The sequence below is a fragment of the Fibrella rubiginis genome (genome assembly GCF_017353185.1).
Lineage (GTDB): Bacteria > Bacteroidota > Bacteroidia > Cytophagales > Spirosomataceae > Fibrella > Fibrella rubiginis.
In genome coordinates, this window is record NZ_JAFMYV010000005.1 from 172545 (window position 1) to 287887 (window position 115343).

Consider the following 115343-nt stretch of genomic DNA (forward strand, 5'->3'; position numbering starts at 1 on the left):
GCGTGGCCTACGCCGTTAACACCTGGAATGGTAGCGGCGACGAACAGGTCGATAACAAGCTCAGCCTGACGATCCAGACCTTCAACGGGGTGCAGGTGTGCCCGCGGCTGGCTGTGGGTGGTGTGGTAGCCGTCGACTGGTATTCGGCGGCGCTGTTGCTGCCCGTGGGGGCGGGGCTGCGCTACGACCTGACCAAACCCAACGATAAAAACGTACGGGTATTTGTCTCTGCCGACGCTGGCTACGGTCTTAACTGGCTTAACAAATCCAGCACCAATAACGAAGTTAAGGGTGGCCTGATGGTGAATCCCGGCATCGGCATGCGCCTGGGTAAGCCCGGAAAAGGTGCTTTTGTGCTGTCGCTAAGCTATAAACGGCAGGCTGTACAAGCTCAAAAGCCCCTGCAATGGAACGACATCAGCCGCGACGAAAGCCGGGTATATAACCGGCTGGCGGTAAGGGTGGGGGTAATGTTTTAAACTAGTTTAAGGTCTAATGTCTAAAGTCCAATGTTGGCTGGCGCGAGAGCAGTACGCTTGCGCCAGCCAACATTGGACTTCAGACATTAGACCTTAAACCTTTCTTACGCCATCGCGAACTTGTTCGCGTTGCGTTTCCGCTCGTTCTCGTCGAGGAATACTTTACGGATACGCATCGACTTCGGCGTTACTTCGAGGTATTCGTCTTTCTGGATATACTCCATCGACTCTTCCAGTGAGAACTGAATCTTGGGGGCAATCTTCACGTTGTTGTCTGAACCAGACGCCCGCATGTTGGTCAACTGCTTGGCGGTCTGTACGTTAACAACAATGTCGTTCTGGCGGTTGTGCTCACCGATAACCTGGCCGGCATAAATTTCTTCGCCCGGATCGATAAAGAACACCCCCCGATCCTGGAGTTTGTCAATCGAATAGGCCGTAGCCGAACCGCTCGTCATCGAGATCAACGACCCGTTGATCCGCTCAGGAATGGCGCCTTTATAGGGCTCAAAACTCTTGAACCGGTGTGTCATCACGGCTTCACCAAAGGTAGCGGTGAGCACGTTTGAGCGCAGACCGATCAGGCCCCGCGACGGAATTTCGAACTCAAGGTGCTGCAGGTCGCCTTTCGGTTCCATAATCAGCAGTTCGCCTTTGCGCTGCGTAGCCAGTTCAATCACCTTACCGGCGGTCTCTTCGGGCACATCAACCACCAGAGTTTCAACGGGTTCCAGCTTCTGACCGTTCTCGTCTTCTTTATACAGCACCTGCGGCTGACCTACCTGCAACTCGTACCCTTCGCGACGCATGGTCTCGATCAGTACTGACAAGTGCAGAATACCCCGGCCAAACACCAGGAAGCGGTCTTCGCTGTCGGTGGCCTCTACGCGGAGGGCCAGGTTCTTCTCAATCTCTTTGTAGAGCCGGTCACGCAGGTGGCGCGAGGTCACAAACTTACCTTCCTTACCAAAGAACGGCGAGTTGTTGATCGTGAACAGCATGTTCATCGTCGGCTCGTCAACGGCGATCCGGTCAATGGCTTCGGGGTTTTCGAGGTCGGTAACCGTGTCGCCAATCTCGAAATCTTCCAGGCCCGTAATGGCGCAGATGTCGCCGCAGGGAACTTCGGCAACTTTTACTTTACCGAGGCCTTCAAACGTTTGCAGCTCTTTGATTTTTACGCGTTTCACCACGTCCCCAACCTTCACAAGGGCCATGTTGGCACCTTCTTTCAGTGTACCCCGCGACACCCGGCCAATGGCGATCCGACCCACGAAGGCCGAATAGTCGAGCGAGGTGATCTGCATTTGGGGGGTGCCTTCTACTACCGGCGCGGGCTTGATGTGCTCCACGATGGTATCGAGCAGATAGGTGATATCGGTAGTTGGTGTCTTCCAGTCGGGACCCATCCAGCCCTGCTTCGATGAGCCGTAAACGGTCGGGAAATCGAGTTGATCTTCGGTGGCGCCGAGGTTAAACATCAGGTCGAACACCTCTTCGTGTACTTCGTCGGGGCGGCAGTTTTCTTTGTCAACCTTGTTGATCACCACAATGGGCTTCAGGCCAAGCGTCAGGGCTTTGCCCAGTACGAAACGCGTTTGGGGCATAGCACCTTCGAAGGCATCGACGAGCAGGCAGACGCCATCAGCCATTTTCAGTACACGCTCTACCTCACCGCCGAAGTCGCTGTGGCCTGGGGTATCGATGATGTTGATCTTTACGTCTTTGTAGCGCACCGATACGTTTTTCGACGTAATGGTGATGCCACGCTCACGCTCCAGGTCATTGTTATCGAGAATCAGGTCCTGGAATTCCTGGTTTTCGCGGAAAAGTTTCGACGCGTGAATAATCTTGTCGACCAGCGTGGTTTTGCCGTGGTCAACGTGGGCGATAATCGCAATATTGCGGATGGATTGCATACGATGTCAGAAGTGCCTGAAAGGGTGCGTTTCCTGTCAGGAACAGCACCGGCTAATTTTCCCGCAAAGGTACGAAATCTTACACTGAAAAACAGTTATTTACAATTTATTAATCTGTTTTCGCGCGTAGAAGCGTATCACACTGGTATAAGTGCAATTTGTTCAACTAACCATCCTGTAAGAAATAGTGCATTGGTTACTTGTTGCCGGTTGCCGTAGCAAACCGGCTGATTTTCAGTTACTCGCTTGACTTGTTACGTCACCTGCCGTAGTTTTCGCGACCTACCGAAACCTACCTGCTTTTGAGACGAACGTTATACCCTGTTTTGGGTCTATTGGGCCTTTTTGCCCACGCCGCCACGGCACAGTTTTCCCCGCCCATACCCCTCGCCAAAATACCCGGTTCTGTCCGCCCCGACGAGGCCCTGACGCGGCTGTTTCAGGACCTGTTTCCCGTGCAGACCGATGGCGCTGACTACCAGGCCGTGTTCGACAACCTGGCGCAGCTTTACGCCAACCCACTCGACCTGAACACCGCCACCCACGACGACTTGGCGGCCACCTACCTGCTCTCCGAACGGCAGATCAACAACCTCATCAGCTACCGCACCACCTACGGCGACCTGCTGGCCGTGGCGGAATTGCAGGCCGTGCCCGACTTCGATGTGGTCACGATTGGGCGGATCAGACCCTTTGCCACCACCCGCGCCGGTACCCTCACCGCCGATCTGCCCGCCCCCACCGACAACTACCTGATGCTGCGCTACGAACGCGTTCTGGAAGAGCAGAAGGGGTTTTCGGTCGCCACGCCTGACTCAAAAGGTAAGCTGCCCCTGCGGTATCTGGGCAGTCCGGGACAGTGGTACGGTCGTTTTCGCCAGAGCAGGCCGGGCGTCTACAGCGTGGGTGTGACGGTGGAACAGGACCCCGGCGAGGTATTTCGCTGGAACTCCAATACGCGGCAGTATGGCCCTGACTTTGTGTCGTTTCACGCCCAGGTTCAGAACCGGGGCCGTTGGCGAAACGTGATCATCGGCGATTTTCAGCAGCAGGTGGGGCAGGGGCTGGTGTTTTCGTCGGGCTTCTCGCTGGGCAAAAACGCCGAGACCATCCTGACCGTGCGCAGGCCCACGCTGGGGGCGCGACCCTATACCTCGCTCACCGAATACGGCTACCTGCGCGGCCTCTCGGCCACCTATGCCCTGCTGCCCAACCTGGATTTGACCCTGCTGGCCGCCCGCAACCGCCGCGACGGCAACGTGATTACAGGGGCTACCGCCGCCGACGAAGACGTGGTTAGTTCCTTCGGCACGTCGGGCCTGCACCAGACCCCGACGGATTTGCTCGACCTGCGCTCGGTGCTGGAAACAAACCTGGGCGGACACCTGCATTTCCACCGAAACGGCCTTCAAATAGGCCTCAGCGTGCTGCAAACGACATTTGACAAGACACTGAAGAAGCGTGATCAGACCTACAATCAGTATGAGTTTACGGGCAAACAAAACCGGGTGGTGGGCCTGCACGGGAGCTACGCGTGGCGGAGTATGAACCTCTTCGGCGAGGTAGCCCACAGCAGCGGGTCGGTGCTGAACAGCGGGGGTATCGGGGCCGTGGGTGGGGTGCTGGCCAGTTTGGGGCGGCGGGTCGACGTGGCGTTTTTGGTCCGGCACTACGACCGTAACTTTCACTCGTTCTACGCCAATGCTTTTGGCGAAGCGGGCAAGACAATCAACGAAACGGGCGTGTACGGTGGCGTGAAATACAGCCTGTACCGGACTTTTACCCTCAGCGGTTTTGTAGACTGGTTCCGGTTTCCGTGGTGGAAATACCTCATCGATGCGCCCTCCGGCGGATTCGATTACCTCCTGTCGGCGCAATACTCACCAGATCGGCAGACGCATTTCGCCTTGATTTTTCATGACGAACACAAGGAAAAGAACCGTCCGGGCGGCGTTCCGTCCAATAGTAAGCTGACACCTAAAGAAGTGGTGAACACGGTGCGCCGCAGCCTGGCCCTCACCGCCGAATGGATGCCCGCGCCGGGGCTGACGTTGCGGTCGCGGTTGCAGGCGGGTTTGTACGGATATACCTCGTCGCCAACGAGTTCGCAGGGGTTTGCCGTAGTGCAGGATGCCACCTACGAACGCGGTCGACTGAGTTTGAGTGGCCGCGTAGCCTACTTCAGCACCGACGATTACGACAGTCGGCAGTACGTCTACGAACGCGATGTGCTCTACGCCTTTTCCTTTCCCGCCTACGCCGATCAGGGGTTTCGGCATTACCTCCTGGCCCGGTATCAACTTAATCAGCACCTCGATATCTGGTTCCGCTACGCCCGCACCGACCTGCTCAACCAACCCGACATTGGCTCTGGCCTGGACCTGATCAATTCCCCGCACAAAACAGAGATGAAGATGCAGGTACGGTGGCGGTTTTAGGGGGTAGTTTGGGTGGGGATTGTTTTCAGGCGAGGGTCTACCTCACCCCCGGCCCCTCCCCTTAAACAAGGGGAGGGGAGACGAGTTCGAAAACTTTACAACCCAAGGCAAGCCTTATGTGTAATTGTATATTGGTAAGGCTCCCCTCCCCTTAAACAAGGGGAGGGGTCGGGGGTGGGGTAGACCCTCGCCTGAAAACAATCCCCCACCCCCCAACAAAAAAAGCCCCCGCTTCACAGCAAGGGCCTTTTTCTTACTAATCCCGTCATTGCGCCGAAACAATTTCTATATCAAACGCCAGCGGCGTGTACGGTAGAATTGGGCCTGCTCCCGTGGAGCCGTAGCCCAGCGACGAGGGAAAAATGATGGTGCCTTTCTCGCCTACTTTCAAGGCTTTGATACCCGCCTCGAAGCCCGGCACGACCTGATTGCGGCCCAGGGTCACGTCGAATGTATTGCCGGAATTATTGTCGAAAACGGTGCCCGACCGAAGCAGCTTCCCCGCATAGCGCACCGTCACTTTTTGTCCGTCGGTGAGGGTGGCACCGGTGGTCGTGCTTACCGTTTTGCTTACCCGCAGGCCGGTTGATTGTTTCTCAACGTTCTTCAGCTTGTTGCGGGCTATGTAGTCTTCAATCTGTGCATCTTCAGAACGCACGGCCTTTAGTACTACGTCGAAGCGAACAGGCGAATTGGCGGGTAACGACCCTACTACCCGGTCGCCGAAGGCTACGTAGGAAGGAAACAGGAAAATGGCTTTTTCACCCTCACGCAGCTTACCAAAACCGATTTCAAGCCCTACCAGCATTTTACCCAGGCCAAACGGAAAGTATGTTGACGAGTCTTTTTTGGTGCTGTCGATGCGCGTGCCACCCAATGACCTAATCACGTACGAAAATTCCAGTTCGTCGCCCTGGGCGGGTGCTTTTCCGGCTGGGTTTGCCTGAGTGATCACGTATTTAACACCATAGGCTGCCGTCTGAACGGGCAGGTTATTCTGCTTGATATAAGCCGAAAATTCTGGACCCTTGATATAGGTGGTAATGTCGGTGGTGTCTTTCGCAAAATTGGATATTGCCGGATCGACATATGTGTCTTTACACGACAGGAAAAAGGCCGCAAAACCGAAAACGGCGACAAATGCTAAACTAAGCTTACGCATAAAAATAGTGCTGATGGGGAACACCAACTCCGGTGCTCGTGGCAAATAAGTATTACAAAGAATACCCCGTTTTTGGCGGAAACGTTGGAACGTAGCCTAAAAATTTACGCTTTCCCCGTTTTTTAGCGCCCGGAACCGGGCAGGGTCAATGGCTTTTGTGGCCAATGCCCGCGCCAAATCGGTGACGGGTTCGCCTTCTCCATCGTCGGCAAGGGGAAAAGTGCCGAAGTGAATGGCCATGCTCTGCTGCGATTGCACGTCCTGATGCACCTGCACGGCTTCGGCAGGGCCAATGTGCACCGGCGACATAAACCAGTTGGGTTTATAGGCACCAATAGGAATCAGCGCCAGCCGCAACGGGCCAAACTGCTGACCAATGGTCCTAAAATGCGGCCCATAGCCCGAATCACCCGCGAAGTAAAGCTTGCCAACGTGCTTGTTATCAAGTATATAACCCGCCCATAGTGTAGCATCACGGTCGAACATGCCGCGCCCCGAAAAGTGCTGCGCAGGCACGCAATGGAGGGTGGTTTGATCGTTTATCGGGGCGGTTTGCTGCCAGTCCAACTCCGTTATGTTGCTAACGCCTTCGCCTTCCAGAAATGCTTTTACGCCCAGCGGACAATAGATGCGGGGGTGATCGCGGTTGGCGAGTTTTTTGACGGTGCCAATTTCGAGGTGGTCCCAGTGGTTATGGCTTAGCAGCAGCACGTCGATTTTAGGCAAATCGTTGAATCGAATACCCGGGGGCGAATTGCGGGCCGGGCCAATGAAGGAGAACGGGCTGACGCGGTTCTCGTAGATCGGATCGGTGAGTACGTTCAGCCCGTCGAACTGAAGCAGCACGGTAGAGTGGTTCACGTAGGTGACGCGGACGGGTCCTTTTCTGGTCGAATCGACCGCCACACGGTCAGCGGGTTTGGCCCCGGCGGCTTCGTTGTGGAAAGGGGGCCAGGGTTCAGAAATATCGTGGTTCAGCTGCCATTTGATCACGTCCATCAGACCGCGGGGTTTGGGGGCGCCGGGCGTGAAAAACGTTTTGCCATTGAAATGATCCGACACGGGGCCGGTGTATTTGGGGGCCGAGATGAGGTAGCCGATGAGCAGCGCTACGAGGAAGACCACAACAAGGAGTACCAGCAGGCCAAGCAATATTTTTGAGAGCATAGAACAGGCGGGAATTTGTGGCCTGGTTTTCTAACAGTGCCCTTTGTCTGGCAGTTCATCAGACACAACCCGTTGCCAATGTCATTTACCCCTATGGCCAATCACCGCGCAGAAGCATTAGAAGATGCCCCTAAATTCAAATTCTGGAAAGGTCAGCTTGAAAAAAATGGGCTGACAATCAACAAGATAGATGACCATTTCATTCGCAGGCGGCACAACGGCGAAGTCTTGTTTGCCATGCTCACCGTAGACGCCGACACGCCCGAAGGCGACAAAATTCCGCCGGTATGTTTCCTGAAAGGGCACGCCGCTTCGGTGCTTGTCTGCCTCATCGACGACCAGACGGGCGATAAATTTGTGGTGCTCGTGCGTCAGCGTCGCATCTCCGACGGCTCGCACACCTATGAACACCCGGCCGGTATGGTCGACACCGACGATGACCCTACCGATACGGCCGCCCGCGAAGTAGGCGAGGAAATTGGCCTGGATATCAGCCCTGATGAGCTAACGAAGCTGAACCCGCAACTGTGGTTTCCCAGCACCGGCACCAGCGATGAGGCCATGCATTATTACTTCGTAGAGAAGACCATGCCCCGCGACGAGATCATGGCTTTTCACCTGAAAAAGATTGAAAGTGATTCTGAATATGAGCGCATTACGTCGGTGATTGCCACGCTACCCGAAGCGCATAAGCTGGTCACGAACGTCAACGGCCTGCTCATCCATTTCCTTTACCTGCACAAGGTGGGTGATTACGAGACAATGAAGAAGCTGTAGGGATTGTAGGGATTTACGAATTACGATTTTTGCTGACGCCTGTACAGCAGAGCAACGCTCCGCTTACTTACTAATCTGTCGCACACTTGTTAAACAGCGGAGTGGAACGCCACCCGGCAACGTTCCGCTATACAGGCGTCATCAAAAATCGTAATTCGTACCTCGTAATTCGTAAATCCCTACGTCGTAATTCATAATTCATCCTTACATTTGCACTCCCAAACGCCTCTAACGAGCCAATTTGGGCATTCTGCTTCCGTAGTTCAATGGATAGAATTTCGGTTTCCGGTACCGACGATAGGGGTTCGAATCCCTTCGGGAGCACTAAAAAAGCCGCTGACTGTAACCCAGTTAGCGGCTTTTTTTATGTTATTATTGTTTCATTCTTAATTAGCTTTCGAATCAAATCACAGGGTACTTCGGCTTATAACAAGATCATGCAAGGCATAACCTTACAGGCTAACTCCAATGGCCAGACCATTATTACCATCGACTCTACCAACCTTGACCCGGTTGGTAGTCCGTTGGTTGAGGGATTGTTATAACTCGTTCGTCGTACTGATGCGGAAACAGCACAGGAACGCGTTGACTGGCAAGCGTTGGCCCATGCGTCGCTCAACCGGGTGTATGGCACCGATGAACCCGATTACAGCGACGTACCCGCCTATCGGCTATGACAGATGGAGAACAACTATCCAACTGCGAAAAGGCTCATATAGCCGATGTCAAACTATACCGCTATTTACTTAACCACGAACACCCCGAAGGAAAGAGCAAGGCCCGGTTTTATGAACGCATTGGCTACACGCCCGATCAGGCCGAACAACTACGGTCAGACCTTATACGGCTGGCCTGTTCTGGCAGTGTAAGGGGCGTACAAGCCAACGCACAAGGCCGAAAATACGCCGTTGTAGGACCGATCAACGCACCCAACGGCAGAACATACCATCTGCTCAGCGTATGGGCTGTAGAACCGCCTAACGACGAACCCCGATTGGTCACTGCATACCCAAGCTAACTACGGCAGATGCCGCACAACCATGATTCAGGAACTCGATTTAGTAGCCCTGCTCACCGACCGCCCCGCGCTGGGATTGCGCCGGGGGGACGTGGGCACCGTCGTTCACCTCTACGCTAATAACGAGCTGTGCGAGGTGGAATTTATCAACGCGAAGGGCGACACCGTGGCCGTTGAAACGCTGGCAACGGCAGAAGTCCGGGCCGTTGATCTGGGCCGGGTGATACTGCATTACAGCGACCTAGAAACCGCCGCTTGACCACCGCGAAAACCTGACGAAACCTGACATTTCCAGCCCTTACGGGGCATTTTGTCCGCATATAGAGCAAACCAAAATTGACCAATGGAAAGTGATATAATTGAAGAACTGACCCTGTACGCCGACAAGTTTGATCTTGCATATATGCGGCTTGAATCCTACGAAAAATCTCAGAGCGAGGCAGAAATCCTACTTAAGTTAGAGCTTGATGATTGGGGGGAGATTTATGAAACGATAGAAACTGTATATGATCAGCTAAAAAAAGAGTTGAACGCGAGTGTATTCAAGGCGAACACAGATTCACAACAATACTTCTACTTAGGCAAGGTTGAGAGGTTTATGAAGTCGATTGCTGACATAGATCATGCCGGTACACAGATGTGGCTCAAGGAGTTCAGTAAGTCATTCTCTGATGAACGTATATTAGACATAATTGGGTACCTCCATCTCATAGTTGATAGCCTAGACGATATAAGAGACTTCATCGCTAGCCATTTTCAAAAGTCTCTAATCCTATCTTTGAATTCAACAAAGTTCCCATTTCTGACTGGTATAGTTAGGTACTCGCTCCTTTGTGACAACGAAATCACTACTGATTTGGAAGACCCGGAAGATGCTACGCCTAAAATATCAAACCAAAAACTGCAATGGACTTGTAAACCCGCCGTTGCTGGGTATATCATTTCAGAACTAATCCGAGCCGGATACCTTGCGCCACCAACTACCGGAGGAGAAATGAGTTTAAATAAATTGGCTGGAATCTGCAATCAGTTATTTGATTTCAAAGACCATGCGCCAACGGTAGGGAGTTGGCGTAATGTGATTGATCCTGAACGTAATACCTTGCCAGATTTAAAACGTGCTAAACTGGTTTTTCCTGACCTCGACCAGTTAACTTGATTGTTCTTTAACTACTGTCATGACAGTAGCATGATAGTTAGAGCGCGTTAGCCCCCGCCAACTTGCCACCGTAATCAAACCCCGATACGGCCATGCAGTACGGCACAGTCACACAATCCCAAGTTACCCCCGATCAGTTGACCGAACTGGTGAGCGTCATTGTGCGCTCGGAGTTGGCGAATGATACACCTTCCGCGTCGGTTGAGGCTGATAAGCCTTTGCAAAAAGAGGCAATTGGTCCGCGGCTTAGCAAGCCCGACATAGTGAAAGGGAGAATCCGGCACCGCCGCCGCCGGTTACCTGCCCGAAGCGCATTACCGCCCCACCTTTCTTCAGTAGCAGAGCCTCTTCAGGAGGGAGATATAGCGATTGGGTTCATTCAGCAATCGGACGGATCACACAAACGGCGGCCTGTATTATTGCTGCGGCAGATGCCGGTCGGTCCGTCGATTTGGCATGGTGATTTCCTGGTTTGTGGTATCTCAACGCAGCTACGACAGGCTGTAGCAGGGTTTGATGAGGTCTTGCAGCCCACCGCCGAAAACCAGCTACGGGCCACGTCGGTGGTGCGATTGTCCAACCTGATTACCTTGCCGGATACTGATATTGGTCGGACTATTGGGTTCATTTCCAGTGCGCTACATGCTGATCTGCTGCAACGCCTAGTCCGCTACCTAACTGCGACTTAACCCCTGATGCATGCGCAGGAGGTACTGGATTGTCCAGCCGGAACCGTTGTACTCGCTGAGCTGACTGGCTTTGAATTGCAACGTGCGTTCAATGCGGCGGCGTTCGGCAGAGGGGAGCGCCGCTACCTGCTGACTTAGCTCGACTAAGGTGTTGGTGAGTTGCTGGCTGGCGGTGTTCGACATGGCGAATAAAGCAGCCAAACGGTCGATATCGACCTGTTTCCAGGACTGTGGCTTGCTACGACGATTGCGGATCACGCCACTGCTGACGCCGATGGCCGCGGCTAGTTGTTCATCATTAAGCGAACATTCCCGCAGTCGCCACATGACGGCCTGATACTGATTCATAAAGGAATGAAGCGTTGTGCGTAGATAGTCAAGCATAGGTTTACGTAATTGGCTACGTAGACCAGGGCAGACAACTGAGGCCCGGTCTACGTAGTAGGCATGAGTACAATGGGATACTTAGCAACTTAGCGTCGCTTTGTTACCATGATTGGTATGCAGACAGCTTTACAACTCGGTACAACCAACGCAGCGTCTACGGTGAGTATGTCCCTTTTCGTGGGGTCTGTTGGCAGGAGCGTGATAATGGGCGATTGGCCCGTTAGGGGATTAGCGTCGCTGTTTAAGGCATCGGGCACACCAGCCGCCTGGAAATCAGGTGAGATAACGCAGGTGCTGGGCAGGCTGGTTTTTACGAACTCAACCACATAACGTCCCGCAGCCAGATTACTGAACAAATACTTGCCGGCACCGTCGGTCACTGTCGCAGATACTACCGAGGTTGACACTACCGAAGACCCAACGGGGCTGGTCACTTCCAGCAGTTTTACCGTCACGTTGGCTACCCCCTGCTCCGTAGCCGTATCATACTTGCCGTCCTGAACTACTTCTTTCCAAACGAGATGACCGATACTGCCGAGTGGTTCAGAACAGTCGATGGGCAAGTTGTTTTCCGCAATGTACGGATCGCCGCCTGTCACGTTAAACACCAGGTAGTACGGATTGGCCGTGGCCGAACCGTCGACAAGGGCCGTGGTGGTTGAGTTAGGCTGTGAACCCAGGCTCACCCAGCCGTTGACTACCCCATCTTTGTCCATTGCCGAACCGTCGAGGCCCGACGGATCAAGTGCTGCACCTGCCACGGGGCGCTGCACGGTTGCCACGCTGTAGCCGTTGGGGTGGGTATAGGCTAGGGTATAGCTACCCGGCGTGCCGTCGGTCAGGAACTGGTAAACACCCGTTGACCCGTTCAGGGTAATGCTCACGCTACCCGGACCCGTTATGCTGATGGTGCCACCGGTCAGAATCGTGTTGGTGGCGTAGCAATAGATATAGCCCGTTGGGTCGTAGGCTTTGCGCTGCACGCCCATGTCGATGGTTGTGTTGTTAGCTGCCAAGCCCGTACCGCTGGGGTTAAGACTGACCACCGGCGAAAGGCCCGTAAGCGGATCAATGTCTGAGTCTCTGGCATCGTTGCCTGCGTTGGGTTTGCCCGAAATGGCGCAGCCCGTTGTCTCGCTGGCGGGTAGTGAAAATTTGAGCTGGTAATCGCCCTGAGGCAGTCCGGTAAAGGCATAGAGACCACTAGCACTGGTAACGGTTGTGGCAACGGGGGTGCTGCTCATAACGCCGCCCACTACCGTAAACAGTTGCACCGTCACGTTGGCTACGCCCAGTTCGTTGACATCCTGTAAGCCGTTATTATTCAAATCCTTCCAGACGAAATCGCCAAGGCTGCCTGTCAGTGGTGTAAAGCCCGCGTCGACGGTTGTGTTGTTTTCACCCGCACTCAGTGTCACCGGGGCTGAAATACCCGTTGGAAATGTGGTGGCGGCAAAACCCGGTGGCGCTGTGAAGCTAACGCTATAGGGGATACCCGGCGTGAGGCCTGTGAAGCTATAACAGCCTACACCCGTGCCGCTGCTGGCCGTGGTTGTGGTGGCAACTACCGTGCCGTTTTGCATCAGCGTTACAAGCACCCCCGCCAACGGCAGATCACCCACGTCCTGTATACCGTTGCTGTTGACATCTACAAACGTTTTGTCGCCAATGCTGCTCAATAGTGGCGTTATACTCTGGCAAACCGGCACCGTAATAAATACCTGGCCGGAACAGCCATTGGCTAGCCAGACCAGCGTATACGTACCTGGAGCAGTCAGGCCCGTTACGGCACTCGATTCGCTGGTGGGATTTGTAAAGGTAACCATGGCGGGGTTGGTACCAGACTGGCTCCAGGCACCACCTGCCATAGCCGTAGCCGCGAGGGTGGCACTGGTTGGGGCCATGCCAGCCTCGCATATCAGCACCTGATCGGGGCCGGCATCGGGAATGGCATTAACCGTAATTGACAGCAATTGCGTAGCCACGCAGCCGTTGGCATCCTGCCGACCCACCACATACGTTACCGTAGTTGTTGGGCTAAGGGTACACGGCAGCGGCAATACGTTCGTGAACGCTTTGGCATCAGCCAGCGACCCAAACAGTTGCGTATTTGACCCGCTGGGGCCTGTATTGACTAAATCGAAACACCAGTTTACCGACTGTCCTGCGCAGATAGTCGTATTGGACACAACCAGCGAGGGCGGTGCCGTCACCGTTAGCGTGGTGACGGCCGTGGCAAGGCAGTTGGGGTTGCTACTCACCGTTACGGTAAATGAATAGACGCCGGGGGCCAGCGTTCCCGTAGTAGCCGTGGCGGTGTTGGCACCCGTCAGCGTGACGCCCGCCGGTGCGGCCCAGGCATACGTATACGAACCTGCCGGGCTTGCCTGTGCAGTTAGCGTGGCGGGCAGGTTGGCACACTGTGTGTTGGTTGGTAATCCATTGACAGCCGCTGTGGCAGAAAGACTACATGCCTGCACAATCAGGGGGCAGCACGTGCCAGCTGCGCAGCCGCCGTTGGGGGCCGTAAATGTATAAACGCCACTGGTGTTGATGACCAGCGAGTTGCCCGTAGCCACTGACGCCCCATCTTTAAACCATTCTACCGCCGAATACTGAGCAGGCACCGTAGCCGTGTAGGTCTGGGTGCCCGTGAGGGCAACGGGCACCGTGACGCAGGCCCGGTCAATATTGTTGTTGGGGTTGATATCGCCTTCCGTCACGCTCAACAGCGACGCCGTGTTGTAGCTGATCCCCTCCCGAATCACGGTGGCCGTTACGGTAAGCGTGGCACTGGCACCAGCACTCAGCGTACCCACGGCCCAGTCACCGGTCCCTGCCGTATACCCGCCCTGCGAACCCACGCCACTCACACCGCTGAAATCAGCCAGGGCCAGCAAGTCGTTAACCACAATGTTGGTGGCGGGGGTAGTCCCGTTGTTTTTCACGACGACTTTAAACGTGACTGCACCGCCAACAGTACTCTGCTGAGCACTGCTACGGATTTTAGTAACGGACAGATCAATGGTGGATGGAATACAGGATGCTGCTGCAACGGTGACGGTGTAATCTGTTTTACAATCATCGGCTCCGTTGAAGAAACGAATCGTATAGGTTCCTCCTGCATTAGGAATACCTGAGATCAGCGTAGTGGGGACCCCGATGATCGCACTCGCCGATGCGTAGGTCGTTGTACCTGTGTATGAACTACCTCCACTGACGGCGAAACGGTCGGCGTTGGCTACACTGGTTAGCGTAATAGACCCGTCATTAACAGGCAATAAACCAGCACAGGTAGGATTAGAAACAACGACCGAAATGGCCGAGGGGATTGTACAGACGGCTACGGCACCAACTGTACCAATCTCTACATCACCCAGTGCCAAGCCTTTAGAACCCAGCAAGGGATTTGTGCCAACACCCGGAGCACCACTGTATGACACCAAATCCTGGTTATCAATTAAGGAAGGCGGGTCAAGACCTATAACTGACAAGCCATTACTGCTTGCGTTGATAGCATCCACGGTTACGCTCAAAAATTCATTCGTACCACTCTTGTAGGCAATACCTCCCAGTGCTGCTTCATCTTCGGGTACTGACATCACGTCACCGTACGTTTGACTTATCGTGCTACTCCAGCCGGAACCAGATGGAAGCACCCGTAGTACATCGCCCGATGCTCGTCCACGTTCATCAAACGTTACTGTAGCACCAGGTTTAGAGTTGCCTTCTGAGCCAGTCTGTAATCCGAACCGGTCCATAACTGAAATCAGCATCGAGCCGTCGTCTACAATTTCTATGTCTGCAATCAATGGCTGGGGATAGAGCTGAAAATAGCCGTCTCCGGTATTAGGAAAGCCATTGCTATAGGAATCGTACCAAGGCACCCATTCAGCCGTATTGTTGGACCCTACTCCCGGAGTGCCGCGTAAATAGTTCAGGTTGACGGCAGCTACCTGCGTGAAGTTGCCTGTAAGTTTATTAAGCCTGAAAATATAACCAATCAATTTAGCCCGGTTAGCAATGCTTTCCCGCGAAGAAGTTGAGTTGAGATCAATTGGCCCCGCAATGGTTGGTGCCGCAGGTGTTACGTCTTCAGCAGAAGCAACAGCGCCCAGGTAAACAGACCCGTCAGCGGCCACTTCTAAACCCCAGGGTCGGAGTTGACCATCCGCTGGTGTCACACCGGTTGATGCTGTGGTAATGGGGTATACCTTCCCTACAACGGCACTGGATGGATTGCTTATATTTACCTCAACTAATTGACGTCCAGCGATATTGACTACCCAAAGTGTATTTTTAGTTGGGCTTATATCAATGTCGCCCAGCGACGACTTACCGGCTAGCGAAAAAGCAGGGTTGTCGGTGCCGGGGTCGGTTGAGTTGGTGCCGAGATTACCGTGATCAGTTGCCCCACCCGTATTGATTGTTACCGCCCCTCCACCCGGCAGTGTGCCGGTAGCGCCGTTGAGATTGATTAGCAAGCCGACGGAAGTAGCTGCGCTGTTGGCACTAATTTTATAGATAGCTCCCGAGCCGCTGGGGCCATAACCAGAGTGCCGTTTAAGCGATGCAGCGGCGTAAAAGCTATTGATACGCGAATCATAGGCTGCCCCCCACGTAGAGCCTATCTGCCCAAAGGTGGCTAAATGCGATATAGCGCTCGCTCCAGTAGACAGGCTATTAGCTCCTTGCTCGGAGTTGTAATAAACACCTACAAAAGCATCGAGTGGACTGCCAGCAGACGGCCCGTTTACGTAACAGGGGATACCTACTACGGGGGTTGGCGTTTGAGCGTGGCTTATCGTTAATTTGAAGGCGAGCAGTATGTAAACCACATAGGACCAGAGTCTACCAGTGGTCATGTTTATAAATGAATGAAACTTTTCCATGATCATTATTCGGAAGGGTGGTTACTGCTTAAGCCCCGTCATCGGGATGCAAAGCTGTGGTGGACAAACGGAGCAGGACTGAACGGCGGTGGTCGTAAACGTCGTTTTGCAGGTCGGCGTGTCGAGGTCGCGCACTGTCACCAGGTAGGTGCTGCTGCCGTTGGCCATAAACGTAGTGGCCGTGCCTACCGTAGCGGCGGTGCTGTAGGCAGTACCACCCGCGTTGAGCACCGTGCCGCCTGTACCGTCGAGGTTCGCTCCGATAACCACTTCATATTTGCCCGATGCACCACCATTGACAGCGGTGGCCTGCACGGTAACGGTGAAATAATCGTCGGCAGCACTGGTTGCAGTGCCGTTGTCGTTACAGGCCGATTGCACCGGAATGGCCGGATTCAGGCTAATTGAACAGCCTAAGCAGGCGGTGGCCGACAGCGACACCGTGGCCGTGGTAAAGCAGCCGGGGCCACTCGTAACCGTTACCGTGAATGTTTTTAGGCCCGTTGTAAAACCAGAAGCCGTAGCGGTAGCCGTGTTGGCCCCTGTCAGAGTGGCCCCTGCCGGAGCAATCCAGGCGTAGGTGTATGAACCGGTAAGCGTGACCGTGGCCGTAAGCAGGGCTGTAGCCGTAGTACACACCACGTTGCTGCTGGCAGCCGCCACCACTACCGGTGGAATACACACGCAGCTTTTCGGGTCAACCACAACAACCTGATCCACGTAGCAATCAGTGCTGCCGTTATAAATGCGGACCGTATAAGTGGCACCGGCATTGGAAACGCCAGTGGTCAGGCTTTTGGGAAATGTGGTGCCAATCGCCGTGGCCGTTGAATAGGCAAACCCCGTCGTAACGGTCCCCGACACAATGGCGTACTTATCACCGTTGACCACCGACGTAGACAAGACAATACTTCCATTGTTTTGGGGTGTTGTGCCGTTACAAGTGGCCGAGGTGGCTACCAGGCTAATGCTGGTTGGTTGAATACAACTAAAACCTGCATCGAGACGGTGATTATCCACCGTGAAGGCACTGGTCGATACGGGGATGGTCAGCTTATTCAGAAACAAACCCGCTAAGGCCTGTTCCGCGTCCGAGTCATTCTGGTCAATGTAAGTAGCCGGACCTTCGCCCGTGTTGGGAACGGTCAGCACATAAGTGCGTCCGGCAATGAGCAGATGGTCGGGTAGACCGGCAACCTGCTGTCCGTCGCCAATCACGATAATATATTGCTGGTTAGGCTGTACGCCCTTGGCAGCGGTGAAATAATACTCACCGTTGGCATCTGTCGTGGTGGTTGACAGCGGTGTGGTAGCGTTGCCTGCGGCGTAAAGTTTTACGCTGACTCCCGAAATGCCCTTCTCGGTTGGGTCCTGAACGCCGTCATTGTCGAGGTCATACCATACCCGGTTACCAATCTCAAGATAGGTCGGCGTGTCGCAGTTCAGTTCTACGTCCCCCAGGCCCGCTGCTTTACCTAATGTTCCGTTGGCAGGAGCCGGAGCACCACCACCCGACGTGTAGACCGAAAAGGCGGCGTCGCGCAGGCCGGTGTTGTTGTTCAGCAATCGGAAACCAGACGACCAGGCTACGTCATTGACGGGGTCAATGGACGTGGCCACGGTTTGGCCCGACCCAGGCCGTAGCGCCAGGGCACCCAGGGCGGCTTCGGCGTGGTAAGTAGTACCGCCAAAGGACCAGTTGTCGTTGAAGTATTCGCCAAAACCTGGCCCCTGGTTATTGCCGGCACCACTGCCCGTAAATGGACCTGCCTTGCCGTTATTTTCCAGGATGAATACCCCATTTTTGGCATAGGCCTTCAGCACGTCACCACCACTGAAGCCGAGGTAAAACTGGTTGTCGGTAGGCACCGGTGAATAGTTGTTGACACCCGTCTGAAAGCCCGTCCGGTCCCCAAACCCAAGCAGCATCGACCCATCAATATCAAATTCGATATCCGAGAACATGGGCTGCGGAAACACTACGTCGGTGCTTCCCTGGCTCAGGATACTCCAGTCGTCGGTCCAGGGGTACCAACCCGTCAGGCTGGGGTAATTGGCATACGGAAACCCTTTGGGGTAGGTCAGCGGAAAATCAAACACCGACGTAAATGAAGTGCCATCATATTCGTAGACCACGGCCTTCAGGTTTTTGCGGGCTGCGCTAAGAGAAGCCGAATTGGTGGCGTCCAGGCCGGGGGCCAGTGTAGTGCCAGAAGCGTCGCAGACGCCGCCGACATAAAGTTTGCCCCTATAATATTTCAACGCCCAGGGCCGCCACTCGCCCAGTATACAACCGGGGTTGGGGATAGTCGTAAACGTGGCTGTTACGTTAGCCGTACTACTAGTGGCATTATAGGTGGAGATGTCGACGCTGATGAGTTTTTTCTCCAGCAAATTGACCGCGTACAGCGTGTTGCCATCATCCGAAATTTCCAGGTCACCCAACCCCTGCTTGCCCACGTTAGTGAATACAACAGCGTCGCGCGTGGCTCCCGTAGCCCCGGAGATGCCTTTGGCGGCAGGTAACAAACGGCTGCCTGCCCCGGTATTAGCCAATTGAGCGGCAGTCATGGTGGTCAGTGACGCACTGACAGGTGCAGCCGCCAGGTTCAAAAAGCTGCCCGTCAGGTTAGTAAACGAGGTGGCAGCGGTTGTCGCTGAGCCAACATCGGTAATATAAACCCCGCCAATATTGAGCGGCCCCAACCCAACGTGCCGCCGCAACACCGCCGACGAAAAAAGCTTTTTGGTGTTTCGGTTAAATGCCAATCCCCAGGTAGCTCCAATCTGCTTACCCAGCGCGTAGGGTATTTCTGCCGTACCAAACACGTTGGGGCTACCTGTCAGGTTGGTGGCCACCAATACCGGGTCTTGCCCGGCATCGCCGCCGCCGGTAGGGTTGCCATTTACATAGCAGGGTGTAAACACTTTGGGAGCCAGGTTACAGAAGTCGTAAAACGAGTTAACGCCCAGGTTAACCGTGCAACTGGCCGCCGTAATAAACTGGGTTGTTGTGCGGCTGCTGGTACCATTAGGCGTAGCCGCTTGTTGATACTCAGCCGGAATATTGGCAAACTCAACCCGTACGGGGTAAGTCAGGGGTTGAGTGAAGGCATAATAACCATACTCGTCGGTAAGGGTGGTGGCGGTCAAGCCATTGGCTGCTGTTATTCGTACCTCTACGTTAGCCACGCCGTTGGTCTCGCCACTGGTGATGCCACTCACGGTGACAGTGTTACGCACACCATCAGCATTATAGTCGTTGAAAACAACACCACCCAGGCCGCTTGTTGAACAGGGCGTTCGGGGGCAGGCGGGCGGGGCCGTGGTGCTGGCAGAAACGGGTGTGCCGGTAGCAATGAAGGCACCGAGCAAATTAAACCGGCCAAAGGTGGCTGATACGGTTTTGACTGTTCCATCAGCGGGCACTTCAAACGCAATCTCCTGGGGCGACACAATTGTTTGCGTTGAGCTATAGCCCGCTATATTGTACGTACCCGACCCCGTCAGAAAATCGCGTGTTTGTGTGCCAAGGCTAACCCGTACATAAGGGTTAGAAGCCGGAACCGTAGCCCAGTTGATGAGCACCCTGATTGTGGCTTTAGAGCTTGTGCCGGCGGCATCTGGGTAACAGTCGCTGGTGTTGAGATTGGTGATGGTTATCTGTGCGTTAGCAGACAACACACCGCATAGCAACACAATGAGCGAGGTCACGAATTGCCTTAAACGAGCGACCTGAAAAACTCCTGGTTCTGGTTTGGCAGTAAACGGGGTGAGTTGGCAAGGTAAGGATACGTATTTCATAAACTATTGGCGAGAACATGCACAGGACTGCTGTGCTAAAAATGTGCCATTGTTAGTTTTAATACGTAAGTTGAAATACTTAAAAAGTTTGTCGAATAAGGATATAATCTTTAAGTAAGTACTTAAAAACAGGTATGGATGTGTTACAGATTTGTACTATTCGTTGAAAAAAAATACCCTCAGCCTACGTGGAGAGGGTAACGCATAGTATTATACGTAGGTGGTAGATGCTGTGATCTAATCAATCAGAGGCTCATGACACAGGCTAACTTGTTGATCTACCGCAGAGTGTAATATGAAAAAATATTAGTTATCACATAAGTTGCACACTTTTTGCAAGTCATCACCACCGGTTTAATTATGTATGGTCTGGCCTGATTTATAAGGCATCGGCCCTAGGTACGAGGTTAGAGATGAGCAGATTACTTAATAACCCCAGGCCATCAGGCCACCATCAATGGAAAGCACCTGTCCGGTAATGTAGCTGGCAGCGGGCATACTCAGAAACGATACAGCCGAGGCCACCTCTTCGGGCTCACCTATGCGACCCATGGGCGTCCGGCCCACAATACCAGCCAGCTTGTCGGGGTTGTCCAGCACGGGGGCGGCCAGCGGGGTGCGGATATACCAGGGCGCCACAGCATTGACCCGGATACCATCGGTGGCCCATTCCACGGCTAGGTTGCGGGTGAGTTGATTCAGGGCTGCTTTGGTCATACCATACAATGACCCACTGCTGGTGTGTGTGAGCCCCGACACCGACGAGACAAACACGATGCTGCTCTGGCCCGTAGCTTTCAGCATAGGGTAAATCGCCTGCGTGAGTTCGTACGCCGACCGCAGGTTCGTGTTCAGCACGTAGTCGTAGTCAGCGGCAGTATAGTCGGCGGTGGGTTTGCGGATGTTCGAGCCAACGTTGTTCACCAGAATCGTAACGCTGCCCCATACGTCGCGCACGGCATTGGCCAGGGTTTGGGCCGCCTGCGGATGGCTGAGGTCAATGGCCAGGCCCTCTACCACATGCCCCTGCTGTCGGTAGTCGGTCAGTTGCTGTTGCAGCAGGTCGTTATCGCGCGCGACCATGAAAACGGCAGCGCCGAGCTGCAGAAACTGCTTCGTGATAGCCTCGCCGATGCCTTTAGTGGCCCCGGTGACCAGGGCGCGCTGACCCTGAAGGGTGAAACGTGTTGGTGTCATTTGCGTAGGTTGAATGCGTCGAGTAATCCTTTTCCAAATACCAGCGTAGCTAAACCCGGCAGCAGAATAGCTCCCGCCCGGAAGCCCGCCCCGGTGAGTTTATAAATGCCGGAGTTGAACTGCATGACGCTGCTCCAGAGCCAGTAGCCTGCCCATGCCAGCAGGAGCGTTAACAGTAACGTGCCCACCGCTCGCCCGGCCCTTTGTCCGGCCCAGGCCAGCAAAACGGCCAGCCCCACCACGGCCGCTACGGTACCCAGCGCACGGGGAAAGGTTTTGAGGTAGTTGTATTCGTAAAAGAAAACGCCCGCCCGGCCAATCAGGTTCGGGTGGGCCATGAGCCAGCCGTCGAGCACAACCAGTACGAGCAACAGAACGTAAAAGAAAGGATTTTTCATGGCCACAAAGCTTCACGCAGCAGGTCAGAAAAGCAACCCGTGCCCTCTGTTTTCCGTACTCGACTAAAGAAGCTGTTCTATCGTTTAGCAAGCGTAGCCTATCAAGTAGATTCCTCTGATTACTTAAAACCAACTACCCATGAAAACGCTCCTGTCTCTGTTCCTGCTGGCTATCGTGTGGCAAGGCTGCACCAAAAATAATGTACCCCCGGTAACGCCCGACCCCAAAGTGCCGGGCAGCTGGAAAATCACCTCCCTGATCGACAACAACGGCCGCGACCGCACGTCGCGCTACAGTGCCTACAATTTTGATTTTCTGGACAGTGGTGAATTGCAGGTGAAGCAAGGAACCACGGTGGTCAAAAAAGGCACCTGGAGCACCGGCTCAAGCTATTGGACCACCACCATCGTAATCAAAATCAGTGGCGTACTGCCCGAAGAAGACCTGGGCGACCTAAACGAAGACTGGCGGATCATTACTAAGTCAGATACGAGAGTAGACGTACAGAATGGCGGCGGCAAAAAGCTAACCTTCGCCAAGTAGAGTGTTAAGCAGGATTTTTTTGGACAGGATTTGGGGATTTATGCAGGATTGACAGGATTTTCTTGTTTGCTCGTTGTCGCTTGGCTCCAGCCGAGTGACAACGAGCAAACAAGAAAATCCTGTCAATCCTGCATAAATCCCCAAATCCTGTCCCAAAAACCCTGCTCACGCCCCCATTCTGTACCAGCCTTAACGGGTATTAACTTCGCGTTGCGGTGTTTTAACCAAACAAACCCCACGCGCTATGATAACCCGACTTCTTCCCGCCGTTGCCCTTTTGGCCGGTCTGGCATTTACCATGTTGCCAAACCCACCGGGCAAGAAAAAAGCCGCCGCCAGTGCCAACTGGGCCAGTTACCTAGGTGGTCCCGACCGGGCGCACTATTCACCGCTGACGCAGATTACCCCGCAGAATGTAGCTGGTTTGAAAGTGGCCTGGTCCTACGGTGCCCCCGATGCTGGACAGATGCAGTGCAACCCCATTATCGTCGACGGGGTGGTGTATGGGGTTACGGCCACCGTGCAGGCGTTTGCCCTCGATGCCGCCACGGGTAAAGAACTATGGACCTTCGGCGACCCGCTACGGGCCTGGCACAGCACAAGCCGGGGCGTGGCCTACTGGCAAAACGACGCCGCCACCGACCGCCGCATTATCTACACCATTGGCGGCTACCTCTACGGCCTCGATGCCAAAACAGGTAAGGTGATTCCGTCTTTTGGCGAAAACGGTCGTGTAGACCTGCACACCGGCCTCGGCGAAGCCAACCGCGAGAAATTCATTATCTCCAATACGCCCGGTACGATCTACAAAAACCTGATTATCATGCCCGTGCGGGTAGCTGAAGAGTCGGGCGCGGCACCGGGTCACGTGCGGGCATTTGATGTGCAGACGGGCAAGCTGGTCTGGACGTTTCGCACCATTCCGAACCCTGGCGAGGCGGGCTACGAAACATGGCCTAAAGACGCTTACAAAAACCCCGACATTGGTGGGGCCAACTGCTGGGCGGGCATGGCCGTAGACCCCAAAACGGGCCTGCTGTTTGTGCCCACCGGCTCGGCCACGTACGATTTCTACGGGGCCAACCGCAAGGGTGCCAACCTCTACGCCAACTGCCTGCTGGCCCTCGACGCGGCCACTGGCAAGCGCGTCTGGCATTTCCAGTTTATGCACCACGACATCTGGGACCGCGACCTGCCCGCCCCGCCTACGCTGCTGACCATTCGGCGCAACGGCAAACCCGTCGACGTGGTAGCGCAGACAACCAAAACGGGGTATGTCTATGTGTTTGAACGGGCCACGGGTACCCCCATTTTCCCCATTCGCGAAACGCCCGTACCCGCCTCGACTATGCCCGGCGAACAGGCCTGGGCCACCCAACCGTTGCCCACGCTCCCCGCACCCTTTGTTCGCCAGACGCTGACCGCCAGTCAGTTAAACAAAAACTCGACCGATCTGGATTCGCTGACGACGATCTTCAACCGGATTGATAAACGACCATTCGCGCCCATCAACCAAACCACCGGTACGCTGCTGTTTCCCGGCTGCGACGGTGGTGCCGAATGGGGTGGCTCGGCCGCCGACCCCGACGGTACGCTCTATGTGAACGCCAACGAAATGGCCTGGATTTTTCAGTTGAAAGAAACGCCCAAACAGGATGCTCTGGCTCACCTCAGCCCCGGCGAACGGGTGTATACGGTGAACTGCCAGACCTGCCACGGTCCCGAACGCAAGGGTAATCCCAAAAGCGGCTACCCGTCGCTGGTAGACATCGGCCAACGCCGCGACCGGGCCTACGTGTCGCAGATTGTGAGCGGGGGCAAGGGTATGATGCCCGGCTTCACTCAAATTGCTGCCGACGACAAACAGGCTCTGCTGAGCTTTCTTTTTGGCGATGAAAAACGGGAAGTGAGCACCGCCCCAACCAAAGCCGCTGCCCGCCAGCCGTACCAGCCGTATAAGGTAACGGGCTACAACCGGTTTGTCGATAGCAAGGGACTCCCTGCCATTGCGCCACCCTGGGGTACGCTCACGGCCATCGACCTGAACACCGGCCAACACCGCTGGCAAGTGCCCCTGGGCGATGTGAAGGCCATTTCCGACAAAAACGGCGGCACGCCCACCGGTACCGAAAACTACGGCGGTCCAGTTGTAACAGCCTCCGGTTTATTGTTTATTGCCGCCACCAAAGATGAGCAGTTCCGCGTGTTCGACACCAAAACGGGTAAACTGCTCTGGCAAACAACGCTCCCCGCCGCCGGTCACGCCACGCCGAGTGTGTATGAAGCGGGTGGCAAGCAATACGTGATCATTGCCTGCGGCGGTGGTAAGCTGGGCACCAAAAAGGGGAATCAATTCGTGGCGTTTTCGCTGTAAATGGCTGATGGAACGCGGATTATTATGATTTTTATGATTCATTTTTAGACGTAATTAGTCTGAACCATAAAAATCATAATAATCCGCGTTCCATAACCACCTCATGAAACTCCTCCGTAACGCCCTGCTGATCATTGTTTTGCTGGCCCTGACAGGCTACGCCGCTACCTATACCAATCGGTTTTCGCACTTGCGGAACTTCGTGAGTTGGGGGCCACACACCATCTACGACTTCCGCACGCACCCCACGCGGCTGGTAGAAAACGGCAACGCGCCCCAGCCGTGGCCCCTCGATTCGGCGTATAACAAGCAGGAGCCACCAAAGGCTCTGCTCGACAGTATCGAGAAGCAAAAGACCATCGCATTTCTGGTGTTTCAGGATGGCAAACTGCGCTATGAGCGCTACTGGAATCACGGCAAAGATTCGCTGAGTGGCTCGTTTTCAGCTGCCAAAAGCATCATTTCGCTGCTAATCGGCGCGGCCATCGACGAAGGAAAGATCAACAGCGTGGATCAGCCCGTGGGCGATTTTCTGGACCATTTTAAAGAAGGTGACCTCAGAAAAGTGCGCCTCCGTGACCTGCTCACTATGAGCAGCGGCCTGAGCTGGAAAGAGTCGGACAAAGGGTATTTCAGCCTCAACGCGGCAGGCTATTACGGTGATGATGAGGCCGCTATGGTCGACCGGCTGGCCGTGAAAGAGTCCCCCGGCAAGGATTGGGAATACCGGTCGGGCGATACGCAGGTGCTGGGGTTGGTGGTAGAGAAGGTTTTCGGCAAGAACATTTCCGAGCTGGTGTCGGAGCGGTTTGCCAAACCCATGCACTTCGAGCATGACGCTGTTTGGCTGCTCGATGGAGCGGGCAGGCACGAAAAAGCTTTCTGCTGCTTCAACGCCATTGCCCGCGACTATGCCCGGTTTGGGCAATTGGTGCTGAACAAAGGCACCTGGAATGGCCAACGGCTCGTCTCAGAGGCCTACATCAACCAGGCTATCACCCCCGCCAGCTACCTCCACGACCCCACCGACGGCGGAAAGCCCGTTGACTTTTACGGCTTCCAGTACTGGATCGTGAACCACCCCAACGGCATGAAGGTGCCACAGATGAACGGGCTGTTTGGGCAGTATGTCTATATCATTCCCGAAAAGAACGCGGTCATTGTCCGGCTGGGTAATTCAACGGTAGTGAAGCCGGTGCATCATTATCAGCCCGAAAACTTCGCCTTCATCGACGCCGGGCTGGCCCTGCTGAAGTAATTTTGGGGAAATTGAGTTTAACGTTCGATGTCTAAGGTTTAAGGTTGCTTCGCGCTGGCGTGGCTTCGCGAAGCAACCTTAAACCTTAGACATTGAACCTTGGACTAACCTTCCCTCTATGGCTGCTATTTACTTTAAAGGATTTAATGGCGTACGGTTTATTGCGGCCTCGGCGGTAATCATTCACCACATCGAAGAGTTTAAATCTGTCTTTCTCTTCAACCGCGACGACCTTTGGGCACGTCCCTTTGTGTATCAGCTAGGGCGGTTAGGCGTGTCGTTGTTTTTTGTGCTCAGCGGCTTTCTCATCACCTACCTGCTGCTGGCCGAAAAGCAGAAGACGGGCAAGATCGCCATCCGTAAATTCTACGTCCGGCGAATCCTGCGCATCTGGCCGCTGTACTTTCTGGTGGTCGGGTCGGGGCTGCTCATTTTCCCGCACGTCCCCATCCTGCACACCCCCAACGAACTCGGCGATGTCTACGCCAACTTTGCCGGGAAACTGCTGTTCTACGGTCTCGTGCTGCCCAACGTGGCCCTGGCGCTCTATGACAACACGCCGCTGGTGTCGCACACCTGGTCTATTGGCGTGGAGGAACAATTTTACCTCATGTGGCCATGGCTGGTGATGAACCGTAACCCCAAGCGCCTGTTAACCATTGCGTTGAGTGTCATCGCTGTGCTGGCAAGCTGGTTTATCTACGAACGGTTTATTTCCCGGCCCGTGTACCTGGACCGTAGTCAGGTAAGTCCGTTTTTCTCGTTTATCGCGTTCTTTCTGGCCCAGTTTCGCATCGGGTGCATGGCTATTGGTGGCCTGGGGGCGTATTTGCTGTTCTCGAAAAACGCCATTGTACCCATCCTCTTTCGCCGTAATGTGCAATGGGGAGTCTACGCAGTGTTGTTGGCCTGCATTGCGTTTAGCTTCCGGCCCACGGGCATCAACTACGAATTCTATGCCTGCTTTTTCTGCTTTATGCTGCTCAACCTGGCGGGGAATCCCGATTCGCTCGTCAAACTCGACAACCCCGTTACGCGGTTTATGGGCGACATTTCGTATGGTCTTTATATGTACCATCCGGTAGCCATTGCGCTGGTTATGAACGTGTTGATAAAGCTATGGTCATCGCCACCACAAACCGGCGGCGTGGCCGACCCGCTGTTTGTGGTACTGCTCTACGTGTTCAGCTTTGGCATAACCACGCTGCTGGCCTGGTTGTCGTACACGTACTTCGAGAAGCCGTTCCTGCGCTTCAAAGACCGGTTTGCCGTGGTTGCTTCCAGCCGACGCCCCACCGATCAACCGTCCGATAAGGCATCGGCGCTGTCGTAATCCATACCTTTGCCGTCGGGTATTACCACCGTCTCCCATTCATTACATGCTCATCCTTCTGGTTAAAGCCGTTGCGTCGCTGGTGCTGACGGTTGGTATTCTGCTCCTGCTGAGTCGTCAAAAGCAGGTAGAGCGTTATCTAGAGTCGTCGAAGCTGCCCTGGAATGGGGTCTTTTTCGTTCTTCTTCGCCTGGCTCCGTTTCTGCTAACGTATGTGGTGATGGGTTTCGAGCCGCAGTCAGACGTACAGTATTTCTACAAAATTGTGCAGTCGGCCCTTCGGCTGGAGATTCCTTATTTGCGGGCGTTGAACCCCTACAGCCCATTTTATGGCTATATGCTGGCCCTGCCGGTAGCTATTTACAAGAACAGCCGGATGATCGTGCTGTCGCTGCTGCTGTTTGAGATGGGGTGCGTCTGGCTCACGCAACGGTTTTTCCTGCCCAACCTGTCGCGGGGCGAACGGTGGTTTCGGTGCCTGATCTATTATATGTTGCCCGTGTCCTTTGTCTTTTCCGTCTTCAGCGGGCAGGAAGACGTGCTGTTATGGGGAGCGGTAATCGGGGCCTACTGGATTTGGCAGCGTACCCAAAATGCGTTTCTGGGTGGTATCCTGATGGGCGCGGGCCTGCTGTTGACCAAAGCCATTTTCGTGCTGCTGCTGATCCCGATCTTCTTTCTCACCCGTCGGAAACTATCGTTTGTGGCAGGTGCTGCGCTTATTGGCTTACCGGTATTTGTCTGGCTTTACCTCACCACCGGCACCCGCTTCCTCGACCAGCCCCTGCACGAAGGCGACTACCTGAAAGCGCCCAACTGGCGGTCGCTGCTGAACCCGTTTTTCTATCAGTACCTCGGCGTCAACGGCAAAGTGGGTAAATGGCCTACGCTGGCTATCCTGCTGGCTGTCATTGGGTTAGTCACAGTCTGGGTGCGGCAGCGCGACAAACTGATGGGCTATTTGCCTGCCCTGTACACGGCTATTTTTGCAACCATGACGGTGGTGCAGCAGAGCGCCATCAGCGTGTATGCCTATGCGTTTATGCTGCCGTTGCTGTTTTGCCTGACCAACTTCCGCAACCGCACCCAAATGGGTCTGTTGCTGGCTTTCAACGTCCTGGCCGCCAACCACCCGTCTATCTGGTGGCGGATGCATCAGCCGTATTACAACAGCGTCAGGGCCTTCAGTAACCCCGCTTTTCTGGCCGAATACTGCCTCGAATGGCTCGTAGTGGCCGGTTTTGCCTGGATTGCCTACCGGGCCATGAGGCAGGTAAGGCAAGGACCGGTGGCGTTTACCCCACCCCCAGCCCCTACCCCTCAAATAGAGGGGAGGGGAGCCGCTTCGGCTTAGCTTCGCCTCCTTTTATGTGAGTGAAGCTGCTCTAGAGCGGCTCCCCTCCCCTCTATTTGAGGGGTAGGGGCTGGGGGTGGGGTCACTCCACTACCTTAAACCGTTGTTTGGCTTCCCGGCGCGACAAGGCATTGAAGTGCCACCATTCGTAGGCAATGGGTGTGAAGCCGCCCGCCTGCATGGCCTGCCGTAAAAGCTGCCGGTTGGCCAGTTGCTCTTTGGTTAGCTGACCCGCTTTTAGCATCTGCGCTTCTGCCTTGGGGTAAGCTTTCGGACCAAAAAAGTCATAGGGGGTACCCATATCGAGCGCCTTGCCATTGGCCGTAGCAAGGGTAAGGTCAACAGCGCAACCGTAGCTATGAATGGACCCCTCGCGCGGGTCGGCCACATAGGTACGACGGTGACGTTCAGTGTATTGGGGCAGCGCATTCCATAATTTCACCTGCGCCGATCTGGGCCGGGCGGCGTCGTACACCAGCAGCCGCAGATCGGGCCTCCGGGTCTGTAGCCACCGGCTGGCTTTGGCTAGTTTGTTGGCTGCCATCGGTTGCAGATACGCCTTCGTCAGGTTGCCATATACATCCTGCTTCACAAAATTATCGGTCGTCGAATACTTTAGCTCCACCAGAATGCCGGGATCAATTTTCTGCACGTCAACCAATTGTGCTTGGGCGAAGGAGTGGATGAGTGAAAAAGCGAAAAACAGTAAGGCGAGCCGTGTCATAGACGATAAATGGCGTGAAGGCATTCGGTTTTGTAAACTTACATTGATGCCTGTGTATGTTGATTTAGATTTGCGGGTTGGCTTCGCGCTGAAGTGGCCAGCGCGAAGCCAACCCGCAAACAAACATTCACTCAATCGCTCATTCACTAATTCACTCATTAAACAAAAATGGCCCTTAACTACATCTGGGTAGGTTTTTTCGTCATTGCGTTTCTGGTGGCCCTGGCCAAGCTCATTTTTCTGGGCGACACTGAAATCTTCAAACTCCTCGTCGAGGGCCTGTTCGATTCCAGCAAATCGGCGGTGATGGACATTGCCCTGCCGTTGGCGGGGGTGATGACGTTTTTTCTGGGCCTGCTCAACATTGCCGAAAAAATTGGCGCCATCAACGCCATCGCCCGGGTGATCGGGCCATTTTTCAATAAGCTTTTTCCCGAAGTGCCCAAAGATCACCCCGCCAACGGGCAGATGATCATGAACTTCTCGGCCAATATGCTGGGCCTCGACAATGCCGCTACCCCCTTTGGGCTGAAGGCCATGCAGAGCTTGCAGGAGCTGAACCCCGATAAAGAAACGGCCTCCAACGCCCAGATCATGTTTCTGGTGCTGCATACGTCGGGGCTAACCATCATTCCGCTTGGTATCATGGCGCAACGGGCTATTCTGGGTGCCGCCGACCCGTCGGATATCTTTATTCCCTGCCTCATTGGCACCTACATAGCCACCGTGGCCAGCATCCTGATTGTAGGCATCAAACAGCGACTTAATCTGTTCAATACCACCGTGTTGGGTGGCATCGTGGGCGTGAGTGCCGTGCTGGGCTTGGGCCTGTGGGCACTGGCCGGTTTGCCAAAGGAAAAGCTTGAAGTAGTCTCGAAAATTGTTGGTAACGTGCTGCTGCTGAGCATCGTTGTTACGTTCCTGATCGGGGCCATTCGCCAGAAAATCGACGTGTTTGGCACGTTTATCGAAGGAGCCAAAGCGGGGTTCGAGACCTCGGTACGCATTATTCCGTATTTGGTGGGCATGCTGGTGGCTATTGGGGCGTTCCGCAATTCGGGAGCTATGACCTACGTAGTCGACGGCATGAAATACGTCATCGGACTCACCGGCATCGACACGGCCTTTACGGATGCCCTGCCCGTAGCCCTGATGCGGCCCCTCAGTGGCAGTGCCTCCCGCGCCCTGATGATCGACGCCATGAAGCAGTTTGGCCCCGACTCGTTTGTGGGGCGGCTGAGCTGTATTTTCCAGGGTGCCGCCGAAACCACCTTCTACATTGTGGCGCTGTATTTCGGCTCGGTAGGCATCAAAAAAACCCGTTACGCCATCGTCGCAGGCCTCACCGCCGACCTGATCGGTGTCATTGCCGGCATCGCGCTGGGGTACTTTTTCTTTCGGTAGAAGGTAAAGGTTTTTTATGTGGCTACGTGTGCTAGTGTATAGCTGCCGCGCTGAAGGTTGCTGCCGCCTGGCCCTTCGACTAGGCGTCCCCGACAGGCTCAGGGTGACAACGACCTTGAATCAAGCCAGGATATTTTCTTATTTGCCTGTCACCCTGAGCCTGTCGGGGACGCCTAGTCGAAGGGCCAGGCGGCAGCAACCTTCAGCGCGGCAACTATACACTAGCACACGTAGCCACTTTTGATAAACATATATCTTTCCAACCTTGACTTCCTGATTCGGGTCATGGGAGCATGAAAAACGGCTATTTCTTTTTGCTTCTCGCCTTCAGTTGCCTCATGGGGTGCCAAAAGGCCGACACAGTCACACCCGCTCCCGATGGGTTGTACAAACGCTGGAAGGCGCAAAATGCAGAGCAGTACATTACGTTTCTGCGTGAAGGCATTGTGCTTTACGGCAAAGACGGCACGGAAGACTATTGCTGCCTTAGAACCAGGTTCTTTCAGACAAACGGTAACAGACTGATTTTTCAGAATGTACCAGCGAAAACACTGCCAGCTACCGTACAACAGGCTTATTGTGTGAATGTGTCATGTGCGTATTATGTTCCCGCCGACTGGCAAATCCTTTCTCTCACAGCGGATAAACTCGTGATGACGAACGATTATTACAAGGCTGGCACTTACGTCGCGGCACCTTAAACGTCATGAAAACTAGCTATTTCGTTCTCTTCATCGTCCTTGGATGCAGCATTGGCTGTCGCAAAATTGACGAGCCAGCCCCCAACGCATTGTATAAGCGCTGGAAAGACGAGAAAGCCGATGTGTATATCACCTTTCTGCGCGAGGGCGTTGTGTTGTATGGCAAAGACAGCACGTATACCAACTGCTGTCCACAGCTTCGATTTTTTCGGACGGGCGTTAACCGCTTGATTTTTAAAGGAGTAGCAGAAAGGCCTATTCCCGTTCAATTAAAGTATGGCGGCTGTCCGATTCGGTGTGGGACTCCTGCTTATACGGATTGGGAAATCGTTTCTATCACCTCCAACCGGATGGTATTGGACGCCGAATACCGGGGCAGACAAACCTACATTGCTGCGCCGTAGCTACTTTCAGAACCGGGGCGGGGGTTGGGCGGTTAGGGTATAAACGCATTACGCTAATGGTTCAACCCCGAATAATATACGTCTATGATGCCCTCTGCGGCTGGTGCTACGGATTCAGCCCTGTCATCCGCCGGCTGCACGATACCTACCAGGACCAATTCACCTTCGACGTGATGAGTGGCGGTATGATGACCGGCCCGCGTATTCAGCCCATTTCTGAGTCGATGGGCTACATCAAGTCGGCACTTCGGATTGTGGAGGAAAACACGGGTGTTCTGTTCGGCGAAGCCTACGTCGACAACATCCTGAACCCCGGCACGTATCTTTCCGACTCCAACAAGCCCGGTCAGGCTATGACCTTATTCAGGGTACTACAAACAGGCCGCGACATCGAATTTGCGGCCACCTTACAAAACGCCCTCTACCGCGACGGTATAGACCTCAACGTCGACGCCAACTATGGTCCGCTGGTGGAAACCTACGACGTTGATCCCGACGAGTTTGTGGCCCACCTCAACGACGAGGCCATCATCGACCAAACGCAGCAGGAATTTGCCCTGGTAGCCCAAATGGGCATCAATGGCTTCCCGTCGGTCATTGTCGAAAAAGGAGAGGAGTTGTTTTTAGTGGCCCGCGGCTACCTGCCCTACGATGATCTGATGGCCAACATCAGCCGTGCAACAGGGATGGAATTATAAGTTGGTAAAGGTTTGAGCAGTAATTAATTTGGGTTGCCTTCGCGCTTGCTGCCACTTACTCTCTCACCGACTTATGACTTCTATAGCATTCATTGGTGCAACCGGCCTCATTGGCAAGCCTGTAGCCAACGAATTAATCACGGCAGGGTTTTCCGTGCGCATTGTTGCCCGCGACGTGGCTGCTGCAAAACGGCTTTTCCCGGCAGCAGACGTAGTTTTTGGTGATTTGCAAAAGCCCGAATCGTTGCACAATGCCTTGGTGGGCTGTGCAGTTGTGTACCTGAATTTGTCTGTCAAACAGACCGAAAAACCAGTCCATTTCCATACCGAAACAGACGGCTCGCGGCATTTGCTGGTGGCAGCAAAGGGCGCTGGGGTAACGCGGGTGGCCTATTTATCGTCTGTCGTGATGCGGTATCAGGGCATGAACGGGTTTGATTGGTGGGTGTTTCGAATCAAGCACGAGGCAGTAGCATTGATTAAAGCATCGGGTTTGGACTACAGCATTTTCTACCCGTCAAATTTCATGGAGACTATGCTGGCTACGCAGGCGGTGGGACCATTGGTGCTGGTATTGGGGCATTCGGTAGAGCGACCGTGGTTCGTATCTGCGTGTGACTATGGGCGGCAGGTGGCGCGGGCATTGCAGATCGCTCAGCCAGGCGGGAGGCAGGAATACGTCATTCAGGGTCCCGAAGCTGTAGACCAACTGTCGGCAGCGCGGCGGCTGGTGGCCCACCTGCCCGGTGCCAAGCGAAGGGTCATTAGCATACCTATGACGTTTCTGGCCTTGGGGAGGCACTTTTCGCAGCAGGCCGACTACGGCTACCACATCGGCGAGGCGCTGAACCAGTATCCCGAACGGTTTGAAGCTGACCACACCTGGGCTGATCTGGGTAAACCAGAAAGTACGATTGAGCTTTTCGCCAGCTGCAATCAATGAGCCTACGGGCTGCATTGGGTCGTTGCGATTGGCTACTTTTGCGTAACGATACCATCGCAGGGTAACCTGCTGCACAACAACTTCCGACACACATGAGCATCATTGATCGGTTAAAGGGCACCGTGAAGCAGGCCCTGCAACCCAAGCCGAAGCCTATTACCGAATTCGAGCCAAAAACCCTGCCCTGGATTGATAGGCCCGACGCCAACATTCCGGCGTTCAGTCAGCAGTTCGAAGCGGGTAAGAGCCTGCCTTACGATCTAGCCGAAAAGCTCGATTTCTGGCAGAAAAACGGCTATGTCATCCTCGAAAAAGCTATTCCGACCGAGTGGATCGACATGCTGTGGGGTGAGGTTCAGACACTGATCGACCACCACGAAGACTATAATCTTCAGGTGCGCATCGACCTGCCCGAATACAAGAAAACGCCGGTCATGGCCGTAAAAGATGTACCCCAAAACGTACTCAACGGGCCGTATATCAAGTACATGGATTTTCACAACGCCTCGGTAGTAGGTAAGAAAATCATGTTGCACAAAAACATTGTCACCTTCCTGGAGGCTGTTTTCAATGACCGCGTGGTGGCTATGCAGAGCCTGTTGTTCAAATACGGCAGTCAGCAGCCCACTCACCAGGATTTTGCGTACGTAGTGTCCGAAATTCCGAGTCACCTGGCCGCGGCCTGGATTGCCATGGAAGACGTTATGCCCGATTCGGGTGCGTTGTCCTACTATCCGGGGTCACACAAGGTGCAGAAGTTCGATTTTGGTAACGGCATCTTCTTTAACGGCGAATCGACCCACAATCCCGATGACTTCGCCAACTACCTCGACCGGGTATGTCAGCAACTGGGTCTGGAGCGCAAGACACTGCTGATCAAAAAAGGTGACCTGCTGATCTGGCATGCGGCTCTTGCCCACGGCGGTGAACCCATTGGTAATCCTGAACAGACCCGCAAATCATTCGTCTGCCATTATTCGTCAGAGAAAGCATACCGTCATCACCGTTCTCGCTCAAATGAAGAGCCGGTCCGCGTGACGATGAACAACGCCGACGTGTTCAAAAATCCGCTCCTGCCAGAGGAAGAGGATATTTTTAAAGGCGGAGAGGCGTTGTAAGAAAGTCTAAAGTCCAGGGTCTAATGTTGGCTGACGCGCAGGTAATCTTGCGTCAGCCAGCATTAGACCCTGGACTTTAGACTTTAAACCTCTTTTTGCAACGCCAAAAGCCCCTCCAAATTCAACTGCCGCGTGTACATCTCGATGCTGCCGTCGGGGTGGTGGGGCCATTGCTCACGGGGGCGATCCCAGTAGAGTTCTACGCCGTTTTGGTCGGGGTCGTTCAGGTAAATAGCTTCCGATACGCCGTGGTCCGATGCCCCCGTAATGGGGTAATCGGCGTCGAGCAGGCGTTGTAGAGCCACGGCCAGATCGCGGCGGGTGGGGTAGAGGATAGCCGTGTGAAACAGGCCCGCTGCCCGTGTAGGTGCCGGCGGTGCCCCTTTGCTGTACCATGTATTCAGCCCAATGTGGTGGTGGTAGCCCCCTGCCGAAATAAACGCCGCCTGATCGCCGTACATCGTGATCAGCTCAAAACCCAGCAGATCGCAGTAAAAAGCCATTGCCCGCTTCAGGTCGGCCACTTTCAGGTGTACATGCCCAATGCGCGTCTGGGCCGGAATGGTGTATGGTTCCATGGTAGGGCTGTAACCTTAGCCGGGTGATTTTCGTTTTGGAGCTAAGCGCAAAGAGGGTAGAGCAACCATCGCTCTTTGCGTTTGGCTCTACGTTCTCAGCTCCAAAGACATGGACTTCATCGATTATTACAGCATTCTCGGCGTACCCAAAACGGCTTCCGACGACGATATCAAAAAAGCGTATCGGAAACTGGCCCGGAAACTACACCCCGATCTGAACCCCAACGATGCCGAGGCCAGCAAGAAATTTCAGCAACTCAACGAGGCTAACGAAGTACTGAGCGACCCCGAAAAGCGCAAAAAGTACGACCAATACGGCAAAGACTGGCAACATGCCGATCTGTTTGAGGCACAGCAGCAGCAACGCCGTTCGTATGCACAGCAGGGTAGGGGAGGCGACTTTGGCGGGGGCGATTACAGTTTTTCCGACGATTTCGACGGCAGTAACTTCTCTGACTTTTTCGCATCCATGTTCGGGCAGGGGAGCCGGGCAGGGGGCGGCCGACAGGCCGCGTTCCGGGGGAACGATTACCAGGCTGAACTGCATCTGGGGCTTCGGGAGGCTTATTCTACGCACAAACAGTCGCTGAACGTCAACGGCAAAACCATCGGCATCACGGTGCAGGCGGGTGTAGAAGATGGCCAGAAAATTAAGCTGTCGGGCTATGGCGGGCCGGGTACCAACGGTGGCCCCAACGGCGATCTCTACATCACGTTCCTGATCGACCCCGACCCGCGCTACAAACGGAAAGGCAACGACTTGTATGTGACCGAAGAGATAGACCTGTATACGGCCGTGCTGGGTGGCGACAAGGTAATCGAGACGCTGTCGGGGTCTGTGAAAGTACCCATCAAGCCCGAAACGCAGCCCGGTACGTCGGTACGGCTCAAAGGCAAAGGCTTCCCCGTTTACCGGAAAGACGGCCAATTTGGCGATCTCTACGTGCAGTGGCAGGTAAAGCTGCCCACCAACCTCACCGATGCCCAAAAAGACCTTTTCCGACAACTCGCTTCGGCCTAATCGCTCATCCGTATGTCAACCAACTCACCCATCCTGGTCCGCGATTTCTGCATGTATCACCGTATCGACATCACCTTCGTCGACGCGCTGGAACGGCAGGGCCTGATTGATTTCGTTATTATTGAACAGACTCCCTATGTGCAGCCTGATCAGCTTACCCGCCTCGAACGCTTCGTGCGCCTGCATCAGGACCTCGCCATCGCCCCCGATGACCTCGACGTAGTGGCTAATCTCCTCGACCAGATCGAATCGCTCCAAAGCCAGCTTACCCGTCTTCAAACCCGGCTACGTTTCTACGAATGAAAAGGGCACTTTATGAATTATGGCTGGTTATAAAGTTTATAGCCAGCCATAAGTGGTGTTTTTAGTATGGTTTTGGCAAGTTATAGATCTGTGACTCGCCTTAAGTAGACCTAGTTTCAGTAGCTGATTACCATGAACTGGAACAGACAAACGCTCAGGGCGGCCCGCCATGGTAAAAATGTGATGGCTTCCGTTAATGCGTTTCAATACCCAACCGTACTGTTCCAAAATGCGACATAACTCTTTTCCAGAAACCTGTTTCATATAGCCATCTCTACTATTCTGGCATTTTTATCAGTGGTCGGTTCATCCACGTCAACTGAAAGGCATCCTTCCACTGCTTCATGTACGTTTTCGAGTAGTTCCTCCATAGTATCTCCCTGCGTCATGCAGCCTGGAATAGCGGGTACCTCCGCCCAATAGCCACCTTCCTCGGCGTCGTGAATGACTACTTTTAGCTTCGTATAGGTTTTGTTTTAAGCGTCTACCAAAGTTAATTAATCCCTCATCCTTATCCCAGACGCTTAGTACGCCATTGGCTTTTGGGGCGGGCGGGGCCTACTGTCTGAGTTTGGCTTGGCTTCGCCGCTTGTTTATCAAGCAGATACGCAGCAAAAACGGCGGCTAGTTCGGTTTCTTCCGCGTCGGGTTTGGTATCCAACACATCAGCGGTAAAGTACTTGCTTACAAAACCGGTGTCGAACTGGCCGGAGCGGAAGGCGTCGTGGTTCATCACAAACCGGCAGAAGCCGAGCGTGGTCTGTACCCCCGAAATCTGGTACTCGTCGATGGCCCGGATCATTTTCTGAATCGCCGCCGCCCGGTCGTCGCCGTAGGTGATGAGCTTGGCAATCATGGGGTCGTAGTAGATCGGGATAGCCATGCCCTGCTCAAACCCATCGTCTACCCGCACACCATTGCCCTGCGGACGCACGTAGGTGTCCAGCGTACCCACGTCGGGCAGGAAATTGTTAGCGGGATCTTCGGCATACACGCGAATCTCCACGGCATGGCCCTTTATCTGTAAGTCCTCTTGCTTAATTGTCAACGGTTTACCTTCGGCAATGTAGATCATCTGCTCAACCAGGTCCACACCCGTAATGAGCTCTGTGACAGGGTGTTCCACCTGCAACCGGGTATTCATTTCGAGGAAATAGAAGTTCAGGTTCGCATCGACGATAAACTCCACGGTACCGGCTCCATAGTAATTACAGGCCCGTGCCACGCCCACCGCCGCCTGCCCCATCGCCTCCCGAATTTCCGGCGTGAGAATGGCCGACGGGGCCTCTTCCACCACTTTTTGGTGGCGCCGCTGCACTGAGCATTCGCGCTCGAAGAGGTGAATGATGTTGCCGTGCTGGTCGCCAAGCACCTGAATCTCTACGTGCCGGGGCGAGGTGACGTACTTTTCAATGAAAACCGATCCATCGCCAAACGACGAAATAGCCTCGCTTACGGCGCGGTCCATCTGCTCATCAAAATCGGCATCGCTTTCCACGACCCGCATGCCCTTCCCGCCACCACCTGCGCTGGCTTTGATCAGAATCGGGTAGCCAATTTTGGCCGAGATCAGTTTGGCTTCGGCCCGATCTGTGATGGCGCTGGGTGTGCCGGGCACCATCGGAATATCGTAGTCAGCCACGGCGGCTTTGGCGGCTAACTTGCTGCCCATCACCTCAATACTCTCTGGCGAAGGTCCGATGAAGAGTAGCCCCGCCTCCCGCACCTGCCGCGCGAAATTGGCATTTTCCGACAAGAACCCGTAGCCCGGATGGATCGCGTCGACACCCAGCCTGCGGCATACCTCAATAATGGCATCCCCCCGCAGATACGATTCGGATGACGGGGCAGGACCCACGCAAACTGCCTCGTCGGCATAGCGCACGTGGAGGGCGTTGCGGTCGGCTTCGGAGAAAATAGCGACCGTTTTGATACCCATCTCGCGGGCGGTACGCATCACACGCAGGGCTATTTCGCCCCGGTTGGCCACGAGGATTTTGTTGATTGTCATAATGCGTTTAAAGTTCAAGGTCTAATGTCTAAAGTCCAAAGGCTCTCCCTGATTTGTGTACCCGACATTGACACTAACTTTGACCCTTATACATTGAACTTTGAACGCGCAAATGACCATCAACAAGCCTATTCTCTGGTTTCTTATTGCCATTACCACCGCATCGGTGGCTCAGACGCCTGCCACCAAAGCCCGTTACGCAAATTTGGCTCAGGCCCTCCGGTCGGGGGGGCAGCTGGCTGGTTCTACGGGGCCACGCTCCGTCAACTGGATTGAGGGCGGGAAACGGTTTTCGTACCTCGACAAAGCGGGTACAATCAAGGCCATGACCCCTGCCGCCGGGCAGGCCACCCCGCCCGAGGCTGTGGTGTTCGACGCCAAAGGACTAACCTTTCCCGGTACCACCAAAGCCTTTGATTACGAGTCGTTTCAGTGGTCGAAAGACGCCAAGAACATTGTATTCAAAACCAACTTCCGGCCCGTTTATCGCCGGTCGGGGGTGTCTGACTATTACCTGTATTCGCTGGCCGACAAGCAACTGAAACTCATTGCCAAAGATGCTCAAACCGCCGAGCTTTCGCCCGATGGCAAGCAGGTGGGTTACGAACGTGGCGGCAACCTGTTTGTCTTCGACGTGGCCGGGTCGGGTGGTGAAAAGCAACTGACCAACACCGCTAAGGCCGCTTTCTACAATGGCCGGTTTGGGTGGGCTTACGAAGAAGAATTCGGACTGGCGCAGGCGTGGGTGTGGTCGCCGGATAGCAAGTTTATTGCCTTCTGGCAAACCGATGAGCGGGCCGTGCCGATCTACCGCCTTACCAACTACCAGGGTTTCCGCGAAACCTACGATTCACTGCCTTACCCCCGCGTGGGCGACCGTAACCCCGGCGTGCGCATTGGGGCCATCGAGGTAGCCAACGGCAAGACCAATTTCATGCAGGTGGAGGGTCAGGAGGGATACATTCCCCGTATTTACTGGACCGCGCAGGAAGGTCAGCTGGCCCTGGTACACCTGAACCGGAAGCAAAACGAGTTGACCCTCTACATGACTAACGCCCGCACCGGTGCCGCTACATCGGTGATGACCGAAACGTCGAAAACGTGGGTCGACATTTTCGATTTCTTCGCCGGGGTTGATCACCTGTTTTACTTCCCCGAAGGCGTAAACGAGTACTACTGGGTGTCGGACCGCGACGGCTGGGCGCATTTGTACCGTTACGATTATACGGGGAAACTGCTCAATCAGGTCACAAAGGGCAATTTTGAGGTGTCGACCATTCAGCACATCGACGTGAAGGCGAAAAAGGTGTATTTCACCTCCACGGAAGCCTCGCCCTTGGAGCGCCAGCTGTATGTAGTGGATGCCGATGGCAAAAACAAACGTCGGTTGACGCCAGAACCGGGTCGGCATTACATCAATTTTTCGCCAAACGGGCAAACGTTCATCGACCGGTATTCAAACGTGAACACGCCCACGCAGGTGCTGGTGCGCAACGTAAGCGGCCAAACGCTGGCTACGCTGGAGGCCAACAACGACGTGAAAACCTACGTGGCGGCCAACACCTATTCGCCCAAAGAGTTAAGCTCGTTTACCACCTCCGACGGGCAGCGGATTGAGATCTCGATCCTGAAACCAGCCGATTTCGATGTGGCTAAAAAATACCCCGTTGTGCTGGACATCTACGGCGGTCCGGGGGCGCAGTCGGTGTATAATGAGTGGCATACGCAGGCGTGGCAGCAATACCTGACTCAGCAGGGCTACGTGATCGTAGGCGTGAATAACCGCGGCAGTGGCGGTTACGGCCAACGGTTTGAAAAGCAGGTTTACGAGAAGCTGGGGCAGTTCGAGAGCCTCGATTTTGCCGAAACGGCTAAATATATGGCGGCCCTGCCCTGGGTAGATGGAGCGCGCATGGCCATTCGCGGGCACAGTTATGGCGGCTACATGAGCAGCTACACCATGCTTACCCACCCCGGCGTGTTCAAAGTGTCGCTTGTGGGCGCACCCGTTACGGACTGGCGCTTGTATGACAGCATCTACACGGAGCGCTACATGGGCCTGGTACCCGAAAATGATGCCGCCTACGCCAAAAGTGCCGTAACGACCTACGCCAAAAACCTGGCCGGCAAGATGTTTATCGCCCACTCAACGATGGACGAAAACGTACACGTGCGCAACACGTTCCAGCTTATGAACGCCCTGGAAGACGCTGGCAAAGACGCCGATCTCCGTATTTATCCCCCCGGTGCCCACGGCGTGGCCTACAACCAGACCACGTATCTGCTGCTATACCAGCAGTACGTCGATTATTTGGCGGAACATTTAAACTAGTGTAAAGTGTAAAGTGTAAGGTCTAAGGTCTAAAGTGTAAGGTCTAAAGTTGGCTGACGCTAGCGTATTGACGCGTCAGCCAACTTTAGACCTTACACTTTAGACCTTAAACTAGTTTATTCTAAATCCTTGTCCCAAACTCTCCCCCCTTAATTGTAACCCCGGCGGCCTATAGGGGGCGCAGGGGAGCGGGGCGGCGTAGCAGTTGCTCCAATAGCCCCGGATGCCGTGGGCCACGTCGGTGCGGTCGGTGGCGAGGTAAAGGGTTTGGCTGCCAAGTGAGACGGTCGTTAGCGGTGGATTGGGGTAGGGTGCGGGAAGCAACCAGGAGATAACTTCACGCTTAAAGGAGGCAGTTAATAAGCTCGTTGTCAGTAAGATACCGAGTAGCGAGAATGTAGATTGGCGTTGGCTACTGGTTAACGTGGCCATGAGCCGTTGCGCTACCGGGCCGTAGACAAGCAGCAATAGCAGCAGCACACTGGCCGCGCCAAAACGCAGATCGGGAGCCAGTAAAAACCAGAAGGTCACACCCACTGTAGCGGTAATTAAGGCCCATAGCTGGCCGTATTTGCCTGTGTGCGCTGTTCTTTTTTGGCCGAAGAAGGCCGCGACGGGTACGCCTGCCAGCAAGACGGCCGTGACTTGTTCCAGAGGTGGGCGGGTGATGAACCAGTGCGGCACCCACGCCCCGACGCGCCACGCCGGGCCAGCATAGCCCGCTTTGGTGCCGTCGGTAAGGTTAAATAGCCCTTGCTCAATCAGGTAACGAGGCACTTTCCAATCAACGGAGAACAGATCGACGAGGGGGCTTAGGGTGGGGTAGACAAGGTAGCCCGTCAGGATCATGTTGCCCGCCCACCAGTAGGCGGTAGCCAACACAATGGTGATGGTAGCGACCGTCAGGAAGGGCCAATTGCGTTGTCGTAACGCCTGTAGCAACGTCAGCGCGGGTAGCAGTAACACCGTCACCGTGCTCAGTTTGGTGGTCATTGCCGCCAGCCCGAACAGCAGACAAAGCCAGGCCTCGATGCCCAGTGGTTTTGCCCGAAAGCCGTTGTTATCGAGCCAGATAAACAGGACCATGCCGGCGTAGAGCTGGGCCGGTAGGTCGGGGGTGGGTGAAGCCAATGTCCAGTGGAACACAAGCAGCAGACCGGCCATGAAACCCGCCCACAACCACGCCAACGGCTTTTTCTGCCATATCGTAACGGCATAGGCCAGGCCCATCAGTAGCAGCCAGCCATTGATGCCGTGCCAGGGCGATACGGTGTTTGCCAGTGCGTTGGTGACGGGTGCGCCTGGCAGTGGCAGGGCGAAAAAGGCATTCAGCAAAAACCATGAGTTGTTGAACCCAAAGCGGTAGTTCAGATTGGCCAGTCCCGGCACAATGGCATAGTGCCTGATCCATTCGATCATGGGTGCGTGGTAGCCGCCCGTATCGTTCAGGCGGGGTAGTTGCGCGCTTCGAATCAGGACAGTCAGGAAAGCTAACCCTAACACGGTAGGCCAGATCCAGCGCGTCAGCGCGTTCTTCGGAGCCTTCCTGGCTGTATCGGAAGTCGGCCTCCATGCCGAAAATGGCTTTTTCCAGATAGCATAACCCACCAAAATCGCCGCAACAAGTACATGCACAACGGCGTTGATGGGCAGCCAGAGATACAAATACCCCAACGCGTTGGTGAGTATAGCGGCCCCCAACAGGCAAAACAATGGCCAGGGAAGCGGATAAACGTCTACTGAAATAAAACGACGAACCAGGGCTATTAAGGCATGGCCCGCCAGGTAACAGATCAGGGTGATATAAAGCCAAACAGCGGAAGTAAGCAGCATAACATGCCCCGGTCAGGGAGGGGGGCCATCCGCGAAGTTACGGTCTGTGACGGGGTTGTGACCGTAGTGCAGGCTTTTGAGGTGTATCCATAAAAAAAGCGGAGAGGGCGACCCATCCGCTTCATGAAAAATAATAAGGTGATTGAATGCTATAGAAAAGGGCTTAGGTAATAGTCGGTCAATAGAAAAGAAAGGGTTAGGAATAGGAAACTGTACGTTGACAAAGATAAAGTTTAGGATAATAATAAGAAATAATTGCTCGTAAGGATTTCTGTCGAAATAGTGGGGAAAGCAAAATAAGTTGAGTAAATGTGCTCATGAAACGGCCATTATGTTAGCCAACGGTCAGTTAGCGAAACCGGGGCATAAGCTGGTCTACAGCCAATGTGGGCAACAGGGTACCGTCAACTACCTGTTTTTCAACATGTGCCAGGCTGTTTGCTATGTCTGGCCGCGCGAAAAACTGCTGCTCAATGCGCTGGCGAAGCAGCGATCTGAACCAGTCGAGCGCCTGTTGTTGCCTATGCCGAAGCCATGCCGATGAGCCATCGGGGGCCGGCTCATTCATCAGGGTCTGATGGGTTTCAATCATAGTCCACAGTTCGGCAATACCCGTATTATTTAGGGCAGAACAACTGACCACGGGTGGTTGCCAGCCGGTGTCGGTAGGCGGAAAAAGGTGGAGTGCGTTCTGGTATTCCAGCCGGGCACGGTTGGCGGCAGGTATATTGTCGCCGTCGGCTTTAGTGATCGCGAGGGCGTCGGCCAGTTCCATAATGCCGCGTTTCATGCCCTGAAGCTCGTCGCCCGCCCCGGCAAGCATAAGCAGTAAAAAGAAGTCGACCATACCGTGCACCAGTGTTTCTGACTGCCCCACGCCCACGGTTTCGATTAAAATAAGGTCGAAACCGGCAGCTTCGCAGAGGAGCATGGTCTCACGGGTGCGGTAGGCCACGCCCCCCAGCGAATCACCCGCCGGCGAGGGCCGGATGTAGGCCAGCGGGTCCATGGATAAGGTTTCCATGCGCGTCTTGTCGCCCAGAATGCTTCCCCCCGACCGTTGACTGGTTGGGTCGATGGTGAGCACGGCCAGTTGTTTACCCAATCCGGTAAGGTGTTTCCCGAAAGCTTCGATAAAGGTGCTTTTGCCCACCCCCGGCACGCCCGTGATGCCCACCCGCACCGACGTTTGCGGCAGGTGGGGTAGTACGCCCTCCAGCACCGCCTGCGCCAGTGTCTGATCGGCAGGTAACTGGCTCTCCACCAACGTAATGGCCCGGCTCAGCACCAGCCGATCACCCGCCCGCAGGCCGTCGATGTAGTAGGAAGGATGTTGGCGGGGGCGCATGGGAGACTTAATGAATAATGTACAATGTATAATGAACAATGGGCTGACGCACAAGCAAACCCGCTGACAAGGAGGCGTGAGCATCATTGTTCATTATACAGTGTACATTATTCATTTCAAATCGTCCGGCGTGGTGATCTTGATGTTTTCGTAGTCGCCTTCGATGAGGGTGATCGGGTAACCCGCAAATTCGAGGACGCTGGCGCAGTCGGTGAAGTGGGGTTGTTCGGGGCCGGAGAAAGCCTGCCGGAACCAGTCGAGGCGGAACGTTTGGGGGGTTTGTACCAGCCGAACCCGCGCCCGGTCGATGGCTTCTGAATAGCCGTTTTCGCCTAATAACCGGACCGAATCCTTTGCCGCCACGCAGGTAACGGCACTGCCCTTATGTGAAGCTGTAGCAAAACTTACGGCAATGACACCCGCTGATACATAAGGTCTTACGCCGTCATGTACCGCCACCAGCCCCGTAGCGTCGGCCTCAGTCGGGATGCTGGCGAGGCCGTTGCGTACCGACTGAAAACGGGTGGCTCCTCCAAGGATGGTGGTGACGTTGGGGGGGTAAAAATTATGGTCAACGCAAAGGCTTTCCCACACGGCTACATCGCGTTCGGGCAGGACAAGGCGGATGGGTAGTTCGGGCGAATAGGCCAGAAACTGCTCGATGGTGCGTTGGAGGATGGGCTTGCCGTTGAGCAGCAAAAACTGCTTGGCCACCTCGGTTTTCATGCGGCTCCCGCTGCCGCCCGCCACAATGATGGCAAAGAAATTGGTCGTGCGTGTCAAAGCGAAGGTGAGTTTAACGTCTAATGTCTAACGTTTAAAGTTGCTTCGCGAGGGTTGTATTTCGCGAAGCAACTTTAAACGTTAGACATTAGACGTTAAACCATCTAAATAATCAACATCGCGTCGCCGTAGGTGAAGAAGCGGTACTTCTCCTGAATGGCCACTTTGTAGGCTTCCTTAATGAGCTCATGTCCACCAAAGGCCGACGTCATCATCAACAGCACCGATTCAGGCAGGTGGAAGTTGGTCAATAGCGCGTTGGCGATTTTGAAGTCGTAGGGTGGGAAGATAAACCGGTCTGTCCAGCCTTCCACCGGCTTCAGCCGTGCGTTGGCCGACACCGACGATTCGAGGGCTTTGAGGGCGGTGGTACCAATGGCGCACACACGCTTACCCTCGTCCAGGCCTTTGTTCACGATCTGCACCGCTTCGGGTTCGATCCGGAAATTCTCGGAATCGGTTTTGTGCTTGGTCAGGTCTTCTACGTCAACCTGCCGGAACGTGCCGAGACCAATGTGCAGGGTAACGGGGGCAAAATGAATGCCTTTGATTTCCATCCGCTTCATCATGGCGCGGGTGAAATGCAACCCCGCCGTGGGGGCCGCCACCGCACCGACGTGCTTGGCAAAAACGGTCTGGAAATGCTCCCGATCTGCCTCCACCGACTCGCGCATGATTTCGCGGGGGATGGGCATTTCGCCGAGCTGATCCACAGCTTTCATGAACTCGTCGTGGTTGCCATCAAACAAAAACCGGATGGTACGGCCGCGCGACGTGGTGTTATCAATGACTTCGGCCACCAGATCACTATCGCCAAAGTAGAGTTTGTTACCCACCCGAATTTTGCGGGCTGGATCTACCAGTACATCCCACAATTTCATTTCGCGGTTAAGCTCGCGGAGCAGGAATACTTCGATCTTCGCACCCGTTTTTTCCTTATTGCCGTATAGCCGTGCGGGAAACACCTTGGTATTGTTGATCACCATCACATCGCCATCCGTAAAGTAGCTCAGGATGTCGGGAAATTTCTTGTGTTCAATTGTCTTTGCCTTGCGGTCGATGACCATTAGCCGCGCTTCGCCCCGTTCAACGGGATATTTGGCAATCAGACTTTCGGGGAGGTCAAATCTAAATTCAGATAGCTTCATATATACACTCCCCTGAAAACCAACTAATAGAATACGGGGAATTTTGCAAAGATACAAATTTAAAGTCTGGAAAGTCGTAGGCGTGGGTACGGTTAGTCTGGAAAGTCAACAAGCAGAATGACTTTCCAGACTAACCGTACCCACGCCTACGACTAGCGACTCACAACCCCGTTGTTGGCGTAATGGGCTGTACAGCCCCTTCCGTGTTGACATGAGCCCGGTCAGAGACATTGAATTTAGCCATCAGTTCAGGCGAAGCTTCGTTGGAGTAGGTACCCTGAGCGGCTACGAACAGGCCTTTCATGCCGTTTTTGCAGGAAATTGCGTAAAGTGTCATCTCGTCGCCGGGGTCAGATGTACCCTCGAACCGGTGGAACTCGTCGACCGTAAATTCGTCGTTGCGCAGTTTGATATCGTCGTGGCTGGTCACTTTCAGATAATCACCGGCGGGGGCTAGTTCTTCGGTATAACCGCGCTTTTGCAGGTCCTGCATCGCCTCGGTGAGGGTGGTGAAGTGGTTCATAACAGTGTGTTTTTTTAACTACTAAACCGCCCACGCGGGTAGTTGTTCGCCAGGGTGCTGCCGACCGACTGTCTGGTACACTACGAATAAGTATTTGTTCGATAGAAATACCAGAACAATCAGTTACCAACCCTACTTATCGGTTGGTACATGTAAAACTCGACCATGAAAAAATTACGACTGAACGTTAGCCACGCGGCCCTTTTGGGGCTGCTGGCCCTGAGCGCCTGTGATCACCGGAACCTTGATCCTACAGCGCCGGCTTTTGGCCAAACTATCCCCTTCATTGCTGCCCGCCAGTATCCGGAGGGCATTGCCTACGCACCTTCACTCAGCAAATTCCTGGTTACTTCGCTCACCTTGGGCAAGGTGGGCACGGTGGATATGAACGGTCAGTACGCCGATCTTTTCACCGACCCGCAACTAATTTCAACGCTGGGTGTGAAAGTGTTCAACGGGAAAGTGTACGTCTGTAATGGGGCTCAACCCATCGCCGATAAGACCACGCCGCAAGCCACCGGCAAAACAGCTGGGCTTTTCGTCTATGATCTAACTACCAGGCAGATAACGCGTAGAACGGACCTGGCCGCGCTGCTACCGGGAGCCCCGCACATAGCCAACGACGTGGCCCTCGACGCGCAGGGCGTGGCCTATGTAACGGACTCGTTTTCGCCGGTAGTTTACCGGGTAGGGGCCGACGGTGCAGCTTCAGTATTAGCCAACGATTCCCGTTTTGCCGTACCGACGGGGCAGTTTGGCCTGAACGGTATTGTGTATCACCCCGGTAATTACCTGATCGTGGTAAAATCATCGACAGGCCAGTTATACAAGATTGACCTGGGTAATGGTAACGCCATTACGGAGGTTACTGGGTTTGCACCAGTTACGGGTGGCGACGGTATGGTACTGATCGACAATGATTTATACGTTGTTAACAATCGCAGTCAGGTAACGCAACTGCGCGGGGCCAACAACTGGGCAACGGCGTCGGTGGTTAAAACAGATGCAGCAGGGTATGTGCAGGCTACGACCAACACCATCGTGAACGGGCAGGTTTACACGCTCAACGCCCGCATTGGTGAAGTCGGCGCTGCCGCGGCCAGCGGTAGTCCCGCCAGCCTGACCAATTCGGGCTATAGTATTGAGCGGTTTAAATAGGAGAGTTTAAGTCTAATGTTCAAGGTCCAACGTTGCTTCGCGCTCAGACACTAAGAGCACGAAGCAGCGTTGGACCTTGAACATTAGACTTAAACTCTCCTATCTCCCGCATATCACCTATTGCAACCGGTGAGGTAGAAAAAGTATCAGGGTTGGTAACGGATGCGTAGCATTAAGCTGCGATCATTCCTTACCAACCCTTTTTTATGCAACTCACCATTCAGAATCTGTCGAAAACGTACTCAAACGGGGTTCGTGCGCTCGACAACGTATCACTGACGATTCCCACGGGTATGTATGGCCTGCTGGGTCAAAATGGCGCGGGCAAGTCGACGCTGATGCGCACGCTGGCTACCCTGCAGGACGCCGATAGCGGCACGGCTATGCTCGGTGACGCCCTGGGTTCAGGGCAGGTCCTCGATGTGCTGAACCAAAAAGAAGCGGTGCGGCGCACCCTGGGCTATTTGCCGCAGGAATTTGGCGTCTACCCCCGCGTGTCGGCGAGCGAGTTACTCGACCATTTCGCCATGCTGAAGGGGGTAGTCAATGGTAAAGAGCGCGGCCAACTGGTTGAGGCGTTATTACACCGGGTGAACCTCTGGGATATGCGTAAAAAGGCCGTCAGCAGCTATTCGGGCGGTATGAAACAGCGGTTTGGCATTGCCCAGGCCCTCATTGGCGAACCCCAGCTGATTATCGTCGACGAACCCACGGCGGGCCTCGACCCCGGCGAGCGCAACCGGTTCTACAACCTGCTGTCTGAAATCGGCGAGAACGTCATCGTGATCCTCTCCACCCATATTGTGCAGGACGTGATGGAGCTATGCAACAACATGGCGATCATCCATCAGGGGCGGGTGCTTTTCAGCGGCACACCGCAGCAAGCGGTAAACGGCCTTTCGGGGAAAGTATGGGCCAAATCGATCCCCAAAGCCGACCTGCCCACCTATCAGCAAACGCACACGGTTATTTCCAGCAAGCTTGTTGGTGGCAAACCCCAAATCCACGTCCTGAGCGATGTTGCCCCTGAAGGCTTCAAGGCCGTGCAGCCCGATTTGGAGGACGTGTTCTTCTCGGAGATACAGGCAGGAATAGAACGCTGATTTTGTCATCCCTAAACATCCGCGTTCCCCTTACCTCACTATGCTCCTCTCCATTTTTACCTTCGAAATCCGGTATTGGCTGCGGCAGCCGATGGTCTGGATATTTATGCTCGTCAACATTGTCATGTTCACCTGGGCGGCCGCGTCTGATGACCTTACCATTGGAGGGTCGTTTGGCAACGTGTACAAGAATGCGCCATTTATCATACAGAGTCAGTACGGTATCTGGACCATTTTTGCCCTGCTGATGACCACTGCTTTTGTGCAGAACGCCGCCCTCCGCGACTTCACGTACAACAGCCACCAGCTCGTGTTCTCGTCGCCAATCCGGAAGTTCGATTACCTCGCAGGGCGGTTTCTGGGGTCCGTTTGCGTGGCCCTGATTCCGTTTTTGGGCATCTCCATTGGGGTGTTGCTGGGTACGTTGATTGGGCAACTGACTGGGTCTGTTGAAGCAAATCGCTATGGGCCGGTCGTGTGGTCGGCGCACCTGAACAGCTTCCTGACGTTTGCGGTGGGCAACACCTTCATTTCGGGCGCATTTATCTTTATGCTCGCCGCCCTGAGCCGGTCAACGGTGGTGGCGTTTGTGGGGGCGGTGGTGCTGCTGGTGGCGCAGATTACGGCGACCAATCTCACCGGCGACCTCGATAATGAGCAATTGGTGGCTTATTTCGACGTGCTGGGTTTTGGTCCGTTTGAGCTGGTGACGAAATATTGGACCGTGGCCGACAAGAATACGCGCTCGGTGGGGCTGCTGGATGGCTACATGGGCATCAACCGGCTTATCTGGATTGGCGTAGCACTGCTGTTGCTGGGCATCACCTACATCCGGTTCTCGTTCAGCGAGCGGGTGAGCCGTGGAGCCTGGTTTAAACGCCGCAAAAAAGCCGACGTCATGCCCACCGACGCAGCGGGCATAGCCGTTTTTGGCGCGGCACAACCCCTGCCGCACGTCACGATGGAGAGCGGAGCAACGGCGCAGTTGGCGCAGCTTTGGCGCGTGGCCAGAACCGATTTCAACGGCACCATTCGGGGTACGGCTTTCCTGGTGATTTTGCTACTGGGCCTGCTGAATATGGGTTTTTCGCTCAAATTCGCCGATAATTTCTATGGCCTGTATTCGTTTCCCGTCACCTACAACGTAATCCAGACCATTCAGGGTACGATGGGCATTTTCCTTTTTGCCATCATCATTTTCTATTCCGGTGACCTGATCTGGAAGGAACGCGATGCCGACCTCGACCAGATTTATGATGCTACGCCCCACCGCAACTGGAGCGTGTTTCTGGGGAAACTCCTGGCTATGATCGGCGTGGTGGTTGTGATTCAGGCACTTTGCGTTGGAGCAGGCATGGTGGCGCAAACGCTGATGGGCTATACCGTCTACGACCTGAAACAGTACCTGGTTTCGTTTTTCGTGATTGGCCTGCTGCGGCTCATCCCCATCATTGTGCTGTCGATGCTGGTGCATACGCTGGTGAACCAGAAGTACGTGGCGTTTTTTGTGGTGGTCGTGATCCTCATTGCCAACGGCTTTATCTGGACACCCCTCGACGTACAAAGCAACCTGGTGCAGTTCAACGCTTCGCCCGATTCTACCTATTCCGACATGAACGGCTGGGGGCCATATGTGGCCGCGCTGGCGTGGTTTCGGGCTTATTGGCTGCTGTTTACGGCGCTGCTGTGCGTGGTGGCCGTGCTGTTTTGGGTACGGGGAAAAGACAATTCGTGGCCGGCGCGCTGGCAGGAAGCGAAGCAACGCTTTAGGGGGCTGAACAACCGGGGCCTGCGCCGCATGGCGTTCGGCCTGTTGGCCGTTTGGGGCCTGCTGGGGGCCTTTTTGTTCTACAATACTCAGATTCTTAATCCTTACGTAACGACCAAAGTGCAGGAAAAACGGGAGGTGGCGTATGAGAAAACGTACAAGAAATACGAACACCGCCCGCAGCCACGTATCATCGACGTCAGCTACGACATTGACCTGTATCCCGACGAGCGCGAATTGCTTGTGCGGGGTACGTATCAGCTTAAAAACCGGACCAGCGTAGCCATCGATTCGCTGCACATTGGCGTGCCCAACCGGCTGGATTACCGGATCACCATTGCCGGGGCGAAACGCGTACTGACTGATTCGCTTTTGCAATACGGCATCTACAAACTGGCTCGCCCCATGGCCCCCGGCGACTCGATTACGCTGACCTGGACGGCGCACCACAAAACGCAAGGCATTGAAAACGAGGTGTCGATGGTGCAGCAAATCAACCAGAATGGCTCGTTTTTCAACAACGTCGACATTTCGCCGCTTATTGGCTACCAGAAAAATGGGGAGATGACCGACAAGAATAACCGCAAAAAACATGATCTGCCCGAGCGTGCCCGGATGCCTAAGCTAGTCCGAAACTGCACCCGCAACTGCATGGATAGCTACCTCAGCAACAGTTCGGATTGGGTGAATGTGCGCACCACCATTAGCACCGCGCCCGACCAGATTGCCGTGGCCCCCGGTTCGCTACGCAAAGAGTGGATGGGAAAGGATGCGCAGGGGCGCCCCCGGAAATACTTCAGCTATGCGCTGGATCATGAATCGGTGAATTTCTATTCGTTCATTTCGGCCCGGTTCCAGGTAGACCGCAGTCGGTGGAACGGCATCGACGTGGAGGTGTATTACGACAAACAGCACCCCTACAACGTGCGCAACATGAGCGAGTCGATCAGGCAATCGCTGGCCTATTACACCAAAAACTACGGCCCGTACCGCCACAAACAGGCCCGTATCATCGAGTTTCCGCGGTACGCCAGCTTCGCGCAGGCGTTTCCGGGTACCATGCCGTACTCAGAAAGCATCGGGTTCATTTCTAAAATTGACCCCGAAACAGATGTCGACATGGTGAAATATGTAGTGTCGCACGAGATGGGGCACCAATGGTGGGCGCATCAGGTGGTGGGGGCCGACATGCAGGGAGCCACGCTGCTGTCAGAAACGATGGCGCAATATTCGGCCCTCATGGTGATGCAACAGGCCTATGGGCGCGACCGCATGAAGCGTTTTCTGAGCTATGAGTCGGACCGGTACCTGGGGGCGCGGGGCAGCGAGGCGGAGAAGGAAGTGCCGCTGGAGAAGGTCGAAAACCAGGGCTACGTGCATTACAATAAGGGTAGCCTGGTCATGTTTAATATGAAAGAGTTCATTGGCGAAAAAGCCGTGAACAATGCCCTCCACGACCTCACAGGAGCGTTTGCTTACCGCCAGCCACCCTACCCAACGGCCTACGAACTGGTCGACCGCCTCCGCAAAAATACCCCCGACACGCTGCAATCGACCATCACAGACCTGTTCGAGCAGATCACGATCTACGACAACCGCGCCACGGCGGTGTCGGCCAAGAAGCGCAGTGACGGGCAGTATGACGTGACCGTAACCGTGCAGACCGAGAAGCTCCGCGCCGACTCGCTGGGCCACGAAACACCCCTGCCGCTCAACGACCTCATCGACGTGGGCGTGTATGGAAAACCCGCGCCGGGCAAGAAAATTGGGAAGCTCCTGGCTATCCGTCGCCTGCGGATGAAGGCAAAAACGGGTACCTACGCCTTCGTGGTAAACCAGCAACCCTACGAAGCCGGCGTGGACCCCCTCAGCTTCCTCGCCGACCGCATCCCGGCTGACAATTTGAAAAAGGTGACGGGGTTGTAAACGTGTTTACCAGCTGCCTATTGAGAGGTTGATACTTAAAGCAGTTGTTAGTCCCTTGGTAAACGTTTGCTATGCAAATAATAAACGTTTAGCATGCAAATGATAAACGTTTACTAGGCTGCTAGTGGAAAGATGGAGAATAGAGCAAACGCCTGATAGTGATTGTGTTGTAGTGCATTGTTATTATTGTGAAACTACATTTCTGCAAATAATACATATCCCGTGTACAAATGTATACGGGAGGCAGCGAGTGTAAGTCAGATATAACAATGACTACTCCAACCTTTACCCACTACCCATTAACGCTTGTTAGCCCTTCATTTGACGACCCATTGACGGACCTCATCATTGAACTGGACTACCTGCGGAAAAAACCACTTAGTGGTACGACGCATCCATTACTATTCTTCCAGCTTAAGCATCTCTTCCACATTCTCGAAAGCATTGGGTCGGCTCGGATCGAGGGCAACAACACGACCGTAGCTGAATATATTGAAGCTATGTTAGGCGATCAGCAGGCCGGTCATATGCCCAGCGTTGTGGAGATACGGAATATGGAAGAGGCTATGACGTTTATTGATGACTATGTCAGAGACAGACCATTAGACCGTCAGTTCGTTCGTGAGCTGCACCAGATGGTCGTGAAAGGATTAGCTGCGCCCCCCGTGGCGAAGGTGACAGCACACCGGGGCAGTTTCGGTCTCATGCTGTTCGTATTAACAAAGCCAGCCATGTACCGCCGGATCCACTACTGATTACTGACTATATAGATGAACTCACGGCGTTTATCAATAAAGAGGATTCGCCTAAGTACGACTTGTTAAAGGTTGCGCTGGCGCATCATCGGTTTATGTGGATTCACCCCTTTGGCAACGGGAATGGTCGTACCGGAAGGCTGTTTACCTACGCGATGTTAGTACGGGGTGGATTCAACGTAGAGAAAGGACGTATTCTGAATCCGACAGCCGTTTTCTGCAATGATCGTAACGCTTACTATCACTATTTGTCAGGCGCTGACGAGGGCGATAATGCCGGGTTGATTCAATGGTGTGATTATGTGTTGCGCGGTTTGCGTGATGAGATTGAAAAGATAGATAGGTTATTAGATTACGATTATCTCAAAACAGAGATATTAACGCCAGCCTTAAAAGATGCATTAGACCGGCAGTATGTTTCGGAAGCTGAGTACAGGATATTGGTAACGGTGATTAATGCACCCTCACAACTTATCCAAGCTGGTGATATAGCTGATCTTTTTCCTGGAAAAGTTTCGTACGATTTGTCCCGACAACTTCGAGTGTTGCGGGATCGGCAGATGCTACAGCCCGAAAAAGAGAATGGACGAAAGTATACCATTCGGTTCGACAACAGCTACCTGCTTCGGAGCGTGATGCGCATGCTGGATAAGAAAGGCTTTCTGCCAGTCCGTGATTAGTCTCTGGATGCTCCGGTTCGGGAGGCCATTATGTTTCGGCTTTGCCAAAAGACCGTTCAGGGGAGTGGGTGTCCTGTTGTAGGAACGCATTGGGCGTCAGGTGGGTAAACTCGTTGAAGTCGCGGGCAAGGTGCTGGTAGTCGTAGTAGCCAAGGTCGAGTGCTACGCTTAGCCAGTCTTTGTTGGGTTGCGCATTTTTGAGTTTCATTGCGTTTTCGAACCGGGCAATACGGGCGTAGAGTTTGGGACTAATGCCGCTGCGCTCCACAAACTGCCGGTAAAATTGCCGCTGACTCAAACACGCCTGATCAGCCAGCCAGTCTAGCCGGGCCGTGTCGGGGTTGTTCAATAAAAACAGGCTTGCCCGGTCAATAGCACGAGCCTGTTTCTTCGCCCGGCCAATGAGGTAAAGCAGAAATTCCTCAACGATGGTGATCATCTCGGTGTAGTGCCGGGTGTAGCTCAGCCGTTCGTTTACCAGTCGGATTTCTGCCGAAAAAATGGCCTCCGCATCTACGAAGGTGTTGGTCAACTCAGTGGCAGGGATCCCGGTGAGCCGAAACAACGCCCCCGGTTGAAACTGCACCTGAAACACCATAAAATCGCGCCCTACGTGCCGGTTGGTGGCTATACAGTGCTGCCCATATAGCCTCGACCGGGCACTTTCAATGGGCTTCCCGTCGAAACCATACGCCACTTTTTCGGGGTCTTTCGGGAAAAACGACAGGCAGTTTTCGGCACGCGGCCAGTAAGCTTTGACGGGCAACACGGTCATTGACGCCGGAAATTCGCAGCCCACGATCTGAAACAGCCGCACATACTCGCGCAGGGCGGGACTGGGGAGCCGATAATCGAAGATGGCTATCATGCTGGAATTTGCTGCTTAGTGGAGGGGCGGCCCAAGCACCGTCATGCCGTGTTCTGTGTGTAGTTGTTGAACCAGTGCCTCACTGGGTGGCCCTTTTAACGCGTTCATCTTCAGGAAGAAATCTTCCAGCTTGCCCGATGGCTGCACCAAATAAGTCATTTTCCCCGAGTCAGAAAGCTGTATCCATGTATGCGGCACATTGCGCGGACCAAAGACGGTATCGCCAGCGGTTGCGGTAAACGTTTCGTTGCCAACCTGAAATCGGTACTCCCCTTCAACGATGTAGAAAATCTCGTCCTGATCGCGGTGCAGGTGCAGGGGCGGCCCTACTTTCTCTCGACCCACGTATTCAAAAACAGACACTGCCCCACCCGTGTCTCTGGCCGAAATTTTCAGGTCGTTGGTATTCACGCCGCGGTAGGGGGTATGTACACCAAAACGGGCATCGCCCGCTTTCACAGTAAACGCTCCGGGAGCAGGAGTGGGGCTACCGGGATTGGCCCTGGCCAGCAGTGAGGTGGCTGCCAGTGATGAGGTGAGGAATGTTCTGCGTTGCATAATCACTTTGTTTTAACGTGGTTATGCAAAAGTCAGTGGTGATGGGGTGACGCTGGTGGTAAAAATCGGACATTATCAGGGGATCAATGCGTACCACTACCCGCCTGTAGCTCCTGCCGGATCAGATCAAACGACTTACCCTTGTGCGACGGCCATAGCTGGGCAAATTTGATTTCCACCCCCTTCAACAAATGAATGCACAGCCGCATATCGTCTTCCGACAAGTCGCTGAAAAATAAGCGGCCCAACTGACTGGCCCGGTCATAGCAACGCTTCAACACCGCCGACCCTGCAGGCGTGAGCATGAGGCGTTTGGAGCGCTTGTCGGCCACGTTTTCGTATTCAGCTACGTAGCCCGCATGCTTGAGGCGGTCAATAATGAGCAGGCCCGACGACAGCCGGGTGATGGTGTGGGTGATGACGTCTGTTTTGCGGGGTTCCGCTAACTGCGCAATGGCGTTCAGAAACAGAAATTCATCGACCTGCTTGATGCCCATTCCTTCAAAGGCGGCTTCGGCGTAGGTAGTGTATATCCGGTCGATGCGGCTCAGTAGCTTGATCAACACCAGGTTTGTTTCTGGTGGCAGGATTCCGCCGGCTATGTCGCCCTGCCGACTGTTTTGCTGCCGTTCCAGTAGTTCATAACGGTAAAAATCATCGAGGCTGGCCTGAGGATTTTGGGCGGCAAATGCTGCCCAGCGCGTCACGAGTTCAACGGTCTTATCCATTTACATCATAAATGATGCAAACTAGCAAAATTTGCATCAGCATTGACAAAATATCATTCATGTTGTATTTTTGACTGGTAAACATCATAAATGATACAGTTATGGAATCGGTCGCCGTCAGTTTAGACAAATTTGCGCTTCACGTGAACGACGTAGAGCAGTCAATGGCTTATTATCAGCGCATTCCGGGTGCTAAGTTAATCATGCATCAGCCCGGCCACATCGCTATTCTACAGCTTGGTAAAAATGAATTGAACCTGGTCCGGCTCGACATTATGCCGCCGTTTCATCTGGAATTTGAGGTAGACGAGGTAGATCAGCTCTACGCTGATTTTCAGGCGCAGTCATTTCCTACCGACGGCCCTCCCGAAGATAAGCCCTGGGGTGAGCGTACATTTTATTCAAAAGACCCGGACGGCTACCTGATGGAATTTTCGCGCAGCAGGCATTGAGCAGGCAAAGTATTGCAGGTGAGGTGTTTTTTGTCATCCCGACCGCACCGGCGGACCGGACAGGAGGGATCTAGCGTCCTACAGACAGATCCTAAATTAGGAAAGTAGATCCCTCCTGTCCGGTCCGCTGGTGCGGTCGGGATGACAAAAACGCGCGGCGTACCTCGTTGTCGCTTGGCTCCAGCCGGGGGCGCCCAGCCGAGTGACAACGACTCACTCTTTCACCATTCACTCTTTCACCTCTACTCCACCAGCACCCGCTCCGTTGCTTTTCGCGTTCCGTCAGATACCTGCAATGTGTAGCTGCCTGTGGATAGGTTAGGAACCTCCAGGTCCAGCAAATTTATTCCCTTACGCACCGTGCGACTAAGCGTATGAACGGTCCGGCCGGCAGCATTGGTGAGCGTCAGCGACACCGGCAGGTCATCGTCGGGGCTGGTGAGTTCGGCGTGGAGGGTACCGTGGGCGGGGTTGGGCGATACGCTCAGGTAAAGGCCACGGGGGTCTATCGTGACGGCTTCGGTTTTGGAGTAGGCCACGGCACCATTGAGGTCGGTCGTTTTGAGGCGGTAGTAGAGCGTACCGGCGCGGGGCAGTTCGGTGTCATTCACGGCGTAGTCGGCGGGGCCGGTGGTGGTGCCGGTAGGTTGAACAACGGCCCGGTTGGTGAAGCTACGGCCATCGGCAGACCGTTGCACGGTGTAGCTGCTGAGGTCTCTCTCGGCAGCGGCCCGCCAGCTTAACTGCACCCGGTCCGGTCCGCCTTTGGCCCGGAAGCTCAGCAGCGTCACGGGCAGCGCAATGACCGGGTTGGCCCCCCGCACCCATATCGAATAACTCTTGGGTGGCAGGTCGATGTAGATCCGGCTTTGCCCGTCGACCACCGCCGTGGGAAAGGCCGAATTACCCAGAATATCAGTGAACGTGGTGCTGTTGGTGATGCCATTCTGTATGGCAATGGCATGATCTACCTGCATCCGGTTGGTACTGAAGTTGATAGCCACGATCACGTCTTTACCCCCTGCACTGCCCGTGCCGTTAAGCTGATAAAGCAGCAGTTTCGTGTAATCAGAGCCGTTGATGAAGTTGTTGGGTGCACCGGGACCATTGTTCAACCCGCCGTAGTGATTCAGGTACGCCACCCCCTGCGACCCGTTGATGTATGTTTTCAGGACCTGAATCAGCCGGTCGATCTCGGCTTTGTGGCCTGCCCGGTCGGTGGCGTTGTCGGGGTGCCACCCAAAGCCTACTGTCTCTCCGTTATAGACCGTGTTCTGGGCCGGGTAACCATAATAGTCGGGGTAGTAGACCAGTGGCACACCCAACTGATTGTTGGTCAGCAGGTAAGCGTAGGCCAGATTCCGGTTTTTGTTGGCTACCGCGTTGTTCTGCGTACGGTTGATCTCTTCGCGGAAATCGTGGTTGTTCAAAAACGTGACGATGTTGAAGCCGCTCACACCTTTACCATTTTTCAGGCCCGTAAAGATCACCTGCCGCGGCGACTCATTCCGATCCAACGCGCCTTTGAGGGCTGACCGTAACGAAAAGTCGAACACCTTCACGTTGAAATTGGTCACGCCCTTGCTGCTCAGGCTGGCCTGCACCGCGTCTACCCAACCCTTCAGCTCATCCAGATTTTCACCGTACCACTCGCCCACGACCAGGTTGGGCGTTTTGCCCCGCGCTATCATCTGCTGAATCATATGGGCCATAAACTCCGGCTCGAAATGTTTCACCGCGTCGCAGCGCAACCCGTGCGATTGCAGGTAATCGTAGGTCCACTCGGTCCAGTCAACCAGTGTGCTGCGGGTGTTGGGTCGGTTATGGTCGTAGTCGTAGAAATAATCCAGACTCTGCATCGAAAACTCCGGCCCCAGACACGTTGTCTGCGACCAGCCCGCCTGACTATTTGAGTCGAAATGGGGCCGAAAGCCATCCCAGTGCAATGATCCTTGCCCGCTGGGCATGGCCGAAAAATCGGTATAGGTCTGAAAGTCAAGTTTATATCCTGCACCAAACGGATTGAGGTAATTGGCCGTTTCAACGGGCGCAATAGGCCCGGCACCGTCGGCATCGTAGGTAATGCTGATGGGCAGATGGTCTGAATACTCCGAATTGTAGTTGATAGCCTGGATAAACAGCCGGTCGCCGCCCGCCGTAAACTGTCCGCTGCTGAGCGTAAAGGTGTACTCGTCCACGTCGCCGTCACTGTTGATTTTGGTCAGGTAATTCCGGCCCAGCTCAACGGTGTAGGGGTTGGCGGGGTCTGTTGTCAAATCCACTACTGACCCATTCACCGGACTCCACCGCGACCCACCGATGACGTTGGTAGTCACGTAGAACATGTACTGCGCCCCATTGAAGATGTTTGCCCGTGACCGCATCCGAATCGTATACGTGCCCGCGCCGAGACCCGTACTGCCGCCGATGGGCATAACCAGTTGCACCCGGTCAGAGGGAAATGGCCGTTTGAACCCACAGGACGGGTTAGTGCCGCTGGCGAAGGTGGTGATGTAATCTTTCACCGCCGGGTTGCTTTCGGGGGCACCTCCGTCGCGGTGGTTGTAGACCATGTCGGCTACGGGCGTAATACCGCGAACGGCCAGTTCATCGACCATGGCTTTCAGTTGCAGCTTGGTACCAGCCGAGGTCACGGTATTGTCGGGTCCGATGTAGAGGTCGCGTGGGTCATAGCCACCGGAACGGGCACCATTACCGGCAAAGGGCGGGTACCAAACGTGGGTAAACCCGGCCTGCGCTAATGCTGCTGCTTTCAGCCGGAGCGTATCGGCCCAGATTCGGCCCTGCGGTGGCTTGGGAAAGTCCCAGTAAAAACCCTGAAGCATCACCTGCTGTGCCTGTAGAGCAGACAGGCTGGTAATGAGCATTGTAACGAGGAGCAGTACACGTGTTTTCAAGGTCGTTGCAGGTTAATCAGGCCACAAAACTGCACAAAAAAACGACTGGCTTTTGGCCAGTCGTCCAGGAAATTGCTTAGGATTTATTATCAGGCTAACTCAGCCACAACGGTTACACCACCCTTGGTCTTCTCGCCCATTTTCACGTTAATTTTCGCGTCAAGAGGCAGGTACAGGTCCACGCGTGAGCCAAATTTGATGAAGCCCATCTCTTCCGTTTGCTTCACCTGTTCTCCCTCTTTCACGTACCACACAATGCGGCGGGCCAGAGCTCCGGCAATCTGCCGCATGAGTACCTCCACGCCGTTGGGCTGCTGAATTACCACCGTAGTCCGCTCATTGTCGGTGCTCGATTTGGGATGCCACGCCACGAGGTACTTACCCGGATAATATCGGAAATAGCTTACTACGCCCGACAGCGGGTTGCGGTTGACGTGCACGTTGAGCGGCGACATGAAGATGGACACCTGCCTGCGTTTGTCTTTGAAGTACTCGCCTTCCTCGGTTTCTTCAATAACCACCACAGTGCCGTCGGCGGGGGCAATAACCTGCTTTTCGCCGAGGGTCAGGAGCCGGGCCGGAATACGAAAAAACTGCACTACCAGAATGAACAGTAACACGCTGACCAGGGCCAACAACCACATGGCCGTGCTGTTTTCACGAAACAAAAAGTAGTAGGCAAGCCCGTTCAGTGCCAGCAGGGCCAGCCCTGTTCCAAGCATGATGGTAGTTCCTTCGCGGTGTAGACGCATAGTCAGTAAAAGATTGAAACGACAAAACTAAGGCAGAATACAGGAGGAACAACGCCGTCCCAAGTCAAATTCAATGGCAGCGACAACGCGGTCATTAACAGCCTTTATATACAACGGCTTACCCTTGACAATAGTTAATCGCTAAATACGGCTGCCAAATCGACGGTAAAATCGGGGAACACCCGCGACACCAGCACGTCTTCGTCGGTGAGCGGATGCAGACCTATATAAATACCCTCATCGTTCAGCACATATTGAAATACGTTGCGGTCATCGGGTTGAAAGATCCAGTATTCCCGGACGCCTGCCTCCTGATAGGCGTCAAACTTCTGCTTCATTTCTTTACGAGTGTTACCTGGTGAAAGAATTTCAACCACCAGATCAGGTGACCCATTGCAGCCTTTGTCATCAAGTTTGGAGGCGTCGCAGATGACACACAGATCGGGCTGTAAAACTGTTGCAATCTTCTGATTGTCAGCAGTTGGTCTGCGAGGTAGCCGCACATCAAACGGTGCGAAGTAAACTTTGCAGGGGCTATCCCGTAAATAATTGCCAACTGACAATGTTAGGTTGAGAAGCATCTGCTGATGCCTGCGAGCGGGAGCTGACATGGGGAAAATGTATCCCTTGATCAGTTCCAGGCGTTCCTGAAACTGCCACGTCAGGTAATCGGCGTAGCTGTATTGCTTAGTCAGGTCTAAATCCTCAAATCGGGTTACCATCGGCACAGTGCTGTTTTACACAAAGATAGCGCGATAAGGTAACGGGACATGGCTGGACAGACACGACAAACTATTGGACAGGATCACAGGATTTGCAGAATTTCTTATCTCCATTCAGAGCAAACAAGATAATCCTGCAAATCCTGTGATCCTGTCCAATAGTTTGTCCTCAATACCCGCCCCGGAATTTATACGTGCTCGCCACTTTTTCGATGGCCACTATGTAGGCGGCTAAGCGCATAGGCACTTTGTGTTTCTGCGACGTCTCAAACACGCGGTCGAAGGCGTCTTTCATCACGCGGTCGGCGCGGCGGTTCACCCGGTCCAGTGTCCATTTGTAGCCGATACGGTTCTGTACCCACTCGAAATACGACACCGTCACCCCGCCAGCATTGGCCAGAATGTCGGGTACTACCATGATTCCCTTGCTGTTGATCACCTCGTCGGCTGAGGCGGAGGTAGGGCCGTTAGCCCCCTCCACAATCATCTTGGCCTGAATCGTGTGCGCGTTTTCGTCGGTGATCACGTCTTCTTTGGCGGCGGGTACCAGCACGTCTACGGCCAGGGCCAGCAGTTCTTCGTTGGTAATTTTCTCGGCACCCGTAAACCCTTCCAGCGTGCCTTTGTTGGCGTTGCGGTAGGCCAGCGCAGCCGTGATATCAATGCCCCGGTCGTTATAATAACCTCCCGAAATATCGCTGACGGCATTGACCGTGACCCCCCGTTCGTGGAGCAGTTCGGCGGCAAATGAACCTACGTTGCCAAAGCCCTGCACAGCGGCCGAGGTGCGGTAAGGGTTCATGCGTAGCTTATCCATTGCGCTGAGTGCCGCCACCGTTACGCCTCGGCCCGTGGCTTCGGTGCGGCCCAGCGACCCACCCAGTACAAGGGGCTTGCCGGTTACTACACCATTGATCGTCATGCCTTTAGCCTTTGAATATTCGTCCACGATCCAGGCCATTTCGCGCGGACCGGTGCCCATGTCGGGAGCGGGAATGTCGCGATCGGGGCCAAACACGTCGAGCATTTGTACGGTATAGGCACGGATGAGCCGTTCGATTTCGCCCGGCGACATTTCGCGGGGATTACAGGCAATACCGCCTTTGGCACCCCCGTATGGAATGTCGACTACGGCGCATTTCCAGGTCATCCAGGCGGCCAGGGCACGCACTTCGTCGAGGTGAACGGCGGGATCGAGGCGAATGCCGCCTTTGGATGGACCCAGGATGTTGGAGTGGATTACGCGGTACCCTTCGAATACCCGGATGGTGCCATTGTCCATTGTAACGGGCAGACCAACAATTACTTGCCGGGCGGGTACTTTCAAAATATCGTACATCTCGTCGGTGATGCCTACCAGTTTGGCGGCGGCGTCGAAACGCGACATCATCGATTGGAGAGGGTTCTCTTTGTCTTTTATAGGAGCTGGTTCAATGTATGCCATTGCCATAATAAAGTGTCAGATGCAGGAGAGTTTGCTGCTGAAGTGCGCAAACATAACAAGTAAGGAACGATTAAAGATAAAAGCCTATTTTATCTCGGAATCGTGTAAGAAAAATGAGGCGTATATTCTTCGTCAATTTGCCGTATAGGCCATACAGATCGTAAGCAAGGCGGTTTATGCCAAAATTTTGGCTTGTATCTTGCCAAATTGGCGGTTAAATAAATTTTACGGAAAAAGACCCTATGCCGGTAACATATTGGGTGATAGCGAATCGGTTTGTATTTTTGTTGTACCATACCGTAATAAGGTAACCAACCTATATCAATACCAGACCATGCTCCAGGAAGAGAAAAAGCGTTATTCAGAAGACGACTTAAAAGAATTTGAGGTGCTGATCTCGCAGAAGCTCGAAGCCACCCGTAGCGAACTGAATTACATCAAGGAAGCTCTCAGCAAACGCAACGACAGCGGCACTGACAACACGTCGGGCAACTCGAAACTGCTGGAAGACGGTGCCGACACGAGCGAACGCGAGAACCTGAGCCAACTGGCCGCCCGTTTGCAAAAGTTTACCAACCAGTTGGAGCTGGCGCTGGTTCGCATCAAAAATGGCACCTACGGCATCTGCGTCGATTCGGGCAAACTGATTCCGAAAGAACGCCTCCGCGCCGTGCCGCACACCCAACAGACCATTGAAGCCAAGCTGAAAAGAGCTTAACAATCGGTAAGTCAGCAGCTTAGCCATATAAGCCTACCCAATAGCAACTAAGGTTGTTACTGGATAGGCTTTTTTTGTGGTTTGCCTTTAGGCATATGCCTATCCAGCAACCCCCTTTTTCCGCATCTTCGTGGCGCACTAACCTTCGCGCTATGTACAACCGCTACGTTCTCCTGCTCATTTGCCTGATTACAGCGCTAACCGCTTCGGCGCAGGTGGCCGACAGTTATTATTTGCCCCAAACGGTACAATACAACGCCGCCATTCCCACGCCCAAACAGCACCTGGGCTACCAAGTGGGCGAATGGCATGTCTCGCACGATCAGCTGACGGGCTACATGCGAAAGCTCGACGAACTGTCGGACCGGATAACGCTGGTGGAATATGGCCGCACATACGAGCATCGGCCGTTGCTGCTGTTGACGATTACGTCGCCGCAAAACCAGCAGAATATAGACCGGCTGAAAGCCGAACACGTGGCCCTCGCCGACCCGGTGCGGTCAGGCGCATTGGACGTCTCAAAAATGCCTGCTGTGGTCTGGATGGGCTATTCGGTGCATGGCAATGAAGCCAGCGGCACCAACGCGGCGCTGCTGGCGGCGTATTACCTGGCGGCTGCACAGGGGCCATCTATTGATTCGCTGCTGTCGGAAAGCATCATCCTGCTCGATCCCTGCATTAACCCCGACGGCGGTAATCGCTTTGCCAGTTGGGTGAACACACACCGGAGCCAGAACCTGGTGACCGACCCCAGCAGCCGCGAATTCGGTGAGGCATGGCCGGGCGGACGTACCAATCACTACTGGTTTGATCTAAACCGCGATTACCTCTACCAGCAGCATCCGGAAAGCCAGGGCCGGATGGTGAAATTCCACGAATGGAAGCCCAATATCCTCACCGACCACCACGAGATGGGTACCAACGGTACGTTCTTTTTTCAGCCTGGTGTGCCCACCCGCGTTCACCCGCTCACACCCAGGCGCAACATTGACCTGACCACACGGTTTGGGCAGTTTCAGGCGGAAGGGCTACAGAAAATTGGATCGGCGTATTACACGCAGGAGAGCTACGACGATTTCTATTACGGCAAAGGCTCAACCTATCCCGACGTGAATGGGGCGGTGGGTATCCTGTTCGAGCAGGCAAGTTCGCGGGGCCACGCGCAGGAAAGCAGCAACGGCATACTGACGTTTCCGTTTACGGTGCGCAACCAGTTTACGGCCACACTCTCGACCCTGCGGGCGGCACGGGCCATGCGCGTTGACCTGCTCAATTTCCAGCGAGATCAGTACAAAGAGGTGAACCAGGAGGCCGTAAAAACGTACGTTTTCGGTGGATCAAACGACCGGGTGCGTACCTGGGAGATGGTGAATATCCTGCGTCGCAATCAGGTAGCGGTATATGAACTGGCTAAGGATGAGGCCTTTGATGGCAAGACGTACACCCGGGGTAATGCCTACGCCGTGCCGCTCAACCAGCCGCAACACCGCCTTATCCGGGGCATGTTCGAGAAACGGACTACGTTTCAGGACAGCCTGTTCTACGACATTTCGGCCTGGTCCATGCCCCACTGCTTCAACATGCCCTATGCCGAGGTGAAAACGCCCGTGGCTCTCGGTGCGAAGGTCGATGCCAACGCGTTTCCGAAAGGCGAAGTAGTCGGCAACAGCAATTACGCCTACCTTTTTACCTGGGACAGTTATTTTGCTCCCCGCGCCGCGGGCGAACTCATGCGCAAAGGCTACCGCCTGAAAACCGCCTCGCAACCCTTTGCGGCGCAGCTACCCGATCAGAGTCAGGCCAAAAAGTTCGATTACGGTACCGTGCAGGTGATTGCCAACGGGCAGGACCCAGCGCAGCTGCGCACCCTGCTGACCACACTCGCCGAGCGCGATGGCGTTACGTTCTACGCCGCTGGGTCGGGCATGACGCCGGAAGGCATTGACCTCGGCAGCGACAATTTCAAGAACATGCGCCAGCCAAAACCGCTGCTCGTGGTGGGCACCGGTGTGAACAACACCGACGCAGGCGAGGTATGGCATCTGCTCGACACCCGTGTGAATATGCCGCTGTCGACCGTCGATATGGCGCAGATGGGACGGGTTAATTTGGACAAATACAATGTGATGATTCTTGTCAGCGGCGATTATGGTAGTCTGCCGACGGAGAAAATCAGGCAGTGGGTGCAAAACGGTGGAACCCTCGTGACCATGACCGATGCTGTGAAATGGGCAAGTGACAACCGCCTGTCGACGGCCAAACTAAAACGCCTCCCCGCCGATACCGTGGGCACCCGCCCCTATGCCGAATATGAACGATATACTGGCGCGCGAGCCATCAGCGGCACCATTTTCCAGGCCAAAGCCGACCTGACGCACCCGTTGCTGTATGGCTACAAAGACGACATGCTGTCGGTGTTTAAAGACAATAACGTGTTTCTCGATAAGGGTAAAGACCCCTTTGGTGCGCCGCTCTGGTATACGTCGAAGCCCCTCATCAGTGGCTACGTGGCTGCGCCCAACGAGCGCCTTATCCGCGACACGCCCGCCATCATCGTCAACAACCTGGGCGCGGGTAAAGTGATCGCCATGGCCGATAATCCGAACTTCCGGGCGTTCTGGTACGGCACCAACAAACTGTTTCTTAACGCCTTGTTCTTCGGTAATCAGATCGGTGCCTACGGGCGGGGGGCGGCACAGGATTGAGCGTTAAAATGGCGGATGCTTGCTGGGTATGAGCTTGTAGGGCCTCGCGACAGCAATACCCTACAAGCCACCAGCAAGCGTCATGCAACAGTCATCACTCGCAATGCCCGTTTGTGATAATAGGTATACGAGATAAAACCCACCAGCGGAATCACGAAGATAGGCGCCCACATAACGGGCGGTTTGCCGCTCATGGCAATGGAGTAGATCGCGCCCAGCACGTCGATCATCAGACCGGCGTAGGCCCACTCGCGAATGCGCGGAAAGCCCGGTACCAGAATGCCGATCACGCCAAACAGCTTGGCCCAGCCCACCAGCGGAATCAGATAAGCAGGCATACCAATTTCTTTGAATCCCTGCACGGCGTCGGGCATGACAAGGATGTCGGGGATGGCCGAGCCGAGCATGAAGAAGGCAAACAGGCCGGTGGTGATCCAATAGATGATGTTGGTCGTTTTCATGGTCAGTTAAGGGTTGAAACAAGTTGATTGGTAAATGATTGTACTGGTTTCGGGTGGCTAAAATTCAGGTACCAGTGAAAGCCGTACTGGTCGTTCAGGTCACCGAAGGTGCTGCCCCAGAAGGTATGTTCCAGCGGGTGGAGTACTTCGCCACCCTCGGCCAGACGGGCAAATTTCTCGTTGATGTCGGCCTCGCTGTCGCACTCGATCATCATGGAAACGGCACAGCCAATGGCCTCACCCGGCTCCAGATCGGAACCCATCAACACGGCCCCGTTTAGTTTCAGGTCGGCGTGCATGATACACTCACTCAGGTGAGCCGGAAACTCGGCCGCCATGGGCGATTCGGCCACGGGCAGCAGGACTAACTCACCGCCCAGGCACTGTTGGTAGAAGGTCATGGCCTCGCGGCAATTGCCGTTGAAATGCAGATACGCGCTGATTTGTGTCATGGTCTTTGTTGTTTAGTGGTTGGTTAACGGACTAAAATTACGGCCTTCTGCGGCAGGTGATGGGTGGTGAAAGCGGCAACCTGAGGGGGGTATTATGCCATTCTTTCACCCACGAAAAAAGGCCACCAATTAGCCCCTCACCGGGCGTAATTGGTGGCCTTTTTTCGTGGGTCAGCCGAGGTGTTTATGCTCCTTTCTAGCTCATGTCGGCTTCACAATAGAGCTTACTTCGGGAAGGGTATTCATCTTTTCGACGGCCAGTAGCTGCTTCATGGTTTTGTCCATGCCCTCGGTCGAGCCGTCGAGGAAGATGACGTTGCCTTTACTGTTTTCGGCGAAGTGCTTGATGGCTTCGGTCCAGATCGAAAACAGGATCAGCGAGGCGTCGAGCTTGGCAGCGGTCATCACCTTGGCCGACTCAGCCATACCCTTAGCCACTTCTTCGCGGAACAGGGCCACGCCCTGACCGCGTAGCTGCGAGGCCGTTTTTTCGGCTTCGGCTGAAATCTTGATGGCGTTGCCCTCGGCTTCAGCGGCTTTGGTTTTGGTAATCAGCAGGGCTTGCCCCTCATTTTCGGCTGCCGCTTTCAGGTTCGACGAGGCCACCACCTGCGCCATCGACCGCATAATGACTTCGTCGAAGGCGATGTCGTTCAATTGCAGGTCGGTGAGGTGATAGCCCCAGGTTTCGAGCAGCGTATCGAGCTGATATTTAACGTGTTCGATGATCTCCGAACGCAGGGCCAGAATCTCGGACTGCCGCTTGGTAGCCACAAAACTACGGATCGAACCTTCGATGGTGCGGATCAGCGCCTGCATGAACGAGGCTTCGTCGATGAATTTGAAGGCCACGTTTTTGATCGTTTCCTCTTCCTGATTCAGCACCGAATACACCAGCATGGCCTTGAAATTGACGTTGGCCTGATCGGCAGTGATGGCCTGAAACGCCAGTTCAACAGAGCGGTTCTGGATAGAGATGCGCCGGTAGACCATCTCGATAAACGGGATCTTGAAATTCAGGCCCGGCGCCATCACGCGGGTGTATTTGCCGAAAACAGTGATGACGGCCACCGTGCCCTGTTGCACGACAACGATAGACAGGAAAACAACAAAGGCTGCTAGCGCCAGTAGGATAGGAGTGAAGACCATAAAGACGTAGAAATGAGCGGTGAGCAGTTAGCGTTAAAAAGTGAGCGACAAGATACACGATGTGCAGAGGCTAAGATAGCTTCTTGTGTTTCATTTCCTGTTTTTCGCCCGCTGCCCTGCACCGCTAACCGCTTTAACCTGCCCAACGGCCTGGCTAATGACCGGCGTTCCAGCCTAATATATTGATCTCCAATACAATGCCGTTGGGCTTGGGTACGTTAGGATTGGCCAGCAGCAGACCCCCACAGAACTGCACTCGTTTAGCGGGCCAGTACATTACTCCAGCCACACCCGCCGCCTGGTCGTGCCGCCCCGAAACCCAGTCGCCCATCAGGTACCAACGGTCGTTGAGTTTCCACTCATAGCCTAATAGTAGCCCCAGGTTATTGCCCGGCCCTACGTAAGCCGAATTGGTGACGTAGGTGCCGGCCAGTAACCTTTTTCCCGGTTTCAGCGTGTAGCCAAGTAGCCCATACGTAAACTGGTGCACGGTTCTCCGCTCGGCAACGCTGCTGAAGTTGGTGCCTACCTGCGTACCCAGGTTGAGGTTGACTTTTTCGCCCAGCACCAGCTGCTTTTGCAGAGTACCCATTACCACCGGGTAGAGTGGCCCCTGCGCCCGCTGATCGTTGTGCATCAGCTGCCAGTTGGGCCGAAAATACACTCCCTTGCCAACCACGTTTACCCCGGCATCCCACCCGTTGCCCAGTCCATATACAAAATGCCCTTTCGACTCGAACCGGCTGGTGTAGAGGTTAATCTGGTGCTGATAGAACACTTTGCTCTTGGGCGTGATGTCGCCTGAGGGGATGTTGAACAGATTTTGCTGTGCAAAAGCCAGTATTGGACTAAGCAACAGCAGCAAGACAACTTGGCAACGGACCATTGGTGTAGGCACTCGGTAATAAGGTTGCACAGAGGGTATAAACCTGAAATCGAGACGGCACTACAGCCGCCGTAGCGCGCGGCGAAACTGCCGGATAAACACCTGCTCTTTCCTGGAAATATCGTCATGGGCATCAGCCACGCGGACCAGAATATGGACAAACTGCTTTTTGGTGGCCTCGTTAAGTTCGGCCCGTTTGTCTGTAAGGCGACGCATGCCAAACGCATAGGCTTCCTCTACGGTCTCGTTGGTGTTTTCGCGGAGGAAAAACGTGTACAGGGCCACGTCGCCGTGGGGTACACCGGCCAACAGTTCTTTCACAGTCTGCTGCTCTTCAAGCTGAAGGCGGCCATCCACTTTGGTCAGGGCGTAGACAATGCTGCCTAAACCCATGTATAGATCGGGCGATGAGGAGGTAATCATGTCAGTTGAGGGCGTTGGGGTTCATCATCAGCGGGGTTTCGCCGTTGGTAATAATGACTTTGCTGTTGGGTGAAGTGGCCAGTTTGTTGAAGGCCTCAATGGCTTTGAACTTGATCAGCATGGGAGTAAGCCCCTCATTGATGATCTTCTGGGCGTCGCGGGTGCCTTCTGCCGCAATGGTTTGCCGAAGGGCTTCCTGCCGTTCTTTTTCCAGCACAAATTGCATGCGCTGAGCGTCCTGTTCGGCTTCTAATTTGTCTTCAATGGCTTTGGTTAGCCCTGGTGGCAGGGTAATGCTTTTCAGGAGGACCGACTCTACCACAAAGCCACGATCTCTGAGCTGCGTCATCATCAACTCCCGGATAGACCGTTCGATGTCGGCCCGCTGACCAGAATGCATGTCTTTGGCAAAATAACGGGACGATACGTCCGTAACCGCCGACCGGAACACGGGCAGAATGACCACCTCTTCGTAGGCCATGCCGATAGACTCCACAATCTTGGGGGCGTAGTTGCCTTCAACCCGATACAGAATTGAAATGTCCGACTGCACGGTGAGGCCTTCTTTGGAAGGTAGCGGTGCCCGCACCTCAATGTTCATGGTTCGGGCAGGGACCTTGATGATGGTTGTCACCAGCGGGTTGAAGAGCCTGGCGCCTTCGCGGAGGGGGACCGCCCTGATCCGGCCCAACCGGCGTTCTACGCCCACTTCGCCCTGCCGGACTACCGTGCAGCCTGTGAGCAAACTAATGACCAACACCCCGACGATCAACAGATTAGGTTTCATGATTGTTGACTGGTTTAGCGTAAGCCGGGTGAACATGCACTGCGCTTCGGCCTACGCAACAAAGGTCTGGCGGCCACATTGGAGCCGAATTAGTGCCTGATTAGAAACGCATTAGAGATGTACGGGGCCGTTGCGGCCGGTTTCACCTTGGCAGGGTGACCGTAAATGTTGTGCCATTGTCGGGCGTTGATTCAGCGACAACCTGACCGTGATGAAGCTGAACAATGCGCTCAACAAGCGATAGGCCAATGCCGTGCCCGCTAATCTGACGAGCGTTGGTGCCCCGCCGGAAAGGCTTGAAAATAGTGGGTAGTTCGTCGGCCGGAATACACGGGCCATAATTGGTAAACCTGATCTGAATTAGCTGCGCGTGGCTCACCAGCTGACAGTACACCTGCTGGTCTGGAGAGAATTTGCCGCCATTTTCCATCAGGTTGTAAAGGGCAGACCGTAACAGTGCTTCGTTGGCGGTGATCTGCCAGTTTGCGGTAGTGCCCGGTGCCGCGGTCAACTCAATCTGAACACGGTAGGTTGGCTGCATACGTAGCAGATCTACGTTGATTTGCTGCAATAACACGTCTACTGGTACCACCGCCGCGGTTTCTCCCGGTTCGTCGAGGCTTAGCTTAGCCAGGCTCAGCAGGTTGTTGGTCATCCGGTTTAGGCCCCGCACGTCGTCAAGTACCGAGGCAATCAAGGCGCGTAGTTCCTGCGGGTCGTCGTCGTTGGCCAGCAGGGCCACATCCAGTTGCCCCGTAATGGCCGTAAGCGGGGTGCGAAGCTCATGTGAGGCGTTGGCTACAAAAGCTCGCTGCATCTGGAAAGCTTCCTCCAGCCGATCCAGCATTCGGTTGAAGCGCCGGGCCAGTTGCGTCAACTCGTCTTCGTTAGTGCCTTCAGCAAGGCGCAGGTTCAGCTGTGAGGCTGTGGTGGCATCAATTCGGCTGATGATGTACTGAAGCGGGCGAAGCGAGCGGCCTGCAAACAGCCAGCCCGCCGCAAAAACAACCCCCATGCCCAGTGCCCAGCCAATGATCAGGATCAGTGCCAGGTTTCGTTGCTTGCTGTAGCCGTATTTGTCTACTGCCGAGGCAATGGCTACATAATCCAGCCCGTTGATGGAAAACGGGATGCCCACCACCTCCCGGTTGCCTGCCTGCCAGTACGTGTCGCCATTACGCCGCACCTGCGCCAGCACCTGGGGCGATACGGTCAGGTAGTCCGTGCCGCTCTCATACGTGATCGTGTTGCGGTGGTTGTAGATGATTACCTCTTCCTGATTGAGCACCGTCATCTGATGCTGATCGAGGAGTTTAAACAAGGCAGGGCTGATAGGCTCTTTGCCAAGCATCAACTCGGCCGCCGTCTGCGCCTCTTCCCGAAGCCGTTCGCGAAACTCAAGCTGGCGGTGACGCTCGGAAACGGCATAGATAACCAGAATGAACAACAACAGCAGTATGGCCACTACTACCGTAAACAACAGGGTAAGGCGGACACGGATGGTCATAGACACCTTCACTTTTCCCGAAGCACGTAGCCCATGCCAATGACCGTGTGAATGAGCTTCGTGGGTGAGTCTTTATCAATTTTATTGCGCAAGTAATTGATATACACGTCGATGACGTTGGTGCCCGTTTCGAAACTAATGTCCCAGACCTGTTCGGCAATGTCAACCCGCGATACCACCCGGCCCTGGTTGCGCATCAGGTAGTGCAACAGCGTGTATTCGCGGGCGGTGAGCACGATCGTTCTGCCTGCCCGCCGGGCCACTTTTTCGTGACAGTCCAGTTCCAGATCGGCCAGTGTCAGCAGGCGTTCTGTTTCGTCGGGAGGGCAACTGCGCCGAAGTAGAACCCGTACCCGAGCCAGCAACTCCAGAAAATCAAATGGTTTGGCCAGGTAATCATCTACGCCAGCCTCAAAACCCGTCAGTTTGTCGGCGGTAGTGTCCAGCGCAGTAAGCATTAAAACGGGCACATAGGTGTCCTTCCGCCTGATATAATTGGTCAGTTCTATGCCATTGATAAAAGGCAGATTGACGTCCAGAATGGCGAGGTCGTAGTGTTCAGAACCCAAAAGTCGTTTGCCTTCCCGGCCATCGGCAGCAACCGTGACCGAAAATGCCTGTGTTTCCAGTCCTTTTTTCAAGAACTGAGCTACCTTGGTTTCGTCTTCGACAACCAAAATGGCCGGCTTCCTGCTAGTCATAATGACGTAGAGATAGTAAAATAATCTAATTTAATAGTATTACTATCAATAACGCAATTGCAGGCGAGAAGTTCAGTGATTTTTTGTGGTTCAATAGCCAGTCACACTGGCAGATACACGCTAAACGTAGCCCCTTCGCCGGGCTTACTGCTGGCGGTGATGGCCCCTCCGTGGTTGGCAGCTACTTTCTCGCAGATAGCCAGTCCAATGCCCGTGCCCGCAAATTCGTTGCGCCCGTGCAATCGCTGAAACACCTGGAAGATGCGGCCAAGGTATTTTTCGTCGAAACCAATGCCGTTGTCGGTCACGTCGATGCGGTAGTAGTAATTGGTCAGCCGCATAGGTCTGACTACTGGGGGCAGGCTGTCGGCGGGTATAGCAGCAGCCGTAATATGAACTTCAGGAATGACACCGGAGCGCCTGAATTTCAATGCATTGGATATCAGATTTTGAAACAGCTGCCCGAGCTGTGATTTGTCGCCCTGTATGGTAGGCAATGGCGTAACCGTTACAACGGCCTCCGTTTCGGCTATAATCAAATCCAGATCAGACAGTACTGTTTTCACTACGTTGCCCAGTGGCACAGGGTTGGTGATCTCCTGTTGGGTGGAAATCCGGGAATAGGTCAGTAAGTCTTTGATCAGGACAGACATCCGGGTAGCTGCCGACTGCATCCGCTGCAAATAATCTGCGCCGTCGCCCAACTGGCTTGCGTACTGCGTGTTAAGAATATTGCCGAAGGCCTGAATTTTGCGCAGCGGCTCCTGCAAATCATGGCTGGCTACGTAGGCGAACTGCTGCAGGTTGTCATTCGACCGTTCCAGATCGCGTACGGTGGCCTGCAGTTCCTGGGTGCGCTGCTGTATCTGCTCGTCGAGATCTGCCGACAGGTTTCGGTATCGTTGTTCGCTCTCCTCAATTTTTTGGCGGGCCAGAACCTGCTCCGTTACATCGAGCGCTACGGCAAGAATGCTTGTTACGGGACCATCGCCCAGACTACCTGTTTCGTAAAGCGGCTGGTAGGTAGTGTTGAAATAGACCGTGCTTAGCTGTCCCCCAACCATCAGTTGGGCGGAAATTTCGTTGGCCGTGTAAGGCACACCGGTAGCCAGGATATTGTCTAAAAGCAGGTCGAAACCCTGCCCCTGTAGTTCGGGGATGGCTTCCAGCAGCGGTTTGCTAACAAGCTGGTCAACGTGGCGGTCCACCAGTTTGGCGTAGGCAGGGTTGACCAGTTTAAAAGTCAGCTGGTCACGGCCAATAACGGCAATGCCAACCGGCGCGGCCTCAAACGAAGACAACAGCCGTTGCTGACTTTCCTGGATGCGCTGTTGCACCAGCACCTGCGGCGTTACATCCTGAATAATACCCGTAATGGATGTAGCTATACCGTTGCTGACAAGCTGTTTACCAATGCTGCGAAGGTAGCGCATCTCATCGCTGTGAGGATGACTGATTCGGTAAACAATGTCGTGCCGGGCATCCTGTTCGCTTGTCAGCGCCCGCTCCACCAGTGCCTGATCATCAGGATGAACTTTGTTGAAGATAGTGCTCATTGGCTGGCTGAGCGAGTCAAGACCAAACCAATCACGTATTGCCTCGCTATAGGAGCCAATGTTAGTAACGAGGTCGATACTGAACGTGCCCAGATTCGCAATGTCGATGGCGTTTTGAAGGTAAATCTTCTGTTGCGCCAGTTCCTGTTGCGCCGTCACCTGCTCGGTTACTTCATAGCCCACCTCCAGTACGGCTTCGATATGGCCGTTCAGGTCTCTGATTGGCTCAATTGTGGCGTTAACAAAGATGGATCGCAATACGCCGTTTTTAGAAACCATCACCGGCATCTGATTGGCAATGAACGGCTCACCGGTCCGGAAAACATCCGCTACTATGTCGCCAAAACCCTGCTCGTAAATCTCCGGCAGCGCCTGGGCGAAGGGCTTATTCAAAACGGCCTCGCTTGTTTTGTCCCAAAGAGCCAATGCCCGCTCGTTGGCCAGGTCGATCACATAGTCGGGGCCGCGCATGAGCGACAGGGCCACAGGAGCCTGGGCCAGCAAACTGCGGAATTTTAATTCACTGTGGTGAATGACCTCCCGGCTTCGTACCAGTTCGTCGATATCGATGCAAAAGCCAGCATATCCAGCGTAACTGCCATCGGGGTGATAGTAGGGGTCACCGGCAGCCTGACACCAGATAGCACTGCCGTCGGCTTTGCGTAGCCTGAACCGGGTGTCGTAGTGCGCACGGGCGGCCACCGCGGTCAGGAATACATCGACGCTTCGTTCCCGGTCTTCATCAATGAGGGCGTTGGCCCACCCCGCTCCCAGCAAATCGGTGCGGGAAAGCCCCGTCCAGTCAATCAGTGTCTTGTTCAGGTACGTTAGCTCTCCCGACTCATTGGCTAGCCAAAGACCAGTGGGCGAGCTGTTGGTAACGTTTTTAAACTGAGCTTCTTGCTCGGCCAGTTGCTGACTGGCCACAATCTGCTCATGCACGTCGACAACGGTGCCAATCAGGCCTTCGTAGGTGCCGTCGGCAGTGAAGCGGGGACTGCCTTTGTCAACAGCCCAGCGGTAGGTACCGTCGGCCTGCCGAAGCCGGTAGAGTGCATTAAAGAGTTTCTGTTGGGCGTTGGCTTCCTGAAAAAGTCGGCTGGTTTCAGCTATATCATCCGGGTGGGTGGCATCGAGCCAGCCAAAACCCCGCGCTTCGTCCTGTGTTTGTCCGGTCAGTTCATACCACCGTTTGTTGAGGTAGCTGCAATAGCCATCGGGTTCGGTTTCCCAGATAATGGCGGGTGCCGTGTCGATCAGGTTGCGGAAATAGGTTTCGCTTTCCTGAATCTTTTGCTTCATCAGCACCTCTGCCGTCACGTCGGTTGCCATTTCAACAATGGCATATACCTCGCCATTTGCGTTGCGCAGGGGCTTATACGTGTAATCGAAATAGAACGTAGTCAGCTTACCGTCAATGACCAGCTCGGCGCGATCAGCTTTGGTGGCATAGGTTTTTCCCGTTGTAAATACCTCGTCGATTGTTTGCAGAAAGTGCTGACCCTGTAGTTCTGGCAGGGCTTCGGCCAGCGGCTTGCCGAACACTGATGGGCCTTTGCCAAAGATACTGACCATGGCTTCGTTGATCACGTCGATGCGGAACTCACGGCCTACAAACAGGCAGGTAGCCACGGGAGCCTCTTCAATCAATGTCCGAAACTGAGCTTCGCTCTGGGCCACCTTTTGGCGGGCTACCACCTGGTCAGTGATCTCAAAACAGGTCACCATTACCCCCGAAATGCGCCCGTCTGGCTCCCGATATGCTTCATACACAAAGTCGATGTATGTGCGCTGCAACTCACCATTGCGTTCCAGCATGACGGTGAGTTCCTTGGCAACAAAACGCTCGCCGGTGGTATAAACGTTGGTGAGCAGTTCTTCAAAACCCTGGCCGCTGGCTTCGGGCAAGGCCTCAAAGAGAGGCTTGTTCATTACCTGTTCACGCCTGCGTCCCCAATATTCCAGCACTCGCTCATTAGCCAGTGTAATGACAAAGTCTGTTCCGCTGAAGAGAGCCATCGCCACGGGAGCCTGCTCAACCGTGGTGCGAAACCGTTCTTCGCTGATCGTCAATTGCCGGGCCAGTTCATCTTTCGTGACATCCTGAGCAACGCCCGCAAAACGAGACACTTTCTGATCTTCAGCAAAGCTAACTTCCCCTGTAAACCGCACCCAGCGAAGGATGCCATCGTCGGCACCAATGGTTCGGTAAGTAGCATCATAATAGCCACCTAACTGGGGTACCATGGCCAGTTTGATAGCTTCGTCTACCCGACCTGCATCATCAGGATGAATGAACTGAATGGCCTCAGCATAAGTCATTGGGTTGTTCTGAGTTAACCCGTACAGTTCGCGGCAACGCTCGTCCCAAATAATCTGGGTAGTTACAAGATCCATTTCCCAGACCCCAAGCCGGGCAGCTTTTAAGGCAAACTCTATGTCTAGCCGCGCTGCAAGGGCTTTGTCGGGCTTGTTCGATTTATATTCCTCCGCCATAAGTATTTAGGCCAATTTAACCTGTGACGATAGATAGTTGCCTAATTAACCGCTTCATTGTTATCAACTGGTTTGGCGTTGGCAAGGTTTGAGCACAGCCAGCACTACATCGCCCGCCTTAGCTCCTGCAGGGTGGCCTGGAGCCTGGTTTTCACCGTGCCAACCGGGATTTTTAGTTCGTCGGCGGCTTCCTGCTGAGTATACCCGTTGAGGTAAATCAGATCAATTAACTGGCTGTGGCTGGGAGGGAGTTTGGTCAGTAGCGTACGCAGCCCAATAGTATCGATGTTGATGGCGTTAGTATGACACTGCTGGTCAATAATTTGGATCGTGTTTTCGGTGAAAAACAACATCTGCGTAGCGTCAACGCGTTTTTTGGCTTTACCCGACCGTAGCGCGTCGAGGGCTGTATTGCGGGCCACGTTGAGCATCCAGGTATACAGCCGTCCCTTACCAGCATCGTACCGGCCCAGATTCGTCCAGATCTTCACGAACACGTCCTGCAACAGATCGCGCGTTTGCTCTTCATTGTGAACGAGCAGTTGGATGGCCCGGCCAAGGCTAAGTGAATAATGCTGGTACAACCACAAGAACGCCCGTTCGTCGCGCTGCAACAGCCGGGCAACCAGGTCAGCTTCAATAAATGGGGAGGTCCGTCGAGACATGGGGAAGTGAGCAACGAGAAGCGAGAGGCAAGAAGCGAGAATCAAGAGACGAGAAGCGAGAGACAAGAGCAATGAGAAATGCGTAGGCTTACCAGCATAGCTCTCACTACTTAATTCTTGCTTCTTACGTCTTATCTCTTGCCTCTTAGTTGCTTCTTAGCTAGTTATAAATGGGCAGTTGAAACGAGAACGTGGTGCCGACGTTGGGGGTACTCTGCACGTCGATCTGGCTGTTGTGGAGGTGCACAATCCGGTGTGCAATGGCCAGTCCAAGACCCAGGCGGGCTTTCTCGCGCATGGGGCCGGAGCGGTAGAACCGGTCGAAAATATGCGGCATGTCTTCGGGGGTGATACCCCGCCCGGTGTCGGCCACGCTCACACGCACCTGCGATGCCTCCATGATGGGCCAGACACTGATGCTCACCCGCCCCTGTTGCGGGGTGTATTGCAGGGCATTGGCAATGATATTTTGCAGCACCCGCTCAATCAGGGCCACGTCGGCCAGCACAAAGGGTGTGTGCCGGGGCAGATCGCTGGCAAGCTGAATGGCCTGTTCGTTGGCCTGCGGCTCGAACTTGAGCAGGTTGTCCTGGATGAGTTCGGTGATCGAAAACGGCTCGATCTGTAGCGTCGTTTGCTTGGCCTCCAGCTTCGAGAGTTCGAACAGTTCCGACACCAGCCGACCCAGGCTCTGCGTATTTTTTAGAATCGTTTGCAGGTACGTCTTCCGCTCAATTTCGGTTAGCACGTGTTCGCGCAGCAAAATCGTTTCGGTATACCCTTCAATGGAGGCCAGCGGCGTGCGCAGATCGTGCGAAATGTTGGCCACCAGCTCCCGGCGGAGGCTATCATTACGACTCAGCGTATCCAGCGACGACTCAATTTTGGCCGCCATGCTGTTGAACGCCGTACCCAACTGCCCGATTTCGTCGGAAGACTGCACCGCCACCCGCGCCGAAAAATCACCCTCCTGCACCTGCCGAACCGCCGTGTTTAGTTGCCGGACGTGGCGCGTGAGCAGGTAAATCAGCACCAGACCCGCCACCAGCACCACCGCTGCTGCTATGGCCAGGCTCCGCAACAGGGCACTCAGAATATAGCTATGCCGCACCGACGCCAGGTCGAGCTGGTCATTGGTGCCGATGGTGATATAGAGGTACGCCAGCGGCGAGCCGTCGGGTTTAAGCAGCGGGGCCACCGAAAAAATCTTGGGGTCGCCGGGGTTGCGGGGGTCGTCGTTGTAAATGGGCAGCGGCTTTTTTCCGTCCAGTAAGTCACGAATGGGCTGCGCCGCAACCGCCTGTAGTTTGGTTGCTTCGGGTTTGGCCGATGAGGCGATCATCTTGCCGTTGAGATCGACCACAAACAGTTTTACGATGGGGTTGATGGTCATGGCCGACATAAACAACTGGTTCATGCCCACAGCTTCGATCTGACCCGTCACGGTGTCGACGTGCATTTCGCGGGCAATGGATTGGGCCAGGCCGAGATTAGCCCGTTGCGTGGTTTCGTCTACAAACCGCTTCGACGTCTGCGTAACACTATAAATATCGACTGCGCTGATTAGCAGCACCAAAGCGATGAATAGCAGCGATAATTTGGCAAAGAGGGAGTGTAGCATAGGTAGGGGAGACAAGAGGTGAGAAGCAAGAGACGAGAAGGTAAGTCTGGAAACTTGACGCTAAGAATGAGCGTGTTCGTATCTCTTGTCTCTTGCTTCTTATCGCTGTACGTCTTCTGAAAACTTATACCCCACGGCCCAAACCGTAAGGATGTACCTGGGCGCGGCGGGTTCCTGTTCGATCTTCATTCTCAAGCGGTTGATGTGCGAATTGACCGTATGTTCGTAGCCCTGATACGAGTAGCCCCAGACCAGTTCGAGCAGTTCCATCCGCGAAAAGGCCCGGCCCGGATGCTTCATAAACAGGGTCAGCAGATCAAATTCTTTGGCCGTTAAATCAACGGCTTTTCCCGCCAGCATGACGCGGCGAGTGCCCACGTCAAGAGCCAGTTCGCCATAGGCATAGCGGGGCAATAGACCGAGACTACCCGCCGCCGAATCGGTCTCGAACCGGCGCATTCTGGCTTTTACACGGGATAGCAGCTCTCTGACACTGAACGGCTTGGTCATATAGTCATCAGCGCCGAGGTCAATAGCCAGCACCTTGTCAATCTCTTCACTGCGGGCGGTGAGCATCAGAATCGGCGTAGTGATCTGCTGCTGCCGAATGCGTTGGCACACCTCAATGCCGTCGAGGTCGGGCAGCATGATGTCGAGGATGATGATATCGTAAGGTTTGGAGGTGGCATGGCGCAGCCCGTCGGCCCCGTTGCCGATGATGTCGGCCTGCACGTTGATGTCGCGCAGGCTCACCATAACGAGGTTGGCAATGTCGGGGTCGTCTTCAACAACCAGGGCGCGTTTTTGCATGGGATGGTAAGTCACATTTCCACCGACAAACCTAGTCCAAAAATCGGCCCGGAATACGTGTTCTTGCAGGGGACAATCATGTTGCTGTAGTCGAGGGTAAGGCTCGTTTTTTTCGTAATCGGAACGGCCGCGCCCAGAGAATAGGCCGTGTATTCTAAGCCTTCGCCATACACAAATGAGCCTTTGTTGGTGTCGGGCACCCCCACCGAGTTGAGCCGTCGCAGCACGGCGTTGGTCCAGACCGGGCCGATTTTATAGCCCACTTCCACCGTCGAGGCGTATTGGTCTGAGAAGCCCTGCGTCCGTTTGTTATACCCCACCTCGACGCTCACATACCCCCGGCTGCTAAACGGAATGGACGCGTAGGCTTTCGTCCAGATATTTAGCTCCCCGTCGCCGATGGGCAGGTTGATCTGGCTGCCAGGCCGGTTTACGTCGGCCACCAGAATTCGGCTTTGGCCCGTGGGCAACTGCGCCCCCACGCTAATGGCTACGGGGAAGTTTCCGGTCAGGATACCGTACTTGGCTTCCACCAGCACGTCGCCGAAACCCGTAGCAGCGTTGGTGGTGGAAAACTTGTTCGACCGGAACAGGGGCGCGTTCAAAATCAGCGTCAGGCGCTTGGAAAGGCCATATTCGGCATATAAATCGAGCGACGTTTGCTGGAATTGTGCGCCCTGATCGTTGAGTTCTCCGGCCAGATTATAGTACTTGTTGGTCCGAAAGCTACTAACCCGGAGCTTGCCGTAGAACGTGCTTTTCTTTCGCACCCAGCCGCCCCCCGCCACGCCGTCGGGTACCAGACCCAGCAGCGCTAGGCCCAGCAGCAGCCCACCCCACCGGCTGGTGGGGCGGATGCACCACTTATTGAAGCGGTGCATTGCCGAAGTTGATTTCAACGGTTTCGCAGTAGAACACCACGTAGGTATAGGCGCTCGACGCGGCGGGTACTTTCAGATACTGCTGCCCGTTTTTGCTCACGAACCCCACCGCCAGCACATTGCCCAGCCCGTTGGGTGCCCCCGCCGACGTGGTCCGCTGCGATTTGATGTTCGCGCCCGACTTGGCCAGGTAAACGGCCACCGTGCCCGTGCCAAAATCAGATTTAAAATCGGACCCCATCGCCAGGTACTCGTCGTTGTTTGCATCGCGCACTACCGACACCATGCCTGCCGTTGGCGTACCGTTCTCGGCTTTCAGTGTGCCGCTTTTCAGTGTGGTCGTGGTACCGATTGGCCCGTTCGTGGGCGTGACGGTCGAGTCGGCTGTTTTGCTACAGCTGGTGGCGCTGGCAACAAACAGGGCCGCTACGAAAACGCGGTTCAGGAATGAGCTGATAATCATGTGGCTACTTGAGTTTAGTGAGCCACAAAGCTCCGGCGCAGGTATCACGGAAGTATCACGGCCCGGTAACGTCTTCGTGATAATTAGGAAGGAGGGATAGAAAGTAGTATCGTGTACAAGGCAACTAATACTTTCTAATCTTCATCATTTTTATTCGTATTTGTGCTTCTCTGTAAAATGTTATAGTTCTCCATTTGCTTGCCTATTCCCGCGAACATAGCCAAGTTCGGCGTATTTTCTGTAGCACGTCTAAATAATTCTGATAAAGCAGATGTATCTATAGATGGAGAGCATTACTCCAATATCCTGTAATTTTGGTTTGAGTTTTTCATATGTAGTGTAAATATCTCCTAAGTCACTCTATTCTAAACCTGTTAATGCAAAATCAGAAAGAGAAATGTTTCTGTATTTATTGAAGAAATCTGCTTTTGATATAAACGTTTACATGAGATTTTAGGTTAAAATACGGATATTTTGTTACAACCAAATTTAAAGAAGAGGCTTCTGTGTTATTCGATTGAATACGTTTCTAATTCTTGTTTTTCAGTTTACCAATCGGCTGCGCTGATACATTACGTCTGGGTCGAAGTCGAGCGGGGCGGGGTGCTGGCTACCGTCATAGTCGATCATCACAAGCAGATCATCCCAGTAGAGCGTTCGACCATCTGTTTTGACTTCACTGAAGAGTTGTTTGTCCGCTAAACGGGCAATCGAGCTTTGTGGCTTTGATTCAGCCAGATACGGTTGAAAGTCAACCTCGCGTACTTCACCGGTATTCCAGAGACACGTAACCTTGTACGGCTCCACAGCTAGAATGCTTTTGACACGAGGTAACATTACATCAACGGTTTAATTTTCTTGAAACTACCAACCTCCTGCTGTAACAGCGTGTAGTTTTCCATCAGTTCCTCCCGATGCAATTCCACCCACGCTTTAACTAGGCGTATTTGCTTTCTAGGGAGATCTCCCTGTATGACGTTGCCTGTTTCGATAGAGAACATAGCCTCGTCGTCATTATAGACTGCATGAAAGTGGGGAGGCAAATGGTCTTTGGCGTACATGTAAATAATAACACCAAAGAAGCGACTGATTTCCGGCATGGTTACGGATACAGATTTATGTCTGGAATGTACGTAAAAGTATTGTTCCCCGCTTAAGCCCGGCAACGTCTCCGTGATAGTTGGGGGGCGTTGCAGTTGATGCCAGCCTCATTTATCCCCCGGATGATACGTCCGCTCGACATGTTTTTTCACATCTTCGGGGTAAAAGAGAACGTCTTTGAACTGGCCTTTGCAGTAGAGCGGAGCCTGGTCGGTGAAGTGGGCGGTGCCGGGCTGGCTGCTTTGACCGCCTGTGACTACTGATCTGGCTTTGAGGCGTTTACCAAATTCAACTACGGCCACGAAGCTATTGCCCACGCTGCCGTACCGCTTTTTGGTGCCGGGGTAGGTCTTCGCCGCAAACGCCGCCAGCGACCCCCAGGCCGACGAGGTAAACCCAACGGGAAGGCTCGGTTGCTTGTCGTCGTAGCTCTCCTGCGTTTTGCCGGTCAGGCGTTGGTAGCGGTTCACTTCACCCCAGGGCAGTTTCCAGGTGCCAAAATCGCGGGTAAGGTCGGTGAGTACGTCAGCAAGGGCGGTTATTTTTTCCTGCACAGACGTGTTCTGATTGGCCATAATCACCATGCCCAGGTTGTCGAGCGGCTGATCGGCGGTGGCGCGGGTGCGGGCCAGCCGCTGGAGTTTTTCGGCCCAGAAGATCGCCAGCGTTTGCCCCACCGAGGTAGTGCCATAATTGCGATCCCAGCTTGCCAGCAGCTTAATGGCCTCTTCAAGGTCTGCTTTTTTGTTAACAGGCTCACCACCAACGGTTTGCCAGGCGTTCAGCAGCGGCGGAATCAGGTCGTCGAAGGCGGCGAGGTGGGGGTCGTTGGCGGCGGCAATGAGCGTATCGAGGGTAAAGATTTTCTTGTGGCTCAGCACGCGGTCGGCGTTGATGCCCCGGTAATTCTGGGCGTCGGGGGCCATGTAGGCGGGGTATTTTTTTGGGTCGGGGCTGCTCGTGCCCGACACCGTGAAGGGCGTGGCGTTGCAGTTCTGAATCCAGCCCGTGGTTGGGTTGCGCACCTGCACAATGTCCTCTACGGGGTGCAGCCCTTTCCAGTCGGTGGCGGGGTTGCTGCCATCAACGGGCTGCTCCCAGTTGAATTTGGGGTCGCGGCGGGGCATAAAGTTGCCGTGCCAGTAGGCGATGGTGCCATTTTTGTCCGCAAAAATGGTGTTGTTCGACGCGTTGCCGTTTAGCCGCATCACCTGTTTGTAGCTGTCGTAGCCCGTGGCTTTCGTGCGCAAGTACGACTGCGACAAGGCGTTCAGCGGCGCGTTCATCATGTCGATGGCGATCCATTTGCCGTCTTTTTCGCCCGCAATGGGGCCATGCTGCGTGAAGTACATCGTGAAATCTTTGTAGGCCACGCCATTACCCGACTTATACGACAGCCGCACCGTCCGCGCCCGCACGGCCCGCTGCTCAGTGCCGTATTTGTAGACATACCCATCGCCTTTTTTCTCGACCGTCTCCAGGTATTCGTCCATCGAATCGGCATAGCTGGTGGTATGCATCCAGCCGCAGTTTTCGTTAAAGCCCTGATAGATAAAGAATTGCCCCCAGGTGACGGCCCCATACGCGTTCAACCCCGCCCGGCTCACCATGTGCACCTCCGACCGGAAATAGAACGACGTGTGTGGATTAATCAGCAGCAAGGCATGGCCCGTCGCGCTTTTGTTGGGTGCAATGGCAAACCCATTTGAGCCGATGGATTCGCGCTCATAGGGGTTCACATCGGTATGATTCGATGTGGACTTGTGCCCCGGTACGCCGGCCGCCTCGTAAAACGCCTTGATCCGATCGATGGACACCGCGCTGATGTTGCCGCCGATGCTGCCTTCGCTGAACAATAGCGGCATCCAGGGTTCAAAGCGGGTGAGCAGTTTGGGCCGAACGTCGGGGTGGGTGTAGAGGTAGTAGTTGGTGCCGTCGGCGAAGGCGTCGAGGAGGCTTTTCATCCAGACGGGGCTTTTCCGGTAAATGGCCACTGCCTGCGCCGAGTCCAGAAAGAGCCGCGCCCGCAGGTCGTGATACAACGCCGATTCACCCTCAATTTCGGCCAGCCGCCCAATGGCCGTGATGTAGTTTTCCTCTACCCGGCCGAAATCGTCTTCGCACTGCGTATACAGCAGCCCGAACACCACATCGGCATCCGTTTTTCCGTAGATGTGCGGCACCCCCCACGTATCGCGGGTGATGGTGACCTGCCGCGCCCGCTGCTGCCAGCGGCTAATATCTTTCTGGCTAAAGGCCTGTGCTACAGCAGCTTTCGCCGGAACCTGCGCCAGCGCAGGCACGAGCAGCAACAGGTTGAACAGCAGGACAAAACCAAGGCTACGAAATGGCCGGAGCCGACAGACACAGTGTACCATACGGAAGTTGAGAAGCAGGTTGATCGTAGGGTAAAAATAGGCCTTACTTTCCGGGCTTACCTAACGCCTCCGTGCTCGATTTTATCCACAACCGGATACGTCCCGAGATTAACTGCAAGAAGACGAACCTGGAGCTATAGAAGCAGGTTCGTCTTCTTGCAGTTAATCTAATTTTGACGTAATAATCTGGCTCTGCCAAATCGCTTTATTGATAAGTTCCAAGTTCCTTGTCTCAATAAGCCAAACCATAACAGACCAGCTACATAGCTGTACAATAGACCACCTTGCCAGCCAGACAGCCAGGCACTTAAGCAACAGATCTAGTTGCAATTATCGTAGGTATAGGTTGTTTTGCTCAGGCTACCCTGGTTAGTCACCTGGCCGGTAGCATTATAGGTTACATAATTTACCTGGTCGCTGAGGGGGTAGCCCGATGCTGTCATGGTATATGTGTGGATCGTCTCTCCATACTTGTAGCGCACACCTGCCGCATCTTTCCGGTACTCAATATCTTTGGCTGGTAAACTTGTCGTATTTAGGCTCGTCGCGTTTAGAGACAGCACTGGCCATCCCTTAAAAGCAGGCACTGCTGCTGAAGCCGGATGGCCATCAATATACTCGTATGTATGATAGATGCCGGTAGTCTCGTTCGCAGTACTGAGCAACTGTCCCGCCGCATTATACGTGTATTCAGTGACCGAAGTAGGAGTACCAGCGGTAGACTGATTAATCACCTGCTTGATGAGTCCATTCTCAAAGCGATAGGGTTGTGTCTGAACACCGGAATTACCGTCGTATTGAATGAAGTCTGTCTGTTTGCCTCCACTGAAGAGGTAGGTACTGGTGTAATACAGTGCCCCACCGTTGACCCGATAGAAAAGACGAGTGAGTTGACCACTGTTGTCATACTCATAGGTCTGGGTGATTAGGTCTCGGTCCGTGGCGTAGCGGTACTCGATGTCGCCAATAAGTCGTCCCTGGTTATACTGATAGGTATGCCTAATATAAGGGCTAGCAGTTATCCTGTCGTAGGTAAGCCTGGTCAGCACAAACCCTTCAGCGTTGTAGGTATACCGATCATCACCGTAACTGGTAAGCAGGCCATCCGTTGTGTACGTCAGCATCATATTGTTTTGGCTGGTAAGCCGACAGTTGGAAGGGACGACAGGTAGGGTTCGGTGATCGATCAATGAGCAGCCCGCAGGTAGCCAGGCCAGTAGTACAAAAGCCCCTAGTTTCAGCAGGCCGGAGAAGGAAAGAAGTTTCATAACGTGACTGAGTTGTTTGGCTTATATCGGTGATTGGGTAAAAAGGTAAGGGTGTTATTCGCAACTTTTTTATAAATAGGCCCCTCATGGGCCAGGTAAGCTGTTCCATCGTACAGAACACTCATTATAATAAAACGCGCAGGGTTAAGGGGCTACAACAGATTGACGATCACCCAATCCCAGCTTACAGCAAAGCGATTAGGTAGCCTACTTAGTAGTCGTATAGACAAGAAAAGGCTTGGTTATATGATTTCCGAGAGCGGATCATTTATATGATTGAGCGATCCTACACCTCCACATAGTCCATGTCTTTACTGAAGGTTTCTTCCTGAAAATGCAGGGCCAGCAGGGAAGCCGCCACGATGACGGTGCCGATGAGCAGGGCACCGTTGGTGAGGCCCACGGCGGGTTTGAGCATCACAAACAAGGCCGTGAGTGGTACGGTGGCACCACGCACAAAATTGGGGACCGACGTAGCCACCGTGGCGCGGAGGTTGGTGCCGAAGAGCTCGGCGGCCATGACGATGAAGAGCGTCCAGTAGCCATTGCAGAAGCCCAGGCAGGCGCAGAGGAAATAGAACGTTGTCGTTTGGTGAATGGGCACCAGCAGGTAGACCGCCATCATGGCAAACGATAGCAACAGAAATATCCGGATGGCTTTTTTGCGGCTTTGTAGTCGCTGACTTAGCAGGCCACTCACCACGTCGCCGAAGGATTGGCCCGCAAAGGCCAGCATCACGGCTTTGCCCGCCACAATGGGTGCAGGCAGTCCGGCGTGGAGGCCAAACTCTGGCGAGAAGGTGATCAGGATGCCCACCACAAACCAGAGTGGTATGCCCACCACAATGGCCAGGGCATATTTGCGGAGGCGGTGGGGGTTGATGAGCAGGGCCATGAAGTTGCCTCGCTCAATATTTTTTGCCTTAAGGTGTTCGTAAAGGCCTGATTCAAAAACGTTCACGCGTAGCACGAGTAGCAGCAGCCCCAGCCCGCCACCCACGTAATACGACATCCGCCAGGCGAACAAATCGGCCACGAAGTACGCCAGAATACCCCCCAGTACGCCCATTGTAGCCACCAGTACGGACCCGTAGCCGCGCAGGTGCCGGGGCAGAATTTCGGCCACAAGCGTAATGCCCGCTCCCAGTTCGCCCGCCAGACCGATGCCCGCTACAAAGCGCAACACGGCATATTGGGTGGTATTCGTCACCATCCCGTTGGCGATGTTGGCCAGCGAATACAGCAATATCGACCCGAACAGCACCGACAGCCGCCCCCGTTTGTCGCCCAGGATGCCCCACAGAATGCCGCCAATAAGCAGGCCGGTCAGTTGCAGGTTGAGCAGAAAAACCCCTTCGGGCAGCAGTTGGTCGCCGCTGATGCCGAGGGCTTTGAGGCTCGGCACCCGCACCACGCTGAACAGAAACAGGTCATACATATCGACGAAATAACCCAGCGCCGCCACCAGAACGGGCAGCTGAAGGAGTTGTTGGAGAGGAGATTTGGGGGGCATGGGGATTTGGGATTTGGGATTGCGGATTGCGGATTTATGGCTGACGCAAGAGCAAACCCTTGCGTCAGCCATAAATCCGCAATCCGCAATCCCAAATCCGCAATTAGATGGTTGTTGGAACCAGGTAAGGTGCTCTGTATTTGCGGGTTAGCATGGCGTTGGCTTCTTTGTCGCCGACGAACATTTCTTTCTGCGGGTCGAAATCGAGGGTGCGACCCAGGCGATAGGCGATGTTACCCAGGTGGGCCAGGGCGGCGGCTTTGTAGGCTGTTTCGACGGGGCCGTTCAGCAGCTTCTTGTCTTTGGCCCGTACGGCATCGACGAAGTTTTTGTAGTGATCTCCACCGGCGTTGCGGGCGGGGCCAGGTTCACGGTTGCGGCCCAGGTACGTCTTGTAGTCTGAATAGCCGTTGATGACCATGTAGCCTTTGTCGCCGTAAAAAATATTGCCCACTTCCACGCCGTCTTCCTTGTTGGTCATCCAGGGGCGTACCTCAAATTCAATGATTTTGCCCTGCTTCGGGTAATGGTAGGTCGAGGTGAGCACTTCGGGCGTTTCCTTGCAGTCGTTCCACAAAAACTTGCCCCCCGCCGAGGTGATCTTTTCGGGCAGCCCCACGTCCAGCCCCCACATGCACAGGTCGGTTTCGTGAATGCCCTGGTTGCCAATGTCGCCGTTGCCATAGTCCCAAAACCAGTGCCAGTTGTAGTGGACGTAGTTTTTGCTGAACTCCCGTGCCTGTGCTGGCCCCTGCCACAAGTCCCAGTTCAGCCCCTGCGGCACGGGCGAATTGCCCAGATTGCCAATGTCGGCCCGCCATTTATAGACCGTGCCGCGGGCCATATAGACCTTGCCGATCAGCCCGTCGCGGAGGTGCTGAATAGCCTCCTGAATGGCTACTGAGCTCCGCAACTGGACGCCATGCTGCACAATGCGGTTGTACTTGGCGGCGGCTTCCACCAGCTTCCGACCCTCGAACAGGTTATGACAGGCCGGTTTTTCTACGTATACGTCTTTACCCGCCTGACAGGCCCAGATGGCGGCCAGTGCGTGCCAGTGGTTGGGCGTGGCAATGCTCACCGCGTCGATGTCTTTGTCGTCATACACCTTCCGCAGGTCCTGTTCGCGTTTCACCTTGCGGTTCTGTTTCGCCTCGAACTCGGAAGCCGTTTTTTGCAGCACCACATCATCGACGTCGCAGAGCGTGGCTACCTCCACGTTGTCGAGTTTCGAAAAACCGGCCATGTGGTCTTTGCCACGTCCGTTGATGCCAATGACGGCTACGCGAAGCCGGTCATTCGCCCCAAAAGCATGAGCCGGAATAATGGTTGGCAGGCCAAGTACCGCCGTTCCCGCCGCCGCGGTCTGAATGAATGTGCGCCTTGATACAGGGATGTTTTTCATGGGTATAGAGGGGGTTAAGGGTTATAAATGAATTGGATGTTTCTGACACGTGTGGCTTCGCGCATCGTGCCCTTCGACAGGCTCAGGGTGACCACGACCTTGAATCAACTAGAGATGATTGCTTATTAGCCTGTCACCCTGAGCCTGTCGAAGGGCCACAAGCGCGAAGCCACATGCGTCAAACAAGTACATCTCATCAAAATCGCCCCACTGTCAGGCCACCATCAATTAGGAAGACCTGACCCGTGGAGTAAGGAAAACTGTTACTGGCAATGGCGGCAACGGCTCGGCCTACGTCGTCGGGGAGGCCCCAACGGGGTTGCAGGGTCAGGCCATCGGCAATCAGGCTGTCGTATTTAGTTGTCACGCCCGCTGTCATATCGGTTTTGATGATGCCGGGACGTACCTCATAGACCGGAATACCCGCCGCCCCCAACCGCACCGCAAACAATTGCGTCAGCATACTCAACCCCGCTTTCGAGATACAATAATCACCCCGGTTTACCGACGCCACCGCCGCCGAAACCGACGAGATGGTAATAATACTGCATTGATGCTCAGCGTCTTCTGCTTTCTGCTGAAGCATCCAGTTGGCTACGGACTGCGTCAGAAAATAGGGGCCTTTCAGGTTTGTATTCAGCACCTGATCAAAACTGGCTTCGGTGGCGTCGAGAATGTCAGCCCGGACGGTGGGGGCCATGCCCGCGTTGTTGACCAGCACGTTCAGCCGGCCAAAATGCCTTTTCACGTTAGCCAGAACCGTTGCCCGCGCTTCGGTATCGGCAATGCTGCCGGGGCAATACAACACCTCTGCACCCAACCCCCGCAGGTGGGTCAGCACCTCCGAAATGGCTGTTTCGGGACGGAGGCCGTTGATGGCAAGGTCGAAACCGGTCTGGGCCAGGTGTTCGGCAATACCAAGCCCAATCCCCCGGCTTCCACCCGTGATGAGGGCCACCGGGCGGCGTTCTGTCGGGCCGGTCCGCCGGTGCGGGCGTTCCGTTGGTATCATAGCGTCTCTTTGATGGCTTTCAACTGTTCGGCGTCGGGTAGTTTTTTGTACAACGGGTCGAGCGGGTAACAGCCTGATAGTAAACCGTTTCGGGGGGCGGTGGTGCAGTCGGAAAAGGTGCGGCAAATAAGGTTGCGCGTCAGCGATGCACCAGCGGCCATGTCGGCGGGCATGGTGGGGTAAGAAAGAACCATTCGCCCAAACCCCACGCTGTCGGCCATGCCGGTGCGGAGTACGTGTTGGGCCACGTTGGGCAGCCATTCCTGCAAATACGAATAGCCCGACCCGATGATGACCAATTCAGGGAAAGCCCGTTTCAGCTCAGCGGTCACGTCGATCTGCCGCTTCACGCCCAGCAGCGGATCTTCGGGCGGGAGGTACCCGTCGGAGGGCGGAAACAGGGCCGGGCGCATCAGGTGAGGGTTGTAATAAGGGCTGCCACCCGTAATGCAAATTAACTGAATACCAAGTGATTGGGCCAGTTCTAAAAACGCTTTTGGCTCATCCAGGTCCAGGCCCAACCCTGTTTCGCTGCCACCGAATGCAAACGGATAGGTGCCTGTTTGTTCGGGCTCACCCACATCGTTGGGACCTTTTTTGAAAGGCAGTAAATCGAACGCGCTGAGCCGGATACCCATCTCCAGCCCCGGCGCGGCCTGCCGAATGCCCGCCACGATGCTCCGCAAAAACCGGGTCCGGTTTTCGAAACTGCCGCCGTAACGTCCTTCCCGGTTTACGGCGCTCAGAAACTCGTGACCCAGGTAACCGTGACAATGTTTGATATCGACGAAATCATAGCCTGCCCGTTGCGCCAGCACCGCCGCCGACACATACTGGTCAATAATGGTATCGATAGCGTCGTCGGTAAGGACGGGGTAACTAGCGTCCATCCCGAACCGGGCGTTCAGGTAGGGGTGGGCGTAAAGAATCTGCGACTCAAATTTTTTGTGGCTGTTAGGCTTACAAAACCGCCCCGAATGGGTGAGTTGCAGGCCAATAAGCAGGTCGTCGGTACGGCCAAATTTGGCAGTATGCTTGGCCAATAACAGTTGACGCAGGTGGACAAACTCGTCGTAATTGTCCTCGCTGATAACCAACTGGTTAGGGTTCGCTTTGCCTTCGTGACACACCGCTACGGCCTCGCAACCAAAGAGTAGTTTAGCCCCGCTTTCGGCAAATTTCACCCAGCGGTTTCGGGTAAAATCCGAAGGCTTCCCGTCGGTGGTGCCGTCCCAACCCTCCATCGGTAAAATGCACAGGCTGTTTCCAATGCTCCTGCCCGATTTCAGCGTGATCGTCCGGTTGAACGGGCTGTCGCCGGGCGGCAGCAACGTATCGTCGAAAGGCAGGTCGATACCGTTGGTTTCCAGATAGCTAGCCAGGTCCGGGGCCGTTTTTAGCTGGGCCATCCGGGTAAATTTCGGTTTGTATTTTCCGCTCATGTTGGTTAGTTATGGACAGGTTTTTACGACAGGATTAAAGGGATTTTCTGGATTGACAGGATTTCTTTACTACTCTGGAGAAGATTAGCAGTGCACGAAAAATCCTGTTCATCTGGCCGTTGTCGCTTGGCTCCGCCGAGTGACGGATATCTGAGGGCCTCCGGCCCGTAGTTTGACGTTGAAAGGGCTTGCTTAGTTGTATTAAGTTCAAACTACGGGCCGGAGGCCCTCAGATATCCGTCACTCGGCGGAGCCAAGCGACAACGGGCAGTCATAAAAACCTGCCAAAAAAATCTTGTCAAAAAAACGTGTAATACAATCCCCCGTCGATGATGCGCTGCACGTACAGGGCTACTTCGCGGAGGTGGTAATCGCCCCACATGCTTGATTCTCCGTATGGGATTCTGCTGCCGTCGGGTATGTAGTCCCAGCCGTTGGGCCGGTGGTAGATGGAGTGGAGCAGCAGTCCCTGATGCTGCGAATTCAGGCTCAGGTACGGCTCATCCAGCAACGCATTGAGTACCGAAAGGCCAGCTTGCCAGTATTTTTCTCCGGCATTAACCAGCTCACTATCACTATTTTGGCTTTGCTGCGGTCTTTGTTTGAGGTAGTGGCCCAGCCGCAGTAGCCCCTGTGCGGCAATGGCCGCCGCTGAACTATCGACGGGTTCGTGGTCATTGAACGGGTCGGCGGGGCGGCTGAGGTAATCGCCTAGTTTATAGAGCATCGGCGCGCCGGTGTCCCAATACGGAATGCCGTCGGTAGGCGTATTGTCGAGGTAAAAATCGCAGGTGGCACGGGCGGCTTTCAGCATCATGGCCTCGAGCGATTCACGTCCGCCAAGGCCTGTCAGGTGGTCGTCGGGGATGATGGCGAGGGCTTCAAGTTCTTCGGCAAACCCGCACATCGCCCAGGCCAGTCCGCGGGTCCAGGTACTGAAACCGGTGTAGCCCTGCTGCGAATTGGGGCAGCGGTATTGCCCGTCGTTGACGTTGAAAATGCTCTCGTGGGCGGTCCGTCCCCAGACATCGTAGCTATCGCGCCCGTTGCCATAATAAACCGAAAAGTTGGCCGTCGCCCGGATATGGCCTATAGCCCGTTCCAGCAGGTTGATGCGCTTGTCGCCTTCACCCTGAAAGGTGTGCCCCAGCAAATAACTGACTATCAACGATCTGCACGAACGGATGGTGTCGACAAAAAGCGAGTGCGGACCATTGAACGAATAGATAAATCCCCCAGGCGTCCCTGCCGCAGAATCGCCTGCACCGCCGTTGACAATCGTTGTCCAGCGGCTGGCCTGCACGGCACCCGAAATTTTGAGGGCCAGTTCATAGAAATTGGCCTCCCAGTCGTTGTGCGGCGTTTTGCCTTCGCGCATGAGCCGCAGCAGGTTGCCGTAGGTGCTCACGTTGTTGAACCCGTGGTCATGCACCCCCGTGTGGCTCACGTGCGGGGCCATCAGTTCCAGCGTTTTCCGACGACCCAGTTCCAGAAACTCTATCTCGCCGGTGGCATCGAACTGGAGAATGGCGGACCCAAACTGAAACCCCTGCGTCCATTCGGTCCAGCCGCGGGTAGTGTATTTTCCCCCAACAGTAAACACCGGCGAGCCATTGGCCGGGTCATACTGCTCATTGATAAGCCGGATTTTTTGGGCCGAAACCGCCCAAAATCGCTGGAGTTTGGTACGTAACTGATTTGGCTGGAGCGTGGTATCAACAGAAATCATGCGGGGAGGAAGGTAGTCAACGCCCAAAACCAGCCGCTTCGCTGTTTCTACCTTTCATACGGTGTGGTGTAGGTGCATGGTGGCATAGCTTTGCACCGGTTTTGTCATCCCGACGTGAGGAGGGATCTACTTTCCTATCTCACAATATGCCTGAAGGAAAGTAGATCCCTCCTCACGTCGGGATGACAAAACCGGTGCAAAGCCACAACCCCTCATCCATTACACGACCATGCTCTCATCCCCCTTCACTTCACCGAAAACTGCTTCGGCGGCATCCGGTGGTGGGTGGCCTGCTCGTAGCCATAAGTGAGGCGGATCAGTGTGGGTTCGTCGAAAAGGCGACCCAGAAACTGGAGGCCAGCGGGTAGGTTGCCGGCGGTGTAGCCCATCGGAATAGTGAACGCGGGTAGGCCGGTGGCGGGCGCAACGAGTTGACTGTTATCGCCTTTGTAGCCCTTGTCATCACCCACCAGCGCGGGCGGGTAATTCCACGACGGGTAGATCAGGGCATCGACGTGAAGGCGGTTCATTTCGGCTTCCACGGCGTTGCGGTAGGCAATGCGGAGTGGGTCGGTGAAGGCGTCGCCGCAGGGAATGTCGGGGTGGGTGGCGCGGCCCGTGTGGGTTTGTTGGTAGGTGAGCCGGTCGCGCACAAGGGGCGAAAAACCACCCACCCGAATCACGTCTTCGAGCGTTTTTAGTGTGTCGCGTTTCACAAATATGCGCAGGTAATTCTCCAGATCGGCCCGGAAATCGGCGCACCACTGATTGGCCCGGAGCGAGTCGAAATTGGGGATGGTAACGTCGACTACGGTGGCCCCGGCGCGGGTTAAATCGGCCACGGCAGCGTCGAAAAGGGCTTTTATTTCCGGGTGAATGTTTTGTCGACCAACTGCCGCATGATGCCGATGCGGCTCCCCTTCAGGCCGTCTTTCTTCAGAAACTGGCCCAAATTTTTGGGCATTTTCCCCTGGCTGCGCTTCGTAATCGGATCGTTGGGATCGTAGCCCGCCGTGAGTTCCAGCAGCCGGGTGGCGTCTTCCACGGTGCGGCACATCGGCCCGCCCACGTCGTTACGGGTGTACAAGGGAATGATGCCATAGCGACTCACCAGCCCCAGCGACGTGCGAAACCCCACCAGCGCATTGTGCGACGACGGTCCCCGGATGGAATTGCCCGTGTCGGACCCCAGGCCAACCGTGCCCAGATTAGCCGCCACCGCTGCTGCCGTACCCCCGCTCGACCCGGCGGGTACGTGGGCCAGGTTATACGGATTCAGCGTTTCGCCGCCCATCGAACTCTGCGAATGCATGGGGGTAAAGGCCCACTCGGCCATGTTGGCTTTCGCCAGAATAATAGCCCCCGCTTCGCGCAGTTTCCGTACCTGCCAGGCATCTTCGGTAGGTTCAAATCCGCGCAAGGCCACCGAGCCGCCCGTTGTTTGCAGGCCCTTGGTGTTGAAATTATCTTTCACAATAACCGGAATACCGTGTAGGGGACGCAGTTTGCCCGTTTTCCGAAACTCAGCATCCAGCGCACGAGCCGTGGCAATGGCCTCTGGGTTGACCAGAATAATCGAGTTCAGTTTCGTGGGTTGATCAAGCGTTCGTATCCGGTCGAGGTAGCTATTGACCAACTGCTCGCTCGTCAGCGACCCGCTGCGGAAGGCCCGGTGAACGTCGGCGATGGTGGTTTCGATTATGTCGAAATTACCACCCATTGGCTGGGTGGCTTTGGGCTGTGCCCGAACCAGCATGGCAAATAAAATAAGCGCGGCTGCGCCAAACCAACGGAGACGTGATACCATACGAAAGTTGAGTAAGTTGATCGTATGGTAAAAATAGCCAGAAGTCTGTGCTGTCAGGTTGGGAAGGCGCATCATTCCGGCCTGACAGCACAGCGGTGTATGCTAACGCGTTGGGGTAATCACGCCTTTGTCCAGCAACGAGAGTTTATCGCCCTGTTGCGAGATGCCCGTTATTTCCAGTACATGATTGGCCAGTATGAATGTGTAGCCCGGCTGAAAACTGCCCTGGCTTAGTAGCTTGTTAACGGGCTTACCAGCTTCGCGTAGTTCAACAGTGACGTTATGTGTGTTGTATGGCAAACCGGGTACGGTCGTCACCAGCACGTCTACGGATTCGCCAAGTACCGACGTGGTCGCTTTTCGGTACTCGTTGGCCAGCAACGACAGGTGAAATCGGTTTTGCTCCGGATCCGGGTATGTCCAGCCTGTGTTGTAGGGAATGGGTTTGACAGACACCGTTCGCTGCACAATCTGCTGACCATCAAACGCCTCTACGGATACCAGCACAGCGGGCAACGTATCGAAAACAGCGTGAATGCTGTTGTCATAAAAACCATTGACCTGCTTCGGAATCTGGGGCAGGGTCATGGGGTAGGTAAACGCCCGGTCGTCGCCAAAGTCGTGGTTGTTGTTGGCGTCTACGATCAATACGCGTTGCCCCGCCGTGTTTGTCCCCACCAGCGTATTGATCTGATGACGAAGGGGTTTACGGCTGAGGTATGTAGTGTCCTGCCCTAAACCCTGTTTCGTCTTTTCCCACTCGGACTGGCTTATGTTGCCCCGTAAAAAAGAAGCATAGGATGCCTGCCCCCGAACGGTATTGGCTGTGCGCAATACTTTCTCAACCAAATTGCCCGGTACCCCGCGGAATGCCGATAGATCAGTGGACTGTCCGGTGCCGACCTGACTATAAAGTGTTGGATGTTTTGTGTTGACCACCTCAAGTGGAACTGTAATGGTTGTCTGAGCTATCACCGGGCCAGACAGCAGCAAAAAAGCGAAAAGGGTTTTCATAAGACAGACGTTTACTAACCAGATGTTTTTATAAATGTCCGTATATAATTGATTAGCAGGCAATAGGTTAACCTATTTTAACTAATTGTCAAAAAAGGGCACACAACATGCTGGGCAGACTCGCTTTTACCCGAATGCACTACTTTTATACCCCTATTATTTTCTCCCAAAAGCACAATGAAAAACGTCCTTGTACTGATCACACTGCTCGTGCTGTCCCTTGCCAGTGCCAACGCCCAGACCTTTCGTGGCCTCGAAAAATCACCGATGGCCATGGCCTATTACCCCGACAACTACGCCCATGACCGCAAATTTGCGCCCGCCAAAATAGGCACCGATAAACTGGCCGTGCGGGTGACGTACAGCCGTCCGGCGAAGAATGGACGCGAGGTGTTTGGTAAACTGGTTCCCTACGGCAAAGTGTGGCGGGCGGGTGCCAATGAAGCCCCGGAGATCAAATTTTATCAGGACGTAACCATTGGCGGCAAGAAACTCAAGGCCGGTAACTACGCCATGCTCGTGTTGCCCACCGAGAAAGAATGGACCATCATTTTCAGCTCTGACCTTGACCAGTGGGGTGCTTATAGCTACAATGAATCCCTCGACGTGGCCCGTGTCACGGTGCCGGTGCAAAAATCAGACGCGGTGATTGAGAATTTCGGTATTCAGTTTGCCAAAAAAGACGCCAAAACAGCTATGATGAACATAGGCTGGGACAACACAATGGTTTCCGTGCCGATGGAGTTGTAAGCTGGCAAAAGCGCGGTAAAAAGGTTGGTGCGCTTGTGTGCAGCTAGCCAATGGTTAGCCTTTCTGAACGACCTTCCGTATTTTTGTACTTTCCAAAGAAATAAAGCCGGACAGGAGTTTGCCATTACTGTCTGTAAACTGTAATCTATTTTATGCAAACGTCAACGTACGTACCGTATAAGGTCGCCGACATTGCGCTGGCCGAGTGGGGCCGCAAAGAAATTCGCCTCGCCGAGGCCGAAATGCCGGGCCTGATGAGCCTGCGGACCGAATTCGGTCCAAGCCAGCCGCTGAAAGGTGCCCGCATTGCCGGGTGTCTGCACATGACTATCCAGACCGCCGTACTCATCGAAACCCTGGTGGCCCTCGGTGCCGACGTTACCTGGTCGTCGTGTAACATTTTCTCGACGCAGGACCACGCCGCTGCGGCCATTGCTGCCGCCGGTATTCCGGTCTACGCCTGGAAGGGCATGAACGAAGAAGAGTTCAACTGGTGCATCGAGCAGACGCTATTTTTCGGCGAAGACCGGCAACCGCTAAACATGATTCTCGACGATGGTGGCGACCTCACCAACATGGTGTTCGACGTGTATCCCGAACTGATTGGCGGCATCAAAGGCCTCTCGGAAGAGACTACTACGGGGGTTCACCGCCTGTATGAGCGCATGAAAAACGGTACGCTTCACCTGCCCGCCATCAACGTCAACGACTCGGTAACGAAGTCGAAATTTGACAACAAATACGGTTGCCGCGAGTCGCTGGTCGATGCCATCCGTCGCGCAACCGACCTGATGCTGGCCGGTAAAGTGGCCGTTGTGGCTGGCTACGGCGACGTCGGCAAAGGCTCTGCCGAATCACTCCGGGGAGCAGGTTGCCGCGTGCTGGTCACTGAAATTGACCCGATATGCGCCCTGCAGGCGGCTATGGACGGGTATGAAGTGGTACCGATGGACGAGGCCGTAACCCGCGCCAACATCTTCGTAACGGCTACCGGCAACGTGCGGATCATCAAAGACCGTCACTTCAAAGCCATGCGCGACAAGTCGGTGGTGTGTAACATCGGCCACTTCGACAATGAGATCGATATGGCGTGGCTGAATGAGAACTACGGCCACAGCAAGAGCCAGATCAAGCCGCAGGTAGATATGTACGAGATCGACGGCAAAGAGGTCATCGTACTGGCTGAAGGCCGGTTGGTGAACCTGGGTTGCGCCATGGGCCACCCATCCTTCGTGATGTCGTGCTCCTTCTCGAACCAGACCCTGGCGCAACTTGAACTGTGGGAGAACGCCGACAAGTACGAAAACAAGGTATACGTCCTGCCCAAAAAGCTCGACGAAAAAGTGGCTGCCATGCACCTTGCCCACGTAGGCGCCCGCCTGGAGCCGCTGGAGCAGGAGCAAGCCGACTACATCGGCGTACAGGTATCAGGTCCGTTCAAGTCGGAGATGTACCGGTACTAGAAATAAGAGATAAGAAGTAAGAGTCAAGAAACAAGAAAGACGCTGCTACATTCCGTTGAGGTCTGCGGCAGCGTCTTTCTTGTTTCTTGACTCTTACTTCTTATCTCTTATTAATCCCTGTTACGGCCGCCAAACAGGATGCTGGCGTAATAGAGCAACGTACCCAGCGAAGCCAGTGCGGCTACCACATAGGTCATGGCGGCCCAGTGGAGGCCATCTTTGGCCATTTCGTGTTCGCGGGCGGTTACGATGCCCCGGCTGTCGATCCAGGCAAGCGCGCGTTTGCTGGCGTCGAATTCAACGGGCAGCGTGATGAAGGAGAACAGCGTCGTGAGCGCAAACAGACCCACGCCGATGGCCAGCGGCAATAACGTAGTCTGAATCAGCAGGATACCGGCCAAAAGCACCCATTGCAAATACCGCGATGACACGCTCACAAACGGCACAATCGCCGACCGCAACTGCAAGGGTGCGTAGGCTACTTTGTGTTGCACAGCATGGCCGCATTCGTGCGCCGCTACTGCCGCCGACATAATGCTGCGGCCCGCGTACACGTCGGGCGAGAGGTTAACGGTCTTGTCCTGAGGGTTATAGTGGTCGGTCAACTGCCCATCTACAGATAGTACGCGGACGTCATAGATACCGTTTTCGTTTAGCATCTTCTGCGCCACTTCAGCCCCGGTAAGGCCACTGGCAAGGGCAATCTGTGAGTATTCTGTGAATTTGCTCCGTAGCCGCCACTGAATGTACATGCTGGCGAGCATGGGGATAATAATGAGCAAAAAGGGACTGTTCATGGTTTTTGTTTCGGTGTTCGAGCGGTTGGTTTAGTACAGCAACCTGTACATAAAACAATGTGTTGACCAAAAATGTCTCACCGGTCCCTCCATTCATCCCGACCTTTCACCACTAGTCACCCCCATAGGCCGCCACGATTTTCTGGATTAGAGAGCTGGTTGAATAACCGGGCACGAGGGCCACAGTCTGCACCGAACCGCCCCGCGCAAGCACCACATCGGCCCCCACAATGGTGTCAACCGTGTAATCGTCGCCTTTCACCAGAATGTCGGGCTGAACAGCGGTAATGAGTTCCAGCGGCGTAGGTTCGTCGAAGAGCATGACGAGGTCAACAAACTCTAGCGCGGCCATGAGCCGGGCGCGGGCGTTTTCGTTCACTACGGGCCGCAGGGGGCCTTTTATACACGAAACAGACGCATCGGTGTTCAGGCCCAGTACAAGCGCATCACCCAGGGCGCGGGCTTTTTCGAGGTAGTCGATGTGGCCCAGATGCACAATGTCGAAGCAGCCGTTGGTAAAGACCACGCGCTTGCCCTCGCGGTGCCATTGCGCCACCTGCTCAACCGCCTCAGCACGAGAGCGAATTTTATCGGCGGTCATAAGCTGATAGCGTTGGTGTCAGCCACAGAATTGGTTTGTTTGCGCCGGTTAAGCACAATCAAAAACGCAATGCCACCAAAGACAATGGTGACGGCCCACTGCGAGAGTAGCATGAGCGTAGCCAGCGTCTGGCCGTCCTGTTTGGTTAGCCCGTATAAAGCCAATGCCGAGCCGACCATGATATTGAACGCGCCCAGCCCACCCTGCGTAGGAGCCGCCATGCCAATGCTGCCCATCATCAGGATCGTGAGGCCCGCCAGCAACCCCAGCCCGACGGTTTGTGGCATGGCAAAAAACAGCACGTAGGTAGACAGGTAATATAGCAGCCAGATCAGCAGCGTATAGACCACAAACAGGCCCGGCTGACGTAGCTTCCGTACGCTCAGCAGCCCGTCTATGAGGCCCAGCACGAAGGTTTCTACTTTGGCAAACAAGGCATTTTTGCGTAACGCTTCTTTGTACTTGTTGTACAGAAACCACGTTACCACGGCCCCCGCCACGCCCACGGCCAGTAGCAAATAAAGGCCTGTACGGCTTCCATTGCCCCCTTTTTGGGCAAACAGACCAAATACCAGATCGCTGATACGGTCAAATTCCAGTACCAGCGTGAGACCGATAACCACGACCAGCATGACCACGTCGAAAATGCGTTCGGCCACCACCGTGCCCAGGCTAACGTTGACGGGCACACCCTCCAGTCGGTTCATGGTACCGCAACGGGTTACCTCGCCCATGCGCGGCACCAGCAGGTTGGCAAAGTAATTGGTCAGCACCGACAGCATGGTGTTGGCGGACGTTGGCCGATGGCCTGCTACGGGTTCAAGCAACATGCCCCAGCGCAGGCCACGTACCCAGTGTGCCACCAGCAGAATAGCGGCATACACACCAACCCAAACCCAGTTAGCCTGCCCAATGGCAGCAAACATGGCCTCAAGGTCGATGTCTTTAAACACAAACCAAAGCAGCCCCCCCGCCACGGCCAGGGAAATAACGTAGGTAAGGATGTTTTTCATGGGAAGGAAATTCAATGTCTAAAGTTTAAGGTTCAACGTTGCTTCGCGCTCAGGGTGTAACGTGCGAAGCAACGTTGAACCTTAAACTTTAGACGTTGAACCTAAAGTTTTATCCCCTTGCGGCCTGACCACCTGTTACAAGGCGGTTGTTATCGTCGGGGAAGACCACGAGGGGTTTGTGAGTTTTCGCCTCTTCGGGTGTGAGCTGGCAATAGGCGATGATAATAATCACGTCGCCGGGTTGGGCGCGGCGGGCGGCGGCCCCGTTGAGGCAGATAATGCCTGTGCCCCGTTCGCCGGTGATGACGTAGGTAATGAGGCGTTCGCCGTTGTTGTTGTTCACAATATGCACCTGCTCGTTTTCCTGCAACCCGGCAGCATCCATCAGATCTTCGTCGATGGTGATGCTACCCACGTAGTTGAGTTCGGCCTGCGTGACCTTCACGCGGTGCAACTTGGCTTTCATTAAGGTAAGCAACATGGTATTTAGTTGATGATGGCAAAAGTAGGGCTTGCCCTGTGCCCCACAAAACAAGGGCCGGTTTGGTAACGTTCGGCTGGGTTGTGTTGGGGGGACTACACTATAATGGCACAGTATGCGTCATAAACCACGCTCGGCACTCGTCCAGGCTCGATTCGCCGGAGGCTACTTTGATGATAAAATCGTAGAGATCATCCTGCGGCAACGCACGATTTAATCGCTTGCCGTTTAATTTCAGGAATGCAAGCGCGGCTTCTAAACCGGTGCGCTTGTTCCCATCTGAAAAGATATGATTGCCGATAATATTGAAACAATACACTGCTGCTTTGTCAGCCAGGGTCGGGTACATGGGTTCACCAAACAGGTCCGCCTGAACAGCTTCAATTAAAAAGTCAAGATTTTCTTCGTGTAGAAAATTGTAGGGCGGCATGAAATTACCTCCATGCTCTGCTACCGTACGCCGATTTATGAAGGCAATATCATCTTTGTCTAGATAGATCATGCCAACTTCCTGAATACAGTTTCATACTCAGCGAAATCTTGTGCAACGATACGCTCTAATTTCTGCCGTTTCGTCTCTTTCAATACATCCGCTACCTCTGCCATCAGTGTGCTGACAAACTCAGGCTCACTAACAGCCATTTCTTTCAATGACTTCCGAATTAGCTCCTTATCGACGATGGCCTCCATACAACTATTAATTAATGTATTCAATCTACGCAACACGATCTGATTCTCAAAAGTTGACTCTCAAAACGGTACCACCACTTTCAGGCTTACGTTGCGACCCATGTTGAACACACCTACGCGGCCCGTGGCGTTATTGGCGTCGAGGTATTTGAGACGGCTTTGGTGGGCCTGGTAAATTACGTCGAAGAGGTTCGTGGCTGAGACGTAAACTGAAAACAGTGTTCGTTTAGCATTGCTGGTGACGTCGCCGCCTGCGCCGAGGTGTACCAGCGTGTAGCCGGGGGTGGCCGTTTCGGTATTCGAGGCCGCCAGAAAACGGTCCTGACGTTGGGTGATTTCCAGGTCCAGCGTGGCATACAGGTTGCGAAAGCGGTTGCCCCATCGGTCACGGCTGAGACGTAGTTGCGTTACCCAGCGGGGGGCGGGCATGAAGGGCAGAAACTGGGCATCATCTGTTGTGGCCGAGAGGTTGCGCCCAAACACCGCCGAATAGGTCTGCGTCAGCGAAAACCACCGCGCTGCTGCCGGATTATACGTCACGGTGCCTTCCAGTCCCTGCAACCGGGCATCGCCCTGGGCGTAGCGGAAAACAGGTATGCTGCCCTGGTAGAGCGAATCGGTGCCCGCCCGGTTCAGCACCCGCTCCGAATAGATGTAGTGCCCAATGCTATTCTGAAACAAACTCACATCGGCGTACCAGTTGCGGCTTTCGTAGGTGAGGCCCACGTCGCCCTGATAGGCCACTTCCGGCACGGCGTCGGTCTTGCCGATCTCGTAGCGGAACGTACCCGCATGCACCCCGTTCGATGACAACTCCGGGACGGTAGGCGCCCGGAACCCGCGCGACAGGTTAGCCCGGATGTTTAGCTTTTCGGTCAGGGAATACACCGCGCCCAGGCTGGCCGATACGTTGCGGTAGGTTTTGTCGACACCCGCAAATCGCTCTGAATTAGGCCCCTGCGGACGAACCTGAAAAGCACCGTCGGCGTCGATGTAGAGTTTGTTGATGCCCAACAGCCGGATGTCGTAGCGTAGCCCCCCGCTGATTTTCAACGGGCCAATGGATTTTTTGGCAAACCCGAACACGCCATTATCAAAGAGTGTATAATTAGGATACAGCGCCTGATAGCCTTGATTGTCAAGCGATTGTAACATGCCATTGCTGCCCGTAGTGATCTCCCAGTTGCGGCATACGGGTAGGTTATACCGAACGTCGTAGTAGTTGGTATGGAGCAACAAACCCAGCTGCGCCTGAAAAGGGCGGGCTACATCGGCAAATTCGTCGCGGTTGTTGCGGGCGTAGCTGATGTTGAGGGTGAGCGACCCGCCGTTTTTAAACTGGAGCAGGTTATTGAGCGACAGCTTGCCGTTGATGAGGTGCTGCGAGTTGTAAGGCAAAAACGCCCGGCTGTTCAGTTCGTCGTCCGTTACGGGGCGGTCCCTGGCTGAGCCATCAGGTAAGAGAGTTGGGGTGGTAAACCGGCCTGTTTGGGTGTCGCGGGTGCCGTTGATGATGTTGAAGCGTTGCTCGGTGCGCAGGAAGTATAGCCGCGAATAGCCCCACCGTTTGTTTAGCCCAATATACCCACTGATGTCGAACAGGTCGGCGTAATTCGACGAGAAAACGCGCCCGTCGGCCCGATTCTGGTAATTATTGGTCGATTTAGTCGATAGCGTGGTTAGCCAGACAAACCCGTTTTGGTTGCCCGCCGCCTGCACTGATAGCCCCAGCAGGTTGTGGTTGGTTTGGTAGTTGGTCAGCACCCGCCCCCGTACTTTACCTTCTTCTACCGGTCGCGGCGACAGGGCCGTAACCACGCCCCCCAGCCCGTCGGAGCCGTAGATGAGACTGCCCGCCCCCCGGATGATCTCGTAGCGGTCTACCGAATATTCGTCCAGTTGAATGCTGTGTTCTTCTCCCCACTGGTTGTCTTCCTGCCGGATACCGTCGTGCATGGTGATGACCCGATTGAACCCCAACCCCCGGATGATGGGCTTACTAAGCCCCGCACCCGTCGTGACCTGCGACATGCCGGGCATTTTGGCTACCGCGTCGATCAGGTTAGTCGAGCTTTGCTGCATGAGCCGCAACTGCGACATGGCTGCAATAGGCACCGGACTGTCGCGGATGATTGTCTTGGTCGCCGCCCCCGATACAATGACCTCTTCGAGCATCTGAGCGGCGTTTTCCATCACAAAATCCTGGGTGGTGGCTTCCGAAACGGTCACAGCGCGTACCAGCGTTTTGTGCGAAATGTAGCTCACCTGCACTGTAAATGTTCCGGTAGGCAGGTTAGTGAGCCGATAGGTACCGTCGGTAAGGGTGGTGGCCCCCAGCCGCAGGTCGGGCAGGTAGATGGCAGCACCAATAACGGCCTCACCCGATTCGCTGTGGGTAACGCGACCCGACAAGCTATTTTGGGCAAAGCAGGCAAGGATAGACAGCCCATGACAGGCCATCAGCACGAAGAGTTTTTTCATGGATGGAACTACGTTGGTGAAATTAACCTATTGACATACAACAGATTACACCAATGGAGGTCCCCTGTGTGAGAAATATACGAACGTGTGTATTAATTTCCCCGTAGCTGGCACTGTTGTCTGTTTGGTAGGCCAGCTATAAACTACATCCGGTATAAATTGAAATGTAGCTACTTCATAAAACAAGTAGGGTGTGTGGGCAACGGCATCCAGCCAGATGAGTTCCTGCTTGCTGTGATCAAGCGGCTGAATTGGCCCCGGTGCTTTAGGTAAAAATGGGTGAGCATGAACCACCAGCGTGCCATCGGGCAGCCGATGCGCATGGCGGAACACCACAGCGTTGGTCAGCATGAAGAGCTGAACCAGCAGCAGCAGGCGGGCAATGGCAACGCGATGGAAAAGTACGTGATTCATTAGTAACGCAAAAGTAAGTATGATCCCTATCGGAATGGGGGCCGTTTAAGCGAAGATTGATCAAGTAACTTATATTAAAATTATGTATTCATAGCGGAGGTTTACAAAAAAGGTTGAGTAGTTTCCTATTAAAATTTAGTCAAAGACAACATATTGAGCAGGCGGTTGTTGTTTTAGTATTAAGTCAAGATTAACTTTGATCGCGTTGAGACAATCTATCGTAACTGACCTGGCATGACATTTGTACTGAGGATAATTGACCACAACTTCTACAGTTGTCTAGCCCGTAAAACTAACTAAGAGATGAAGACGATTCGGTTCTATATGATCCTACAATGGGTACTGTTTCTGCCCGTTATTTTGCCCCTTTGCATGGTATTTGGCGCTTTGCGCGGTGCTGTTCTGATGGCCGAGCGTGTCATTGAGCAGATGGGTACAGACATTAGTTACAAAGCGGCCAATCAGTCTGCGCAGTCAGAAGCCAAAGCAGGTTGGTAATTGCTCTGTCACGGCTAAAACCGGTACGATAATTGAGGCAAAGAGGCGCGCGATCCAGAAGGTCGCGCGCCTCTTTGCTTGATACTAGTAGGTGGCCATTTCTGGTTCAATCTGTTGCGCCCAGGCATGAATACCACCTTCCAGGTTGTAAAGATTGGTGTAACCCCCCTGCGTGTAAAGGTAGTTGGCCACGTTGGCGCTACGGATGCCGTGATGACAATACACCACCACAGGCCTGTCTGTTGGTATGCGCTTGCGGTTGGATGAAGTAGCCGCAATCAAACCCACCGGAATAAGCACCGCACCATCCAGATGGCACAGGTCGTATTCTTCGCGTTCCCGTACATCGAGCAGAAAAATATCCTCACCCTGCGCCAGCCGGTCGGCTAACTCTCTGGCATTTATTAGCTTGGGAGCCTCCGTAGCCGATTTGGCGGGCAGTGTCCGTTTAGCCAGGCCAGCAGTTGCCAGTTCATAGGCGTCAGCGCGGCGGCGCAGGCGGATGGTTTGACTACTGTGAGTGAGCAGGTCGGTAATGAGGAGTTTCTCGGTCAGGGGTTCGCCAATGCCGGTAAGTAATTTCAGCACTTCAGTAGCCTGATACGTACCAATCACACCTGGTAAAACACCCAGTACACCTGTTTCGGCGCAGTTTGGTATTTCCATCTGGCTTGGCTCTTCAGGAAAAACGCAACGATACGTAGGACCACGATCACCACTGGGCAGCGGGGCGTTGAAAATAGCCACCTGCCCTTCGTAGCGGTGAATGGCCCCGTACACAAATGGTTTGTCGAGTGTAACGCAATGGTCGTTAATGAGGTAACGTACACCGAAATTGTCTGTACAATCAATCACCACATCATATGCATTGATCAGCGCGCGGGCATTGCCGGCGTCGAGAGCCTGTACGTGGGCGTCGAAGCGCAGTTCAGGGTTGATGCGTTGCAGATGCCCCACGGCCACTTTTGCTTTGGGTTGCCCCACATCGCCGGTGGTATAGAGAACCTGACGCTGCAGGTTGCTGAGATCCACTACATCGGGGTCTACCACACCGATGCGTCCTACGCCCGCCGCCGTCAGGTAAAGCAACACAGGGCAGCCAAGGCCCCCGGCACCAACGACTAGTACACTGGCATTTTTGACGACAAGTTGTCCTTCGACGCCCCACTCGGGTAGCTTAAGGTGCTTTTGGTAACGGGTTTGTTCAGAGGGTGTCAGCATGGTGGTAGGAAAACAAACTGTTCAATGAACGTAAAATTGCCTTAATTATCTCGCCTACCGAATAACTATTTTTTGGGGGGTAGCGCGGTTATGGTAGCTAACGCAGCAGCCCCCATTCGCGGCTAACGAATGGGGGCTGTCAGCGCTGTTACTCAAGGTGATCAGAACCCCAAACCAAGGGCAAAGCCGCGCACCGTTGGGTTGCCGGGTAGCACAGCACCCGCCGTGGCCGAACCGTTGGTTAGGTTCACCGAGTATATCCGGGTAGTGCCTCCCACCCGCAACAGTGCATAGGCTATGCCCGACGTGCCGCCAATGTCGAATCCGTTGGCTGCTTCGGCCGTTAGGCCCAGCGAACCTACGGTTACCAGTGTACCAGCGTTGGGTGGGTTCTGTTGCACCAACATGGCCATGGCTCCCTGATTGTCAATGCCATACAATGTAGTGGTGGTGGCCCCGGCAAAGTTATTTGTATAGGCTGCCCCTGTCACGTTTGGTGTTCCCGGATTCAAATTACCGTCGGTGGCGGCAATGGTGCCATCATTTGGATTAAGACGCAGATTTTGCCCGGTGTTGGTTACCAGTCGAATTCTGTCTACAGTGGGGTTGAAATCAAAACCGGCATCGGTCCCTGAAAGCAGTGTACTGAATTGTGAACCCACTGCCGTAGCAGCGCCATTCGATGTGTTGATGGTGTATAACCGACTAGTACTGCCGACGGCATAAAGCTGTCCATTGGCCGGACGGAAATCAATGCCATACAGTGTCTCGCCCGATTGCAAACCTGAGAGTGGCTTCGCTAGTGGGGTTGGACTCATTGGATTGAAGATCAATAGGTTCGACGAGCCATCAATGGCGTAGGCAACAGGGTCGGTGGGGATAGCCAACCCGATAATGGTGCTTGTCAGGTCGCCCAGTTTCTGCAAACGGCCTGTGGTCAGGTTAATTTGCTGTAACTCTGGTTTACCGCCAAAAATGACCGCCACCAGTCCCGTTCCGTTGGGGGCAATGTCGAAACCAGCAGCACCCGTGATGTCTAAGCCTAGTGGGCCTACGCTCGTGAGCGTACCGTTGTTGGGCGGGTTCTGGATGTAGAGGCGGTCGGTGGCGGGGTCAATGTCGTAGAGGGTAGTGGTGGTGGCACCAGCCTGATTGTTGGTGTAGGCCACTTCCGAAATCATGGCCCCGGCAGCACCGTTGATGGCCCCGTCGGTGGCGGCCACGGTACCCGTTTCTGGGTTAAGCCGCAGGTCCTGCCCGGTGGTGGTCACAAGCCGGAGCCGATCTACGGTAGGGTTGAAGTCGATGCCTACCACAGCACCGGAAATAGCTGGTGAGAACGGGGCGGTGCCAATGGCGCGGGCGGCAGCGGTGGCGGTGTTGATAACCACCAGGCGGCTTTGGTTAGTTACGCCATAAAGCTGTCCTGTTGCCGGACGGAAGTCAATCGACAATACGCGTTCGTCGGTCTGAAGACCGGTGATACCCATGGTGGCCTGTGGAGCCATGGTGTTTCTGATCGACAGCCGGATAAGTTGGTTGCCATCGTTGAGAGCATAAACGGTGGCATCGGGCAGGGTCTGGGGGTCGGGGACCATGCGGTGGTCCTGGCAGGCGTTGAGCAATAGAAAAACCCCGGTGGCCAGTAAACTGGCTAAAAAACGGAGTGGTGTCAGGGAGCGCATAGTCGTAGGCTTTTTCGGTTTGAAACAGTAAGCACCGTCTACAGACGGGCGGCACTGAACCATACGGCGTTACGGCCTGACTGGATGTTGCTGATTAAAAAGAAATTAAAGCATAGAGTTGGAAAATTATTCAGCGGCCGAGGCCTCGGCCGCTGGCGTAAGAGCTAGGTTGTTAGCTCGGTAGATGAGCATGCACGAAGAGCCTCTATCTTTGAGTATTCGTCTAACAAGCCCACTGTGCTATGCCCGCCCTGACTGCCGATCTGAAACGTGCCGTTGTCGAAATGCCCGAAAAAGAGAAAGACAAACTCCTGATTCGGCTCATCAGCAAAGATCCAATCTTAACAGAAAAACTTGATTATGAGTTGGTTGAAGGAAAAACTACCCTCGACCACCGCCGTCAGCTTATTCGTGATCTTACCAACCGGACGGCTAAGCTGGACCCTGATACGGCGGGCTGGCTGATGATGGATATGCGCACCGTGAGTGGCTACATTACCCGCCATGTGAAAGTGACCAAAGACACCTACGGCGACGTTGATCTTACCCTGCACATGCTTACGGCTTTTCTGGATAACCACGCCAACCTGTTGAAAACGCTGAATGGCCGAACCGAGAAATGCGCTCAATATGTAGCCAAGCGCACCGACATGTTGCTGAAGAAGCTCAACAAACTGGACCCTGACTATTTCATGGAATTTGAGGACGATGTAAACCGGCTCCTGCGCCACATGCATACCGGCGCGCTGGCCCATTTTGCCAAAATGCTGGCCCTACCCAAGACGTGGGGAGGCTGATTTTAATGTACAATGAACAATAATGTACGATGAACGATGTACAATGAATAATGTATAGTCGGTCCGCCGATGCGGTACAATGGGCGTTAACGAACAGCTTCTCGCTCGAAATATGCCGGATGCGAAGACCATTGTTCATTGTTCATTGTACATTATTATTCATTACATGGAAACCGTACTTATCACCGGGGGGACCGGTACAATTGGCCGTCGCCTCACTCAATTGCTGCAGGAACAGGGTTATGCCGTTAGCCTGCTCAGCCGGTCGCCGAAACCGCAGCCGGGTGTGACCACCTACGCCTGGGACGTAGATGCAGGTGAATTGGACCCGCGCGCGCTCGAAAACGCCGACCATATTGTGCATCTGGCCGGGGCGGGCATTGCCGACGGACGCTGGACCGACGCCCGTAAACGCGAGATTATCGACAGCCGCACTCGCTCAACAGAACTGCTGGCCGAGGCCCTTCGCAATACTAAACACCACGTAAAAAGTTTCATAAGTTCTTCGGCCATAGGCTATTACGGCGGAGACACCGGCGACAGGCCCATGTCGGAACATAGCGCGGCTGGTACTGATTTCCTGGCCAAAGTGACCCGGGCCTGGGAACGGTCCGTAGAGCCCATCGAGGCAATGGGTATTCGTACGGTGCGTATCCGTACAGGCGTAGTGCTGACCATGGAAGGTGGTGCGTTGCCCAAACTGGTGCAGCCTGTCCGGCTTGGCGCGGGCGCGCCCATTGGCACGGGGCAGCAGTACATTTCCTGGATTCACATCGACGACATCTGCGCCATGTATATTCAGGCACTGCGCAATCCCGTCTGGAGTGGTGTGTATAATGGCGTGGCCCCGAAGCCCGTCACCAACGCCGACCTCACCCGGCTCATTGCCAAGGTGCTGGACAAGCCCATGGTTCTACCCAATATTCCGGCGTTTGTGATTAAGCTGATGTTTGGCGAACTGGCCATTACCGTGTTGGGCAGCAGCTTCGTCCTCAACCGCCGCATCACCGAAGAAACCACTTTCCAGTACAAATTCCCGGATCTGCGGAAGGCGCTGGAGGATTTATTATAAGACTGTTTAAAGTTCAAAGTCTAAAGTTGTCGCCTCGACAGACCGGTTCGGCAACTTTAGACTTTGAACCTTAAACTTTAAACAGTCTCCTTTAAAACCGCCGCTTCAGAATCTCCACCAACTCGCTTACTTCGTCGCTGTCCATATTCCACATAAACTGGTTGGCGTAGCGGTACGAAATCAGGTCGAGTGCCTGACCGTAGTTGGTCATCTGGTCAAGCTCGGCGAGGGCTTCGTTGTAGGCATCGACGTTGCCGTTGAAAAGCTGGTTGATGAACCGGAATTTCTGGTTGAGCGAAATCGTCCGCGACAAACTGCCCGTGCTCACTTTCTGAAGCGTATCGCCCAGCGTGGCCACGCTGTCATGGTCAGGCTGAGGAGATGACGACCCTGCCGATACAGACAGCGATGGCTCGCTCGACTCGGCGCTCACTATGTTGGGCGCATTATTTGGTCCTGCCACGGCACTGCTCGACGATTCCGGGTCGGCATCGGCAAAGGAAATACCTGACGGTTGCTCGTCGTCGATATGCTGCGGAACAGGCGTTGGCAGTGCGGGTGTGGGTGGCGGGGTAGGAGCCGCGGGCGCGGCATCGGCCACGGGGCGGGTAGCCGGGGCTACCAGTGGTGGTTTGGGCTGGTCTTCGTCCAGATCAAAAAACGACTTGGCGGTAGTCGACTGGTAATTTTCCATCGACTGTCCACGTAGCAAACTGGCCAGATCCATAGCCACTTTTTCCGAAAACATGGCCACGTATTTATCGGGTCGTTCCAGCTCCTGCGCTCGCCCGCTCAGAATCTCGTCGAGGTAGCCAAGTGCCTGGTTGACATACACAAACGGGCGACCGTTCATTTTCTGTTCCAGCGCCAGCGGCACAAATTTGTTTACCTGTGTGTAGCGCGTGATGTGCTTGAGACTGTCGGCGGTAAGGGTAAAATCGGGCTGGTTGCGGAGCAGATCGTCGTAATAATAGCGGGGGTCGAAAAGGGCTACCAGGGTGCGACGGCTGGCGTCGGCCAGAAGGGGTTCGAGGTGTTCGCGGCGCACGGCAATATGCTGCGATACAACGTTCATGAAGGCCCGCAGTCCCTCTTCTACTTCGGGGTTGCTGAAATCAAAATAGGGGCTTCTGAATCGTTCAACTTCGCCTTTCCATTTGTCGAATAAACTGCTGACAACGAACAGGTTGACTTGTTGAATGGGCGTTAGATTCAGAATCTGCTTACCCGAAATGGTGGGGTGGGCGTGGTAAAAATCAGCCGCAACACGCCGGGCGTATGACTTGCTGTATTCGTTGAGAGCGTTGGAATTGAACTTGTTCGACATTGGTAACAGTCTTTGCTTTGTAAATATATCCAATTCAGGATAAGGCGTAGGGTTGCGTCCCGAAATTCTAAGCCAAAGGCGATTTTAAGGATTTAACGCATTGATTTACGATTTTTGCCGAAGCCCGTCTGGCGGAGCGTTGCTCTGCCGTTAGCAGCAAATAGCGTTTATACAGCGGAGCAACGCTCCGCCAGACGAGTGTCAGCAAAAATCGTACATCGTAAGTCGTAAATCTTTACTTTCTTGTTTATTGAACCCGCCCGCCGCCGCGAACCGCCTCATCTCCGAACCGGCTGGATCGAAATTATTTGCGGCTCCATGTTTTCGGGGAAGACCGAAGAACTCATCCGGCGACTGAACCGCGCCCGTATTGCCAAACTCAAAGTAGGCATTGTGAAACCGAGCCTCGACACCCGCTACGACATTAATGACATCGTGTCGCACAACGCCTCGGTGATTCCCTCGACTCCCGTTTCCAATGCTGCCGACATCCTGGCATTAGTAGCCGACTGTGAGGTGGTGGGCATCGACGAAGCCCAATTTTTCGATGGTGCCATTGTGGAGGTTTGCCAGCAACTGGCCGACAGCGGCAAACGCGTGATTGTGGCTGGCCTCGACATGGATTTTTCGGGCAAACCCTTCGGCTGTATCCCACAACTCATGGCCATAGCCGAGTTCGTGACTAAAGTTCACGCTATCTGTGTGGTCTGCGGTGATGTGGCCCATTACTCCTACCGCCTTGTGCCCTCGCAGGAGCGCGTTCTCCTGGGCGAAACCGACTCTTACGAAGCCCGCTGCCGCCGCTGCTTTAACCTCGGCCCCGACGCGGTGCACCGGGAGTGGGTATATGAATAATTTACGAATTACGACTTACGATGTACGATTTGGGCTGACGCCAGCCTGCTCCTGCGTCAGCCCAAATCGTACATCGTAAGTCGTAATTCGTAAATTATTCATACACCCACTCTACCTTCATTCCCTCTCGTTCCATTTTGCGGAAGAAGGTCATCTGGCGTTTGGCGAACTGATGAATGGCGGTTTCCAACTGCGTAACCAGTTCATGGTAGGTTAGTTGGCCTTGCAGGTGTTCGGTGACAAATTTGTATTCAAGGCCATAAAAAATCAGTTTTTCGGGCGAAATTCCCTGATCCAGCAGACGCTGCACTTCCTCAATCAGGCCGTGTTGCAGGCGGTTGCGGAGGCGGCGGCTGATGCGTTCGCGGCGAATGGCTACGGGCGGGTCGAGGCCAATGACACGGTAGGGGGGGAGGGCAGGTCTTGGTGCCGGTTGAGCATCGGGGTGGTGCGTCAGGTAGGTGCCAATCTCGATAGCACGGATCAGCCGCTTACGCGTTGACGTATCCGCAACGGAAGAATAGGCCGACGGTGTCTGATCAAAACGCTGTCGTAGCTCATTGTCTGTCAGCGGGTCAAGTTCTACGCGGAGTTCGGCATTGGTGGGTACGGCGAGCAGGGCCGTGGGGCGCAGAGCCGCTTCGATATACATTCCCGATCCACCACACAGAATAGGCGTTTTCCCACGACGCAATATGTCTTCTACTGCCCGGTCGAAATCCTGCTGGTAGCGAAACACGTTGTAGTCATCGCCTGCGTCGACAATGTCGATGAGATGGTAGGAAATAGCCTGACCGTCAATAACATAATCCGCCAGGTCTTTGCCAGTACCGATGTCCATGCCCCGGTACACCTGCCGCGAATCGGCGCTAATGATTTCGCCGTTGTGCTGCTGTGCCAACTGCACCGCGAGGCGTGTTTTGCCACTGGCCGTAGGTCCGATGATGACGAGCATGGGTTGGGTATCTTTTAAATTACTACTGCAAAGATGAGGCATGACAACGCTGAGCGATAGGATCAATGGTTGACTGGCCATTTTCGCTAACTTGGGCAACGGCCGGTACGCGGGGTATCGGACAGTATACAATGCCTTGCCCTTTATGGAAACTGCAACATCAACGCCCGTTTTGAACCTGCCCAAAGGCATTCCAATTAAACTCCAGTTCGACACGCCCGAGGCCGCCCGGCTGCACCGCAAGCAGATGCTCACGGTGGCATTTCGGCTATTTGCCAAATTTGGGTATGACGAAGGCGTGGCGGGCCATATCACCGTCCGCGACCCGGAGCATACCGACCATTTTTGGGTGAACCCCTTTGGCATCGATTTCGGCAGCATTAACCTTACCGACCTCATCTGCGTCAACCACCGGGGTGACGTTGTGGAAGGCAACTATTCGGTGAACCGGGCCGCGTTTGCCATCCATTCCCAGATTCACGCTGCCCGCCCCGACGTGATAGCCGCCGCCCACGCGCACTCCATGTACGGAAAAGCCTATTCCACGCTGGGCCGGAAACTGCCACCCAGTACGCAGGACGCCTGTGCCTTTTACGACGACCACGGTCTGTTTACGGAATATGGCGGGGTGGTAGGCGAGGTGGAAGAAGGGCAGCGTATCGCCTTAGCCCTGGGCCAGCGCAAGGCATGTATTTTGCAAAATCACGGCCTGCTCACTGTGGGAGGCACCGTAGAAGAGGCCGCCTGGTGGTTTATCACGATGGACCGCAGTTGTCAGGCGCAACTCATTGCCGAGGCCACGGGCCATCCGGTCATTGCCATCGACCACGAAACGGCCCTGCTCACCCGCGGGCAGGTGGGCTTCCCCATGGCGGGCTATTTTCAGTTTCAACCCCTCCTCCAGCGCATCCTCCGCGAAACGCCGGACTTGTTGAATTAACCTGCTGGTTTTTCAAATGACCTATACCCTCGATTGGCTGTTGACCAAACACACGGCTGATGAGCCGCTAAAGTACCTGCTGTTTTGGGGACATCGACCCGAAAAAGATGGTAGCGTAGGCAAAGGTTGTCTCAGCCAATGGTGGCCATCGGCGTTTATAGTTGATGGAACTACGTATGCCTCTGCTGAGCACTGGATGATGGCCGAAAAAGCCCGCCTCTTTAATGATGAAGAGACGCGGGCTAAAATTCTGACCTCTAAAACACCCGGCGAAGCCAAAAAGCTGGGTCGTGAGGTACGCAATTTCGTGCCCGAAACGTGGCAGAAGACCTGTTTTGACCTTGTCGTTGTGGGCAACTATCATAAATTTAGTCAGCATCCCGCCGAGCAAACGTATCTGCTGCAAACCGGAAACCGTGTTTTAGTCGAAGCCAGCCCCGTTGATCTGATTTGGGGTATTGGTTTGACTCAAGATGACCCTGCTGCGCTGGACCCTACCCGCTGGCAAGGCACTAACCTGTTGGGCTTCGCACTTATGGTGGTGCGAGACCGGCTGCGGGCTTGACATACACATGATGAATGGCCCAACCTTTTCGCCCTTTTTTCGTGTTGTGATTCAGACTGCCTTACAACAGCGGTCCGGGACATGAAAATTGGTATCGTTTGTTACCCCACCTTCGGGGGCAGTGGCGTGGTTGCCACCGAGTTAGGTAAGGCACTGGCTAAAAATGGGCATCAGGTGCATTTTATTACCTATCAGCAACCCCCCCGCCTCGATTTCTTTAACGAAAACGTCTTCTACCACGAGGTCAATATTCCGTCCTATCCGCTGTTTCAGTATGCCCCCTATGAGTCGGCGCTGACAAGCGCGATGGTCAACGTGGTGCTGAACGAGAACGTCGATCTGCTGCACGTTCACTACGCCATTCCGCACGCTTCGGCGGCATATATGGCCAAGATGGTGCTGAAAACGCGGGGTCGCTACACACCCGTGGTCACTACGCTGCACGGCACCGACGTGACGCTGGTGGGCAAAGACGCCTCCTACGAACCCGTAGTCACGTTCAGCATTAACGAGTCGGATGGGGTAACGGCGGTGTCGGAAAATCTGCGGACGGAGACCTACGAACATTTCAAGATCAACCGCGAGATTGAGGTTATTCCCAACTTCATCGACTTGTCGCGGTTTCAGCGGCAGCAGAAAGACCATTTTAAAACGGCCATTTGTCCCAATGGCGAAAAGCTGGTGGTACATACCTCTAACTTCCGCCGGGTGAAGCGTATAGACGACGCCGTGATGACGTTTTACCACCTCCGCGAAACCGTACCCGTAAAGCTATTACTGGTGGGTGATGGTCCCGAACGTGCTCGTATTCAGGCGCTTTGCCGCGAGTTGGGTATCATGGACGATGTTCGTTTTCTGGGTAAGCTCGATGCCGTAGAAGAAGTACTTTCAGTGGCTGATCTGTTTCTGATGCCGTCGGAGAATGAAAGTTTCGGTTTGGCGGCACTGGAAGCAATGGCCTGTGAAGTACCCGTTATTTCGTCAAATGCCGGGGGCCTGCCCGAACTGAATATCAACGGCGTGACGGGTTTCCTGAGCAACGTCGGTGATGTGGCCGACATGGTAAAAAATGCCCGCTACGTTCTCGACGATGACCAGTTGCCTACGTTTAAAGCCAACGCGCTGGAACGGGCCAAACAATTTGAGCTTTCCAAGATTCTGCCTTTGTATGAAGCGCATTACGAGCGTGTATTAAAAAATGTACAATGAATAATGAACAATGTACATTAATTCAAAACTATGAACCCAAACATCCCTATTACAGACCGGAAGCGCGTAGTGATTGTGGGCGCGGGTTTTGGCGGCCTTACACTGGCCCGCGATTTAGCCCACCGGTCTGAGTTTCAGGTGGTCCTGGTGAATAAATACAATTACCACGAATTTCAGCCGCTCTATTATCAGGTAGCCACTGCCGGGCTGGAAGCCAACTCGATTCTGTTTCCCCTGCGGGCAGCCCTCGGCGACAACCACAATGTGCACATCCGCATTACGTGCATGAAGGGCATCCGTCCCGCCGACAAGGCTATCGATACCGAGATAGGGCCTATTACCTACGATTTCCTGGTGTTGGCCATGGGGGCCGATACCAACTTTTTCGGGCAGCAAAATATCATCGACCGCGCCCTGCCCATGAAATCGGTGCAGGAAGCGATTGCACTCAGAAACAGATTGTTGCAAAATTTCGAGGAAGCTCTGAGCGTGGAAACCGAAGACGAACTCGACGGCCTGATGGACG

Annotated in this window: 100 protein-coding genes, 1 tRNA gene and 1 pseudogene (2 of these 102 cut by a window edge); 40 read left to right on the plus strand and 62 right to left on the minus strand. The window is 54.4% G+C overall.

Annotated elements, in window-relative coordinates; all coding sequences use genetic code 11:
- Nucleotides 1-479: the 3' portion of a hypothetical protein gene (locus J2I47_RS11800; protein WP_207364787.1), read on the plus strand. It extends 133 nt beyond the left edge of the window; the window shows 479 of its 612 coding nt (coding positions 134-612); its start codon lies beyond the left edge, outside the window; it ends in the stop codon at nt 477-479.
- A gap of 104 nt (nt 480-583) precedes the next feature.
- On the opposite strand, the gene typA is transcribed toward J2I47_RS11800, so the two are convergent.
- Nucleotides 584-2398: a translational GTPase TypA gene (gene typA, locus J2I47_RS11805; protein WP_207364788.1), complete on the minus strand. Its 1815-nt coding sequence runs from the start codon at nt 2396-2398 to the stop codon at nt 584-586.
- 302 nt (nt 2399-2700) lie between these two features.
- Here typA and J2I47_RS11810 point away from each other — a divergent pair, with 302 nt between their 5' ends.
- Nucleotides 2701-4836: a ComEA family DNA-binding protein gene (locus tag J2I47_RS11810; RefSeq protein WP_229374537.1), complete on the plus strand. Its 2136-nt coding sequence runs from the start codon at nt 2701-2703 to the stop codon at nt 4834-4836.
- Between the two features lie 265 nt (nt 4837-5101).
- On the opposite strand, the gene J2I47_RS11815 is transcribed toward J2I47_RS11810, so the two are convergent.
- Nucleotides 5102-5998, minus strand: coding sequence for an FKBP-type peptidyl-prolyl cis-trans isomerase (locus tag J2I47_RS11815; RefSeq protein ID WP_207364789.1), 897 nt, complete (start codon nt 5996-5998; stop codon nt 5102-5104).
- Nucleotides 5999-6094: 96 nt separating this feature from the next.
- The gene (locus tag J2I47_RS11820) at nt 6095-7165 is read right to left on the minus strand and encodes an MBL fold metallo-hydrolase (protein ID WP_207364790.1); all 1071 of its coding nucleotides are present in this window, start codon (nt 7163-7165) and stop codon (nt 6095-6097) included.
- A gap of 93 nt (nt 7166-7258) precedes the next feature.
- Here J2I47_RS11820 and J2I47_RS11825 point away from each other — a divergent pair, with 93 nt between their 5' ends.
- The 6 genes from J2I47_RS11825 (at nt 7259) to J2I47_RS11860 (ending at nt 10808) form a co-directional block, all read left to right on the plus strand.
- Complete coding sequence (locus tag J2I47_RS11825; protein ID WP_207364791.1) at nt 7259-7942, plus strand: NUDIX hydrolase; 684 nt, start codon at nt 7259-7261, stop codon at nt 7940-7942.
- 252 nt (nt 7943-8194) lie between these two features.
- A tRNA-Arg gene (locus tag J2I47_RS11830) sits at nt 8195-8266 on the plus strand.
- A 349-nt stretch (nt 8267-8615) separates the two neighbouring features.
- Nucleotides 8616-8960: a DUF6883 domain-containing protein gene (locus tag J2I47_RS11840; RefSeq protein ID WP_207364792.1), complete on the plus strand. Its 345-nt coding sequence runs from the start codon at nt 8616-8618 to the stop codon at nt 8958-8960.
- 22 nt (nt 8961-8982) lie between these two features.
- A complete protein-coding gene (locus J2I47_RS11845) occupies nt 8983-9219 on the plus strand; it encodes a DUF4926 domain-containing protein (RefSeq protein ID WP_207364793.1) in 237 nt (78 codons plus the stop codon).
- Between the two features lie 84 nt (nt 9220-9303).
- Nucleotides 9304-10119 carry a hypothetical protein gene (locus tag J2I47_RS11850; RefSeq protein ID WP_207364794.1) on the plus strand — a complete coding sequence of 272 codons (816 nt, stop codon included), beginning with the start codon at nt 9304-9306 and terminating at the stop codon, nt 10117-10119.
- Between the two features lie 92 nt (nt 10120-10211).
- Entirely contained in the window at nt 10212-10808 is a 597-nt protein-coding gene (locus tag J2I47_RS11860; protein ID WP_229374538.1) for a type II toxin-antitoxin system PemK/MazF family toxin, read from the plus strand.
- Here the strand turns inward: J2I47_RS11860 and J2I47_RS11865 are convergent.
- From J2I47_RS11865 to J2I47_RS11885, 5 genes are all read right to left on the minus strand, one after another.
- Nucleotides 10794-11192 (minus strand): hypothetical protein, encoded by a 399-nt coding sequence (locus J2I47_RS11865; protein ID WP_229374539.1) that lies wholly within the window; start codon nt 11190-11192, stop codon nt 10794-10796. The two genes, J2I47_RS11860 and J2I47_RS11865, sit on opposite strands and share 15 nt — an antisense overlap.
- Nucleotides 11193-11281: 89 nt before the next feature.
- The gene (locus J2I47_RS11870; protein WP_207364795.1) at nt 11282-16060 is read right to left on the minus strand and encodes an SdrD B-like domain-containing protein; all 4779 of its coding nucleotides are present in this window, start codon (nt 16058-16060) and stop codon (nt 11282-11284) included.
- 48 nt (nt 16061-16108) lie between these two features.
- Nucleotides 16109-19801 carry an SdrD B-like domain-containing protein gene (locus J2I47_RS11875; RefSeq protein WP_207364796.1) on the minus strand — a complete coding sequence of 1231 codons (3693 nt, stop codon included), beginning with the start codon at nt 19799-19801 and terminating at the stop codon, nt 16109-16111.
- Nucleotides 19802-20317: 516 nt separating this feature from the next.
- Nucleotides 20318-21088 carry an SDR family oxidoreductase gene (locus J2I47_RS11880; RefSeq protein ID WP_207364797.1) on the minus strand — a complete coding sequence of 257 codons (771 nt, stop codon included), beginning with the start codon at nt 21086-21088 and terminating at the stop codon, nt 20318-20320.
- Nucleotides 21085-21486, minus strand: coding sequence for a hypothetical protein (locus J2I47_RS11885; RefSeq protein ID WP_207364798.1), 402 nt, complete (start codon nt 21484-21486; stop codon nt 21085-21087). The genes J2I47_RS11880 and J2I47_RS11885 overlap by 4 nt, the downstream gene beginning before the upstream one ends.
- A 139-nt stretch (nt 21487-21625) precedes the next feature.
- Between J2I47_RS11885 and J2I47_RS11890 the strand changes: the two genes are divergently transcribed.
- The 5 genes from J2I47_RS11890 to J2I47_RS11910 all read left to right on the plus strand — a co-directional run bounded on the left by J2I47_RS11890 (nt 21626) and on the right by J2I47_RS11910 (nt 28349).
- Complete coding sequence (locus J2I47_RS11890; protein WP_207364799.1) at nt 21626-22030, plus strand: hypothetical protein; 405 nt, start codon at nt 21626-21628, stop codon at nt 22028-22030.
- 244 nt (nt 22031-22274) lie between these two features.
- Nucleotides 22275-24404: an outer membrane protein assembly factor BamB family protein gene (locus J2I47_RS11895; RefSeq protein ID WP_207364800.1), complete on the plus strand. Its 2130-nt coding sequence runs from the start codon at nt 22275-22277 to the stop codon at nt 24402-24404.
- Between the two features lie 103 nt (nt 24405-24507).
- Nucleotides 24508-25662: a serine hydrolase domain-containing protein gene (locus tag J2I47_RS11900; RefSeq protein ID WP_207364801.1), complete on the plus strand. Its 1155-nt coding sequence runs from the start codon at nt 24508-24510 to the stop codon at nt 25660-25662.
- 118 nt (nt 25663-25780) lie between these two features.
- Entirely contained in the window at nt 25781-26995 is a 1215-nt protein-coding gene (locus J2I47_RS11905) for an acyltransferase family protein (protein WP_207364802.1), read from the plus strand.
- 46 nt (nt 26996-27041) lie between these two features.
- Nucleotides 27042-28349 carry a hypothetical protein gene (locus J2I47_RS11910; RefSeq protein WP_207364803.1) on the plus strand — a complete coding sequence of 436 codons (1308 nt, stop codon included), beginning with the start codon at nt 27042-27044 and terminating at the stop codon, nt 28347-28349.
- A gap of 82 nt (nt 28350-28431) precedes the next feature.
- On the opposite strand, the gene J2I47_RS11915 is transcribed toward J2I47_RS11910, so the two are convergent.
- Nucleotides 28432-29073, minus strand: coding sequence for a M15 family metallopeptidase (locus J2I47_RS11915; RefSeq protein WP_207364804.1), 642 nt, complete (start codon nt 29071-29073; stop codon nt 28432-28434).
- A 168-nt stretch (nt 29074-29241) separates the two neighbouring features.
- Between J2I47_RS11915 and J2I47_RS11920 the strand changes: the two genes are divergently transcribed.
- From J2I47_RS11920 to J2I47_RS11945, 6 genes are all read left to right on the plus strand, one after another.
- Nucleotides 29242-30477 (plus strand): spore maturation protein, encoded by a 1236-nt coding sequence (locus J2I47_RS11920; protein ID WP_207364805.1) that lies wholly within the window; start codon nt 29242-29244, stop codon nt 30475-30477.
- A gap of 338 nt (nt 30478-30815) precedes the next feature.
- Nucleotides 30816-31178, plus strand: a complete 363-nt coding sequence (locus J2I47_RS11925; protein ID WP_207364806.1) for a hypothetical protein — start codon at nt 30816-30818, stop codon at nt 31176-31178.
- Between the two features lie 5 nt (nt 31179-31183).
- Nucleotides 31184-31582, plus strand: coding sequence for a hypothetical protein (locus tag J2I47_RS11930; protein ID WP_207364807.1), 399 nt, complete (start codon nt 31184-31186; stop codon nt 31580-31582).
- Nucleotides 31583-31638: 56 nt separating this feature from the next.
- Nucleotides 31639-32280, plus strand: coding sequence for a DsbA family protein (locus J2I47_RS11935; RefSeq protein ID WP_229374540.1), 642 nt, complete (start codon nt 31639-31641; stop codon nt 32278-32280).
- A 73-nt stretch (nt 32281-32353) separates the two neighbouring features.
- Nucleotides 32354-33223 (plus strand): SDR family oxidoreductase, encoded by an 870-nt coding sequence (locus J2I47_RS11940; protein WP_207364808.1) that lies wholly within the window; start codon nt 32354-32356, stop codon nt 33221-33223.
- A 92-nt stretch (nt 33224-33315) separates the two neighbouring features.
- Nucleotides 33316-34341, plus strand: a complete 1026-nt coding sequence (locus J2I47_RS11945) for a phytanoyl-CoA dioxygenase family protein (RefSeq protein WP_207364809.1) — start codon at nt 33316-33318, stop codon at nt 34339-34341.
- An 83-nt stretch (nt 34342-34424) separates the two neighbouring features.
- Here J2I47_RS11945 and J2I47_RS11950 read toward each other — a convergent pair whose 3' ends face one another.
- Nucleotides 34425-34919, minus strand: a complete 495-nt coding sequence (locus tag J2I47_RS11950; RefSeq protein WP_207364810.1) for a VOC family protein — start codon at nt 34917-34919, stop codon at nt 34425-34427.
- A gap of 109 nt (nt 34920-35028) precedes the next feature.
- On the opposite strand from J2I47_RS11950, the gene J2I47_RS11955 reads away from it, so the two are divergent.
- A complete protein-coding gene (locus J2I47_RS11955) occupies nt 35029-35940 on the plus strand; it encodes a DnaJ C-terminal domain-containing protein (RefSeq protein ID WP_207364811.1) in 912 nt (303 codons plus the stop codon).
- Nucleotides 35941-35952: 12 nt separating this feature from the next.
- Nucleotides 35953-36243, plus strand: a complete 291-nt coding sequence (locus J2I47_RS11960; RefSeq protein WP_207364812.1) for a chaperone modulator CbpM — start codon at nt 35953-35955, stop codon at nt 36241-36243.
- 36 nt (nt 36244-36279) lie between these two features.
- Here J2I47_RS11960 and J2I47_RS26995 read toward each other — a convergent pair whose 3' ends face one another.
- The 3 genes from J2I47_RS26995 to accC all read right to left on the minus strand — a co-directional run bounded on the left by J2I47_RS26995 (nt 36280) and on the right by accC (nt 38254).
- A complete protein-coding gene (locus tag J2I47_RS26995) occupies nt 36280-36507 on the minus strand; it encodes a type II toxin-antitoxin system HicA family toxin (RefSeq protein ID WP_207364813.1) in 228 nt (75 codons plus the stop codon).
- On the minus strand, nt 36504-36689 hold the full coding sequence (locus J2I47_RS27000; protein ID WP_207364948.1) for a type II toxin-antitoxin system HicB family antitoxin: 186 nt from the start codon (nt 36687-36689) through the stop codon (nt 36504-36506). The genes J2I47_RS26995 and J2I47_RS27000 overlap by 4 nt, the downstream gene beginning before the upstream one ends.
- A 65-nt stretch (nt 36690-36754) precedes the next feature.
- Nucleotides 36755-38254 carry an acetyl-CoA carboxylase biotin carboxylase subunit gene (gene accC, locus J2I47_RS11975; RefSeq protein ID WP_229374541.1) on the minus strand — a complete coding sequence of 500 codons (1500 nt, stop codon included), beginning with the start codon at nt 38252-38254 and terminating at the stop codon, nt 36755-36757.
- A gap of 112 nt (nt 38255-38366) precedes the next feature.
- On the opposite strand from accC, the gene J2I47_RS11980 reads away from it, so the two are divergent.
- Nucleotides 38367-40586: a S9 family peptidase gene (locus tag J2I47_RS11980; protein WP_207364950.1), complete on the plus strand. Its 2220-nt coding sequence runs from the start codon at nt 38367-38369 to the stop codon at nt 40584-40586.
- Between the two features lie 111 nt (nt 40587-40697).
- Here the strand turns inward: J2I47_RS11980 and J2I47_RS11985 are convergent, their stop codons facing one another.
- The 5 genes from J2I47_RS11985 to J2I47_RS12005 all read right to left on the minus strand — a co-directional run bounded on the left by J2I47_RS11985 (nt 40698) and on the right by J2I47_RS12005 (nt 46221).
- On the minus strand, nt 40698-42419 hold the full coding sequence (locus J2I47_RS11985; RefSeq protein WP_207364814.1) for a DUF8201 family protein: 1722 nt from the start codon (nt 42417-42419) through the stop codon (nt 40698-40700).
- Nucleotides 42420-42768: 349 nt separating this feature from the next.
- Complete coding sequence (meaB, locus tag J2I47_RS11990) at nt 42769-43767, minus strand: methylmalonyl Co-A mutase-associated GTPase MeaB (protein ID WP_207364815.1); 999 nt, start codon at nt 43765-43767, stop codon at nt 42769-42771.
- A gap of 111 nt (nt 43768-43878) precedes the next feature.
- Nucleotides 43879-44550 (minus strand): 2-C-methyl-D-erythritol 4-phosphate cytidylyltransferase, encoded by a 672-nt coding sequence (locus tag J2I47_RS11995; RefSeq protein ID WP_207364816.1) that lies wholly within the window; start codon nt 44548-44550, stop codon nt 43879-43881.
- A 104-nt stretch (nt 44551-44654) separates the two neighbouring features.
- Nucleotides 44655-45698 carry a tRNA preQ1(34) S-adenosylmethionine ribosyltransferase-isomerase QueA gene (queA, locus tag J2I47_RS12000; RefSeq protein WP_207364817.1) on the minus strand — a complete coding sequence of 348 codons (1044 nt, stop codon included), beginning with the start codon at nt 45696-45698 and terminating at the stop codon, nt 44655-44657.
- A gap of 160 nt (nt 45699-45858) precedes the next feature.
- Nucleotides 45859-46221: a hypothetical protein gene (locus J2I47_RS12005; protein ID WP_207364818.1), complete on the minus strand. Its 363-nt coding sequence runs from the start codon at nt 46219-46221 to the stop codon at nt 45859-45861.
- 165 nt (nt 46222-46386) lie between these two features.
- On the opposite strand from J2I47_RS12005, the gene J2I47_RS12010 reads away from it, so the two are divergent.
- The 5 genes from J2I47_RS12010 to J2I47_RS12030 all read left to right on the plus strand — a co-directional run bounded on the left by J2I47_RS12010 (nt 46387) and on the right by J2I47_RS12030 (nt 53611).
- On the plus strand, nt 46387-47379 hold the full coding sequence (locus J2I47_RS12010) for a gluconolaconase (protein WP_207364819.1): 993 nt from the start codon (nt 46387-46389) through the stop codon (nt 47377-47379).
- Nucleotides 47380-47585: 206 nt separating this feature from the next.
- On the plus strand, nt 47586-48482 hold the full coding sequence (locus J2I47_RS12015) for an ABC transporter ATP-binding protein (RefSeq protein ID WP_207364820.1): 897 nt from the start codon (nt 47586-47588) through the stop codon (nt 48480-48482).
- Between the two features lie 40 nt (nt 48483-48522).
- A complete protein-coding gene (locus tag J2I47_RS12020; protein ID WP_207364821.1) occupies nt 48523-52176 on the plus strand; it encodes a M1 family aminopeptidase in 3654 nt (1217 codons plus the stop codon).
- A gap of 269 nt (nt 52177-52445) precedes the next feature.
- Nucleotides 52446-52931, plus strand: a complete 486-nt coding sequence (locus tag J2I47_RS12025) for a Fic family protein (RefSeq protein ID WP_207364822.1) — start codon at nt 52446-52448, stop codon at nt 52929-52931.
- A complete protein-coding gene (locus tag J2I47_RS12030) occupies nt 52892-53611 on the plus strand; it encodes a Fic family protein (protein WP_310587665.1) in 720 nt (239 codons plus the stop codon). The genes J2I47_RS12025 and J2I47_RS12030 overlap by 40 nt, the downstream gene beginning before the upstream one ends.
- Before the next feature lie 28 nt (nt 53612-53639).
- On the opposite strand, the gene J2I47_RS12035 is transcribed toward J2I47_RS12030, so the two are convergent.
- The 3 genes from J2I47_RS12035 to J2I47_RS12045 form a co-directional block, all read right to left on the minus strand.
- Nucleotides 53640-54479 (minus strand): helix-turn-helix domain-containing protein, encoded by an 840-nt coding sequence (locus J2I47_RS12035; protein WP_207364823.1) that lies wholly within the window; start codon nt 54477-54479, stop codon nt 53640-53642.
- Between the two features lie 15 nt (nt 54480-54494).
- The gene (locus J2I47_RS12040; protein WP_207364824.1) at nt 54495-55037 is read right to left on the minus strand and encodes a cupin domain-containing protein; all 543 of its coding nucleotides are present in this window, start codon (nt 55035-55037) and stop codon (nt 54495-54497) included.
- 83 nt (nt 55038-55120) lie between these two features.
- Nucleotides 55121-55765: a MarR family winged helix-turn-helix transcriptional regulator gene (locus tag J2I47_RS12045; RefSeq protein ID WP_207364825.1), complete on the minus strand. Its 645-nt coding sequence runs from the start codon at nt 55763-55765 to the stop codon at nt 55121-55123.
- Nucleotides 55766-55866: 101 nt separating this feature from the next.
- On the opposite strand from J2I47_RS12045, the gene J2I47_RS12050 reads away from it, so the two are divergent.
- Nucleotides 55867-56217 carry a VOC family protein gene (locus tag J2I47_RS12050; protein ID WP_207364826.1) on the plus strand — a complete coding sequence of 117 codons (351 nt, stop codon included), beginning with the start codon at nt 55867-55869 and terminating at the stop codon, nt 56215-56217.
- A gap of 242 nt (nt 56218-56459) precedes the next feature.
- Here J2I47_RS12050 and J2I47_RS12055 read toward each other — a convergent pair whose 3' ends face one another.
- The 4 genes from J2I47_RS12055 to J2I47_RS12070 form a co-directional block, all read right to left on the minus strand.
- Nucleotides 56460-59135: an alpha-amylase domain-containing protein gene (locus J2I47_RS12055; RefSeq protein WP_207364827.1), complete on the minus strand. Its 2676-nt coding sequence runs from the start codon at nt 59133-59135 to the stop codon at nt 56460-56462.
- 89 nt (nt 59136-59224) lie between these two features.
- Nucleotides 59225-59887 (minus strand): phosphatidylserine decarboxylase family protein, encoded by a 663-nt coding sequence (locus J2I47_RS12060; RefSeq protein WP_207364828.1) that lies wholly within the window; start codon nt 59885-59887, stop codon nt 59225-59227.
- 134 nt (nt 59888-60021) lie between these two features.
- The gene (locus J2I47_RS12065; protein ID WP_207364829.1) at nt 60022-60609 is read right to left on the minus strand and encodes a Uma2 family endonuclease; all 588 of its coding nucleotides are present in this window, start codon (nt 60607-60609) and stop codon (nt 60022-60024) included.
- A gap of 169 nt (nt 60610-60778) precedes the next feature.
- A complete protein-coding gene (locus J2I47_RS12070; protein WP_207364952.1) occupies nt 60779-62053 on the minus strand; it encodes a Glu/Leu/Phe/Val family dehydrogenase in 1275 nt (424 codons plus the stop codon).
- A gap of 334 nt (nt 62054-62387) precedes the next feature.
- Between J2I47_RS12070 and J2I47_RS12075 the strand changes: the two genes are divergently transcribed.
- Nucleotides 62388-62771: a TraR/DksA family transcriptional regulator gene (locus J2I47_RS12075; protein WP_207364830.1), complete on the plus strand. Its 384-nt coding sequence runs from the start codon at nt 62388-62390 to the stop codon at nt 62769-62771.
- Nucleotides 62772-62923: 152 nt separating this feature from the next.
- A complete protein-coding gene (locus J2I47_RS12080) occupies nt 62924-65476 on the plus strand; it encodes a M14 family zinc carboxypeptidase (RefSeq protein ID WP_207364831.1) in 2553 nt (850 codons plus the stop codon).
- An 80-nt stretch (nt 65477-65556) separates the two neighbouring features.
- Here the strand turns inward: J2I47_RS12080 and J2I47_RS12085 are convergent, their stop codons facing one another.
- The 25 genes and pseudogenes from J2I47_RS12085 to J2I47_RS12205 form a co-directional block, all read right to left on the minus strand.
- A complete protein-coding gene (locus J2I47_RS12085) occupies nt 65557-65937 on the minus strand; it encodes a DoxX family protein (protein ID WP_207364832.1) in 381 nt (126 codons plus the stop codon).
- A gap of 2 nt (nt 65938-65939) precedes the next feature.
- A complete protein-coding gene (locus tag J2I47_RS12090; protein WP_207364833.1) occupies nt 65940-66389 on the minus strand; it encodes a VOC family protein in 450 nt (149 codons plus the stop codon).
- 201 nt (nt 66390-66590) lie between these two features.
- The gene (locus J2I47_RS12095) at nt 66591-67538 is read right to left on the minus strand and encodes an SPFH domain-containing protein (RefSeq protein WP_207364834.1); all 948 of its coding nucleotides are present in this window, start codon (nt 67536-67538) and stop codon (nt 66591-66593) included.
- A 154-nt stretch (nt 67539-67692) separates the two neighbouring features.
- Complete coding sequence (locus tag J2I47_RS12100; RefSeq protein WP_207364835.1) at nt 67693-68424, minus strand: hypothetical protein; 732 nt, start codon at nt 68422-68424, stop codon at nt 67693-67695.
- 60 nt (nt 68425-68484) lie between these two features.
- Nucleotides 68485-68847 (minus strand): tellurite resistance TerB family protein, encoded by a 363-nt coding sequence (locus J2I47_RS12105; RefSeq protein ID WP_207364836.1) that lies wholly within the window; start codon nt 68845-68847, stop codon nt 68485-68487.
- Nucleotide 68848: 1 nt separating this feature from the next.
- Nucleotides 68849-69634: a prohibitin family protein gene (locus tag J2I47_RS12110; protein ID WP_207364837.1), complete on the minus strand. Its 786-nt coding sequence runs from the start codon at nt 69632-69634 to the stop codon at nt 68849-68851.
- 142 nt (nt 69635-69776) lie between these two features.
- Nucleotides 69777-71141 carry a HAMP domain-containing sensor histidine kinase gene (locus J2I47_RS12115; protein ID WP_207364838.1) on the minus strand — a complete coding sequence of 455 codons (1365 nt, stop codon included), beginning with the start codon at nt 71139-71141 and terminating at the stop codon, nt 69777-69779.
- An 8-nt stretch (nt 71142-71149) separates the two neighbouring features.
- Complete coding sequence (locus tag J2I47_RS12120) at nt 71150-71842, minus strand: response regulator (protein WP_207364839.1); 693 nt, start codon at nt 71840-71842, stop codon at nt 71150-71152.
- 101 nt (nt 71843-71943) lie between these two features.
- The gene (locus tag J2I47_RS12125) at nt 71944-75894 is read right to left on the minus strand and encodes a PAS domain-containing sensor histidine kinase (protein ID WP_207364840.1); all 3951 of its coding nucleotides are present in this window, start codon (nt 75892-75894) and stop codon (nt 71944-71946) included.
- Nucleotides 75895-75998: 104 nt separating this feature from the next.
- Nucleotides 75999-76559, minus strand: a complete 561-nt coding sequence (locus J2I47_RS12130) for an RNA polymerase sigma factor (RefSeq protein ID WP_207364841.1) — start codon at nt 76557-76559, stop codon at nt 75999-76001.
- Nucleotides 76560-76719: 160 nt separating this feature from the next.
- Entirely contained in the window at nt 76720-78180 is a 1461-nt protein-coding gene (locus tag J2I47_RS12135) for a sensor histidine kinase (RefSeq protein ID WP_207364842.1), read from the minus strand.
- A gap of 99 nt (nt 78181-78279) precedes the next feature.
- Complete coding sequence (locus J2I47_RS12140) at nt 78280-78990, minus strand: response regulator transcription factor (protein ID WP_207364843.1); 711 nt, start codon at nt 78988-78990, stop codon at nt 78280-78282.
- Between the two features lie 11 nt (nt 78991-79001).
- On the minus strand, nt 79002-79871 hold the full coding sequence (locus J2I47_RS12145) for a transporter (protein ID WP_207364844.1): 870 nt from the start codon (nt 79869-79871) through the stop codon (nt 79002-79004).
- Nucleotides 79855-80334, minus strand: a complete 480-nt coding sequence (locus tag J2I47_RS12150; RefSeq protein ID WP_207364845.1) for a DM13 domain-containing protein — start codon at nt 80332-80334, stop codon at nt 79855-79857. The genes J2I47_RS12145 and J2I47_RS12150 overlap by 17 nt, the downstream gene beginning before the upstream one ends.
- Nucleotides 80335-80877: 543 nt before the next feature.
- Nucleotides 80878-81171, minus strand: coding sequence for a DUF2442 domain-containing protein (locus J2I47_RS12155; protein WP_207364846.1), 294 nt, complete (start codon nt 81169-81171; stop codon nt 80878-80880).
- Nucleotides 81171-81434 (minus strand): DUF4160 domain-containing protein, encoded by a 264-nt coding sequence (locus tag J2I47_RS12160; protein WP_229374543.1) that lies wholly within the window; start codon nt 81432-81434, stop codon nt 81171-81173. Before J2I47_RS12160 ends, J2I47_RS12155 begins: the two co-directional genes overlap by 1 nt.
- A gap of 108 nt (nt 81435-81542) precedes the next feature.
- On the minus strand, nt 81543-83813 hold the full coding sequence (locus J2I47_RS12165) for a penicillin acylase family protein (protein WP_207364847.1): 2271 nt from the start codon (nt 83811-83813) through the stop codon (nt 81543-81545).
- Between the two features lie 320 nt (nt 83814-84133).
- Nucleotides 84134-85081: a hypothetical protein gene (locus tag J2I47_RS12170; protein ID WP_207364848.1), complete on the minus strand. Its 948-nt coding sequence runs from the start codon at nt 85079-85081 to the stop codon at nt 84134-84136.
- Between the two features lie 286 nt (nt 85082-85367).
- Nucleotides 85368-86594, minus strand: a complete 1227-nt coding sequence (locus J2I47_RS12175) for an MFS transporter (RefSeq protein WP_207364849.1) — start codon at nt 86592-86594, stop codon at nt 85368-85370.
- Between the two features lie 103 nt (nt 86595-86697).
- Nucleotides 86698-87999: a Gfo/Idh/MocA family oxidoreductase gene (locus J2I47_RS12180; RefSeq protein ID WP_207364850.1), complete on the minus strand. Its 1302-nt coding sequence runs from the start codon at nt 87997-87999 to the stop codon at nt 86698-86700.
- Between the two features lie 196 nt (nt 88000-88195).
- Nucleotides 88196-89011, minus strand: coding sequence for a 3-ketoacyl-ACP reductase (locus J2I47_RS12185; RefSeq protein ID WP_207364851.1), 816 nt, complete (start codon nt 89009-89011; stop codon nt 88196-88198).
- Nucleotides 89008-90453, minus strand: a complete 1446-nt coding sequence (locus J2I47_RS12190; RefSeq protein ID WP_207364852.1) for an oxidoreductase — start codon at nt 90451-90453, stop codon at nt 89008-89010. The genes J2I47_RS12185 and J2I47_RS12190 overlap by 4 nt, the downstream gene beginning before the upstream one ends.
- Nucleotides 90454-90751: 298 nt before the next feature.
- Complete coding sequence (locus J2I47_RS12195; protein ID WP_207364853.1) at nt 90752-92182, minus strand: glycosyl hydrolase; 1431 nt, start codon at nt 92180-92182, stop codon at nt 90752-90754.
- 245 nt (nt 92183-92427) lie between these two features.
- Nucleotides 92428-93938 (minus strand): annotated as a pseudogene (locus J2I47_RS12200) (amidase).
- A 153-nt stretch (nt 93939-94091) separates the two neighbouring features.
- A complete protein-coding gene (locus J2I47_RS12205) occupies nt 94092-95003 on the minus strand; it encodes a hypothetical protein (protein ID WP_207364854.1) in 912 nt (303 codons plus the stop codon).
- Between the two features lie 177 nt (nt 95004-95180).
- On the opposite strand from J2I47_RS12205, the gene J2I47_RS12210 reads away from it, so the two are divergent.
- Both J2I47_RS12210 and ahcY read left to right on the plus strand, forming a co-directional pair.
- Nucleotides 95181-95753 carry a DUF2911 domain-containing protein gene (locus J2I47_RS12210; protein WP_207364855.1) on the plus strand — a complete coding sequence of 191 codons (573 nt, stop codon included), beginning with the start codon at nt 95181-95183 and terminating at the stop codon, nt 95751-95753.
- Nucleotides 95754-95905: 152 nt separating this feature from the next.
- Nucleotides 95906-97216 (plus strand): adenosylhomocysteinase, encoded by a 1311-nt coding sequence (ahcY, locus tag J2I47_RS12215; protein ID WP_207364856.1) that lies wholly within the window; start codon nt 95906-95908, stop codon nt 97214-97216.
- Nucleotides 97217-97326: 110 nt separating this feature from the next.
- On the opposite strand, the gene J2I47_RS12220 is transcribed toward ahcY, so the two are convergent.
- From J2I47_RS12220 to J2I47_RS12255, 8 genes are all read right to left on the minus strand, one after another.
- Entirely contained in the window at nt 97327-98013 is a 687-nt protein-coding gene (locus J2I47_RS12220; protein WP_207364857.1) for a zinc metallopeptidase, read from the minus strand.
- A 112-nt stretch (nt 98014-98125) separates the two neighbouring features.
- A complete protein-coding gene (gene rfaE2, locus J2I47_RS12225; protein WP_207364858.1) occupies nt 98126-98614 on the minus strand; it encodes a D-glycero-beta-D-manno-heptose 1-phosphate adenylyltransferase in 489 nt (162 codons plus the stop codon).
- A complete protein-coding gene (locus tag J2I47_RS12230) occupies nt 98611-99627 on the minus strand; it encodes a lysylphosphatidylglycerol synthase transmembrane domain-containing protein (protein WP_207364859.1) in 1017 nt (338 codons plus the stop codon). Before J2I47_RS12230 ends, rfaE2 begins: the two co-directional genes overlap by 4 nt.
- A gap of 109 nt (nt 99628-99736) precedes the next feature.
- Nucleotides 99737-100108, minus strand: a complete 372-nt coding sequence (gene panD, locus J2I47_RS12235) for an aspartate 1-decarboxylase (RefSeq protein ID WP_207364860.1) — start codon at nt 100106-100108, stop codon at nt 99737-99739.
- 100 nt (nt 100109-100208) lie between these two features.
- Nucleotides 100209-100610, minus strand: a complete 402-nt coding sequence (locus J2I47_RS12240) for a type II toxin-antitoxin system death-on-curing family toxin (RefSeq protein ID WP_207364861.1) — start codon at nt 100608-100610, stop codon at nt 100209-100211.
- Entirely contained in the window at nt 100607-100798 is a 192-nt protein-coding gene (locus tag J2I47_RS12245) for a hypothetical protein (protein WP_207364862.1), read from the minus strand. The genes J2I47_RS12240 and J2I47_RS12245 overlap by 4 nt, the downstream gene beginning before the upstream one ends.
- Before the next feature lie 60 nt (nt 100799-100858).
- Complete coding sequence (locus J2I47_RS12250) at nt 100859-103279, minus strand: TonB-dependent receptor (protein ID WP_229374545.1); 2421 nt, start codon at nt 103277-103279, stop codon at nt 100859-100861.
- A gap of 45 nt (nt 103280-103324) precedes the next feature.
- A complete protein-coding gene (locus J2I47_RS12255; protein WP_207364863.1) occupies nt 103325-103693 on the minus strand; it encodes a DUF8478 family putative metalloprotein in 369 nt (122 codons plus the stop codon).
- 303 nt (nt 103694-103996) lie between these two features.
- Here J2I47_RS12255 and J2I47_RS12260 point away from each other — a divergent pair, with 303 nt between their 5' ends.
- Nucleotides 103997-104191, plus strand: coding sequence for a hypothetical protein (locus J2I47_RS12260; RefSeq protein ID WP_207364958.1), 195 nt, complete (start codon nt 103997-103999; stop codon nt 104189-104191).
- 84 nt (nt 104192-104275) lie between these two features.
- Here the strand turns inward: J2I47_RS12260 and moeB are convergent, their stop codons facing one another.
- Nucleotides 104276-105412 carry a molybdopterin-synthase adenylyltransferase MoeB gene (gene moeB / locus J2I47_RS12265; protein WP_207364864.1) on the minus strand — a complete coding sequence of 379 codons (1137 nt, stop codon included), beginning with the start codon at nt 105410-105412 and terminating at the stop codon, nt 104276-104278.
- Nucleotides 105413-105573: 161 nt separating this feature from the next.
- Complete coding sequence (locus J2I47_RS12270) at nt 105574-107097, minus strand: DUF4394 domain-containing protein (RefSeq protein ID WP_207364865.1); 1524 nt, start codon at nt 107095-107097, stop codon at nt 105574-105576.
- Nucleotides 107098-107339: 242 nt separating this feature from the next.
- On the opposite strand from J2I47_RS12270, the gene J2I47_RS12275 reads away from it, so the two are divergent.
- Together J2I47_RS12275 and J2I47_RS12280 are read left to right on the plus strand one after the other, a co-directional pair.
- Complete coding sequence (locus J2I47_RS12275; protein ID WP_207364866.1) at nt 107340-107894, plus strand: hypothetical protein; 555 nt, start codon at nt 107340-107342, stop codon at nt 107892-107894.
- A gap of 166 nt (nt 107895-108060) precedes the next feature.
- The gene (locus J2I47_RS12280; RefSeq protein WP_229374547.1) at nt 108061-108966 is read left to right on the plus strand and encodes a TIGR01777 family oxidoreductase; all 906 of its coding nucleotides are present in this window, start codon (nt 108061-108063) and stop codon (nt 108964-108966) included.
- A gap of 91 nt (nt 108967-109057) precedes the next feature.
- Here J2I47_RS12280 and J2I47_RS12285 read toward each other — a convergent pair whose 3' ends face one another.
- Nucleotides 109058-110293: a DUF8457 domain-containing protein gene (locus J2I47_RS12285; RefSeq protein WP_207364868.1), complete on the minus strand. Its 1236-nt coding sequence runs from the start codon at nt 110291-110293 to the stop codon at nt 109058-109060.
- Nucleotides 110294-110536: 243 nt separating this feature from the next.
- Here J2I47_RS12285 and J2I47_RS12290 point away from each other — a divergent pair, with 243 nt between their 5' ends.
- Nucleotides 110537-111148 carry a thymidine kinase gene (locus J2I47_RS12290; protein WP_207364869.1) on the plus strand — a complete coding sequence of 204 codons (612 nt, stop codon included), beginning with the start codon at nt 110537-110539 and terminating at the stop codon, nt 111146-111148.
- Between the two features lie 94 nt (nt 111149-111242).
- Here the strand turns inward: J2I47_RS12290 and miaA are convergent, their stop codons facing one another.
- Nucleotides 111243-112103 carry a tRNA (adenosine(37)-N6)-dimethylallyltransferase MiaA gene (miaA, locus tag J2I47_RS12295; RefSeq protein WP_207364870.1) on the minus strand — a complete coding sequence of 287 codons (861 nt, stop codon included), beginning with the start codon at nt 112101-112103 and terminating at the stop codon, nt 111243-111245.
- 145 nt (nt 112104-112248) lie between these two features.
- On the opposite strand from miaA, the gene J2I47_RS12300 reads away from it, so the two are divergent.
- The 4 genes from J2I47_RS12300 to J2I47_RS12315 all read left to right on the plus strand — a co-directional run.
- On the plus strand, nt 112249-113043 hold the full coding sequence (locus J2I47_RS12300) for a class II aldolase/adducin family protein (protein WP_207364871.1): 795 nt from the start codon (nt 112249-112251) through the stop codon (nt 113041-113043).
- Between the two features lie 16 nt (nt 113044-113059).
- Nucleotides 113060-113608 (plus strand): riboflavin biosynthesis intermediates N-glycosidase, encoded by a 549-nt coding sequence (gene ybiA / locus J2I47_RS12305; RefSeq protein WP_207364872.1) that lies wholly within the window; start codon nt 113060-113062, stop codon nt 113606-113608.
- Nucleotides 113609-113689: 81 nt separating this feature from the next.
- Nucleotides 113690-114817, plus strand: a complete 1128-nt coding sequence (gene bshA / locus J2I47_RS12310; protein ID WP_207364873.1) for an N-acetyl-alpha-D-glucosaminyl L-malate synthase BshA — start codon at nt 113690-113692, stop codon at nt 114815-114817.
- A 30-nt stretch (nt 114818-114847) separates the two neighbouring features.
- Nucleotides 114848-115343 carry the 5' portion of an NAD(P)/FAD-dependent oxidoreductase gene (locus J2I47_RS12315; protein WP_207364874.1) on the plus strand. 854 nt of this gene lie beyond the right edge of the window, so the window shows 496 of its 1350 coding nt (coding positions 1-496); it begins with the start codon at nt 114848-114850; its stop codon lies beyond the right edge, outside the window.

Coding starts and splice junctions, on each gene's coding strand:
- J2I47_RS12050 (WP_207364826.1), top strand. CDS start 55,867: ATGGAATCGGTCGCCGTCAGTTTAGACAAATTTGCGCTTCACGTGAAC.
- J2I47_RS26995 (WP_207364813.1), bottom strand. CDS start 36,507: ATGAAACAGGTTTCTGGAAAAGAGTTATGTCGCATTTTGGAACAGTAC.
- J2I47_RS11945 (WP_207364809.1), top strand. CDS start 33,316: ATGAGCATCATTGATCGGTTAAAGGGCACCGTGAAGCAGGCCCTGCAA.
- J2I47_RS12175 (WP_207364849.1), bottom strand. CDS start 86,594: ATGCCCCCCAAATCTCCTCTCCAACAACTCCTTCAGCTGCCCGTTCTG.
- J2I47_RS11925 (WP_207364806.1), top strand. CDS start 30,816: ATGGGGTGCCAAAAGGCCGACACAGTCACACCCGCTCCCGATGGGTTG.
- rfaE2 (WP_207364858.1), bottom strand. CDS start 98,614: ATGACCGCCGATAAAATTCGCTCTCGTGCTGAGGCGGTTGAGCAGGTG.
- J2I47_RS12245 (WP_207364862.1), bottom strand. CDS start 100,798: ATGGAGGCCATCGTCGATAAGGAGCTAATTCGGAAGTCATTGAAAGAA.
- J2I47_RS11885 (WP_207364798.1), bottom strand. CDS start 21,486: ATGAAAAATCCTTTCTTTTACGTTCTGTTGCTCGTACTGGTTGTGCTC.
- J2I47_RS11890 (WP_207364799.1), top strand. CDS start 21,626: ATGAAAACGCTCCTGTCTCTGTTCCTGCTGGCTATCGTGTGGCAAGGC.
- J2I47_RS12195 (WP_207364853.1), bottom strand. CDS start 92,182: ATGATTTCTGTTGATACCACGCTCCAGCCAAATCAGTTACGTACCAAA.
- J2I47_RS12100 (WP_207364835.1), bottom strand. CDS start 68,424: ATGGTCCGTTGCCAAGTTGTCTTGCTGCTGTTGCTTAGTCCAATACTG.
- J2I47_RS12270 (WP_207364865.1), bottom strand. CDS start 107,097: ATGCGCTCCCTGACACCACTCCGTTTTTTAGCCAGTTTACTGGCCACC.
- J2I47_RS11895 (WP_207364800.1), top strand. CDS start 22,275: ATGATAACCCGACTTCTTCCCGCCGTTGCCCTTTTGGCCGGTCTGGCA.
- J2I47_RS11860 (WP_229374538.1), top strand. CDS start 10,212: ATGCAGTACGGCACAGTCACACAATCCCAAGTTACCCCCGATCAGTTG.
- J2I47_RS12190 (WP_207364852.1), bottom strand. CDS start 90,453: ATGAGCGGAAAATACAAACCGAAATTTACCCGGATGGCCCAGCTAAAA.
- J2I47_RS12210 (WP_207364855.1), top strand. CDS start 95,181: ATGAAAAACGTCCTTGTACTGATCACACTGCTCGTGCTGTCCCTTGCC.
- J2I47_RS12065 (WP_207364829.1), bottom strand. CDS start 60,609: ATGGTAACCCGATTTGAGGATTTAGACCTGACTAAGCAATACAGCTAC.
- J2I47_RS12090 (WP_207364833.1), bottom strand. CDS start 66,389: ATGACACAAATCAGCGCGTATCTGCATTTCAACGGCAATTGCCGCGAG.
- J2I47_RS11940 (WP_207364808.1), top strand. CDS start 32,354: ATGACTTCTATAGCATTCATTGGTGCAACCGGCCTCATTGGCAAGCCT.
- J2I47_RS12220 (WP_207364857.1), bottom strand. CDS start 98,013: ATGAACAGTCCCTTTTTGCTCATTATTATCCCCATGCTCGCCAGCATG.
- J2I47_RS11935 (WP_229374540.1), top strand. CDS start 31,639: ATGGTTCAACCCCGAATAATATACGTCTATGATGCCCTCTGCGGCTGG.
- J2I47_RS12250 (WP_229374545.1), bottom strand. CDS start 103,279: ATGAAAAAACTCTTCGTGCTGATGGCCTGTCATGGGCTGTCTATCCTT.
- J2I47_RS12140 (WP_207364843.1), bottom strand. CDS start 78,990: ATGCAAAAACGCGCCCTGGTTGTTGAAGACGACCCCGACATTGCCAAC.
- J2I47_RS11905 (WP_207364802.1), top strand. CDS start 25,781: ATGGCTGCTATTTACTTTAAAGGATTTAATGGCGTACGGTTTATTGCG.
- ybiA (WP_207364872.1), top strand. CDS start 113,060: ATGACCTATACCCTCGATTGGCTGTTGACCAAACACACGGCTGATGAG.
- J2I47_RS12110 (WP_207364837.1), bottom strand. CDS start 69,634: ATGAAACCTAATCTGTTGATCGTCGGGGTGTTGGTCATTAGTTTGCTC.
- J2I47_RS12010 (WP_207364819.1), top strand. CDS start 46,387: ATGAAAAAATTACGACTGAACGTTAGCCACGCGGCCCTTTTGGGGCTG.
- moeB (WP_207364864.1), bottom strand. CDS start 105,412: ATGCTGACACCCTCTGAACAAACCCGTTACCAAAAGCACCTTAAGCTA.
- J2I47_RS11865 (WP_229374539.1), bottom strand. CDS start 11,192: ATGCTTGACTATCTACGCACAACGCTTCATTCCTTTATGAATCAGTAT.
- J2I47_RS12085 (WP_207364832.1), bottom strand. CDS start 65,937: ATGAAAACGACCAACATCATCTATTGGATCACCACCGGCCTGTTTGCC.
- meaB (WP_207364815.1), bottom strand. CDS start 43,767: ATGCGCCCCCGCCAACATCCTTCCTACTACATCGACGGCCTGCGGGCG.
- J2I47_RS12255 (WP_207364863.1), bottom strand. CDS start 103,693: ATGAATCACGTACTTTTCCATCGCGTTGCCATTGCCCGCCTGCTGCTG.
- J2I47_RS12120 (WP_207364839.1), bottom strand. CDS start 71,842: ATGACTAGCAGGAAGCCGGCCATTTTGGTTGTCGAAGACGAAACCAAG.
- queA (WP_207364817.1), bottom strand. CDS start 45,698: ATGAAGCTATCTGAATTTAGATTTGACCTCCCCGAAAGTCTGATTGCC.
- bshA (WP_207364873.1), top strand. CDS start 113,690: ATGAAAATTGGTATCGTTTGTTACCCCACCTTCGGGGGCAGTGGCGTG.
- J2I47_RS12300 (WP_207364871.1), top strand. CDS start 112,249: ATGGAAACTGCAACATCAACGCCCGTTTTGAACCTGCCCAAAGGCATT.
- J2I47_RS12080 (WP_207364831.1), top strand. CDS start 62,924: ATGTACAACCGCTACGTTCTCCTGCTCATTTGCCTGATTACAGCGCTA.
- J2I47_RS11910 (WP_207364803.1), top strand. CDS start 27,042: ATGCTCATCCTTCTGGTTAAAGCCGTTGCGTCGCTGGTGCTGACGGTT.
- J2I47_RS12165 (WP_207364847.1), bottom strand. CDS start 83,813: ATGGTACACTGTGTCTGTCGGCTCCGGCCATTTCGTAGCCTTGGTTTT.
- J2I47_RS12205 (WP_207364854.1), bottom strand. CDS start 95,003: ATGAAAACCCTTTTCGCTTTTTTGCTGCTGTCTGGCCCGGTGATAGCT.
- J2I47_RS12170 (WP_207364848.1), bottom strand. CDS start 85,081: ATGAAACTTCTTTCCTTCTCCGGCCTGCTGAAACTAGGGGCTTTTGTA.
- J2I47_RS11840 (WP_207364792.1), top strand. CDS start 8,616: ATGACAGATGGAGAACAACTATCCAACTGCGAAAAGGCTCATATAGCC.
- J2I47_RS12130 (WP_207364841.1), bottom strand. CDS start 76,559: ATGTCTCGACGGACCTCCCCATTTATTGAAGCTGACCTGGTTGCCCGG.
- J2I47_RS11850 (WP_207364794.1), top strand. CDS start 9,304: ATGGAAAGTGATATAATTGAAGAACTGACCCTGTACGCCGACAAGTTT.
- J2I47_RS12015 (WP_207364820.1), top strand. CDS start 47,586: ATGCAACTCACCATTCAGAATCTGTCGAAAACGTACTCAAACGGGGTT.
- J2I47_RS11845 (WP_207364793.1), top strand. CDS start 8,983: ATGATTCAGGAACTCGATTTAGTAGCCCTGCTCACCGACCGCCCCGCG.
- J2I47_RS12155 (WP_207364846.1), bottom strand. CDS start 81,171: ATGTTACCTCGTGTCAAAAGCATTCTAGCTGTGGAGCCGTACAAGGTT.
- J2I47_RS12185 (WP_207364851.1), bottom strand. CDS start 89,011: ATGATACCAACGGAACGCCCGCACCGGCGGACCGGCCCGACAGAACGC.
- J2I47_RS12045 (WP_207364825.1), bottom strand. CDS start 55,765: ATGGATAAGACCGTTGAACTCGTGACGCGCTGGGCAGCATTTGCCGCC.
- J2I47_RS12275 (WP_207364866.1), top strand. CDS start 107,340: ATGCCCGCCCTGACTGCCGATCTGAAACGTGCCGTTGTCGAAATGCCC.
- miaA (WP_207364870.1), bottom strand. CDS start 112,103: ATGCTCGTCATCATCGGACCTACGGCCAGTGGCAAAACACGCCTCGCG.
- ahcY (WP_207364856.1), top strand. CDS start 95,906: ATGCAAACGTCAACGTACGTACCGTATAAGGTCGCCGACATTGCGCTG.
- J2I47_RS12070 (WP_207364952.1), bottom strand. CDS start 62,053: ATGGCATACATTGAACCAGCTCCTATAAAAGACAAAGAGAACCCTCTC.
- J2I47_RS12150 (WP_207364845.1), bottom strand. CDS start 80,334: ATGATTATCAGCTCATTCCTGAACCGCGTTTTCGTAGCGGCCCTGTTT.
- J2I47_RS12180 (WP_207364850.1), bottom strand. CDS start 87,999: ATGAAAAACATCCCTGTATCAAGGCGCACATTCATTCAGACCGCGGCG.
- J2I47_RS11825 (WP_207364791.1), top strand. CDS start 7,259: ATGGCCAATCACCGCGCAGAAGCATTAGAAGATGCCCCTAAATTCAAA.
- J2I47_RS12025 (WP_207364822.1), top strand. CDS start 52,446: ATGACTACTCCAACCTTTACCCACTACCCATTAACGCTTGTTAGCCCT.
- J2I47_RS12280 (WP_229374547.1), top strand. CDS start 108,061: ATGGAAACCGTACTTATCACCGGGGGGACCGGTACAATTGGCCGTCGC.
- J2I47_RS11870 (WP_207364795.1), bottom strand. CDS start 16,060: ATGACCACTGGTAGACTCTGGTCCTATGTGGTTTACATACTGCTCGCC.
- J2I47_RS12145 (WP_207364844.1), bottom strand. CDS start 79,871: ATGCACCGCTTCAATAAGTGGTGCATCCGCCCCACCAGCCGGTGGGGT.
- J2I47_RS11960 (WP_207364812.1), top strand. CDS start 35,953: ATGTCAACCAACTCACCCATCCTGGTCCGCGATTTCTGCATGTATCAC.
- J2I47_RS12040 (WP_207364824.1), bottom strand. CDS start 55,037: ATGCAACGCAGAACATTCCTCACCTCATCACTGGCAGCCACCTCACTG.
- panD (WP_207364860.1), bottom strand. CDS start 100,108: ATGTTGCTTACCTTAATGAAAGCCAAGTTGCACCGCGTGAAGGTCACG.
- J2I47_RS11815 (WP_207364789.1), bottom strand. CDS start 5,998: ATGCGTAAGCTTAGTTTAGCATTTGTCGCCGTTTTCGGTTTTGCGGCC.
- J2I47_RS11880 (WP_207364797.1), bottom strand. CDS start 21,088: ATGACACCAACACGTTTCACCCTTCAGGGTCAGCGCGCCCTGGTCACC.
- J2I47_RS11915 (WP_207364804.1), bottom strand. CDS start 29,073: ATGACACGGCTCGCCTTACTGTTTTTCGCTTTTTCACTCATCCACTCC.
- J2I47_RS11900 (WP_207364801.1), top strand. CDS start 24,508: ATGAAACTCCTCCGTAACGCCCTGCTGATCATTGTTTTGCTGGCCCTG.
- J2I47_RS12160 (WP_229374543.1), bottom strand. CDS start 81,434: ATGCCGGAAATCAGTCGCTTCTTTGGTGTTATTATTTACATGTACGCC.
- J2I47_RS12060 (WP_207364828.1), bottom strand. CDS start 59,887: ATGCGTCTACACCGCGAAGGAACTACCATCATGCTTGGAACAGGGCTG.
- J2I47_RS11985 (WP_207364814.1), bottom strand. CDS start 42,419: ATGCTGCTTACTTCCGCTGTTTGGCTTTATATCACCCTGATCTGTTAC.
- J2I47_RS12005 (WP_207364818.1), bottom strand. CDS start 46,221: ATGAACCACTTCACCACCCTCACCGAGGCGATGCAGGACCTGCAAAAG.
- J2I47_RS12240 (WP_207364861.1), bottom strand. CDS start 100,610: ATGATCTATCTAGACAAAGATGATATTGCCTTCATAAATCGGCGTACG.
- J2I47_RS11930 (WP_207364807.1), top strand. CDS start 31,184: ATGAAAACTAGCTATTTCGTTCTCTTCATCGTCCTTGGATGCAGCATT.
- J2I47_RS12035 (WP_207364823.1), bottom strand. CDS start 54,479: ATGATAGCCATCTTCGATTATCGGCTCCCCAGTCCCGCCCTGCGCGAG.
- typA (WP_207364788.1), bottom strand. CDS start 2,398: ATGCAATCCATCCGCAATATTGCGATTATCGCCCACGTTGACCACGGC.
- J2I47_RS12125 (WP_207364840.1), bottom strand. CDS start 75,894: ATGGCGGAGGAATATAAATCGAACAAGCCCGACAAAGCCCTTGCAGCG.
- J2I47_RS12115 (WP_207364838.1), bottom strand. CDS start 71,141: ATGACCATCCGTGTCCGCCTTACCCTGTTGTTTACGGTAGTAGTGGCC.
- J2I47_RS11980 (WP_207364950.1), top strand. CDS start 38,367: ATGACCATCAACAAGCCTATTCTCTGGTTTCTTATTGCCATTACCACC.
- J2I47_RS11920 (WP_207364805.1), top strand. CDS start 29,242: ATGGCCCTTAACTACATCTGGGTAGGTTTTTTCGTCATTGCGTTTCTG.
- J2I47_RS12020 (WP_207364821.1), top strand. CDS start 48,523: ATGCTCCTCTCCATTTTTACCTTCGAAATCCGGTATTGGCTGCGGCAG.
- accC (WP_229374541.1), bottom strand. CDS start 38,254: ATGACAATCAACAAAATCCTCGTGGCCAACCGGGGCGAAATAGCCCTG.
- J2I47_RS11955 (WP_207364811.1), top strand. CDS start 35,029: ATGGACTTCATCGATTATTACAGCATTCTCGGCGTACCCAAAACGGCT.
- J2I47_RS12285 (WP_207364868.1), bottom strand. CDS start 110,293: ATGTCGAACAAGTTCAATTCCAACGCTCTCAACGAATACAGCAAGTCA.
- J2I47_RS11950 (WP_207364810.1), bottom strand. CDS start 34,919: ATGGAACCATACACCATTCCGGCCCAGACGCGCATTGGGCATGTACAC.
- J2I47_RS12230 (WP_207364859.1), bottom strand. CDS start 99,627: ATGAAAAACATCCTTACCTACGTTATTTCCCTGGCCGTGGCGGGGGGG.
- J2I47_RS11820 (WP_207364790.1), bottom strand. CDS start 7,165: ATGCTCTCAAAAATATTGCTTGGCCTGCTGGTACTCCTTGTTGTGGTC.
- J2I47_RS12260 (WP_207364958.1), top strand. CDS start 103,997: ATGAAGACGATTCGGTTCTATATGATCCTACAATGGGTACTGTTTCTG.
- J2I47_RS12105 (WP_207364836.1), bottom strand. CDS start 68,847: ATGATTACCTCCTCATCGCCCGATCTATACATGGGTTTAGGCAGCATT.
- J2I47_RS12075 (WP_207364830.1), top strand. CDS start 62,388: ATGCTCCAGGAAGAGAAAAAGCGTTATTCAGAAGACGACTTAAAAGAA.
- J2I47_RS12095 (WP_207364834.1), bottom strand. CDS start 67,538: ATGGTCTTCACTCCTATCCTACTGGCGCTAGCAGCCTTTGTTGTTTTC.
- J2I47_RS12135 (WP_207364842.1), bottom strand. CDS start 78,180: ATGCTACACTCCCTCTTTGCCAAATTATCGCTGCTATTCATCGCTTTG.